A 115,343-nucleotide genomic window follows, 5' to 3' on the forward strand; every position below is an offset into this window, starting at 1 on the left:
CCGATGGCGCTGCGGTTGCAGGACGCCGATGACATGATCCGCGCCTGCGATGAGGCAGGCGTAAAACTCTTCGTCGTCAAGCAGAACCGCTTCAACGTTCCGATCGTCAAGGCGCGCGAGGCGCTCGATGCCGGCAGGTTCGGCAAGCTCGTGCTCGGCACCGTCCGCGTGCGATGGTGCCGGGATCAGGCCTATTACGATCAGGACGCCTGGCGCGGCACCTGGGCCCATGACGGCGGCGTGCTCACCAACCAGGCCAGTCACCACATCGACATGCTGGAATGGTTCTTCGGCGACGTCGTCAGTGTCCACGCCCGAAGCACGACGGCGCTGGTGAAGATCGAGACCGAGGACACGGCGGTGGCGACGTTGGAGTTCCGCAACGGCGCCCTAGGCATCATTGAAGCCACCACCGCCGCACGTCCGACTGACCTTGAAGGCTCGTTATCCATTCTTGGCGAAAGGGGAACGGTGGAGGTCGGAGGCTTCGCCATGAACCAGATCCGACACTGGCGCTTCGCCCACGAACTGCCGTCGGACAAGGAGGTGATCGAGAAATTCTCGGTCAATCCGCCGAACGTCTACGGCTTCGGCCACCAGGCCTATTATCGGCATGTCGTCGATTGCATTGTCGATCGTGGCGCCGCGCTGGTCGATGGGCTCCAGGGCCGCAAGAGCCTGGAACTGATTTCGGCGCTCTACGAATCCATTGAGACCGGGCAGGAAGTGTCGCTTCGGTTCGTGCCGCGGCGCAGCCGGCTGGGCGTCGTCTCGTGAACGGGCCCGAATTGCACCAGGCTGGCATTCTCAACGTCTCGTTCGGCGTCGGCGTCAAGGTGGTCGAGCCGTGCAATCTCTACGGCTGCAAGATCGGCGACGACTGCTTCGTCGGGCCGTTCACCGAGATCCAGAAGGATGTCGTCATTGGCGCTCGCACGCGCGTGCAATCGCATAGCTTCGTCTGCGAGCTCGTCACAATCGGTGAGGATTGCTTCATCGGCCATGGCGTGATGTTCATCAACGATACGTTTGCCACCGGCAGTCCGGCACGCGGCCGCAAGGAATTGTGGCGCGAGACCAGAATCGGCAACCGCGTCTCCATCGGCTCCAACGCCACGATCCTGCCGGTGACAATCGTCGACGATGTCGTGATCGGGGCGGGCTCGGTGGTCATAAAGGATATCACGGTTGCCGGTACCTATGCCGGCAATCCGGCGCGGCTCCTTACCTTGCGGAAATAGAGGCATGGCGGTCCCCTTTGCTGATCTTCAACTCCAATATCAAAGCATCAAGGGCGAAATCGACGCGGCGATTGCCGGCGTCATCCGCGACAATGCCTTCATCCGCGGCCCCTATGTCGATGCCTTCGAGCGCGAATTCGCCAAAGCGGTCTCAGTGAAGCATTGTGTCTCCTGCGCCAACGGGACGGATGCGCTTTATCTGGCTATGGCTGCACTGAGGGTGAAGCAAGGCGACGAGGTTATCACCACGGCGCATTCCTGGATTTCGACGTCCGCGATGATCACGCATGCCGGCGCGACGGTGAAATTCTGCGACACGGATGGCGCAACCTTCACCATCGACCCGCATGCGATCGAGGCCGCGATCACGCCGCGCACGGTCGGCATCATTCCCGTGCATCTTTATGGTCAGCCGGCGGACATGGACGCGATCATGGGGATCGCGAAGAAACATGGATTGTGGGTGATTGAGGACTGCGCGCAGGCACATCAGGCGCAATTCAAGGGGCAGCCGGTCGGGACGTTCGGCCAGGCGGCGACCTATTCGTTCTATCCAGGCAAGAATCTCGGCGCCATGGGCGACGCCGGCGCGGTTGTCACCAACGATGCGGGCCTGGCCGAGCACGTCGCGATGCTCGCGCGGCATGGCGGCCTGGTGAAGCACCAGCACCAGATGGAGGGCATCAACAGCCGGCTGGACGGCCTACAGGCCGCGATCCTGTCGGCTAAGCTGCCGCATCTTTCAGACTGGACCCGCGCACGTCGGGACGCTGCAAAAATTTACGATGCCGCACTGAACCAGATCGAGGACGTGCAGGTGCCGCACGTGGCGCCCTGGCGAACTCACGTCTATCATCTCTACACGATTAGGCATCCCAGGCGCGACGCCCTCGCTGCATATCTGAACGCAATGGGAATCCAGACTGCAATCAACTATCCGACGGCGCTGCCTCTGCTGCAAGCCTACCGGCGCTTCGACCATCAGTCTAAAGAGTTCCCAAACGCGTATGCCGACCAGAACAGCATCCTGTCGTTGCCGATGTTCGCCGAGATCAGCCCGGTGCAGCAGAACGAAGTTATTGGCGCCATCAGAGCGTTCGGCCATTGAGCCTCAAATACCAACGCCAACTTCGCTGTAGCCAACCGAGGCAAGTCAGCAATACAGGAACAGCAAAGAGAGGGAGGTACGGGATGGAATACCTTGTGTTCTCCATAGTGGCTGTTGCTATAGGCGTCTATGGCTATAGGTGTGGATACCGTTCTGGATTCGATCAGGGGGTCAGAGACGCTGGGCAATTGTGGCCTCAAACTCCGTAGAGGGCAGTATTGCCGGGTGTTATTGGATCGATTGCGATTTCGTGCCTCTTTTTAAACGATGCGCCGAGTTGGGACAGACCCCCTACGAATCTGCGGCAACTGCAATACATGCGATGCAAACACCTTCCCAGATCGGGGCTCGACCTTTGGGTTGATGTATGCAGGTCTTCAAAAGGAAGCCCACCCATATCCTGGTCTGCTCGGCATCTCACAAAAGACCGAGACATCTGAGCGCGCACGGTAGTGCTCCGCCTCCGGTTCGAAATTTTATCGCTCGTCGGCAATCACCTTGCCATCGTTCGGCAGTGCGCCAGGGCTCACCAGCTCGACATTGCCGCCGAGCTTCGTCACAGCGCGTAGCGTGGTGGCGATCTCATCGCGCAGCGCCTCGCTTGCCGCCGCCGTCTCGGCCTTCAGCGTCATCGCATCCACCTCGCGTTCGCGGGTGACGACGAGGCGCAGGCGCCCGAGCGCGGTATGGCGCTTGCCAATCTCGGCGATCTGCTCGGGGCGGACGAACATGCCCTTGACCTTGGTGGTCTGGTCGGCGCGACCCATCCAGCCCTTGATGCGCATGTTGGTGCGGCCGCAGGAGCTCCTGCCCGGCAGCGCCGCGGTGAGGTCGCCGAGTGCGAGCCTGATCCAGGGATGATGTGGGTCGAGCGAGGTCACCACGATCTCGCCGACGTCTCCCGGCGTAACGGGATCGCCGGTGCCTGGCCTGACGATCTCCATGATCAGGTCCTCGTTGACGACCATGCCTTCGCGGGCCTCGGTCTCGAAGGCGATGAGGCCGAGATCGGCTGTACCGAAGGCCTGGTAGGCGTCGATGCCGCGCGCCTTGATCTCGGCCTGGAGCGAGGGCGGAAACGCGGCGCCCGAGACCAGCGCCCGCTTGATTGAGGAGACGTCGCGCCCGGCAGTGGCAGCGGCGTCGAGCAGGATCTTCAGAAAGTCCGGGGTGCCGCTGTAGCCGATCGGCCGGTAGGCCTCGATCAGCTCGAATTGGGCTTCCGTGTTGCCCGGGCCCGCCGGGATCACCGCGCAGCCCAGCGCCCGCGCGGAGGCGTCGAAAATGAAGCCGCCGGGGGTCAGATGGTAGCCGAATGTGTTGAGCACGACGTCGCCAGGCCGAAAACCCGCGGCGAATAATGCTCGCGCCCCTCGCCAGGGGTCGCCCTGAGTTCCCTCCGGCTCGAAGATCGGTCCGGGCGAAGTGAATAGCCGCGCGAATGCCCCGGGCGGGTGCGCCACGAGGCCGCCGAAGGGCAAGGAGGCCTTGTGCAGGGCAGGCAGCTCCGACTTGCGCAGCACCGGCAGCCGCGCCAGCGCCGCCCGTGAGGTCACGGAGGCTGGCTCGAAGCCCTTCAGGCGTTCGGCATAGGCCGGTGCGGCCATGGCGTGGTGCAGGATGCCCGGCAGGCGCGAGAGCAACTCGGCCTCGCGCTCGTCAGGCGCGCGCGTCTCAAGGGCGTCGTAATGGGCGGTCATGGCTGGTCCTCGACTGGTTTGCATCCGTTGCGCCGCCTCGAGCGCGTCGCTATCAGGGCGGCATCGGAGCTGGAGAAGGTGAAATGGCCAACGAACAGGGGATCACGACGGAGGAGGCCGCCGATGTTGTCGCCAGGTTGAAGCGGCGGATGATCGACGAGGCGCTGCCGTTGTGGTCGGGCGAGGGGTGGGATGCCGCCTCGGGCGGCTTCATCGACCGTCTGCACGTGGATGGCACGGCAGATCGCGCGGCGCCGCGCCGGGTGTTCGTGCAGGCCCGCCAGATCTACTGCTACGCCAAGGCGGCGCAGATGGGCTGGTATCCGGAAGGCCGCGCGATCGCACTGAAGGGATTGGAGCACATGCTGGCGCGCGCCAAGGCGCCGGACGGCCGTCCCGGCTACGTGCACCGGTTGACGCCGGAAGGTACCGTGCTGGACCGCAAGCGCGACGCCTACGATCACGCCTTCATCCTGCTTGCGCTTGCGACCGTCTACGCGCTGGATAGGGACGCGCAGGTTCGCGCCGAGATCGACGCGCTGCTCGCCTTTATCGACGGGCATTTGCGCTCGTCGCATGGCGGTGTTCACGAGAGCCTGCCGACGGCGCTGCCGCGCCGGCAGAATCCGCACATGCATTTGTTCGAGGCGATGATCGCGTGTTTTGACGCGACGCATGACCTGTCGTTCCAGAACCGCGCCGGCGAGTTCTTCGCGTTGTTCCTCGCCAATCTCTACGACAAGCAGAAGCGCGCGCTCGGCGAATATTTCGAGGAGGACTGGTCCAAGATCGAGCCGGTCAGCGTCGAGCCCGGCCACCAGGCCGAATGGGTCTGGCTTCTGAAAGGGTTCGAGCGCATCACGGGCTGCCCTACCGGGCGCTATCGCGGCGAATTGCTGGGGACGGCGGTGCGTAGTTGCGACACCGCGACCGGCTGTCTCATCGACGAAGCCGACGTCGACGGCAACATCCGCCAACATTCGCGGCGGCTGTGGCCGCAGACCGAGATCGCGAAAGCGTGGATCGCACAAGCCGAATCCGGCGAGACGGGCGCGGCGGACGAGGCGCGCGCGGCGCTGGTGCGGCTGGAACGGCACTATCTCAGCCATCCCGTGAAGGGCGGCTGGTATGATCAGTTCGACCGCGACGGCAACTCGCTGGTCGAAACCATTCCTGCATCGTCGTTCTATCATGTCCTCTGCGCGGTCACGGAAGCCGAGCAAGTGCTGGCTTAGGCTTATTTTGATTTGACGCGTTTGCTTCACGCGAACCGGCTTCCTCGTCGCTTGAAAACGCTATGGTCACAGCCAGCGCTTGCGCCGCTTGAAGCTCTTGAGGTTCTTGAAGCTCTTGCGCTGATCGCCGGCGCCGCCGAGGTAAAATTCCTTGACGTCCTCGTTGTCGCGCAGCTCGTCGGCGGTGCCGTCGAGCACGACCTTGCCCTGCTCCATGATGTAGCCGTGGCTCGCGACCGAGAGCGCGGCGCGCGCATTCTGCTCGACCAGCAGGATGGTGACGCCGAGGTCGCGATTGATCTTCTTGATGATCGCGAACACTTCCTTCACGAGCAGCGGCGACAACCCCATCGACGGCTCGTCCATCAAGATCATCTTCGGGCGCGCCATCAGCGCGCGGCCGATCGCGAGCATCTGTTGTTCGCCGCCGGAGAGATAGCCGGCAAGGCCGGTGCGCTCCTTCAGGCGCGGGAAGTAGTTGAAGACCATGTCGAGGTCGGTATCGACTTCGCGGTCGCGGCGGGTGAAGGCGCCGAGCTTGAGGTTCTCCAACGACGTCATGTCGGCGACGATGCGTCGGCCCTCCATCACCTGGAAGATGCCGCGGCGGACGATCTTGTCGGGATCGATGCCGTTGATACGGTCGCCGTCGAACATGATCTCGCCGCGCGTGACTTCACCGTCTTCGGTCTTGAGCAGGCCGGAGATCGCCTTCAGCGTCGTCGACTTGCCGGCGCCATTGGCGCCCAGCAGCGCCACGATTGCACCCCTGGGCACCTCGAGGCTCAAGCCGCGTAGCACCAGGATGACTTCGTCATAGACGACCTCGATGTTGCGCACGCTGAGGAGAGCGGGCGCCGGTACGATGCCGGGCGGAGGACGAATTGCTTCGGCGGCTTGGGTCATGTTCTAACTCTCCGCTGTCGTCGCCCGGCTCGACCGGGCGACCCAATATTCCAGAGACGCCCAACGTTCCCTGAGACGTCGCGGCGTGCTGGATCCCCCGCTTTCGCGGGGGATGACAGTTGCTTGTATGGCAGCAGCGCAGCTCACCACCCGAACCATTCCGGCTTGCGCGGCAGCTCGACGGTCTTCACCTTCTCGAGCTTGATCGTGCCCTTGGCCATGAGGTCGTTGAGGTCGCCGTCGGACGCACCTGTAACCCTGGCGCGATAGAGGTCGACCTTCATCGTGCCGCGGTGATCCTTCTCGGTGTAGGTCGAGGGATTGCAGACACCCTCCATGCCTGCCGGCACCCAGTCCTTCTTCTGGTAGTAGCCCTTGGCGACGTTCTCGCCGGTCGCGCCGCCATTCTTGGCGGCCCAGTCCAGCGCCTCCTTCATGTACATCGCCGAGCACACGGCCGCGACGTAGTGCACGGGACGATAGACCTTGCCGGTCGGGTCGGACATCTTCGAGATTTCCATCACCGTCTTCATGCCGGGCGCGTCGCCGCCCCAGCTCACGGAGGTGCGCAAGGGGAAGATCACGCCGTCGGCGGCATCGCCTGCGGTCTTGGCGGCGTTCTCGTCCATGCCCCAGACATTGCCGAGGAACTGGATGTCGATGCCGGCCGACTTGCAGGCTTTCATCACCGAGATGTTGGAGGCTGCGGTGTTGCCGAGATAGGCGTAGTTGGCGCCCGAGGACTTCAGGCTCAGGCACTGCGCGCTGTAGTCGCCTGGCGTCAGCGCGAACACCAGCGGCGGCAGCACCTCGAAGCCGAGCTCCTGCGCCAACGCCTCACCGGCCGCCTTCGGTGCGTTCGGGTAGGGGTGGTTCGCGCCCATATGGACAAACTTCGGCTTGCCGCTCTTGCCTTTGGCCTTCCAATCATCAGCCGCCCACATCAGCATCGCCCGCAGCGCATCCGAATAGGTCGGGCCGTAGAAGAAATTGTAAGGCGCAGCCTTGGCCTTGCCGCTGGTGCCCTCGGGATCGGTCAGTGCGGCGGCGTAGGAGCCGGACATGTCGGGGATCTTGTCCTGCGCGAGGAAGCCGGTCAGCGCCTCGGTGTCGGCGGTGCCCCAGCCCATGATCGCGGCGACCTTGGTGTCCGGCGCCGACCACTTCTTGTACAGCGCGATCGCGCGCGGCACCTGGTAGCCGTAGTCGTTGGTGTCGAGGTTGAGTTGCTTGCCGCCGACGCCGCCGCCCTTGTTGATCCACGCAAACGTGTCGGCGACGGCCTGGCCGTAGGGAGTGCCGACGTCGGATGTGCCGCCGGAATAGTCGGCGAGGTGCCCGATCGCGATCTGCGCCTGCGCGCTAGCCGAAAAGGCTGCGATCGCAAGTGCGAGCGATGCGGTGCTCAAAAGGGATTTTGTCTTCATCGGTTGGTTCCTCCTGTTATCGTTTTGGTCGAGTTGCCCGCGCTCAGTGCGAGAACGGGTAGAGCTTCCAGTAGGCCTTGATCTGTCGCCATCGATGCGCGAGGCCGTCCGGCTCGAACATCAGGAACGCGATGATGATGAGCCCGATCGCGATCTCGCGCAGGAACGTGATGTTGGTGTTGAGCGACAGCGCGTGGTCGATCGCGCCGCCTTTCAGATGCAGGCTGAGCCACTCCATCGATTCCGGCAGCAGCACCACGAAGGCGGTACCCATCAGCGTGCCCATGATCGAGCCGGTGCCGCCGATGATGATCATGGCGAGGAACAGGATCGAGCGCTCGATGCCAAAACCTTCCTGCGAGACGACTTGCTGGTAGTGCGCATAGAGCGCACCGGCAATGCCAGCGAAGAAGGCGGCGAGCGCAAACGACAGCGTGCGGTATTTCGTCAGGTTGATGCCCATGATCTCCGCGGAGAGATAGTGGTCCCGGATCGCGACCAGCGCTCTGCCGTCGCGCGTGCGCATCAGATTGGTGACGAGGATGTAGCTCGCGAGCACGTAAGCCAGAACGACGTAGAAATATTGCTTATCGCCGCGCAGCGTATAGCCGAAGATCGAGAACGGTTCGGCGCTGGCCGGCACCGAGCCGCCGGAGAACCATTCGGCGCGCGAGAAGAAGTCGAGCAGGATGTATTGCGCCGCGAGCGTCGCGATGACGAGATAGAGCCCCTTCAGCCGCGCCGCCGGAATGCCGAAGACCAGGCCGACGAGTGCGGTGACGATGCCGGCGAGCGGGATCGCGAAGAACACCGGGATCGGCGCGTTGTTGGAGATATAGGCCGAGGTGAAGGCGCCGAGCAGGAAGAAGGCGGCATGGCCGATCGAGATCTGGCCGGTGAATCCGACCAGGATGTTGAGGCCAAGTGCCGCGATCGAGAAGATGCCGATCTGGATCAGGATACTCAGCCAATAGCCGCCGAAGAACTGCGGCGCGAGGCAGAGCAGCAGCACGCCGGCAATCGCAAAGTTGCGGCTGGTCTTGGTCGGGAAGATCGTGGTGTCGGCCGCGTAGGTCGTGCGGAAATCGCCAGCAGGGATGAGGGCAGGGCCGGCCATGGTCAAATCCGCTCGATGTCGTGGGTGCCGAACAGGCCGTAGGGCTTGATCATCAGCACGATGATGAGGACGTAGAACGGCGCGATCTCGTAGAGATTGCCCCAGTGCAGATACTGGCTGTCGACATATTGCGCGATGTTCTCGAGCAGCCCGATGATGATGCCGCCGAGCACGGCGCCGCCGACGGAGTCGAGCCCGCCGAGGATCGCCGCCGGAAACACCTTGATGCCGTAGGCCGCCAGCCCCGATGACACGCCGTTCACCACGGCCACGACGACACCGGCGACCGCCGAGACCGTCGCCGAGATCGCCCAGGCCATCGCGAACACGCTTTTGACGGAAATGCCGAGCGACTGGGCCACTTGCTGATTGAACGCGGTCGCCCGCATTGCCAGGCCGTATTTCGAGGCGCGGAAGAACCAGGCCATGCCGATCATCATCGCGACCGACACCACGAGGCTCATGATGTAGACAGTCTGGATCTGAAGCCCGAACAGGTTCACCGACTGGCTTTCGAATACCCGCGGGAACGGCTGCGGGTTGACGCCGAACATCCATTTCAGCGCGGCCTGGAACACGGTGGAAAGGCCGATCGTCACCATGATCACGGAGATGATCGGCTCGCCGATCATCGGCCTGAGGACCAGCACCTGGATCGCGATGCCGAAGACGAACATGAAGACGAGCGTCATCGGCATGCCGATCCAGAACGGCACCTGGTATTTTGCCAGCAGCGCCCAGCACACCCAGGCGCCGACCAGCAGCAATTCACCTTGCGCGAAGTTGACGACTTGAGTGGCCTTGTAGATCAGCACAAACGACATCGCGACGACGCCATAGAGCGTGCCGACCACGAGGCCGTTGACCAGGAGCTGGATGAGGAATGCGGTGTTCATGCGGTCACGCTCGCTGATAAATCCGGCGCGCTTCTCCCCTCTCCCCTTGTGGGAAAGGGTGCCGTCGCGAAGCGACGGCGGGTGAGGGGGTGTTTCCGCAGTGAGGGTGGGGCAAGAAGACCCATAACCCCTGCGAGGTTGTGGCTGATGGCTGCGCTGCGCTCTCCCACAAGGGAAGAGGGCACGATAAGATGCATCGCGCTTGTTCCTTGCGAAAGACTCACTCCGCGGCCTCCGCGATGTGGCCTTGGCCGCCGAGGTCCACGACCCGCAAGCTCGTGCGAACGCGCTGGGTGGTGCCGTCCTGGAAGCGGATCACGGTGTCGACGGGGATGTTGGCGTCGCCGCGGTAGATCGCGTCGATGATATCTGCGTATTTCTCGTTGATGACGCCGCGGCGCACTTTTCGGGTGCGGGTGAGCTCGCCGTCGTCCGCGTCAAGCTCCTTGTAGAGCAGAAGGAAGCGCGAGATGCGCTGCGCCGGCGGCAGCGTCGCGTTCACGGTCTCGACTTCCTTCCGGAGCAGCGCATAGACCTCCGGCCGCGAGGCGAGGTCGCTATAGGTCGTGAAGGAGAGGCGGTTCTTCTCCGCCCATTTCGAGATGATGGAGTAGCGGATGCAGATCATCGCCGCGAGCGCGTCGCGGCCCGCACCCAACACTACGGCTTCCGCGATATAGGGCGAGAACTTCAGCTTGTTCTCGATGAATTGCGGCGAGAAGCGCTCGCCGCGCGAGGTCTCTGCGAGATCCCTGATGCGATCGATGACCACAAGCTGCTTGTTTGCGTTGAAGTAGCCGGCGTCGCCCGAGAGCATCCAGCCATCCCTGATGTCGGCAACGCTTGCCTCGGGGTTCTTGTAGTACCCCAGGAACATGTTGGGATGCCGCACCACGATCTCGCCGACGCCATGAACATCGGCATTGTCGATTCGGATCTCGATATCGTCGGCCATCGGCACGCCGGTGGTGTCAGGATCGACCTTGCCCGCCGGATGCAGCGTGTAGGCGCCCAATAACTCCGTCTGGCCGTAAAGCGTGCGCAGCGGAACGCCCATCGCCTGGAAGAACTTGAAGGTATCGGGCCCCAGCGCCGCTCCGCCGGTCGCCGCCGAGCGCAGCCGCGTGAAACCGAGGCGGTCGCGCAACGCGCGGAACAGGATCATGTCTGCGAGGCCCGAGTGCTTGCCTTGCGCGAGCGCAGCAAGCCCGGTCTTCATGCCAAGATCGAACAGGCGCTGCTTGAACGGCGTCGCATCCATTACCTTTGCACGGACATCGGCGGCGATCGATTCCCATACGCGTGGCGCAAAGAGAACGAACGTCGGCGCGATCTCGCGCAGATCGTTCATCATGGTGTCGGACTCTTCGACGAAGTTGATCTTCATCCGGCAGAGCAGACCTTTGCCGAGCACGTAGACCTGCTCCATGATCCAGGGCAGCGGCAGCACCGAGACGTATTCGTCGTCCGGTCCCTTCGGATCGAAGGCGAGATAGGTCGCGCAGTGGCCGAGCACGCGGCCGGCGGCGAGCATCGCGAGCTTGGGATGCGAGGTGGTGCCCGACGTCGTGCAGAGGATCGCAACGTCCTCGCCCCTGGTCGCATCCACGAGCGCGTCGTAAAGCTCCGGCTCGCGCGCGGCGCGCGCACGGCCGAGCTCGGCGAGCTTTTCGGCCGGCATCAGCCGCGGATCGTCGTATTTCCGCATGCCGCGCGGATCGGAATAGATGATGTGCTTCAGTTTCGGCACGCGATCGGCAAGTCCCAAGAGCTTGTCGACCTGCTCCTCGTCCTCGGCGAAGACGAGCTGCGCTTCGCCATAGGTGAGGAGATAGGAGGCCTCCTCATCCAGTACATCGCGATAGAGCCCGAGGCTCAAACCGCCGATCGCATGGGTAGCCACTTCGGCGGCGACCCAGTCCGGCCGGTTGTCGCCGATGATGCCGATGACATCGCCGCGCCCAAGGCCGAGCTCGACGAGACCGAGCGCGAAATCGCGCACCCGCGTCTGGTAGTCGCTCCAGGTGAACAGACGCCAGAGACCAAAATCCTTCTCGCGCAGCGCGACCTCGCTGCCGTGCTCCTTCGCATTCAGTCGCAGCAGTTTCGGATAGGTGTCGGCCTGCGCGACGCGCCCCGCATAATCCATCATGCCGCGCACTCCGGGGCCGCGGGCTTGTCGTCGGGATCGACCAGCACCTCGTCCTCCTCGCCGAGATAGGCGCGCCTGACGTGGGGATCGGCCAGCACCGCGGCCGGATCGCCCTCGGCGATCTTGCGGCCGAAATCCAGCACCATGACGCGGTGGGAAATATCCATCACCACGCCCATATCGTGCTCGATCATCACCACCGTCATCCCGAACTCCTCGTTGAGATCGACGATGTAGCGGGCCATGTCCTCCTTCTCCTCGAAGTTCATGCCGGCCATCGGCTCGTCGAGAAGAATGAGGCGCGGCTCGAGCGCCATGGCGCGCGCAAGCTCGACGCGCTTGCGCAGGCCGTAGGGCAGGGTGCCGGCTTGCGCTTTTCGAACCGATTGCAGGTCGAGGAAGTCGATGATCTCCTCGACCTTGCGGCGGTGCGCGAGCTCCTCCTTGCGCGCACCGGTCAGCCAGTACAGCGAGCCGGTGATGAAATTGTTCTTCAGGAGGTGATGGCGGCCGACCATGATGTTGTCGAGCACGCTCATATGGTGGAACAGCGCCAGATTCTGGAAGGTTCGGCCTATGCCGAGCGAGGCACGGGCGTTCGGCGTCAATCCAGTGATGTCGCGGTCCCGGTAGAAGAGCTGACCTTCGGTCGGCTTATAGCGACCGGAAATACAGTTCACGATCGAGGTCTTGCCGGCGCCGTTGGGGCCGATGATCGAGAACAACTCGCCGTCCTTGATGGAAAAGCTGACGTCGGTCAGCGCGCGGACTCCGCCGAACCGCAAGGACACGCCGCGCACTTCAAGACTGGTTGCCACCAATAATTCCCTCCCCGGCGACGGCGCTTTGGCGCTCTTTCGTCCACTTCCTTGGGCCGATCCTATATCGGCCGTTCGGACGAAACCATGCAGCCGATGGTCCCGGCCCGATCACGCGATGCGGCGTTGTCCCCATTGGGAACAAAAGCCGCATCGCGCGAGGTGGTCCTCAATAGGGTAAAGCGCTATTTTGAAATGTCTTGTGCCTGACAATTCGTCGGCAAAGTTTTTCGCGGGGACGGTGCCTGCCTCTTTCGTCGCAGGGCGAATGAGGCGGGTTTATTGCAGTGCAGCAATCGAGTGGGGTGACATTACGGTGCGGTTGGCTTCGGGATCATGATTTCAGAGGATCAATTGAAGCGCGTCGCCGCTTGGTCGCGCGAGCTCACGATGCGCGAGATCGAGGTCGCCCGCGCCGGGATCATCGAAAAATCCTACGTCAACGGCGAGACCGTCTTCATGCGCGGCGACAGGTTCGACTATTGGGCCGGCGTGGTCAGTGGCCTCGCCCGGATGGGCGGGGTCTCGCGCGACGGCAAGGAGACGAGTTTGGCGGGCCTCACTGCGGGCGCCTGGTTCGGCGAAGGCAGCGTGCTCAAGAACGAGCCGCGGCGCTACGACGTGGTTGCGCTCCGCGACAGCCGCCTTGCGCTGATGGAGCGTAGCGCCTTCCTATGGCTGTTCGAGAATAGCGTCGGCTTCAACCGCTTCCTGGTGCGCCAGCTCAACGAGCGGCTCGGCCAGTTCATCGGCATGCTCGAAGTCAACCGCACGCTGGACGCTACCGCTCGCCTTGCCCGCAGCATCGCCTCGCTGTTCAACCCGATCCTCTATCCGGATTCCAAAACGCATCTGGAGATCACGCAGGAGGAGATCGGCGCGCTCTCCGGCATGTCGCGGCAGAACGCGAACCGCGCGCTGAACCGGCTCGAGAAGGAGGGGCTGCTGCGGCTCGAATATGGCGGCATCACCATCCTCGATGTCGATCGGCTGCGCGGGTATGGGGACTAGGGGGCGCCGTCCCGTCATCGCGCATTGGCTGGCGCGTGTGCCGGCCACAAATCGTCGCGCCAGCGCACGGCAATCGCCATCATCGCAATGAACCCCGAGATCGCATACAGCGAGCCCGTCGCCGAATAGCCGATGCGATCGATCAAGCTGCCCGCCGCGAGCAGCCCGAGCGGCAAGCCGTAGATCACCATCATGCGCACCCCCATCACGCGGCCCCGGAGGTGCGCGCTCGCAGCACGCATCAGGATCACAGCGGCGGCAATCATCGACATGCTCTGGGCGATGCCGGCGAGCACGAGGCAGGCCATGGCGACCGGCATGGTCCTCAGCCCCACGAACACCAGCAGCATCGCGTACCAGGCGAGTGTCGCGCCGATCAGAAGCCGGGCGATGCGCAGGCCGCCCACAAGGCTGAGCGTGACCGAACCGATCAGCGAGCCCACGGCGAAACTCGCCGACAGATAGCCGAGACCGGTCTGATCGGTATGAAAGATGTCGCGCGCGACGAAAGGCAATAGTCCGTTCGTCAGCGGAAATGCCGTGAGATTGGCCAAAAATGCGACGCAGAGCGCCGCTCTCATCCCAGGGCCATTCCAGGCATAAACGATGCCTTCCTTCAGGTCGCGCAGCAGTCTCGCGCCGGCGCGGTCGTCCGCCGGGCGATGGCTTGCGGCCGAGGACTTTGGCGGCCGGGTCAGGCAGAGCATCAGGATCGCGGCCACGAAGTAGAGACAGGCGATCGCCACATAAACGAGGCCGATGCCAAGCGCGGCAAACAGTCCGGCGCCGGTCAAGGCGCCGGCGATGCGCGCACTATCCTGGGTCGTGCGCGACAGGCTGATGGCACCAACCAGTTGTTCGGCCGGCATGATGCTGGCGAGCAGCGCGCCACGAATCCCGAGATCCGATGGACGGATCAGGCCCATGACCGCGACGATGATCATCACATTGAGCGGCGCCAGATGGCCGCTTAGGGCCAACGCCATGATGGTCGAGGACAGTGCCGTATAGGCAAGACGCATGGCGACGAGAAGATCCCGGTGACCCATGCGGTCTCCGATCATCCCGAACACCGGTGCAGTCAGTGTCCCGACATATTGCAGCGATGCCAGGATGGTGAGCAGCAGCACCGAGCCGGTCTCCACCATGATGTACCAGCCGAGCACCAGCGTCTCCACCTCGAATGCCCAGGAGGTGAGCAGATCGGATGGCCATTGAAAGCGATAGTTGCGGATGCGGAACGGCGCGAGTGCGGAAGGTCGTGTGGCTGTGTTCAAGATGCGATGACGGGTTTCACGGCGATTCCCTGCCCTTATTATTTGTTCTTTCTGTTCGTCAGCGTAGTGCCGGCGATGCGCGTGTCAATCGACGCTGTCGCATGCCGCCATGCTCGCCGACGACAGGCGACGTGCCATGCGTTGCATTCCCGCCGAGCTTCCGAATGTTGCATCGAATTGCCGCGGCTGAGAGCGGCGCGCTGCATGCGAGGCCACCTTTGTCCCAGAGCACCCGCAGCATCAGCTCGCTGTCCGGCCCGTTTCGTGGAGGGATAGACGAGCCGCCGCTTGCTCTTCCGGCGCGCCGAGCCCATTCTGGTCCACCCTCTGGACCCATTCGGCAGGGTCCAGGGGATCGCGCCATCGCGGCTTCCGCGAGGTCTTGGGCCATGAAGTGCTCGGGTTGCGGTTTCGAGGTTCAGAGCGGCTTTGCCTTCTGCCCGAAGTGCGGCACGAAGCAGCCGAACGCGTGCCCTGGCTGCGGCTTTCCATGCGCGCCGGATTTTTCGTACTGCCCGAAGTGCGGCGCTCTCGTCTGTGAGGCCTCCCAAGGCGGCGGGCAGGCATCGGTGCGTACGAGCCCGATGACACCCTCAATCAGGTCATCCTCGCCACCGCTCGTTTCGACGGCCGAGGCTCAGCACGCGTTTCGACCGCAGGCGGATAAAATCGACAGCGAAGCAAATCGGCGCACCATCACCGTGCTGTTTGCCGATCTCAGCGGCTTCACTTCGATGAGCGAGCGGCTCGACCCCGAGGTCATGCAGACGCTTCAGAATGAACTGTTTGAGGAGCTGACGGCCGCGGTGCAAAGCTTTGGCGGCTTCGTGGACAAGTTCATCGGCGATGCGCTGCTTGCTCTGTTCGGTGCGCCAGCCGCGCATGAGGACGATCCGGAGCGGGCGGTCCGCTCCGCCCTCGACATGATCAGCCGGACGGCGCGCCTCAGCGAGCGCGCGAAGGCGTATGCCGGTTCACCGCTGCTGCTCCATGTCGGTATCAACACCGGGCACGTCGTTGCGGGCGAGCTAGGCGTAGGTGTTGCCAAATCCTATTCAGTAACGGGCGACACGGTGAATACCGCCCAGCGATTGCAGTCGATGGCGTCTCCGGGCGAGGTGCTGGTCGGACCGTTGACCCACCGTCTGACGCGGCATGCGTTCTCCTACGACTCGCTTGGCGAGGTCTCGCTCAAGGGCAAGATGGGCAGCGTTCTGGTTCACCGTCTGAAGGCGGCGCTCGAGGCGCCCCGTGCGGCACGAGGCCTCGACACGCTGGGTCTCAATGCGCCGTTGATCGGCCGCGACGCCGAGCTTGCCCGTTTGGTCGCCAGCCTTGACCGGGCGTGTGGCGGCGCGGCTCAATTGGTGCGGCTGGTCGGCGAAGCGGGTATCGGGAAAACGCGCCTGGTCAACGAATTCGGCGCCCGCATCCGCGATGAGGATCCCTTCGCGGGCGTGGCGATCCGGCAGGCGGTCTGTTCGCCGCTGGGCGAACAATCCTACGGCACACTCGCAGCCGTGCTGCGCAGCGCCTATGGCATCACGCAGAAGGCCGGCGCCGCAGAGGCGGAGGCGAAGCTTGCCGAAGCGCTGTCGGAGCTTGGCCTCGCGGCCGAGGAGGCGGACCGACTGATGCCCCTTTATCTGCACGTTCTTGGCCTCGGCGACCCCAACGCCGTGCTCAGGCATGTCGAACCCGAACAGCTCCGCCGACAGATCTTTTTCGCGATCCGCACCGTCTTCGAACGCCGCCTCGCCTTGTCTCCGCTTCTGATCATCGTCGAGGACCTGCATTGGGCCGATGCGGTGTCGCTTGAAGCACTGCGATTCCTGATGGACCGGCTGGAGCGGACGCGGCTGATGCTGCTGTTCACACATCGGCCAATGCTCGAGCTGGATCAGTTCGGTTCGAGTCGGATCAGTCACACGACCCTTCGGCTGTCTCCGCTCGGCGATGCTGACGGACAAAAACTGCTCGCGGCCTACTTCAGTCATGGTTGGCGTGAGGCGCCGGGACGTCTGTTCGGTCGAATCCTCGAGCGCGCGAGCGGCAACCCGCTTTTCCTCGAGGAAATCATACGCGGCCTCATTGAAGCCGGCGCCCTGGAGCGTGATGGTGCGCAGTGGCGGATGAAGTCGGATGAAGCCGCTACCGATATTCCGGCAAGCGTTCAGGCGCTGTTGCTGGCGCGCCTGGACCGGTTGCCGCATGAGGTGCGCCGCCTGGCTCAGGAGGCTGCGGTGATCGGTCCGCGCTTTGATGCGGCTGTTCTCGGTGCGACGGCAACCGAGCGGGCGAGGGTCGAAGCAGGGCTCGAACATCTGTGCGACGCCGAGATCATCGAGGAGGTCGCGGGCTCGAACTCGATGTCGCTGCGATCCTACCGCTTCACGCAAACCATGCTTCAGGACGTGATCTATCAGAACCTGCTATTGCAGCGACGGATCGAGCTCCATGGTCGGATTGGTGCCGCTCTGGAGCAGCTCTATGGCAATGAGCCCGAGCGGCTCGAAGATCTCATCTTGCTTGGACACCACTTCAGTCTGAGCGCAAGCAAGCCGAAAGGAGCGCGTTATCTGCGCGCGGCCGGAGATCGCGCGCGGGCAAGCTATGCCAACGACGATGCCCTTCGTTTCTACCAGCAGTCGCTCTCCGTGCTGTCGACCGGTAGCGAAGGGGAGCCGGAGTGCCTGGTCCTGTGCGAGCGCATCGCGGACCTCTGTCGCGTGGCCGGCCGCCGAAGCACAGCCGAGGAGCACTACCAGAGTGCGCTGGAGGGGCATCGCACCGCAGGGGACCGCATCGGCGAAGCGCGAATTCTTCGCAAGCTCGGCCGATTGTTGTGGGACGCCGGCAAGCGCATCAAGGCAGAGGCGCACTATACCGAAGCGGCTGACCGGCTTGGCGGTATCGAGGCGCCGATCGAGTGGGCGCACCTCCTGCAAGAACGCGGCCGCCTTGCGTTTCGCATGGGCGATCACGACGCTGCCGCGAGATGGGCAGACGAGGCGCTCGGCTATGCGCGGTCCGTGTCGGCGGACGCGGACGGGCAGGCCGGGCTCGAGGCGGCGCGCGCCATTGCGGAGGCGCTCAACACCAAGGCGGTTGCGCTGGCGCGGCTTGGACGGCACCAGGACGCGGTGCGCGAGGTGGAGCAAAGTGTCGCGGCAGCGGAAGCCGCTGGCCTCCTCAACGCAGCCTGTCGCGGCTACACCAACCTTGGCGTGCTCTATACGATCGTCGACCCGGCGCAAGCCATGGAGGTCTGCCGGCGCGGACTCGGTGTCGCGCATCGCATCGGCGATCTCGGCTTCCAGGCGCGTCTCCTCGCCAATTTTGCCGTCGCCTGTTGTACCTTCACCGACAGATGTACCGACGAGGGAGTGCCGGCTGCCGAAAAGGCGGTCGAGATCGACCGTGCGCTCGATCAGCGCGAGCATCTCCCGGTGCCCTTGATCGTTCTTGGGCAGATCCATCAATGCCATTTCCGCCCCGATCAGGCTGCCCGCTGCTACGGCGAGGCCATCGAGGTGGCGAGCGAGACCGGTGAGCCGCAGCAGCTCTTTCCGTGCTATGATGGTCTTGCGACACTGAACCTCGATCGAGGCGACATGCCCGAGGCAGAGCGGTATTTCGCGCTGGCCCAGGATGTCTGCGCCCGGCACGGGCTCGATCCCGCAGGGCTGATCGTACTGCCATTTCTTGACTAGCCAATGTGAGGGAGTTCAATCATGTCAGACCGCCATGTCGATGGACCACTTCAGCCCGGCGATCGCGCACCGAGCATCGTGCTGGACGCCATTACGCGCGAAGGAAAGATCGCGCTCGACGATTATCGCGGGCATAGTCCGATATTGGTCGGCCTGTTTCGTGGCTTGCACTGCCCGTTCTGCCGGCGCCATATCGCGGCGCAGGCGCAGCTTGACGGCGCGCTGCGCGGGAAGGGCATCGAGAGTCTCACGGTCGTCAATACGCCGATCGACCGGGCCCGGCTCTACTTCCGCTATCATCCACTGCCCAACCTGCTGGCCGCGTCCGATCCCGAGCGGGTCTCGCACCGCGCGTTCGGCCTGCCCAATCTGGAGTTCACCGAGAAGGAAACCGAGTGGCCGCGCAAGGTGGGCATGGACGTGATCTTGAGCATGCCGGTCGACATGCCCGGCGAATTGCCCGAGCCCATGAATCGGCCGACGGCTGCGCAGTATCTCAACAGCAAGGATGGTTACGAGATGACGGAGGTCGATCAGCGCATGGCGGCAAGCGGCACGGGCCAGCTGTTCGGCCAGTTCCTCCTCGATCGGGAAGGGATCGTGCGCTGGACCTTTACCGAGGTGCCTGACGGTGGCCAGCGCATGTTCGGGATGCCCAGCCCTCAGGAGCTGATGTCGGCTGCCTCGCAGGTGGCAGGCTAACGCACTGCAATCTGCGGCTTCCTCTCCGCCAGCGCCGCAGCCATCGCGGAGATCAGCGGCCGCATGAAGTAGGCGTCCTCCGCCGGCACGATATCCGGGCGCAGGCCGTGTGCGGCGAGCTCGCCCGTGACCGCGGGCCCTACGGAGGCGATCAGCGTCCGCTTCAGGCCTTCCCGCAAGCGCTCCTCGCCGTCATGCGCCTTTGCGGCTTCGATCAGGCGGCGGACCTGGCCGAGATTGGTCAGCGCGATGGCATCGATCCGCCCCTCCGCCATGTCGTCGATCGCGGTGACGATATTCGCATCCGCCGCCTTCGGATCGTAGACGTAGGGCAACACGCTATCGACCTTGGCGCCTTGCGCCTCGAGCGAGCCGATCAGCGTGCCGTGATCCTTGTCGGGATAAAGCTGAAGCCCGAGCCGATGCCCCCTGAGATCGAACTTCGCTAGCATCTCGATGACGCCCTCGGTGGTCGGCTTCTCCGTGGTCTGCTGCGAGTCCAGCCCGACCTCGCGCAAGGCGCGCCCCGGCTTCGGCCCTCGGGTGAATTTTCGCGATTTGGCGAGCGCTGCGACAAACGCCTGGTCGATCCCGCGCTCGCGCGCAAGCTTCATCATCCGCCGCAGGCCTTCACCGGTCATCAGCACCAGGTCGTCGAACGGCTTGTCGATGGCGCGTCGGATCCAGGCCTCGACCGGCGCCGGGTCCGGCGCGTCGTGAATGGCGAACATCGGGCATTGCACGACATCGGCGCCCTGTTCGGCGAGAAGTTTGGAAAATTGGGCCTCCTCGCGCGTTTCCAGGATGAGGATGCGGTAGCCGTTCAGCCGGTCAGCCATGGTCGAGCCTCGGTTTGGAATTGCAATGTTACGTTCATCCTGACTCCGGACTTGGGATTGGCGCAAGGCCGGCTCCGGTGATAGAGCAGGACGCAATTCGGCCTGTTCCGTATCGTTTACCCAAACCTTCATCAAGCTCATGCCCGACCATCAATATGTTCTGACGCTTTCCTGCCCGGATCGCCCCGGCATCGTCTCGGCGGTGTCGACCTTCCTCGCCCATAACGGACAGAACATTCTCGATGCCCAGCAGTTCGACGACATCGAGACCAAGAATTTCTTCATGCGGGTGGTGTTCACGGCGGCCGATCTCGCCGTCGAGCTGTCGGCCTTGCAGACCGGTTTCGCCGCGATCGCGGAGCGCTTCGGGATGGAGTGGCAGATGCGCGACCGCGCGGCGCATCGCCGCGTGATGCTGCTGGTGTCGAAGTCCGACCACTGCCTGGTCGACATCCTCTACCGCTGGCGGACCGGCGAGTTGCCGATGACGCTTGCAGCAATCGTCTCCAACCATCCGCGCGAGGTCTATGCCGGGCTCGATTTCGGCGGCATCCCGTTCCACCATCTGCCGATCACCAGGGAGACCAAGCGCGAGCAGGAGGCGCAAATCCTCGATCTCGTCGCCAAGACCGGGACTGATCTCGTGGTGCTCGCCCGCTACATGCAGATCCTGTCGGACGATCTTTCTGCAAAGCTGTCGGGGCGCTGCATCAACATCCACCACTCATTCCTGCCTGGCTTCAAGGGCGCGAAGCCTTACCACCAGGCCCATGAGCGCGGCGTCAAGCTGATCGGTGCGACCGCGCACTACGTTACGAGTGACCTCGACGAGGGCCCGATCATCGACCAGGACGTCGAGCGCATCAGCCATCGCGACACACCCGAAGATCTCGTCCGCAAGGGACGCGACATCGAAAGGCGCGTGCTCGCGCGTGCGATCCGCTACCATTTGGACGACCGCGTCATCCTCAACGGGCGCAAGACTGTGGTGTTCGTGGATTAGTCGGCCGTCGTTCCGGGTTCGATGCTGACGCATCGCCCCGGAATGACGATTTGTGCCTAATGCACCGCGGCGCCTGACGTCGCGCCCGTGACGCCTTTCTGCGCCTGTTCTTCTTTTTCGCGATCCGCGGCCGGCATCATGCGCTTGCGTTCGCGCTCCTTCATCCAGGCGTCGTATTGCGGCGTGCCGGCGCGCGGAGGGGCGTCGGCCGGCAGGCCGCCGGCCCAGTGTGGAACATACTCGCCCATCCCTGCGGAGAGCTTCTCGTTGACCGTGCCGCAGCCGGTCAGCCCGACAGCGAGCGCGAGGAGGATCAGAAGAGAGCTGAAACGTTGCGGCATTGTAAGTGGGCAAGAAAATTGGAACGGGTTAGCCGGAGCTCGGCTGGAGTTGGCGCCGGGAGACTAGCCATCAACAAGGTAAAATAGACTTATTCGAGATAGGTAACCTGTTACCAAGTCCGAGCCGGCTGGAAACTCCCGGATGTACAAATTCTCCAAAAGAAAGACGAAATCCTCCATCCACGCCACGCATCCGATTTCTAGACTGCCGTTAGGGGCTCGCGACAATCTGGCTTGGTCGTCGACGGGCTTTTTCGTTGACAAGTCCATTTTATTTGTACAAGCGTACAAATCGATGCGGTCGAGATCGGGGTGCTCCGTCAGTCACCTCGACGTAACCGCGACGTCGCCGCTGGCAGCCCGAACGCGCGGTTTGCGCCGAATGGTCGCCAAACGTCCGATTGACAACAGGGGCGCGAAAGACGCCATGTGGCCGCCGCCACATGGTCCGGTCTGAGTTATGGTGAGGCAAGAGCCGGGCACTCGGTTCAGGGCGCAAGAGAAGGAAGAAGGGGAGGGACATTTTGATGTTCGGACGTCACAGATTGTCATGGGTCACCACGCTCGCGGCCGTCGCAGGCCTCGTGGCTGCCATGCCTGCCAGGGCGGAAGATACCGTGAAGGTCGGCCTGATTCTGCCGATGACCGGCGGCCAGGCCTCGACCGGCAAGCAGATCGAGAACGCGATCAAGCTCTACATGCAGCAGAAGGGCGACACCGTCGCCGGCAAGAAGGTCGAGATCATCCTCAAGGATGACGCCGCGATCCCGGACAAGACGAAGACCGCCGCGCAGGAGCTGATCGTCAACGACAAGGTCAATTTCATCGCCGGCTTCGGCGTGACGCCGGCGGCGCTTGCCGCGGCGCCGCTCGCGACGCAAGCCAAGATTCCGGAAGTCGTGATGGCGGCCGGCACCTCGATCATCACCGAGCGCTCGCCCTATATCGTGCGCACCAGCTTCACTCTGGCGCAGTCCTCCACGATCGTCGGCGACTGGGCGGTGAAGAACGGCATCAAGAAGGTCGCGACGCTGACCTCGGACTACGCGCCAGGCAATGACGCGCTCAACTTCTTCAAGGAGCATTTTGTCGCCGGCGGCGGCGAGGTGGTCGAAGAGGTCAAGACGCCGCTCGCCAATCCCGACTTCGCTCCGTTTCTCCAGCGCATGAAGGACGCAAAACCCGACGCGATCTTCGTGTTCGTGCCGGCCGGCCAGGGCGGCAACTTCATGAAGCAGTATGCTGAACGCGGCCTCGACAAGGCCGGCATCAAGGTGATCGGACCGGGCGACGTCACCGACGACGACCTCCTCAACAACATGGGCGATGCCGTGCTCGGCACCGTGACCGCGCATCTCTACTCTGCGGCGCATCCCTCGCCGATGAACAAGGATTTCGTTGCGGCCTACAAGAAGGCCTTCGGCAACCGGCCGGGCTTCATGGCCGTGAGCGGCTATGACGGCATCCATTTGATCTACGAGGCGCTGAAGAAGACGAATGGCGACACCGACGGCACCAAGCTGATCGAGGCGATGAAGGGGCAGAAGTGGGAGAGCCCGCGCGGCCCGATCTCGATCGATCCGGAGACCCGCGACATCGTGCAAAACATCTACATCCGCAAGGTCGAGAAGGTCGACGGTGAGCTCTACAACGTCGAATTCCAAACGTTCGAAGCCGTCAAGGATCTCGGTAAGACCAAGAAGTGACGCGCGAAAGCGCGTCATCCCGGGGCGCGCTTAGCGCGAACCGGGGATCTCGAAATTGTTGAAATGAGATTCCGGGCTCAGCGCTCGCTCGCGCTGTCCCGGAATGACGAGTACTGATCAAGGTTCACTCACTCCCGATGACCGCAATCCTCACCAACCTGTTCGATGGCGTTGCCTACGGCATGCTGCTGTTCGTGCTCGCGTGCGGGCTCGCGGTCACGCTCGGCCTGATGAACTTCGTCAATCTCGCTCATGGCGCCTTTGCGATGACCGGCGGCTACATCTGCGCCGTGCTGGTCAACCAGCAGGGTTGGCCGTTCTTCGCAGCACTGCCACTCGCCTTTGTCTCCGCCGCCGTGATCGGCATCGCGCTGGAGCGAACGCTCTACCGCCACCTTTATACGCGCAGCCATCTCGACCAGGTGCTGTTCACGATCGGTTTGACGTTCATGTCGGTCGCCGCCGTCGACTACGTCATGGGATCGTCGCGGGTGTTCATCAATCTGCCGGCGGCGCTCCAGGGCCAGTTCGACTTGTTCGGCGTCGGTATCGGTCGCTACCGCCTGATGATCATCATCATCTGCGGGCTTCTCACCATCGCGCTCCAGCTCGTACTGGCGAAGACCCGCTTTGGCAGCCGCCTGCGCGCTGCCGTTGACGATCCGCGCGCCGCGAGCGGCCTTGGCATCAACGTGCCGCAGGTGTTCGCCTTCACCTTTGCGTTTGGCTGCGGCCTCGCAGGCCTCGGCGGGGCGCTGAGCGCGGAGATCCTCGGGCTCGACCCGTATTTCCCGCTGAAGTTCATGATCTACTTCCTGATCGTGGTCACCGTCGGCGGCTCATCCTCGATTACCGGTCCATTTCTGGCTTCGCTGCTGCTCGGCATTGGCGACGTCGCCGGCAAATATTACGTGCCGAAGATGGGCCCCTTCGTGATCTACACCATGATGATCGTGATCCTGATCTGGCGCCCGAATGGCCTGTTCGGCCGCACGGCTGCGCGTTGAGTTGAGCCGATGAACGCTGCATCCGACGTCGGTTATCACGCCCAGCGACATGCGCGCTGGCACTATGGCGAAGTTGCCTTCTGGCTCATCGTGCTGGCCTGCGGCTTCGTGTTTCCCTCGCGTTACCTGATCATGACCGACATCGTGCGGCTTGCGCTGTTTGCGATGTCGCTCGATCTGATCCTTGGCTATGCCGGCATCGTCTCTCTCGGTCATGCCGCCTTCTTCGGCGTCGGGGCCTATGGCGCGGGGCTTCTTGCGCTGCACGGGATCATCAACGAGCCCGTGATCGCGCTCGTTGTCGCCGGTCTTGCGGCGATGGTGCTGGGGTTTGCCACCAGCTTCCTCGTCATCCGCGGCGTCGACCTGACCCGTCTCATGGTGACGCTCGGCATCGCGCTGCTGCTTGAAGCGCTCGCCGAACGCTTCTCCAACGTCACAGGCGGCACCGACGGCCTGCAAGGCATCGAGATGCAGCCGATCTTCGGAACGCTTGCCTTCGACATGTTCGGCAAGACAGGATTCTTCTATTCGGTCGCCGTCCTGTTTGTTCTGTTCCTGCTCGCGCGCCGCATCGTGCATTCACCGTTCGGCCTGTCGCTGCGCGCGATCAAGAACAATCCGCTGCGGGCGGCCGCCATCGGCATCCCCGTCAACCGCCGCCTGATCGCGATCTACACGCTCGCCGCGTTCTATGCGGGGATTGCGGGCGCGCTGTTCACCCAGACCACGGCGATCGCCTCGCTCGACGTGTTCGCCTTCGAGCGCTCCGCCGATCTGATGCTGGTGCTCGTCATCGGCGGCACCGGCTATCTCTATGGCGGGCTGATCGGCGCGGTCATATTCCGCATGCTCCAGGAATGGTTCTCGACCATCACCCCGCAATACTGGCAGTTCTGGATCGGCCTCGTGCTGGTCGTGATCGTGCTGGTCGGCCGCCAGCGGCTGCACCGCTGGGTGCTCTTCGTGCCGAACCTGATCATCAAGCAGATTGCCGGTCGCAAGGCGGTCGTCGCCGTGCCGGAGGGCGACGCATGACCATCGCGCTCGAAACCCAAAATCTCGAAAAGCAGTTCGGCGGCCTGCGCGTGACGCGCGACCTGTCGCTCAAGATCGAGCAGGGCGCTCGCCACGCCTTGATCGGTCCGAACGGCGCCGGCAAGACCACGGTGATCAACCAGCTCACCGGCGTGCTCAAGCCGAACTCGGGGCGCATCCTGCTTGAAGGCCAGGACATCACCGATCTGCCCGTGCACAAGCGCGTGCTGCGGGGCCTGTCGCGCACCTTCCAGATCAACCAGCTCTATCCCGACCTGACGCCACTCGAAACCATTGGGCTAGCGGTCTCCGAACGCCTCGGTCATGGCGGCGACTGGTGGCGGCGGATGGGCACCCGTGACGACGTCAATGGCGAGATCGCCGAGCTCCTCAAGCACTTCCATTTGCTCGACGTCATGAACGAGCAGACCGTGACGCTGCCTTACGGCAAGCAGCGCCTGCTCGAGATCGCGGTCGCGATCGCTGCCAAGCCGCGCGTGCTGTTGCTGGATGAGCCCGCCGCCGGCGTGCCCGAAAGCGAGCGCCACGACATCCTGGCCGTGGTCGCAGCGCTGCCCCGCGACGTCACCGTGCTCCTGATCGAGCATGACATGGATCTCGTCTTCTCCTTCGCCGACCGCATCTCGGTGCTGGTTTCGGGCGCGCTGCTCACCGAGGGCCCGCCCGACCAGGTCGCGCGCGATCCGCAGGTCAAGGCCGTCTATCTCGGCGAGGAGGCGGTCAATGTCTGACCTGCTCGCAATCGACTCCTTGCGCGCCGGCTACGGCGAGGCGGTGGTGCTGCCCAACATGTCCCTGCGCCTTGCCGAGGGGAACGTGCTGGCGCTGCTGGGCCGCAACGGCACCGGCAAGACCACGCTGATCAACTCCATCGTCGGCGTCACCCGACGCTTTTCCGGCTCGGTCGGGCTCGCCGGCATCGACGTCACCTCGCTGCGGCCCGACCAGCGCGCGCGCGCCGGCATCGGCTGGGTGCCGCAGGAGCGCAACATCTTCCGCTCGCTCACGGTGGAAGAGAACATGACCGCCGTGGCCCAGCCCGGCCCATGGACGGTCGAGAAGGTCTACGAGATGTTTCCGCGGCTGAAGGAGCGGCGGAGCAATTTTGGCAACCAGCTCTCCGGTGGCGAGCAGCAGATGCTGGCGATTGGCCGCGCGCTGACCCTCAATCCCAAGGTCCTGTTGCTGGATGAGCCGACCGAGGGGCTTGCGCCCATCATCGTCGAGGAGCTTCTGAAGGCGATCGGGACCATCACCCGGGCCGGCGGCATCTGCTCGATCATCGTCGAGCAGAACGCGCAAAAGATTCTGGGGCTTGCCGACCGCGTTGTGATATTGGAGCGCGGAACGATCGTCCACGACGCCCCGAGCGCCGCGCTGAAGGCCGACCCGTCGGTCCTCGAGCGCCATCTCGGCGTCGCCGGGGCGGCCGCCCATTAGCCTGTCCGACGCGTTCTCTTCACGCGAACCGGTACCCACTTCGCTTGAAAACGCTATTGAAAATTCGGGAGTGAACCAATGCAGCGAACCAAAGCCCCCTTCCGCGCCGACGAGGTCGGCAGCCTCCTGCGCCCGCCGAAGATCAAAGAAGCCCGCGCGAAGCTGGAGAAGGGCGAGATTTCGGCCGATGATCTGCGCAAGATCGAGGACATGGAGATCGAGAAGGTCGTGCACAAGCAGGCCTCGATCGGCTTGAAGCTCGCGACCGACGGCGAATTCCGCCGCTCCTGGTGGCATTTCGACTTCCTGGCGAAGCTCACCGGTTGCGAAATGTTCCACCCGGACACGGGCATCCAATTCGCGGGCGTCGAGACGCGGCATGATGCTGTGCGCGTGATTGGCAAGCTCGACTTCCCCGATCACCACCCGATGCTCGACCACTTCAAGTTCCTGAAGAAATATGCCGACCAGGCCCACGTCACCGCCAAGATGACGATTCCCTCGCCGGCGGTGCTGCATTTCCGCGGCGGCCGCAAGGCGATCTCCAAGGACATCTATCCCGATCTCGATGCGTTCTACGAGGACCTCGGCAAGACCTACCGCAAGGCAGTCAAGGCGTTCTACGACGCCGGCTGCCGCTATCTCCAGTTCGACGACACCGTGTGGGCCTATCTCTGCTCACAGGACGAATTGAAGAAGGCGCGCGAGCGCGGCGACAATCCGGATGGTCTCCAGCAGACCTACGCGCGCATCATCAACTACGCGCTGGCCGAGAAGCCCGCGGACATGGTGGTGACGACCCATGTCTGCCGCGGCAATTTCCGCTCGACCTGGATCTCCTCGGGCGGCTACGAGCCGGTCGCCGAGACCATGCTCGCCGGCACCAACTACGACGGCTACTTCCTGGAATATGACTCAGACCGCGCCGGCGGCTTCGAGCCGCTGCGCTTCCTGCCCAAGGGCAACAAGGTCGTCGTGGTCGGCGTCATCACCTCGAAGTTCGGCGAGCTCGAGAAGAAGGACGACATCAAGCGCCGTCTGGAAGAGGCCGCCAAGTTCGCGCCGCTGGAGCAGCTCGCGCTCTCCCCGCAGTGCGGTTTTGCTTCGACGGAGGAAGGCAATATCCTCTCCGAGGAGGAGCAGTGGGCGAAGCTCAGCCTCGCGGTCGAGATCGCCAAGGAAGTGTGGGGTAACTGAGCTCCGCGCGGTCCGGCGCGTGAGTGACGGCGAGTCCTCACCACATCTTCGGTGTCGTCCCGGCGAAGGCCGGGACCCATACCCCCAGGGAGAAGTTGTGGCGCGAAACTGGTAACCACCTGTCTTCGCCAAACATCGTCCTGTGGTTATGGGTCCCGGATCTGCGCTTCGCTTGTCCGGGACGACACTGAGTTTGAGGCGAGTTACTTTCGCCTCTCGGCAGACGTAGCGTGCCAGCGCCCGTCACTTCTCCGCCAGATAAACCTCGCCCAGCAGAGACGAGTTCGACCACGGCACCTGCTTGTTCTTGGTCGACGAGACGACCTCGGCGCGCACGCGCGTCAGCATCTGCTGCACCTCGAGCCCCGGCGTGCCGAGATGGCGGGAAAGCGCGGACGAGAACGGCGAATTGGCGCCTTCGCCATCGAGCGCAACCTGGCCCGGCGCCGTGGCGAATGCGATCAGCGTGCCGGCCCCCAACGTCGCGCCCGCGCCGAGACTGGTCGGCGCTGCGAGACCCGAGGCGCCTTCGATGCCGCGATTGGCGCCGGCGGCAGCCACCTGCGGCGCCATCGGGTTGTTGCGGCAGGCATCGAAGATCAGGATGTTGGTGCGGACCTGATCGTCGAGGCCGGCCATGATCGTGTCCATATCGATCATCGCCTCCGTCATGTTGGCGCCTGCCTTCAGCCCGACGTCGATCGGAATGAGATAGTTGCGGCCGTCGATCTGCACGCCGTGGCCGGCGTAGTAGACCACCGCGACCTGCGCCCGCGCCGCATCGCGCAGGAAGTCGCGCGTCATCTTCTGCATCGCCGCGCGGTCGAGGTCGATGCCCTCCGACACCGCGAAGCCGATGTCGCGCAGGCTCTTTGCGACTGCGCGCGCATCGTTGGGCGGATTAGGCAGCGCCTTGACGTGAGCATAGGCGCCGTTGCCGATGATCAGCGGCATGCGCTTGCCGCGGCCCGCCGGAGCAGGCGAGGGCGCAGGCGTCGTGCTCGCTTGCTGCCCTGCAGGCGCCGTCGTCTGCTGCGCCGTCGAGGTCGGCGCATCGCGCGGCGTCGGCACGGTTGCGTCGGATAGCAGCGACAGCCGCACCTTCGCCGTCGCCTGGTTGGACTTGCTGCCGGCGTCAGACGCCGTGACGCCGAGCGCGCCCTTGTAGTCTTCCTTGGCGTGCGCGTAGTCGCCCCTGGCCTCGTAGGCGAGCCCGCGGAACGTGTAGGCCGAGATCAGCACGCTGTTCGGCGGCGTCATGATGTTGACCGGCGGCTTGTCCTTGGCGAGCCGGATCGCTTCGCTGCCGTCGGCGATGGCGCGGTCGAGCTCGCCCTTGGCGCGCCAGATCGTGGTCCGGTGCACCAGCGGCTGCGACAGGCTCGGGTCGATGCGGATGGCCTGGTTGATGTCGGCGAGCGCGCCGTCAAGGTCGCCGAGCGCCTCCTTGCAGGCGCCGCGGTTCTGGTAGGAGAAGGTCGATTTCGGGTCGGCCTTGATCGCAGCATCGAAATCGGCAATCGCCTTGGCGTAGTCCTTCTTGCCCTGATAGGCATTGCCGCGGTTGTGGAAGATGGTTCCGCCCGGCGGCCCGAGCTTCAGAGCGTCGTCGAAATCGGCGATCGCGATGTCGTACTCGCCTTTGTCGAAATAGGCCGAGCCGCGCAGGTTGTAGACCGCCTGGCTCGGCTCAAGCCTGATGGCTTCGGTCGCATCCGTGATGACCTTCGCGTAGTCGCCCTTCTTGTTCCAGCCCACCGCGCGCCAGAAATAGACGGTGGCGAGCTGGCCGCCCTTGAACACCTTCAGCGCGATGATCTTGTTGCAGGCGTCGATCTGCTGGTCGGCCGGCGTGGTGTCGGTGGTGCAGAGCGGACCGAGCTGGCTGCGCGACTGCGCAAGGCAGGGTGCGGACCACACGGCCGTGGCGAGCAGGGAGAGGATGACGAGCAGGCGGCGCAAGGATACCTCGGAAAAACGGCTGCGAACGGAAAGGTGGATGTCGTCCGTTTGTCGCGGCGGAGGGATGGTCGGTTCAGCCCGCGCTGTCGCGACGAAAGCTTTACTTCTTCGGCTGGCGGGTGCGGATCTCGATGAATCCACCGGCCATCTGAACCTCAAACCGCGACAGGAAGCTCATGCCGAGCAGGCCGTCGACGCCGGCGCCATAGCTTTTGTCGTCGGTGTTCTGAATCGCGATGGGGACGTTGGTTGCCTCAAGCTTGCCGAGCCCGACCTTGTCGGCCTTGGAGAGTTTGGCCTTGGTCTGCCCGTTGGCCGTCATGAGCGTGATCTCACTGCTCCCGGTGTCGGGAAGCTTGGCGCGGTTCGCAAAGGCGGATTTCACGGACACGTAGCTTGCGCCGGTATCGAGAATGAACACCCCGGGCACGCCGTTGATCTGGGCCTTCACGGTGACGACGTTCTTCTGCCCGTGGAGCGGGAAGCTTTCTTTGCGAAACTCCTTCGATGCGACGCAGTTGCCCTGACTTTCATAGTCGGAGATGATTTTCTGGGTCTGACTGGTGTCGCGGGTTACTGGATCCAGCGCGACCCAGAGGTTGATCGGCGCCGTCGCCTCGCAGAATTGCTTGAGCGCGGCATAGGCAGCGGCCATATGCAGGAAGACTCGGCTCGAGATTGATTTCTTGTCGGCACCGAACAGCTCGATCGTGTCGGAGTAGTCGGCCAGTGCGCGCTTGTAGTCGCCGGTCCCCTCCAGCGCGACGCCGCGCAGATAGTGCGCGTTGTGGTTTGTCGGTGCGCGCCGGATGAATTCGTCGGCGACTTCGACGGCCTTGGGATAGTCGCTGAGTTTCAGAAAGATGTCGATCGAGCGGTGCAGGGCCGTGATGGGCGCGCCGCAGTTCATGACGAATTTGTAGAGCCCGTCGGCCGCCTGTCGCCGATAGCCGAGCTTATCCAGCATGAGAGCGAGATCGCCGATGCTCTTCTGGTCGCACGGCTCGCGCTTCAGCTCTTCGAGGCGCAACCAGACATAAGGGTCCCGCGCTGCCTGGACCGGAAGCACGCCGATGCGCTGATAGACGGTCGCGAAGACGTCGTCGGGGTTCTCGTCTAGGTAGCCAGCACGCGCAACGCCCGATAGTGCCGCAAGGAGAACCGCGGCCACCAAAAACAACCTGAACATATTCGCCCCAAAGTTACTTTTTTCGATCTTGTATACCGATAAGGGTGACGCGAAGCCAATCATTTTACCCGTCGGGCAAAACAGTACGCGTCGGGCGAAACACCCTGTCCCCGCGAATTCCTCTGCGTTGCGCCCTCGTAACCTGATACGATCCGAGCATTGCTCAGACGTCGAGGGGCGTTGTGCAATGAGGCGGCGGGATTTTACGGCCGGTCTGTTGCTTGCCACGGCGATCCGACCCGCGCGGGCACAGCGCGGCACGCCGCAGCGGATTGCGATCTTCCATCCGGCTATCCCCGTTGGTCTCCTGACCGAGACCGGCGGGGGGACGGCGTGGCGCGCGTTTTTCGGAGAGCTCCGTCGGCTGGGCTACGTCGAAGGACAGAATTTGATCATCGAGCGCTATTCCGCCGAGGGGCATCACGAGCGCTATGCTGACTTCGCCCGTGAGATCGTGGCGCGCAATCCGGACTTGATCGTCACCGGGACCAATCCGGTTGTGGTCGCCTTCAAGGCCACGACCAGCAGGATACCGCTTGTGGCGTTCATGCTGGATCCGCTGAAGGCGGGGCTGGTCGCCAGCCTGGCCCGACCCGGCGGTAACCTGACCGGTATTACGCTCGATGCAGGCATCGAAATCTGGGGGAAGCGCCTCGCGTTGCTGAAGGAAGCCGTTTCTCAGACCGCGAGCGTTGCCTTCCTCGGGATGCGTGACGGGTGGGAAGGTTCATTTGGGCAGGCCCTACGCGACGTCAGCAGCCAGTTGGGAATTTCACTGGTCTCGATGGTCCCGAACATCGGGACGACCGCGGAGATCGAGCGTGTCTTCACCGACATGGCCGAGCGACGGCCCGACGCAGTCTTGATTACCGGCGAAGGCGACCTCTACGCTCACCGGCAGCTGATTGCCGAGCTCGCGCTGAAACACCGCTTGCCGACAATGTGTCCCTACCGCGATTACGTCGATGCTGGTGGACTGATGGCCTATACGGTCGACCTCGCGGAATTGCTCAGGCGCATGGCCCAGGACGTGCACCAAATCCTGAAGGGAGCCGGACCCGGCGACATCCCGATTTATCAGCCGACCAAATTCGAACTCCTGCTCAACCTGAAGACGGCCAAAGCGCTCGGCCTCGTCCTGCCACCCGCGCTGCTGTCCAATGCCGACGAGATGATCGACTGAAGTGTCGGGCAAGACGCTGGCCATCTATTCAAACTCACGCTTCCTCCGTTGGGCAGATCATGCTAGGACCTGCCGGCCCAACCCGCTGCCCACCTCCGTCCCACCCATGAAGAACGACGAAATCCTCAGCCAGATCACCGAGTTCTGCCGCAAGGCGGACATGGCGGAATCGACGTTTGGCCGGCGCGCGGTGAACGATGGGAAGCTGGTGCAGCGCCTGCGCGAGGGGAAGCGCATCACCATCGACACGCTCGAGCGGATCCAGGCCTATATGGCCGCATCGATGACCGGAGGCCTGCCGCCGCCGCGAGGGCTTCAGGTGCCGCCGGAGAAGCGCGATCCGCGCGGTAATTTCCGCTTCTTCGAAAACCGGCAGAAATACCTGCTGTTCGTCCATACCTGCAGCGAGAAGCGCGTGGTCGCCGAGCGCGTGGCGCTCGAGCTCGCCAGCATCCATCCGCGCCCACCGGCCCTGCGCATATTCGACGCGGGCATCGGCGACGGCACGGTGCTGGCGCGGGTGCTGCGCGCCACGCACCAGCGCTATCCGCACATGCCGTTCTATGTCGCGGGCAAGGAGCTCAGTCTCGAGGACCTGCGCCTGACGCTGGAGAAGGTGCCGGACCGCATTTTCGAGCATCCGGCGTCGGTTTTCGTCTTTACCAACATGTTCTACTCGGAGGCGCCCTGGCTGACGCCGGCCTCGCCCGCCGCGGCCGCCGCCACCGTCTGGCACGAGGTTCCGCTGCGGGGCGCTTCGTCGGGAGAGTTCGAACAGCAGATCGCCGAGCTGAGGCCGTTCCTGGAGCAGAACTGGCGCGCCGCGATCAGCCCGCGCACGGCCATGCCGCTTTACGAGCGGCCCGTCGTCCTCGTGCTCTATCGCGAGGATCACAGATTCTTGCTCGATTCGACCATTCCGCGTCCGGGCCAGACCGAGGCCAATTTCGACCTCGTTATTGCATCCCAGCCATACCGCGCCCTGTCCTCGGTTAATTTTCGGGCAAAGCGGATCATTGCGCCTCTGGCGCGGGCATTGCGGCCAGGGGGGCGGCTGATCGGAATCCACTCCCATGGTCACGATCCCGGCATGGAAATGATCCAGGCGATCTGGCCTGGAGAAAATCCTTTCGCGGTGAGCCGACATGAGCTATTGCGCGCAGTTAAGTATGAGCTCGGATCGTTGGGCCGCGACCTAAACTTTAATGCTTATGCTGATAACCGCTCGATCTTCAGGTATGATATGGAAGCGCTGCCCAACGAGGTGACCGGGACCATCGGAACCTCGACAGCCTTTGCAGCCTGGAATGCGGCGGTGTATGTCGCTCAGATCGAGGACGACCGGTTGACAGAAATGACTCAAAACGGCCGCACTCTGGATGCCGCCAGGGACGTGCTGCGGAAGTACAACGGGCTCTGGTTTTACGACGAATCCTACGTCATCTCGCGCCGGCGTGATTGACATCATCCAAAAGTAAACATCGCAAACGACTGCCCAACGGGGCGGGACAAGGGGTTACTGATGCGAGCGTCCTATCTCTTCACCAGCGAGTCCGTGTCTGAAGGCCATCCGGACAAGGTCTGCGACCGCATCTCCGATGAGATCGTCGATCTGTTCTACCGCGAAGGACCGAAAGCCGGCATTGACCCGTGGCAGATCCGCGCTGCCTGCGAAACGCTTGCGACCACCAACAAGGTCGTGATCGCGGGCGAGACCCGTGGTCCCGCATCGGTCACCAACGAGCAGATCGAAAGCGTCGTGCGCGGCGCGATCAAGGACATCGGCTACGAGCAGGAAGGTTTTCACTGGAAGACCGCGGACATCGAGATCCTCCTGCATCCGCAGTCGGCCGACATCGCGCAGGGCGTCGATGCGCTTCAGCCGGGCGAGGTCAAGGAAGAGGGCGCAGGCGACCAGGGCATCATGTTCGGCTACGCCACCAACGAGACGCCCGACCTGATGCCGGCGCCGATCTTCTACGCCCACAAGATCCTGCGGCTGATCTCCGAAGCACGTCACTCCGGCCGCGAGAAGGTCTTGGGCCCGGACTCCAAGAGCCAGGTCACCGTGCAGTACGAGAACGGCAAGCCGGTCGGCGTGCGCGAGATCGTGGTCTCGCACCAGCACTTGGTCGAAGGACTCACCTCCAACCAGGTGCGCGACATCGTCGAGCCCTATGTGCGCGAGGCGCTGCCGAAGGACTGGATCAACGGCAAGACCATCTGGCACATCAACCCGACCGGCAAGTTCTACATCGGTGGTCCCGACGGCGACTCCGGCCTGACCGGCCGCAAGATCATCGTCGACACCTATGGCGGCGCGGCGCCCCATGGCGGCGGCGCGTTCTCCGGCAAGGATCCGACCAAGGTCGATCGCTCGGCCGCTTACGCCGCGCGCTACGTCGCCAAGAACATCGTCGCGGCCGGCCTCGCTGATCGCTGCACGCTCCAGCTCGCTTACGCCATCGGCGTGGCGCGTCCGCTGTCGATCTACATCGACACCCACGGCACCGGTAAGGTGCCGGAGGATCAACTCGAGAAGGCGGCAGCGCAGGCGATGGATCTGACGCCGCGCGGCATCCGCACCCATCTCGATCTCAACCGTCCGATCTATGCGCGCACCTCGGCCTACGGCCATTTCGGCCGCACGCCCGACAACGAGGGCGGCTTCTCCTGGGAGAAGACCGATCTCGTCGAGCCGCTCAAGCGCGCGGTCTGATCGATTCCGTCATTCCGGGACGTCGCGATAGCGGCGAACCCGGAATCTCGAACCTCTGGATTCCGGGTTCGCTCGTTTTACGAGCGCCCCGGAATGACTTTTTCAAACAACAGGACGCTCGACATGAACGCGAAGCCCGGCTTCACCGATTACATCGTCAAGGACATTTCGCTGGCCGATTTCGGCCGCAAGGAGCTCTCGCTCGCCGAGACCGAGATGCCCGGCCTGATGGCCACCCGTGAAGAGTTCGGCCCGAAGCAGCCGCTGAAGGGCGCGCGCATCGCCGGCTCGTTGCACATGACGATCCAGACTGGGGTCCTGATCGAGACGCTCGTCGCGCTCGGTGCCGACATCCGCTGGGTCTCCTGCAACATCTATTCGACGCAGGATCACGCCGCGGCCGCGATCGCCGCGGCCGGCATTCCCGTCTTCGCCGTGAAGGGCGAGACGCTGACCGAGTATTGGGACTACACCGCCAAGCTGTTCGACTGGCATGGCGGCGGCACGCCGAACATGATCCTCGATGACGGCGGCGACGCGACCATGCTGGTGCATGCCGGCGTCCGCGCCGAGAACGGCGACACCGCCTTCCTCGACAAGCCTGGCTCGGAAGAAGAAGAGATCTTCTACGCGCTGATCAAGCGCCTGCTGAAGGAGAAGCCCAAGGGTTACTTCGGCGAGATCGCCAAGAACATCAAGGGCGTCTCGGAAGAGACCACGACGGGCGTGCATCGCCTCTACGAGATGGCCAACAAGGGCACGCTGCTGTTCCCGGCGATCAACGTCAACGACAGCGTCACCAAGTCGAAGTTCGACAACCTTTATGGCTGCCGTGAATCGCTCGTCGACGGCATCCGCCGCGGCACCGACGTGATGATGTCGGGCAAGATCGCGATGGTCGCCGGATTCGGCGACGTCGGCAAGGGCTCGGCGGCTTCGCTCCGTCAGGCCGGCTGCCGCGTCATGGTCTCCGAGGTCGATCCGATCTGCGCGCTGCAGGCTTCGATGGAAGGCTATGAGGTCGTGACCATGGAAGAGGCCGCGCCGCGCGCCGACATCTTCGTCACCGCGACCGGCAACAAGGACATCATCACCATCGAGCACATGCGTGCGATGAAGGATCGCGCCATCGTCTGCAACATCGGTCACTTCGACAACGAGATCCAGATCGCCTCGCTTCGCAATCTGAAGTGGACCAACATCAAGCCGCAGGTCGACGAGATCGAATTCCCCGACAAGCATCGCATCATCATGCTGTCGGAGGGCCGCCTCGTGAACCTCGGTAACGCGATGGGCCATCCGTCCTTCGTGATGTCGGCGTCCTTCACCAACCAGACGCTGGCGCAGATCGAACTCTGGGCCAACAACAAGGACGGCAAGTACGAGAAGAAGGTCTACGTGCTGCCGAAGTCGCTGGACGAGAAGGTCGCGCGCCTGCACCTCGCCAAGCTCGGCGTCAAGCTCACCGAGCTGCGCAAGGACCAGGCCGACTATATCGGCGTCAAGCAGGAAGGTCCGTACAAGTCGGATCACTATCGCTACTGAGGCCCGATCGCCTCGCAACATGCAGAAGCCCCGGAGCAATCCGGGGCTTTTTGTTTTGCAGGCCGGAAACTACGGGGTTCTCCTCCCGGTTGCATCGCAGGCCGATTAGCGATTGACGCACGGCAGTGATGGTCGGACAATCCTGGGCGGCGGAGGAAACCATGCAACAAGAACATTTCGACGTCCTCATCGTCGGCGCCGGCCTGTCCGGCATCGGCGCGGGCTACCATCTGCAAACGAAATGCCCGGGCAAGAGCTACGTCATCCTCGAAGGGCGCGACTGCATCGGCGGCACCTGGGATCTGTTCCGCTATCCCGGCATCCGATCCGACAGCGACATGTTTACGCTGGGTTATTCCTTCAAGCCGTGGACCGATCCGAAGGCGATCGCCGACGGGCCGCAAATTCTCGACTACGTGCGCGAGACGGCATCCGAGAACGGCGTCGACAAGAAAATCCGCTTTGGCCATCGCGTCAGGCGCGCGTCGTGGTCGACGCCCGATGCGCGCTGGACCGTCGAAGCCGAGCGTCTGACGGGCGAAGGCGCATCCGAGATCGTACGCTTCACCTGCAATTTCCTGTTCATGTGCTCCGGCTATTACAAATACGAAGAAGGCTACACGCCGGAATTCAAGGGCATCGCGGATTTTCAGGGCCGCATCGTGCATCCGCAGAAGTGGACCGAGGACATCGACTACGCCGATAAGCGCGTGGTGGTGATCGGATCGGGCGCCACTGCCGTGACACTAGTGCCGGAGCTTGCGAAGAAGGCCTCAGAGGTCGTCATGCTGCAGCGCTCGCCGACCTACGTCGTGTCGCGTCCGGCGCAGGATCCGCTCGCCAACAAGCTGCGCCGCAACCTGCCGGCCACGCTCGCCTATCATTTGATTCGCTGGCGCAACGTGATGTGGGGCATGTTCTTCTTCCAGCTCAGCCGGCGCCGGCCCGCCAAGGTGAAGGATCTGATCCTGAAGGGCGTGCAGATGGCGCTTGGACCGGACTACGACGTCGCGACGCATTTCACGCCGCGCTACAATCCCTGGGATCAGCGGCTGTGTCTGGTGCCCGACGGCGACCTCTTCGCGGCAATCCGCGAAAAGCGCGCGTCCGTCGTCACCAACGAGATCGACACCTTCACGAAAGACGGAATTCGCCTCAAGGACGGCAGCGAGCTCGCTGCCGACATCATCGTCACCGCGACAGGGCTCGTGCTTCAGGTCGTCGGCGGGCTCGAGATCAGCGTCGACGGCCGCGTGGTCGATTTCGCCAAGACGCTGACCTACAAGGGCATGATGTACGCTGACGTGCCGAACCTCGCCTCGGCCTTCGGCTACACCAACGCGTCGTGGACGCTGAAATGCGATCTCACCTGCGAATATGTCTGCCGGCTCATCAACTACATGGACCGGCATAACTTCCGGCAATGCGTGCCGCACAATGATGATCCGGCGGTCAGTCTCCAACCCTCGCTCGATTTCACCTCGGGCTACGTGCAGCGCTCGGTTGCGAAGATGCCCAAGCAAGGTTCGAAACGGCCGTGGCGGCTTTACCAGAATTACGCCCTCGATATCGTCTCCCTGCGCTACGGCAGGATCGACGACGGCGTGATGCAGTATTCCTGATCGCCGCCGCCGTCCTTGCGCCTATTGCTTGCGTGGAGCCAGTGCCAGGCCGAGGTCGATGGCCAGCGCCAGCATCACGGCGCCTCCGCCGCGACCGAACAGCACCAGATAGTCACCGCCGGTCTGCGCATACAGCCAGGAGAAGCCATAGGCCGCAGCCGCCTCGAACAGGGCAATGCTGGTGGTTGCGTGGCTCCATGCGGCACGCTGCTGCTCGGCGCTGTGCGGAATGGGCTCATGGATGCGCCCGAGCACAAGCGGCACGATTCCGGGCGTGAAGGCGCCGACAACCACGCTCGACACGATCAGGGAGACCGGTGCGGTGCTGACAGTCGGAAGCAGGACCGCGGCGGCCTCGATCAGGAAAGCCGCGCGCAAGGAGGGTCCAAATCCGCTCCGGTCGCCGAGATGGCCGGTGACGAGCGGACCCACGATCGCGCCGAGACCATAGAGCACCCAGTAGCGCGATCCCGCCGCGATGCCTTGGCCCAGCCCGCGCGCCACGAAATCGATGATGAAGACCATGTGCGGTACGGATCAGCCTGGTTGCGTCGCGCGGCGGCGCCGGAATTCGAGGACAGGCATGCCGCCCCAACCCCAATTGTCGGTGTCGACCTCTTCGATCACGACGAAGGTCGAATCCAGCGGCTTGCCGAGGACATCGAGCAGCAACTGGCTCGAGCCCTTGATCAGCGCAGCTTTGTCCTCAGCGGTGAGCGACGCCGTGCCCGGCGTCGCTCCCTCGCGAGTTACTTGAATGGTGACGATGGGCACGGTGAATTCTCCTCTCGGCTCAATGGCCGGCGCTCTGGCCGCCGTCGACATGCAAGATCTCGCCGGTCACGAAGCCGGCCTGCTCGAGATAGAGCACGGCGTCGACGATGTCGGACGTCTCGCCCATGTGGCCGACGGGATGCATCCCGTTAAGCTGGGCATGCGTCTCGACCGGATGCATCGGCGTCTTGACGATGCCGGGCGAGACCGCGTTCACGCGAATGCCACGCTTGGCATATTCGATCGCCAGCGACTTCGTCGCGGCGGCGAGCCCGCCCTTGCTGAGCGATGCCAGCACTGATGGCACCTTCGAATTGGCTTGATCGACGAGGGTGGTCGTGATCTGGACGACGTGGCCCGAGCCCTGCTTTTCCATCTCGGCAATAGCCAGCTGCGTGATGCGGAAGAAGCCGGCGACGTTGATGCCCATCACCGCCGCATAGTCCTCGGCCGTGTATTGCGTGAACGGCTTCGCGACGAAGATGCCGGCATTGTTGACCAGCGTGTCGACACGGCCGAACCGGGCCACGGCCTGAGACACCACGCGCTCGGCGGTGTTCCAGTCGGCAATGTCGCCGGGAACGGCGAGGACTTCGTCATCGCTCGACGGCTTGATGCTGCGGGCCGTTGCGACGACCCGATAATTGCGGTCGCGGTAGGCTTGGACGAGGGCGGCGCCGATGCCCTGCGATGCACCGGTGATGATAGCGACTTTCTGCTCGATACCCATGATGGGCTCCTGGTGTTGAACGGATGCCGGTCGCCTGCGGAGCGGGACTGGCTTGCACGCTGAGGTACGCCGCGGCGGCTTGGTTGCGAATACGCGCTGTCCGGCAGACACTCTTTCGCGGCGCGGTCGAATGGCGGATCGGCCCTTGCGGCGGTTGTCGTGCCGCGCGTGAGCGCCTAGCTTGCGGTTCGGACTTTGCTGGGGCGACGGAAGGCGCATGGATCGTCTCGACGCGATGAAGGTGTTCGTCCTTGCGGTGGACGAAGGCAGCCTTGCTGCTGCTGGCCGCAAGCTCGGCCGCTCGCCGGCCGCAGTGAGCCGTGCCATCGCCTTTTTGGAGGAGCGGGTCGGCACCGAGCTCCTGCACCGCACGACGCGGTCGATCAAGCTCAGCGAGGAGGGCGAGCGTTACGTGGCGATCTGTCGCCGCGTACTGACCGAGCTGGAGGAGGCCGACGATATCGCGGCGGGCCCGCGTGCCGCGCCGCGCGGCACGCTTGCAATCACTGCGCCGGTGGTCTCCGGCGAGATGGTGCTGCGGCCGATCCTCGACACTTTCCTGGATGCCTACCCGACGGTGTCGGCAAAACTGTTGCTGTTCGACCGGGCGGTCAATTTGATAGAGGAGGGCATCGACGTGGCGCTCCGCATCGGTCCTCTCTCGGACTCCGCGATGGTGGCGATGAAGCTCGGCGACGTCCGCCGTGTCGTGGTGGCTGCTCCGCGATATCTCAACCAGCATCCACGCATCGTGGAGCCCGGCGATCTCGCCAAGCATCAGATCGTCGCCATGGCCCACCTGCCGAATTCCTGGACGTTTGCGCCGGAGCCCGGCTCCATGGTGCCGCGAACAGTTCAGTTCGCGCCGCGGCTCGTGATCAACAGCACCTATGCCGCGGTCGCTTCCGCCGTCGCCGGGCGTGGCGTCGCGCGGATGTATTCCTATCAAGTCGCCGAGCAGGTACGGCGCGGCGAGCTCGACGTGGTGCTTGCCGGCGACGAGGATCCCGAAATGCCCGTGCACCTGATTTCGCCGCAGGGCCGGCTGTCGGTGCCGAAAGTGCGAGCCTTCACGGATTTTGCCGTGCCGCGGTTGAAGAAGCAGTTCGCGGTCCTCAAGAAGGCTATCGACACTCGCTGAATTGTGACTCGTTCGCCGCGCGAAAGAGTGCTTATCGCAGACCGGCCATTCGCCGCCGTCTCGCTTGCGCCTACATCCGTCGCGATACAGCGGCCGCTCTGTCGCATTGCGCGCCTTCCAAATGCAGGAGATGAAGATGTCAAAAGAGATAAACAGAGATCGTCGTCGTTTCCTGGCCACCGCCGCGATTGGCGTCGCCGCACCATTCGTTTTCGGCGGCGTCGCGGCCGCGCAGTCCGCGAGCCCCTCGACCTTGCCCGCGATCAAGCCGGGTACGAACACGTCCTTCGCCGCGATCAAGCAGATCGATGCCGGCGTCCTCAACGTCGGTTACGCCGAGGCCGGTCCGGCCGATGGTTCCGTGGTGATCCTGCTGCACGGCTGGCCCTATGACATCCACAGTTTCGTCGATGTCGCGCCTGCGTTGGCGAAGTCGGGTTATCGTGTCATCGTTCCGCATCTGCGCGGCTATGGCACGACACGCTTCCTCTCCGGCGAGACGATGCGCAACGGCGAGCCCGCAGCGCTCGCTGCCGACATCGTCGCGCTGATGGATGCGCTTGGCATCAAGCAGGCGACGCTCGCCGGCTATGATTGGGGCGCACGGACCGCCAACATCATTGCGGCGCTCTGGCCGGAGCGCGTCAAGGCGATGGTGTCGGTGAGCGGCTACCTGATTTCGAGTCAGGCAGCAGGCAAGATGCCGCTGCCGCCGGTTGCCGAGCTGCAATGGTGGTATCAGTTCTATTTCGCCACCGAGCGCGGCCGCGAAGGCTATGCCAAGAACCGGCATGACTTCGCCAAGCTGATCTGGAAGCTCGCCTCGCCCCAGTGGCATTTCAACGATGTCACCTACGACCGCAGCGCGGCCTCGCTCGACAATCCCGATCATGTCGACATCGCGATCCATAATTATCGCTGGCGGCTCGGGCTGGCCGAGGGCGAAGCAAAGTATGCCGAGCTCGAGCAGCGGCTGGCGGGCCTGCCGGTGATCACCGTGCCTACAATCACCATGGAGGGCGATGCCAATGGGGCACCGCACCCGGAGCCCTCGGCCTACGCGAAGATGTTTTCCGGCAGATACGAGCACCGGACGATCACCGGCGGCATCGGACACAATCTGCCGCAGGAAGCCCCGCAGGCCTTTGCCCAGGCCGTCCTCGATATCACCGCGAGCTGACGGCGCCGGCCGCGCCATGCGTTGTTTTGCGTATTCGAGGCCGGAGATGAATCGGCCATGCTGCCCAAACGGTTAACGCCGGATTAACCGGCGAGTCCTAGGCTGTCTCGGCCGGGGTGCTCGTGAATCGAGGGACGCCCAATGGAAGCCCAGAAGATCGCGGTCGACGCCGTCGTCGCGCTGACTGATTGTGACCGCGACGCCGTCACCACCTTCATCCGCCGGCTCTATCTCGAAGGCGTCAGGGACCCCAAGCGTCTGACCTTCAAGGGGCTGCAGGCGCTCGCGCGGGCCTGATCGCATCCCCAGCTGTCTCAACTGTGTCGAGAACGACGGAACCCGTCTGCGGCGCCTTGCCGCTAGCGGCGGGCCGGGCTACACGAGACGCAGCTGGGTCGCTTGGGGATCGGGGAAATGCTGAAACAGCTCTTTGCGCCGCAACTTGTCATCCTCTATGTGCTTGCGGCATCAACGATTTACGTCCACTTCCGTGGCAAGCAGCGGCTGCGCTTTGCGCGCCAGCTTGGCGATCATTCGACCTATCTCGCACCCTACAACGTGCTGATGTATGCCGGCTCGGCCGTGCCGAACAAGCCGGTGATCTCGGTTGATCAGTTTCCGGAGCTGAAGCCGCTCAGCGAGAATTGGGAGACGATCCGCGACGAGGCGGTGCGCCTGTTCGATGAAGGCTTCATCCGCGCCGCGGCGAAGAACAATGACTGGGGCTTCTATTCGTTCTTCAAGAGCGGCTGGAAGCGCTTTTACCTGAAATGGTACGACGACTTCCTGCCCTCGGCGCGCACGCTGTGCCCGAAGACGGTGGAGCTCTTGAACTCGATTCCGTCGGTGCACGGCGCGATGTTTGCGATGCTGCCGCCCGGCGGCAAGCTGGGCGCGCACCGCGATCCCTTCGCCGGATCGCTGCGCTATCACCTCGGGCTCGTCACGCCGAACTCGAACAAGTGCCGGATTCTCGTCGACGGCGTCGAATGCGTCTGGCGCGACGGCGAAGCCTTCATGTTCGACGAGACCTTTATCCACAGCGCCGAGAACGCGACCGACGTCAACCGCATCATCCTGTTCTGCGACGTCGAGCGCCCGATGAAGTATGGCTTCATGACCGCGATGAATCGCTGGGTCAGCCATAACATCGTCAAGGCGTCGGCGACCCAGAACGTCGACGGTGAGAGCGTCGGCGTGCTCAACAAGGTGTTCGGCAAGCTCTACGAAATCCACCTTGCGAGCCGCAAGGTCAAGGAGTGGAACCGCAACGTCTACTACACGCTGAAATATTCGCTGACGGCGGTGATCCTCGGTCTTATCGTGATGTCGGCGCTGCGGTGATTGCTGCGTCCGCGCCGAATTGGGAGTAGGCAATGGCCCCGTTGCCGGCCGCCGACGCCGAGACAGAGCAGTTCTTCCGCCACTGGCTGGAAACCTTCGCGGGCTATGTCCGCGAGGTCGACTACGCCTCGGCGAGGCCGCTCTTCCATCCGGATGTGCTTGCCTTCGGCACGCACAACGACGTCATCCCTGGTCTCGATCAATGGGTCGTGACGCAATGGGATAACGTCTGGCCCAAGACAACCGACTTCCGCTTCGTCCTCGAGCAGATCTCGATCCTGGCCTCGCCGGACGGCACGATGGTGACCGTGATCGTGCCGTGGACGAGCACGGGCTATCACGCCGATGGCAGTCCGTTCCCGCGCCCCGGCCGGGCGACGATGGTGTTCTCGGGGAATGCCGATGGCTGGCTGTGTGTCCACTCCCACATGTCGCTCAACCGCGGTGTCCCGCAGGTGAGCCATGCCAACCGACCGGTGAAGGCCTGGTAGATCGAGTCCTCAGGCCGGCGCACCGGTCTGAATGATCGTCCCGACGTGCTGGCCGCGCAGGGCCGCCGTAAGCCGGCCCGGAACGAGGCCGTTCACGACCTGCACGCGCGCGATGTGCCGCGCGTTCGCCATGACCTCGATGAGCGCCGGATCGAACGGCAGCGTGCCCTTGAGCTTGCCAAGCTCGGCGACGCCGGTCTCGCGCAGCAACTGCGCCTGCTTGCCGTCGGCGGCATTGGGATCCGCAGTGTAGACGCCGTCGACATCCTCCACGATCGTGAGGCCGGCGGCGCCCAGAGCGTCCGCGAGCAGGAAGGCGCCGGTGTCGGCCCGATGCAGCGGGATGCGCGAGGTCGGGAATTCATGATGGTGGTAGGGCGGAAACGCGCTGCCCACGACCGCGCGGGCTGCCGAGAGATGAATGGCGAGCTGGTGCGCGATGGTCGGGTGCTCGATGTAGGACACGCCCTCAGGCGCGAGCAGGCTCGCAAGGATATGGCCGTTCTGGCCGGCCTCGCTTGCGGCGAGCGGCGCGAGCGACCCGACGGGGAGGCCGAGGTCGAGGCCGACGCTGTAGAGATGGCGGGCGCGGACGCCGGCGCCGGTCAGGATCAGCAGGCGATGCTCTGACAGCAGCGACCGCAGCTCGTCGACGAGGGGAAGGATCACTTCGTGACCGCGATCCATCAGGCGGCCGCCGATCTTGATCACCTGCACCCAGGGCAACAGCTTGATCGGGCTGCTGCCTGCGACGGGGCGGGTGAGATCGCCGTCGAGCAGTGTCTGACGTGCGAGCGGCGAGGCGACGTGCTTGATCTGGTTGGTGACAGTCATGGCGCTGGTCCCTTCAGCTCGCGGTGATGATGGTGCCGACATGCTCGCCCGCGAGTGCGCGGGTCAGGTTGCCGGGAACGAGGCCATTGACGATCTGCACCTGGTGGACATGGCGCGCCGAGGTGAGGAGGTCGAGCACGGGAAATTCCAGGATCGAGTCCTGCAACCCCTTGGCCTTCATCTCGGCCACCGAGATCTTTGGGATGAAGGTGGCGTTCTTCGCGGTCTTGGGATTCGCGGTGTAGAGGCCGTTCTCGTCCTTCACGTAGATCATCGCCTTGCAGCCGAACTGCTCGGCGACGAGGAAGCATCCGGCGTCGGTGCGATAGGGAGGGATCACGCCCTCGGCCGCGGGCCGCATCCACAGGCTATAGGGCGGCATGCCGCTGAAGATGACGGCGTTCACCTCGGCCAGGAACAGCGGCACGGACGAGAGCCCGGCGCTAGAGACCGCGGAAATGCCGTGCTTGGCAAGAAGTTGCCCCAGCATCGCGGCGTTCTGATCGGCAACGGAGGCGCCGAGCTGCGAGAGCACGCCGGCCGGCAGGCGTAGCCCCGCCGCGATCGAATAGAGATGCCGCGCGCGCGTGCCTGCGCCGGTCCCGATCAGGAGCTTATGGGCCTTGCGCGCCGCGACGATCTCCTCGACCAGCGGATAGACCGCGGCGCGGCCACGATCGATGACGCTCTGTCCGCCGATCTTGATCACCGTGGCATCCGGCAGGATCCGGAAGTCCGGCGCTGCTTCCGCCGCGGCCTGAAGCTGTGGATCCGTGAGCGAGCGCTGCATGAGGAGCGCTTCGAGCTCCGTGGTCGTGTTCGACATCCGAGACATCCTCTCGTTTGAGTGCATTCTCGACACAGGCCTGCCGGCCGAGCCACCGGGATCAGCTTAATATGGAAAAGCCCCGGAATGCACTCCGGGGCTTTGCATTTCGGGTGCCGGACGCAGCTTTACTCCGGCTGGCCGATCGAGACCTTCAGCGAGCCGACGCCGTCGACGCCGCATTCGAGCTTGTCGCCGGGCTGGAGCTGCGACACGCCGGCGGGCGTGCCGGTCAGGATGATGTCGCCGGCGGCGAGCTTTACCTGCTGCGAGAGCTGCCAGATGATCTCCGGCACGTTCCAGATCAGCTCGGTGAGGTCGCCCTTCTGCGCTTCCTTGCCGTTCACAGTAAGCCAGATCTTGCCCTTCGACGGGTGGCCGATCTTCGAAGCCGGCTGCACCGCGGAGCAGGGCGCCGAACCGTCGAACGACTTGCCGATCTCCCAGGGACGCTCCTTCTTGCGCGAGGCGATCTGGAGGTCGCGGCGGGTCAAGTCGATGCCGACGGCGTAGCCGTAAACATGGTCGAGCGCCTTCTCGGCGGGGATGTTGAGGCCGCCGCTCTTCATCGCGACGATCAGCTCGACCTCGTGATGCAGGTCCTTGGTCAGCGGCGGATAAGGGATGGTGGCGCCATCGGGCACCAGCATGTCGGCGTGCTTGGCGAAAAAGAACGGCGGGGCACGCTCGTCATTGCCCATCTCGCGGATGTGCTCGAGATAGTTGCGGCCGACACACCAGATGCGGCGGACCGGATAGCGGCCGGATTCGCCGACGACGGGAAGCGAAGCCTGAGGCGGAAGCGGGATGACGTAGGAGGCGGCGTTCATGAAGCGGTCTCGCTGCTCTTGGGTGATAAGAATTCCTAAGCGGTTGCGCTGATCGGCGCCAGTCCCAGGGGGCTGGTGTCGTGATGCTGGAGACGGAAGAACGAGGCGTAGCGGCCGGAGCGGCGCAGCAGCTCGTCGTGGCGTCCGTGCTCGACGATCTCGCCGCCCTCGACCACCAGGATTGCGTCCGCGTGCATGATGGTGTGCAGGCGGTGCGCGATCACGATCGTGGTGCGGTTCCGGCACAGATGCTCGATCGCCTCCTGCACCTGCTTCTCGGATTCGGAATCGAGCGCGGCGGTGGCCTCGTCCAGCAGGATGATCGGCGCGTTCTTGAGCAGTGCGCGCGCCACCGCGATGCGCTGGCGCTGACCGCCGGAGAGCTGCGTGCCGTGCTCGCCGACCGGCGTGTCGTAGCCGAGCGGGAAGCTCATGATGAAGTCGTGGGCGCAGGCCGCCCTGGCGGCATCGATGATCTCATCCTCGGTGGCACCAAACCTGCCGAAGGCGATGTTGTTGCGGATGGTGTCGCGGAACAGATAGACGTCCTGGCCGACATAGGCGGTCTGTGCGCGCAGCGACTTGCGCGACACCGACGAGATCGACTGGCCGTCGATCAGGATGTCGCCCTGCGTCACCTCGTAGAAGCGCAGCAGCAGCGCCAGCACGGTCGACTTGCCGCCGCCGGAGGGGCCGACCAGCGCGGTGACCTTGCCGGGCTCGGCAGTGAAGCTCATGCGGTTGAGCACGGTCTCGCCGGCGCGATAGGCGAAGCTGACGTCGTTGAGCTCGATCCGCGCGTCCGACAATTTCAGCGCCGGCTTGTCGTCGTCGGATTGCTCGCTCGCCGGGCTGTCGACGACTTCGAGCAGCATGCGCGCGCCGACGAGCTGGCTGTTGAGGTCGATGTTGAGCCGCGCCAGCCGCTTGGCCGGCTCGGTCGCCATCAGGAACGCGGTCATGAACGAGAAGAACTGGCCGGGTGTGGCGCCGAGCGCGACCACGCTGTAGCCGCCATAGAGCAGGCAGCCGGCGACCGCGAAGCCGCCGAGCATCTCCATCAGCGGATTGGAGCGGTTGGCGACGCGCGCCATCTTGTTGGCGTTGCGCTCGACGACACTGATGTTCTCGTCGATGCGGCTTTGCATCGCATCTTCCAGCGTGAATGCCTTGACCGTGCGGATGCCTTGCAGCGATTCCTGCATGGTCTCCAGGATGTCCGCGGTGCCGGTGAACTGGTTGTAGGCGAGGCCCTTGATGCGCTTGACCAGCTTGCGCAGCACCAGCATCGCCGGCGGCACGGCGACGAGGCCGATGAACGACATCAGCGGATCCTGCCACACCATCACGCCGATCATGGCGAGCAGCATCATCAGGTCGCGCCCGACGGCATTGACCAGCATGTTGAGGACGTCGGTGATGGATTTGGCGCCGGCGGTCAGCCGCGCCAAGAACTCCGAGGAGTGCCGCTCGGAGAAGAAGCCGATGCTCTCGCGCATCAGCTTGGCGAAGAGTTGCCGCTGGTTGGTGGCGAGGATGGCGTTGCTGATCTTGGTCAGGATCACCATGTGGCCGTAGGTCGAAACGCCCTTGATGAACAAGAGGATCACCGTCACGCCGGACAGCATCGCGATGCCCGGGACGTTCTTGTCGACATAGGCCTGGTTGATGACCTGGCCGAGAACGTAAGTCGCGGCCGCGGTCGCGCCGGCGGCCGTTGCCATCAGCGCGAAGGCGACCAAATAGCGCCGCCAATAGGTAATCCCCTGTTCCATGACGAGGCGGCGAATCAGGATCGCTGCCGCATAGGGATCGTCGGTGATTTTCTTTGGAAACTGGGCCATCCGTAGTCCATTGACGGCTGGGGGCAAAACCTGCCCGCGCGTCAGGGATCGAATGGCCTCTGTGCCCGCTCAGACGGGGTTTTTCAAGCCCAATTAAGGACTTGCAAACCTAACGATTCTAGGCCGAGACCGCCTGGCGGAGCTCGCCGTGGCGCTCGCGGAACAGCTGTTCCTCCCAGGCCAGCGCGTGAGCCGCAATCGTCTCGAGGTTCTCGTATTGCGGCTTCCAGTCCAGCACGCTGCGAATGCGGCTGGTGTCGGCGACCATGGTCATGATGTCGCCGGGCCGGCGCGGCGCGTACTGGACCGCAAAGCTGCGCCCCGACACGCGACGCACGGCATCGATGGTCTCGAGCACGGAGTAACCGCGGCCATAGCCGCAGTTCAGCGTCGTCGAGGCGCCGCCGCCGCGCAAGTAAGCCAATGCTGAGCGATGCGCCTGCGACAGGTCGGTAACGTGGATGAAGTCGCGGATGCAGCTTCCGTCCGGGGTCGGATAGTCGGTGCCGAACACGTCGATCTTGGCGCGCTGGCCGGTCGCGGCCTCGACCGCGATCTTGAGCAGATGCGTGGCGCCGACGGTGGCAAGCCCGATGCGCGCCTGCGGATCGGCGCCGGCCACGTTGAAATAGCGCAAGGTCACATATTGCATGCCGTAGGCCGAGGCGACGTCGTGCAGCATGATCTCGGTCATCAGCTTCGAGGAGCCGTAAGGCGAGAGCGGCCGCGTCGGCGCCTGCTCGGGCACCGGCACCTGATCGGGATTGCCGTAGACGGCGGCGGTGGACGAGAAGATGAAGCGGTTGATGCCGCGCTTGACTGCGACATTGAGCAGGTTGCGCGCGGTCATGAAGTTGTTGCGGTAGTAGCCGAGCGGATCGCGCATCGATTCCGGCACCACGACCGAGCCCGCGAAATGGATGATGCTCTCGATGTTGTGCTGGGCGATCACGCCTTCGAGAAGGTTCTCGTCGCCGGCGTCCCCAATGAACAGCGGCACGCCTTCCGGCAAGTAGGCGGAAAAGCCCGTGGAGAGATCGTCGATCACGACGACGTCCTCGCCGGCTTCCGCCAGCGCCAGAACCGTGTGACTTCCGATATAGCCGGCACCGCCGGTGACAAGCACAGTCATGATCTCACCCGTCTTCCGATCATCCACCGATGCTAGCGGTTGCGTGGTGAAGAGGGGGTATCGGCGCGGCCGAACTGGTCACTATGCTTAATGTTGCGTATAGGAACTTTGCGAAACGGAGCGTGACGTGGCCAATTTCCCGGGCGATCTCGAACTGATCGTGCCAAATCTGCACAGGCGCTATTCCGGCGTGACTGCGACCAACCGGATGGTCGCGCCGCGCCTGGCAAAGCTGTTTCGCGCCGCCTGGTTCGGCTCGGATGCGCCGGAGGGGATCGCGCGGCTCGACGTTGCCGGTTTCCTGAAACTATGGCGCCGGCGCGCGCCGCTGATCTGGCACGCACGGCGCAACAACGAGATGATCGCGGGCGTACTCCTGCGCGCGCTCGGCTGGCCCTTGAAGCTCGTGTTCACATCGGCCGCGCAGCGGCATCATAGCTGGATCACGCGCTGGCTGATCCGGCGCATGGACGCGATCATCGCAACGTCAGACATCTCCGCGTCGTTCCTGAAAGTGAAGGCGACCGTGATCCCGCATGGCGTCGACACCGACGTCTATGCGCCACCTTTAGATCGCGCCGCGGCGTTTGCGGAAGCCGGGCTGCCCGGCCGCTACGCGATCGGCTGCTTCGGTCGCGTGCGTGCGCAGAAGGGCAGCGATGTCTTTGTGGAAGCGATGTGCCGCCTGTTGCCGCGCTATCCGGATTTCACCGCCGTCATGGTCGGTGCGATCACGCCGGAGCAGGTGCCGTTCGCGAATGATCTGAAAAAGCGGATCGAAGCCGCCGGCCTGCAATCGCGCATCGTCATCACCGGTGAATTGCCGATCGATGAGGTGCAGCGCTGGTATCAGCGCCTGACGATCTACGCCTTCACCTCGCGCAACGAGGGTTTCGGCCTGACACTGATCGAGGCGATGGCGGCCGGCAGCGCGCTGGTAGCCTCACGCGCCGGCGCGGCCGAGCTCGTTGTCGAGGACGGCGTCACCGGCGTCTTGACGCCGCCGGGAGATGCGGACGCCCTGGTCGCCGCGCTCGAGCCGCTGATGCGCGACCCGGCCTCAGCGCTCGCCATGGGCGCACGCGGGCGGGCACGGGTGCTCGAACGGTTCAGCCTGGATGCGGAAGCCGCTGGGATCGGGGACGTCTATCGTCCGCTGCTCTGAACCGGGGCTTTTCGGGGCTCAAAACAAAATGTCCAAAACAACCCCATGCAAAGTAGCCGATAACGGCTGGGGCGACGCGTTGACTGCGGACGATGATTTACGGATTTTACGAAATCAGCTTGACGCGTCGGGCAAATCACCTGTAAACAGGCATCATCGCAGAAATGATCGAGCCCGCGCCGTCACCGGCCGCGGGCTTTGTTCTTCGGTGTCCTTGACAAATTGTTCATGATTTGTTCTTATTCTGCCATCCGTGAGTGGAGATGGCCATGGACAATCGCATCAACGAAATACGACGACTTATCAGGGCGCTACGCGTGAGCATGCTCGAGGCCGAGGCCATCATGCGTGACCAGATCAACCGGGATGAGAGCTGCGCCTTCGTGGCGCAGGAGATCATGAAGATGCGCTCGGTCATGAGCCTGCTCGTCGAGGAGCGAACAGCGCTCGGAGATACCGATCCGATTCTCGTGAACAGCTTCTTCATTCCGCGTCGGCCGTCGGCAGAGAAGTCCGTTGCCCGGCCGGTCAAGCGTGTCCTCGTTGGGAGGATATGAAGGAGACGCCGAAGTCTTTCTCCGACACCGCGTCGTTCGGCGCGGCGGTGACGATGGCCGCCGTCAAGTTCGGCGACGGCCGGAAGACACTTAGCTATGGCGCGAAAAAATGAAGAGCCGCAGCGGCGGCGACACAGATCGAGATAGCGAGAGCAGCCGACCACCACTTGGCCGGATAGCCTCCGAACGTAAGCCCAACCAAGGCGACCCCTAAAGCACCTCTGACAAAAGCAGTCATGGGATACTCCGCTCCGTTCTCCTGAATATGAGCGTCGCCCGCTCTATTTTCCAGACATCAGGTCGTCGCCCGCGCGGCGCTTTCGCTGAGCACGCGCTCTGCGATCGCGACGACCTCGGAGGCCGCGATGTCGCGCATGCAGCGGTGGTCGTTCATCCGGCAGATCGTGCTCTGGCAGGGCTGGCAGGAGAGGATCGACTTGTCCTGCACGACGGTGGCGGCGAGGCCATTGAGCGGCGCCCAGAGGTAGGGGTTGGTCGGGCCGAAGATGCCAATGGTCGGCGTGCCCAGCGCCGCCGCGATATGCATCAGTCCGGAGTCGTTGGAAATGGCAACGCCGGCCGCCGCCATCGCGAGCACCCCGTTGCGCAAGTCGGTGCCGGTCAGGTCGCGCACGCGCGGCCCACCGGCCGCGACGATCTCCTGGGCCATGGCCTTCTCGCCGGGGCCGCCGACCACCCAAACGTCCAGGCCCTTTTCGACGAACTGGCGGGCGGCTTCCGGATAATAGGTCCATCGCTTGGAGGCGCCGACCGATCCCGGACCCAGCGCGACCGCGGTGACCCCGGTCAGGCCGTTCGCCTGGCGCCAGCGCGCGACCTCCTCGGGCGGGACCCGCAATTGCGGCACCGGCCATTCCGGGGGCAGCGGCGCGCCGTCGGGCCGGGCGAGCGCGGCGTTCTTGTCGATGAAGCGGGGTAACCGCTTCTCGCCCCAGCGCCAGCGGTTGATCAGCCCGAACCGGAACTCGCCGACGAAGCCGACCCGCTCGGGGATGCCGGCCAGCGCCGGCGCGATGGCCGCCTTCCAGGTCCGGGGCAGCACCAGGGCAGTGCCATAGTTCCGCTCGCGCAAGAGCTTCGCGAGGCCGAATTGGCGGGCCACCGCGAGCCGGCTGCGCGGCAGGTCCCAGACGATCCCCTGGCGGACGCCGGGCATGTAATCGACCAGCGGGGCGCAGAGCGGGGTGGTCAGGAGGTCGACCGGCCGATTCGGCCAGCGCTCCTTCAGGACCCGCACCACGGTGTGGTTCCGAACGAAATCGCCGATCCACATATAGGGGACGATCAGGATCGGGCGCGTGTCGGCCGGATCCTCAAATCCACTAAATTGCGAATCTTTGTTCATTTTTTTGATGGAGACCCAAGCGGTGTCGACAGGGTCCGTTCGGTAGCCGCTCTGCACAGGCAGGTAAAGTCGGGACAGTTCCGATCCCAAAACCGCTTACACTTTGCCGGATCATGCGCTACGGCAGGGCTTGCGGCGGGGTCTTGGGCAGTTTCTTGGGCAGTTTCTTGGGCGCTGAATTTGGCAAATCGGGCAGGGACGATGGAATGTTGCTGGTGACCGGCGGGGCCGGTTTTATCGGGTCGAATGTCGTGGCGGCGCTCAATGATGCGGGCCGCAGCGACGTGGTGGTCTGCGACCTGCTCGGCCACGACGGCAAATGGCGCAACCTTGCCAAGCGGCAGCTCGCCGACATCGTGCCGCCGGCCGAGCTGATCGACTGGCTGAAAGGGCGCAAGCTCGACGCCGTGATTCACCTCGGGGCCATTTCCGAGACCACCGCGACCGATGGCGATCTCGTCATCGAGACCAATTTCCGCCTCTCGATGCGCCTGCTGGACTGGTGCACGGCCAACGCCGTGCCGTTCATCTACGCATCGTCGGCCGCCACCTATGGCGACGGTGAGGAAGGCTTTGGCGATGACGCATCGCTCGCCGCGCTGAAGACGTTGCGGCCGATGAACCTCTATGGCTGGAGCAAGCATCTGTTCGATCTCGCTGTCGCCGAACGCGTCGCGCGCGGCGACAAGCTGCCGCCGCAATGGGCGGGGCTGAAATTCTTCAACGTGTTCGGCCCGAACGAGTATCACAAGGGCACGATGATGAGCGTGCTGGCGAAGCGCTTCGACGACATCAAAGCGGGGCGCGTCGTGCAATTGTTCAAGTCGCATCGCGAGGGCATCGCCGACGGCGACCAGCGGCGCGATTTCATCTACGTCGACGACGTCGTGCGGGTCATCATGTGGCTGCTGGCAACGCCCTCGGTCTCCGGGCTCTTCAACGTCGGAACCGGCAAGGCGCGCAGCTTCAAGGACATGATGGTCGCGGCCTACGCCGCGCTCGGCACCAAGCCCAATATCGATTATGTCGACATGCCCGAGGCGATCCGGGGCTCATACCAGTATTTCACCCAGAGCGAGGTCGATCGCCTGTGCCGCGCCGGCTATAACGGCGGCTTCACGGCCCTCGAAGATGCGGTGACGGCCTATGTCAGGGGTTACCTTGACCGGCCCGACCGTTTCCGATGAGGCGTTGAGGACCATGCACACGCCCGTCTTCGATTTCGATACGCTTGCGCAGGCCATCGCCGGCCGAACGGTGCTCTGCATTGGCGACCTCATGCTCGACGAATTCGTCTATGGCGAGGTGTCGCGGATTTCGCCGGAAGCGCCGGCGCCCGTCATCGCCGCGCAACGCAGCGAGACCCATATCGGCGGCGCCGGCAACGTGGCGCGCAACGTCGTGTCCCTCGGTGCGCGCTGCATCTTCGTCGCTCTCGTCGGCGAGGACGATGCGGGGGCGCGGCTCAGGGGCGCGTTGTCGGAGATCGCCGGCATCGAAAGCGTTCTGGTCAGCGATCCCTCGCGCCCGACCACGCGCAAGGTGCGCTTCGTCTCCGAGCATTTTTCCACCCATATGCTGCGCGCCGACTGGGAGCAGGCGGCGCCTGCCTCCCCCGAAATCGAGCTGAAGCTGATCGAGGCGATCCTGCCGCAGCTTCCCCGCGCCGACATCGTGCTGCTCTCCGATTACGCCAAGGGCGTCCTGACCGCGCGCGTGATCCGCAACGTGATCGACGCCGCGCGAAAGCTCGGCAAGCGCGTGCTCGTCGACCCCAAGAGCCCCAATTGGGCGATCTATCGTGGCGCCAGCCTGCTCACGCCCAACCGCAAGGAATTTGCCGAGGCGACCCGCAGCCGCGCCGACACCGTCGATGCTATCACCGAGGCCGCGCAGGACGTGATGCGGCTTGCCGATTGCGAGGCCATCCTGGTGACGCGAAGCGAGCACGGCATGACGCTGGTGCCGCGCGAGGGCGACGCCGTCCACGTGCCGGCCTATCCGGTGAAGGTGCGCGACGTCTCGGGCGCCGGCGACACGGTCTCTGCCGCGCTCGCCGCGACGCTCGCGGCGGGCGCCGATTGGGACACGTCGCTGCGCATGGCCAGCGCCGCGGCTGCGGTCGCGGTCGGCAAGCAGGGCACCGCGAGCGTGAGCGCGGCCGAACTGCGGCGGAAGATATTGCCGCATGCCTATCTCGCAGCCGAAGAGAAGATCGTGCTCGCACCGGGCGCGCTCCAGGCGCAGCTTGCGGATTGGCGCAAGCAGGGCCTGCGCGTCGGCTTCACCAATGGCTGCTTCGACATCCTGCATCCCGGCCACGTCAAGGTGCTGACCGCGGCGCGCGCCGCCTGCGACCGCCTCGTCGTCGGCCTGAACAGCGACGCCTCGGTGCAGCGGCTGAAGGGCGAGGACCGGCCGGTGCAGAACGAGCGCGCGCGGGCCGAGGTGCTGGCCGCGCTCGAAGCCGTCGACCTCGTCGTCATCTTCGAAGAGGATACGCCGATCAATCTGATCACCGACATCAAGCCAAGCGTGCTGGTGAAAGGCGGCGACTACACCCGCGAGCAGGTGGTTGGTTACGATGTCGTCGAAGCCGCGGGGGGAACGGTGGTGCTGGTCGACATCCTCAGGGGATTCAGCACGACCGCGCTCGTCAACCGGGCGCGAGGAGGGACGACGTGACGACGCTGGCGCGAGAAACCACCGGCGCGATGATGCTCCGCCGCCTGCGCAGCCCCGCCGCGTGGATCGAATGCGTGGACCTGTTCGCGGTGCTGACCGCGGCCTCGCTGCCGTGGTCGACCTCGCTGGCCGCGATCTTCAATGCCCTCATGCTCGTCTGCATGGTGCCGTTTCTCAACGTCAGGGATTTCCTGCAATCGTTGAAGCGGCCGATCTGTGCGGCGCCGATCGCGCTGTTCCTGCTCGCTTTGGTCGGAACACTGTGGTCCGATGCGGTGTGGGGCGCGCGGCTCTATGCCGTGAACCCGACCGTCAAGCTGCTGGTGCTGCCGGTCCTGCTCTATCATTTCGAGCGCTCCTCGCGCGGACGCTGGGTGTTCATCGCCTTCCTGGCCTCCTGCGCGCTGTTGTCGGTGATGTCCTGGCTGGTCGCCTTCAATCCAGCACTCTCGATCAAGCCCGGAAACATCGAGCGCGGCATCTTCGTCAAGAACTACATCGACCAGAGCCAGGAATTCACGCTGTGCGCGGTCGCGCTCGCCTATCCGGTCGTGATGCTTTTGCGTGAGAAGAGATTCTGGCTCGCCGCCCTGTTGACGACGCTTGCGCTGAGCTTCTTCGTCAACATGGCTTTTGTCGTCGTGTCGCGCACCGCACTCGTCACCGTGCCGATCATGTTCGCGGTGTTCGCGCTGCTGCATCTGAAAGGGCGGAGCATTGCGATCATCTCCGCCGCTCTGCTCGTTGGTGCTGCTCTCGCCTGGCAGGTCTCGCCGCAACTGCGCAAGACTGCCGACACCTTTGCCAGCGATTATCGCGGCTACATGGAGAGGGGAGAGCCGACCTCGCTCGGGCTGCGGCTCGAATTCTGGCGAAAATCCCTCGGCTTCTTCGCGGAGGCGCCGGTTATGGGGCACGGCACCGGCTCGACGCGCGGATTGTTCGAGCAGGTCGCCACACCAAGCGGGCACTACCAGGCTTCCGCCGAGGTGATCGGCAACCCGCACAACCAGACGCTGAATGTCGCCGTGCAATGGGGCGTCATCGGCATCGTCGTTCTCTATGCGATCTGGCTCCTGCATCTGCTGCTGTTTCGCGGCGACGGACTTGCCAACTGGGTCGGCCTCCTGGTCGTGGTGCAGAACGTCTTCACGTCGCTGTTCAACTCGCATCTGTTCGACTTCCACGAGGGCTGGATGTACGTCATCGGCGTCGGCGTTGCCGGCGGCATGGTGATCCGCGCGCGACAAGCCGAGCCGAAGATGGGGGAAGCCGGTTCCTGAGCGGCCGCGCGGCTGGCGTGTCTCGACGAGATGGGCTATCAGCGCGGTCAGGTTGCATCTAACTGGATATTCATCGGTCGGCGGATGACGCGTCTTTCGCATCTCACCTTGCGCAATTTCCTGATCGCGCTCCACGACCTCCTGGCGACCACGGCGGCGCTGTTCGTCGCCTTCTATCTGCGCTTCGAGGGCGGGGAGCTGTTCTTCGCCCGCCTGCCGTTGCTGCTGAAGATCCTGCCAGGGTTCCTCGCTTTCAGCGTGGTCGTGTTCTACGTCTTCAATCTGACGACGACGAAATGGCGCTTCATTTCGCTGCCGGATGCGCTGAACATCATCCGCGTCGCGACCGTGCTCACCGTCGCGCTGCTCGTGCTCGACTACATCTTCCTGGCCCCCAACGTCCGCGGCGCCTTCTTCCTCGGCAAGGTCACCATCATCCTCTACTGGTTCCTGGAGATCTCGTTTCTCAGCGCGCTCAGGCTTGCCTATCGCTATTTCCGCTACACGCGCGTGCGGCGCCACGCCCGGATCGAGGATGCCTCGCCGACGCTGCTGATCGGGCGCGCGGCGGACGCCGAGGTGCTGTTGCGCGGCATCGAGAGCGGGGCGATCACGCGGGTCTGGCCGGTTGGCGTGCTGTCGCCGTCGCGCGCCGATCTCGGACAGCTCATCCGCAACGTGCCGGTGCTGGGCGGCATCGACGACATCGAGGACGTGATCGGCGACTTCGCAAAGCGCAACAAGTCGATCGCGCGGGTGGTGATGACGCCGTCCGCCTTTGAGCCCGAGGCGCATCCCGAATCTGTGCTGATGCGGGCGCGCCGTCTTGGCCTGATCGTCAGCCGGCTGCCGTCACTGGAAAGCGGCGACACGCCGCGGCTCACGGCGGTCGCGGTCGAGGACCTCCTGCTGCGGCCGAGCGAGAAGATCGACTATGCGCGCCTGGAGACCCTGATCAGGGACAAGTCCGTGATCGTCACCGGTGGCGGCGGCTCGATCGGTTCCGAAATCTGTGAGCGTGTCGTCGCCTTCGGCGCGGCGCGCCTTCTGGTGCTGGAGAATTCCGAGCCGGCGCTCTATGCGGTCATGGAAGCGCTTGCGGCGCAGGGTTCTGCGGCGACGATCGAAGGTCGGATCGCCGACATCCGCGACCGCGAACGCGTCATGCGGCTGATGGCCGAGTTCAAGCCGGACATCGTGTTCCATGCCGCCGCGCTCAAGCACGTGCCGATCCTGGAACGCGACTGGAGCGAAGGCGTCAAGACCAACATCTTCGGCTCGATCAACGTGGCGGACGCCGCCCTTGCCGCCGGCGCCGAGGCCATGGTGATGATCTCGACCGACAAGGCGATCGAGCCGGTCTCGATGCTCGGCCTGACCAAGCGCTTTGCGGAAATGTACTGCCAGGCGCTCGATCACGATCTGGGCTCGCAGGGCGGAGACAAGTCGTCGCCGATGCGACTGATCTCGGTCCGGTTCGGCAACGTGCTCGCCTCGAACGGCTCGGTGGTGCCGAAATTCAAGGCCCAGATCGAGGCCGGTGGTCCGGTCACGGTCACCCATCCCGACATGGTCCGCTACTTCATGACCATTCGAGAGGCCTGCGACCTCGTGATCACGGCTACGACCCACGCGCTCGGGGCCGAGCGCTCGAACCTCTCGGTCTACGTGCTCAACATGGGTCAGCCGGTCAAAATCGTCGATCTCGCCGAGCGCATGATCCGCCTGTCCGGCCTGCAGCCCGGCTACGACATCGAGATCGTGTTCAGCGGCATGCGACCCGGCGAGCGCTTGAACGAGATCCTGTTCGCGTCCGAGGAGCCGACTGTCGAGATCGGCATTGCCGGCATCATGGCGGCGCGGCCCAACGAGCCGCCGATGCAGACCTTGCGCAAATGGATCACCGCGCTCGAGCAGGCGATCGCGCGCGACGATCGCGCCACAATCAGGACCATCCTGAAGGACGCCGTTCCGGAATTCGGGTCGACTGCGGCCTGACCATGCAGTCTCAAGGCAAGATCGTTGTCGCGAGCCAGCATTATCCGCCGGATCCCAGCACCACGGCGGCGATCATGGCGGAGATCGCGTGCCGCCTTGCCGTGGACCATGAGGTCGTTGTGCTGTCCGGCACGCCTGGCGCGCTGCCGGCCTCGCAGACCGGACCGGGCAAGCCGCGCGTCGTTGCCGTCAAGAACTTGATGACCGGAAAGGCGGCGCTGGTTCGGCGCGCTCTTGCCGAGATCCTGTTCGCGCTGCGCACCTTCTTCGCGTTGACGAAGGTTTTGAGGCGCGGCGATGTCGTGCTCACCGTGACCGCGCCGTTCATGCTGCCCTATGCGGTCGCTGCGGCCGCAAGGCTGAGGGGCGCGCGCTCCGCATTGATCATGCACGATCTGTTTCCCGACGTGTTGGTGATGGCTGGCCTGCTCAAGCCGCGCTCGATCGTGACCCGCGTGGTCCGCGCCGCCAACGCGTTAATGTTCCGCGCGCTCAATGCCGTCATCACCATCGGCCGTGATGCCGAGGGGCCGCTGCTGCGCTACCGCGGCATGACCGCGAACAAGATTCGCTTCATCCCGAACTGGGCGACGCTCGTTCCCGCGCTGCGTCCGATCGCCGCCGACAACCCGTTCCGGCGCGCGGTGCCGGCCCGCTTCATCGTCGGGCTGTCGGGCAATCTCGGTTTCACGCACGATCCGGAGATTGTGTTCGAGGCCGCGCGCCTGTTGCGGCGGGAGACGGACATCCACTTCCTGCTCTCCGGCTGGGGGATCGGCTTCGAGCGGCTGAAGCAGTTGCAGGCGGAATCGAACCTGACGAACGTCTCCTTCGTGCCGCGCGTCGAGGATGCCGAGCTCGAGGCGTTTCTCGCCGCCGCCGACGTCTGGATCATCCCCTATCGGAAGAACGTCGCGGGTGTGTCGGTGCCGAGCCGGTTCTATAATCTCCTGGCGGTCGGCCGCCCCGTGGTGCTGGTTTCGGAGCCGGAGGCGGAAGCCGCGTTGACCGTGGTCGAAAACGGGCTGGGCTGGGTGGTGGCGCCGGGCCGGCCGGAGGAACTGGCGGATGCGATCCGCGCGGCGGCCGGGGCTGACGCCAAGGCCATGGTGGACCGGGCGGTGAAGGCCGCCGCAAAATTCGATCGCGGCACGGCTATGGATGCCTATGCTGGCGTGATCGACGAATTGTTGCGCAATCCGGAGCTGGAGGGGCAGCGATGAGCGAGCGAAAGCCGGTTGTGCTGGTGACGGGCGCCAGCGGCTTTGTCGGCCGCCACGTCGCGCCCGCACTCATCGCGCAGGGATGGTCGGTCCGTCGCGCGGTGCGCGGCCCCGAGGGGCTGGACGACGAGGTCGTCATCGCATCGATCGGCCCCGAAACCAACTGGCAGGCCGTGCTCGACGGTGTCGATGCTGTCGTCCACCTTGCTGCCCGCGTTCACCACAAGCACGAGGAGCACGCGGTTCAGCTCTATCACAACGTCAACGTTGCCGGCACTCTGCATCTGGCGCGATCGGCGGCCGCGGCCGGAGTGCGCCAGTTCATCTTCATCAGCACCGTGCTCGTTCACGGTCGCAGCAATGACGGCCGCGCGCCGTTCAGCGAGGACGATGTCCTGACACCGCGCGCGCTCTATGGCATCTCCAAGGCGGCCGCCGAGGCAGGGCTCAAGACGCTGGCGCGCGACAGCGACATGAAGATTTCGGTGATCAGGCCGCCGCTGGTCTATGGCGCCGGTGCCAAGGGAAATTTTGCACTGCTGAGCCGGGCGGTCTGTCTCGGATTGCCGCTTCCGTTCGCCGCAGTCCGCAATCAGCGCGCCTTCCTCGCCGTGCAGAACCTGTCGTCGTTCATCCTGCGCCGGCTCGCCGATCCCGATTCCGCGAGCAATTTCGAGGTCTTCCTGATCGCCGACAAGGAGCAGGTCTCGACGCCCGAATTCATCGAGAGGCTGGCCAGGGCCGCGGGCAAGCGGCCACGGCTGTTTGCGGTCCCGCAGGATCTCTTGGGCTCGGTTCTCGGGGTCGTCGGCCGCCAGGACACCCATGACAGCCTGATCGGCTCGCTCGAACTCAATATATCGAAGGCGATCGCGACCGGCTGGCGGCCGGAGGTGTCGCTCGACGAGGGGCTGCGGCTGGCATTGTCAGCTCAGGACGCCTGATGGCCGCCGGCGTCGCGTCAGCCGGCCCGGACCTGGGAAAACCTGCGCAGCACGAAGCCGACCGCGATCGCGCCCGCGAGCAGCGCCAGCGTCGTGACCGCCATCGAAGTAGCCTTGATCGTGACGAGGGCAAGCAGCGCAAGCATGAGATTGAGCGCAAACACCTCGCCGACCACGCGGGACACCGTGAAGCCGTTGTCGGTGGCGCGCTGATAGAAATGCGAGCGATGCGCTGACCAGAACGGCTCGCGCCTGGCAATGCGCCGGAACAGCGTGACGGTGGAATCCGCAAGATAGTAGGCCGGCAGCAGCAGCGCCGCGGCGATCTGCTGATGCCAGGCAAGCCCGAGCAGGCACCAGCCGAGCAGGAGCCCGATCGGCAGGCTGCCGACGTCGCCCAAAAACACTTTTGCGACGGGCCGGTTGAACGGCGCAAATCCGGCCATGGCGCCGCACAGCGCCGCCGCGACGAGCGCGGCCGGCAACGGCAGGTCGCCGAGCCATCCGAGCAGGGCCAGCGCGGCGGTGATCGGGACCACCTCCGCGGCCGTCATCAGATCGAGCCCGTCCATGAAGTTGACGAGATTCACGAACCACACGCCTGCGATGAGGATGAGGCCGCGCTCGAGCGCAAGCGGAAGTCCCGGCACGATCCGCAAGGTTTCGGGCGTCGTGAACACGACGGCTCCGACGGCGGCGGCCTGCAGCACGAGCCGAACCAGAACGGGAAGGGATTTGATATCATCGGCAAAGCCGACCAGCGCAATCACCACCGTAGCCGCGATCAAGACCAGCGGAATGGATGCATTCAACCAGGTGGCCCAAAGCGAGGCGACCATCAGGGTCGCAGCGATAATTGCAATGCCGGCACCCTGCGGTGTCGGGATCCGATGCGAGGAGCGCGTGTTTGGCCGAGCCAGTGCGTAACGTTGCAGCAGGGGCATGCTGCGCCAGGTGATGCAGGCCGAGAGCAGCGCAGCCAGGGCGGCAGGCAGAAGGGCGAGCAGAAACATCCCCGTCGCCGTCGCAGGTCCGGCAACGAACGTGCTCACTCCGGCACCCCTAGCGGCGCCGATCCCTGCTGAGCCTTCTCCGCGCTGAAGATCCAGACCAATCCGCCGAATGCGCCGACGATGAACGACACGGCACCGTACAGCAGCGAGATGTTGACGCCCTCATTGGCTGCGAGGCCCGCAAAGCCGAAGGCAAGGCCCATGGTCGCCTCGCGCACGCCCCAGCCAGCGATCGAAATCGGCATCATGGTTATCAGCATCACCGGCGGAATGAGCAGGAAGGTCTCGCCGAAATTGACGGGCGCTGCGATCGATTGCACCACGCACCAGGCGATCACGACGGTGAGCACGTGAACGAGCAGCGACAGGATCGTGACGATCGGACCGCGCGAACGGTTGAAGATGACACGGTTGGCGATGACAGCGCAGGCATGAATGTGGTGGGTGGCCCACCAGCGCTTCAGCCACGGCCAGTTCAAGGCACCGAAGACCAGGAATCCGAGACCGGCCGCGAGTGCCGCAAGGTCCAGCAGCAACAGCGCCGAGCGTCCCTGGGCATCGTTGATGAAGCGATAGCTCCAGGGCAGGCTGGCGACGATGACGATCGCGAGCGCGATCAGGCCGATCGCGCGATCGACGAAGATCGAGTAGGTCGCTGCACGCCAGCCGGCGCCAGCGCGGGCGACGAGCCAGAGCCGGACGGCATCTCCGCCGATCGCCGAGGGCAGGGTCTGGTTGAAGAAGGTTCCGATCACGTTGTAGCGCATGGCGCGCCCAAGCTCGAGCGGCGCGCCGCACTGCGCGCTGATCTCGCGCCAACGCAGCACGCCGACGAAGATCTGCAGGAACGTCACCGCGATTGCGAGCGCGATCCAGTACAGGCTGCTCACGGTGAAACGCGAGAACAGATCGGACGGGTTCACCTTGCGCAGCGCCAGATAGAGCAGCGCCCCGGAAACAATGATCTTGGCCGCAGAAAGCAGGATTCGGCGCATCTCGCCCGCGTTTGAACAGGGGTTTCTTCAGAGTTGGCGTAACCCGACGCCCTGCGCCGAATTCGGCCGCTTTGGTATGGTCTTGGCGCCGATCTTGCAATAGCTGTCGTGAGAGGCCGCGTTAGCTATTGCCGCCCCCTTGACGCGGCGGCTAAAGAGGCGGCGGCGGAAGATTTGGGAACATGATGGCAGATCAGGCGATTTTGGTCACGGGCGCGGCCGGCTTCATCGGTTTTCACGTCGCCTTGCAGCTTCTGGCCGAAGGCCGGCCGGTCGTCGGGCTCGATAATCTCAACAGCTATTACGATCCGGCCTTGAAGCGGTCGCGGCTTGACGTGCTGGAGCAGGATGGCGGCTTTTCCTTTGTCCAGGCCGATCTCGCCGATCGCGACACGATCGCGAAACTGTTCGCGCAGCACCAGTTCGCGACCGTCGTGCATCTCGCCGCCCAGGCCGGCGTGCGCTACTCGATCGAACATCCGCAGACTTACGCCGATTCCAATCTTCAGGGCTTTCTCAACGTGCTCGAGGGTTGCCGGCACAATGGCTGTCGTCATCTCGTCTATGCCTCGTCATCCTCCGTTTACGGCGCCAACACAAAACTGCCATTTGCCATCGAGGACAAAACCGACCATCCCGTGAGCTTCTACGCCGCGACCAAGAAGGCCAATGAGGTGATGGCGCAGTCCTACAGCCATCTGTACCGGCTGCCGGTCACGGGCTTGCGCTTCTTCACCATTTACGGCCCTTGGGGCCGGCCCGACATGGCCATGTTTCTGTTTGTGAACGCCATCATGGAGGGCAGGCCGATCCGGCTCTTTAACCATGGCAAGATGCGGCGCGACTTCACCTATGTTGACGACGTCACCCGCGTAGTATCCAAGCTGATTGATCGGGTGCCTGCGGATAATCCGGCCGCCGCAAATGCACCGTCTCGGCTCTACAATGTCGGTAACAACCATCCGGAAGAACTGATGCACGTCGTCGGACTTCTGGAACGGGAGCTGGGCCGGACGGCGGTCAAGGATTTGTTGCCGATGCAGCCGGGAGACGTGCTGGAGACTTTCGCGGATGTCGCCGACTTGATGCGCGACACCGGATTTGCACCATCGACTCCGATCGAGGATGGTGTCCGTAACTTCGTGGGCTGGTATCGAGACTACTACAAGGTTTGAGATCACGATGGACAAACGCATTATCCCCCTGATCATGTGCGGCGGGGCAGGCACGCGGTTGTGGCCTGCTTCGCGCGAGGTACGCCCCAAACAGTTTTTGCCGCTGTTCGGCACGCGCTCGACGTTCCAGGACACGCTCTTGCGCGTCTCCGATGCCGCGCTGTTCGATCGTCCGATCGTCATCACCAATGCGGCCTATCGCTTCATGGTGCTGGAGCAATTGGCCGAGATCGGCATTGAGGCCGATGTGTTGCTGGAGCCGATGCGGCGCGACTCAGGACCGGCGATTGCGGCCGGCGCTGCCTTTGCGCAGAGCCGCGACAACGCGGCGATCGTGCTGGCGCTCGCCGCCGATCACGTTGTGCGCGACGCAGCTGCGTTCGTCGCGGCGTGCCGGCAGGGGCTGGTTGCCGCGGGCGAGGGGCGCATCGTCACCTTCGGCGTCAAGCCGGAACGGCCGGCGACCGAATATGGCTACATCAACCCCGGTGAAGCGGTCGCGGGCGAGGTGCGCGCGGTCACGAAATTCGTCGAGAAGCCGGACGCGGTGAAGGCGGCCGACTACGTCAATTCGGGCTATCTCTGGAACAGCGGCAACTTCATGTTCCCGGCCGCCGTGCTGCTCGACGAATATCGCAAGGTCGATGCGACGAGCGTGCAGGCGGTCTCCGAGGCCGTTGCCAACGCCGGCCACGATCTCGGCTTCGTCACGCTCGAGCCGAAGGCGTTTGCCTCGGCCAAGGCGATCTCGATCGATTATGCGGTGATGGAAAAGACCGCGCGCGCCGCGGTCGTTCCCGTCTCCTGCGGCTGGTCCGATGTCGGCTCCTGGCTTGCGGTGTGGGAGCTCTCGGATAAGGACGCGCAGGGCAATGCCGCGCACGGCACCGCCGTGTTCGAGGATTCGCGCAATTGCAACGTCACGACCGACAAGGCGCTGGTGGCGCTCGAAGGCGTCGACGATCTCGTCGTGGTGGCAACCGCCGATGCCGTGCTGGTCTCGCGCCAGAAGGATGCCAACGGGCTGAAGCGGCTGGTTGCGAAGCTGAAGACGGTCGCGCCGCAGGTCACCGAAGAGCACCTCAAGGTGCATCGTCCCTGGGGCAGCTATCAGTCGGTCGACAATGGCGAACGTCACCAGGTCAAGCGCATCGTGGTGAAGCCGGGCGGACGGTTGTCGCTCCAGAAGCATCACCATCGCGCCGAGCACTGGATCGTGGTCCGCGGCGCGGCCCGGGTCACCGTAAACGAGACCGTCAAGACGGTGCACGAGAACGAGTCGATCTACATCCCGATGGGCGCGGTGCACCGGATGGAGAACCCCGGTAAAATCATGCTGGAGCTGATCGAGGTCCAGACCGGCAGCTATCTCGGGGAAGACGATATCATCCGGATTGAAGACGACTATCAAAGGTCGTAACCAGCGACTCCGAATCACGTGGTCCGGGCTTAAGTGCCAGCCTCCGACTGTGGCTTAAGGCCCGGGGAACGTGTAATTTTTTGAATCAAATCGTGTCCGGTTCCATATCCCGGTATTCGCCACAAATGTGGCGGCCGTGCTAGGAGTGGCGCCGGGGATTTGGGTTGAATCGGGGTTTCGATCAAATGAGTTCCAAAGGATCTGCACCGGCCGAGGCCGGCTTGCGCGTCGGTGTCATCGGCGCTGGCGTGATGGGCAGCAACCACGCGCGCGTGCTCGCGGGGCTTCCCGGCGTCAGCCTGGTCGGTGTGGTCGATCCCTCGCCGGCGCACCGCGTGCGTGCGACCGAGCTTGCCAATTGCCAGTGCTTCGAGACGCTCGATCAGCTCGTCGCCGAAGGCGTCGATGCCGTCACGATCGCGGCGCCGACACATTTGCATCACGAGATCTCGCTCGCCTGCATCGCCAGGAAGATCCACGTGCTGGTCGAGAAGCCGATCGCGTCTTCGGTGGAAGAGGGGCGCGAGATCGTCACTGCTGCGCGCGAGGCCGGCGTGACGCTGATGGTCGGCCATGTCGAGCGCTTCAATCCGGCGGTCGCTGCGGTCAAGCAGGCGATCGCGGGCGAGGACATCCTGTCGATCGCAATCACGCGCGTCGGCCCGTTCCCGCCGCGCATGTCCAATGTCGGCGTAGTGATCGACCTCGCCGTGCATGACATCGATCTGATCCGCTGGTTCACCGAGTCCGACATCGTCGAGGTGCAACCGCAATTGTCGAGTGCGGTCGCCGAGCGCGAGGACATTGCGCTGTTGCAGTTCCGCACTGCCTCCGGCGTACTCGCGCACATCAACACCAACTGGCTAACGCCGTTCAAGGCGCGCAGCGTCACGGTCGCGACCCGCGGCAAATACGTCATGGGCGATCTCTTGACGCGCCAGGTCACCGAATGCTTCGGCTTCAAGCCGGACGGAAGCTATTCTATGCGGCATCTGCCGGTCGGCCATGACGAGCCGCTGCGCGCCGAGCTGATCTCGTTCCTCAACGCGGTGCGCCACGGCGAGACGCCGGCAGTGACCGGCGATGAGGGCGTTGCGAGCCTTGAGATCGCCACGCGCTGCCTGGAGGCGCCGAGCCATCCTGCTGCGGCATCCGCGGCCCGCAAGGGGCCGCGCCGCATCGCCGGCTGATCCGTCTCGATGTCGACCACCCAGAAACTGCAAGACAATCCGCAAGGCGCCATGAACCAGCATCTGCGTTCCGATCCCATTCCCTTCATCGATGTCGGCGCGCAGCGCCGCCGGCTCGGCGCTTCGCTCGATGCCGCGGTCACGCGCGTGCTCGACCACTGCCAGTTCGTCAATGGTCCGGAGGTCACCGAGCTCGAGAAGCAGCTCGCGGCCTATTGCGGCGCCAAGCATGTGGTGGGCTGCGCCAGCGGCACCGATGCGCTTCTGATGGTGCTGATGGCGAAGAACGTCGGGCCCGGCGATGCCGTGCTGTGTCCGTCGTTCACCTTCATTGCAACCGCTTCGCCGGCGGCGCGGACCGGCGCTACACCGGTCTACGTCGATGTGGATGAGGCGACCTTCAACATGAGCGCCGAGTCCCTGAAGCGCGGCATCGCGACCGCCCGGAAGGCCGGCTTGAGGCCGGTCGCGGTCATCCCCGTCGATCTGTTCGGGCAGCCCGCCGATCACGACGCCATCGCCGAGATCGCAAAGGCCGAAGGTCTGTTCGTGCTCGACGACGCCGCGCAAGGTTTTGGCGCGAGCTACAAGGGCCGCAAGCTCGGCACGCTGGCGCTCGCAACCACAACCAGCTTCTTCCCGGCAAAGCCGCTCGGCTGCTTCGGCGACGGTGGCGCGATCTTCACCGACGATGACGAGCTCGCACACACGCTGCGCAGCATCCGTGTCCATGGCCAGGGCGCGGACAAGTACGACAACGTCCGACTTGGGCTGACCGGCCGGCTCGACACCATGCAAGCGGCGATCCTGATCGAGAAGCTCAAGATTTTCGACGACGAGATCGCGGCGCGCAACAAGGTGGCCGAGCGCTATGCGCGTGGCCTGTCCAACGTCGTCACCGTGCCGCGGCTCGCGCCCGGCTGTACCTCGGTCTGGGCGCAGTACACCATCCGCCTGCCTGAGGGCACCGATCGCGACGGCTTTGCCGCCGCACTGAAGGCCCAGGGCGTGCCGACCGCAATCTACTATGCGAAGTCCATGCACCAGCAGACTGCCTACAGGCACTATCCGGTCGCCGACGGCGGCCTGCCGGGCTGCGAGAGCCTGTCGGAAGACGTCATCAGCCTGCCGATGCATGCCTATCTGGACGAGGCGGCCCAGGAGCGAATCATCGCCGCCGTGCGCGGCGCGCTTTCGGCCTGATTTCGCCGTTTTGCTGCACTTACCCTCTCCCCTTGTGGGAGAGGGTGGCTCGCCGCAGAGCGGCGAGACGGGTGAGGGGTCTCTCTCCGCATGGAACGTGCGGAGACAAACCCCTCACCCCAAAGAGTTTGTGGTTACTCGCGGCGCAGCCCTCTCCCACAAGGGGAGAGGGCACAGCAATGCGCATCGCCTGGCGCAATCCGACCTCTCCCCGTTGGGAGTGAACAGCCGACCCCCCGTCTTTTTTGATCACATCAGACTTGAGAGCCTTATCGGTTGACCGATTAGCCTCTAGAAGAGCCGCATGCTTGGACGCATCTTCACGGTTGGCGGCTATACGCTGCTCTCGCGGCTGACGGGGTTTGCCCGCGACATCATGCTCGCGGCGATCCTGGGCGCCGGCCCGGTCGCCGACGCCTTTTTCGTGGCGCTCCGCCTGCCCAATCACTTCCGCGCGATCTTTGCTGAGGGCGCCTTCAACGCCGCCTGGGTGCCCGCCTATGCCCATGTCCATGGCGAAAAGGGCGAGGCGGCGGCAAGACTGTTCGCCGACCGCATCTTCACGCTGCTGCTGGCCTCGCAAATCGTGTTGCTGATCGTCGCCTGGCTGTTCATGCCGCAGGCCATGAGCATTCTGGCGCCCGGCTTTTCCGAGGACGCCGAGCAGCGCAAGCTCGCGATCGAGCTGACCCGGATCACCTTTCCCTATCTGCTTTTGATCACGCTGGTGACGCTCTACGGCGGCATGCTCAATGTGATGCAGCGCTTTGCAAGTGCCGCGGCCGCGTCGATCTTCCTCAACGTCTCGATGATGATGACGCTGGCGCTGGCCGCCTGGTTTCCCAGCGCGGGGCACGCCGCCGCCTGGGGCGTCCTGATTTCGGGCTTCCTGCAATACTTCCTGCTTGCCGGTGATCTCGCGCGCCATGGCGGCCTGCCGCGTTTTGCGCCGCTCAAGCTCGACGAAGACGTCCGTGGCTTCTTCAGGGCGCTCGGCCCGGCGACGCTGGGCTCGATGGGCACGCAGGTCGCGCTGTTCGCCGACACCATCATCGCGACCTTCCTGCCCGCAGGCGCGCTGTCGGCGCTCTATTATGCCGACCGCCTCAACCAGCTGCCGATCGGCGTCATCGGCATCGCCATCGGCACGGTGCTGCTGCCTGAGATGTCGCGGCGGATCACGGCCAACGATCATGACGGTGCGATGAAGGCGCAGCGCCGCGCCTTCGACTTCACGCTGCTGTTCTCGGTGCCCTTCGTCGCCGCCTTCATCACCGTACCCGAGGCGATCATGCGCGCGCTGTTCGCCCGCGGCGCGTTCTCGAAGGCCGATGCCGCCGCCGCCGGCGCCACGCTCGCGGCCTATGCCATCGGACTGATCCCCTTCGTGCTGATCCGCAGCGCGGTCGCGACCTTCTACGCGCGCAAGGATACGGCGACGCCGGTGCGCGCCTCGCTGACCGGCATCGCGGTCAACGTCGGCCTGAAGGTTGCCTTGATGGGATCGCTCGCCCAGATCGGCCTGGCGCTGGCAACCGCCGTTGGTGTCTGGACCAATCTGCTGCTGGTGCTCTTCTTCGCAGTGCGGCGAGGCTTTCTCGTGCTGGACCGCGCCTGGCTGTTGTCGCTGGTCAAATTCCTCGTGACCGGACTCATCCTGGCCGCGGCCTTCTGGCTGATCGCGCGGTTCGGCGGCGCCTATCTTGCCTCGATGCACTTCCGGGACGAATTGACGCTTGCGCTATTGGCCGTCGGCGGCACCATCGTCTATGGGCTCTGCATCCTCGTGCTATTCGGCCGCGCCTGGCTGCTCTCGCAGGTGCGCAGCTAGGCGAACTTCAATAGCTTCGTTGCGTCCGTTTTACGGAGGGCCAATGCGGCGGAGCGACGTGCTCGCCTCTAGGGTGCAACCGACCTCCGCACATCTCTTGATTTTGCGCGTTTGCTGTGGTATCGAGGTCTCATGAACAAATCAGTGCGCATCGTCGACTTCAAGCACATGACCCGCTTCGGCTGGGCCGTGGAAGGAGTCGCGCGCTAGGAGTTCGACGACGACATCTTTTCACCAGGCCCCGCCGGCATCGGACGGGGCCTTTTGTTTGGCCACGCTCCCTGCCGGCACAACAGCAGGAGCATCCGATGCCACCCCAACAGACGAACATCACATCCGAGACCGAGCGCGATGCCGCAGCGCTCCGCCTCGACCTCTCCATTGCAACGCTGGACGACGCTTTGTCCGAAAAGGACGCTGCAGGACCGACGGCCGCAGCGACGGGGCGCGTCCTAAGCCTGCTCAAGCGATATTGGCGTGCGTTTCAGGAGCAACGCCAGCGCCAGAGCTTACGAGCCACTTTGCAGGACCTGAGTGACAGGGAGCTGATGGATATCGGCTTGACGCGTGGTGAGATCGACTACCTCACACCTGAACGAGCTATCGATACGCTTAGAGATGGCACGAGGCATCTATGGAGCCGTGGTGGGATGTGACAGATCGACCGTCTTGCCCCCGCCATCCGCGCGGGGGCGCGGCGCTTTCCCCGGCCTGCGACCCATGTGCACGGCTAAAGCCGTTTGCGCTATCCGTTTTTCCGCTGCAATATGGCGGCAAAACAACCATGAGGGCATGGAGAGAAAATGGCTGCTCCCATCAAATTCGGCGTTGGCCAAAGCGTGCTGCGCAAGGAGGATGACGTACTGATCCGCGGCAAGGGCCGCTATACCGACGACTATGCGCCCCATGCGGCCTTGCGCTGCCTGATGCTGCGTTCGCCGCACGCGCATGCCAAATATACGATCGATGTGAGCCGCGCCCGCGCGCTGCCCGGCGTCGCGCTGATCCTGACCGCCGACGACGTTGGGGATCTCGGCAATCTGCCGTGCCTGTTCAACCTCGAAACCGATCCGTTCACCGGCCCGCCTTACCCGATCCTCGCCAAGGACGAGGTCCGCCATGTCGGCGATTCCATCGCCTTCGTCGTCGCCGAGACGATCGACCAGGCCCGTGACGCGATCGAGGCGATCGAGGTCAAGTGGAGCCCGCTGCCGGCCGTGACCGGCGTCGTCAATGCCGTGAAGAAGGGCGCGCCGCAGGTCTGGGCGGACAAGCCCGGCAACGTGCTGTTCGACGTCTCGATCGGCGACAAGGCCGCAACCGAAGCCGTCTTTGCGAAAGCACATGCGGTCGCCGAAATCTCCATCGTCAATCCGCGCGTGGTCGCGAGCTTCATGGAGACGCGTGCGGCTGTTTGCGAATACGACGCCAAGCGCGACCATCTGACGCTGACGGTCGGCAGCCAGGGCAGCCACCGCCTGCGCGACATCCTCTGCCAGAACGTGCTCAATATCCCGACCGACAAGATGCGGGTGATCTGCCCCGACGTCGGCGGCGGCTTCGGCACAAAGCTGTTTCCGTATCGCGAATACGCGTTGATGGCAGTGGCCGCGCGAAAGCTGAAGAAGGCGGTGAAATGGGCGGCCGACCGCTCCGAACATTTCATGGGCGATGCGCAGGGCCGCGACAACGTCACCACCGCAAAGATGGCGCTCGCCGAGGACGGCAAGTTCCTCGCGATGGATTGCGACCTGATGGGCGACATGGGCGCGTATCTGTCGACCTTCGGGCCCTACATCCCGCATGGCGGCGCCGGCATGCTGCCGGGCCTCTACGACATCCAGGCCTTCCACTGCCGGGTGCGCACCATCTTCACCAACAGCGTGCCGGTCGATGCCTATCGCGGAGCGGGCCGGCCCGAGGCTGCCTATGTCATCGAGCGTCTCGTCGATGCCTGCGCGCGCAAGCTCGACATGACGCCCGACACCATCCGTCGCAAGAATTTTATCCAGCCGAAGGCGCTGCCCTACAAGACGGCCACGGGCAAGGTCTACGACTCCGGCGACTTCGCCGCGCACCTGAAGCGCGCGATGGAGATCGCAAACTGGAAGGAGTTCGGAAAGCGCGCCAAGGCGGCCAAGAAGCAGGGCCTGGTCCGCGGCATTGGCTTGGCGAGCTATGTCGAGATCTGCGGCGTGATGGGAGAAGAGACCGCCAACGTCAGGCTCGATCCCAACGGCGACGTCACCGTCCTGATCGGCACGCAGTCGAGCGGGCAGGGCCACCAGACGGCTTATGCCCAGATCGTTGCCGAGCAGTTCGGCCTGCCGCCGGAGCGTGTGCATATCCGCCAGGGCGACACCGACGAGATCGCGACGGGCTTAGGCACCGGCGGCTCGGCCTCGATCCCCACCGGCGGCGTCTGCGTGGAGCGTGCCACGGGCGAGCTTGGCAAGAAGCTGAAGGAGGTCGCTGCGCAGGCGCTGGAGGCCAGCGCCGGCGACCTCGAGATTTCGGCCGGCGCAATCCGCATCGCCGGCACCGACCGCACGATCTCCTTTGCCGATCTCGCCAAGCGCCCCGGCGCCGACCCGTCGAAGATGAACGGCAGTGCGACTTTTGCCAGCGCCGACGGCACCTATCCAAACGGGACGCATCTGGCGGAAGTCGAGATCGATCCAGCCACCGGCGTGATCAAGATCGTCAACTACGTGATCGTCGACGATTTCGGCAAGACGCTCAATCCGCTGCTGCTCGCCGGCCAGGTGCATGGCGGCGCCATGCAGGGCATCGGTCAGGCGCTGATGGAGCAGGTGGTCTATGGCGCGGGTGACGGCCAGCTCGTCACCGGCACCTATATGGACTACGCGCTGCCGCGCGCGGCCGATGGTCCGGCCTTCGTGTTCGAGACCCACAACGTTCCCTGCAAGACCAATCCGCTTGGCGTGAAGGGGGCGGGCGAGGCCGGCGCGATCGGCTCGTGCCCAGCCATCGTCAACGCCATCGTCGAGGGCCTCTGGCGCGAATACAAGATCGACCACATCGACATGCCGGCAACGCCGGAGCGGGTGTGGATCGCGATCAACGAGCACCACCGCCGTCACAGCCTCTGATGCGTGATCTCCGCACGCGGGAATAAAAGCCCGCGGCGGGGTTCTATTCAGGATGGGCCATGCCTCCCGCGATGCGGAGCATGGCCCTGAGTTGTTGTTTGAGCATGATCTTTTCGGAAAACCGCGTCACACTTTTCCGGATCATGCTCGTGAAACGCCTGCGAGCCCGGAGAAATACCAGATGAAACGGACGATTGTTGTCGTGGGCACCTTGTTGCTGGGTGCGGGCGCCGTGATGGCGCAGCAGGAGATTGCCGTTCAGCAGGACAATCTGATGCGCTCGCAGGCCAAGAGCATGTATGGCGTCATCCTGAAGATGACCAAGGGCGAGATCCCCTACAACCAGAAGGCCGTCGATGAGGCGATTGCCAACCTCGAAGCCGACGTCGCCAAGATCGCCAAGACCTTCGAGGTCAATCCCAAGCAGGACGTGGTGAACGCGACCTACGGCGCGTCGCAAAAGGTCTGGCAGAACAAGGCAGATTTCGACTCCAAGATTCCGCCGGTGCAGAAGGCGATCGCGGACGTCAAGGGCAAGGTCAAGGACGTCGCGAGCCTGAAGGCTGCCTACACCAGTATGAACGACCGCTGCAGCGACTGCCACGAGACGTATCGCGTGAAGCTGAAGTAGCCGGCTGCCGTTCGTAGCCGCGCTTCAATGTGTTTTCGTCAGATGCGACGCAAGAAACTCAGGTTCGCATCCCTACTTTTCGGGAGCGTTCCGGTGATAGCGCGGCGAGAATAATTGTTCAGCCGGCACCCGAATCTTTTCGAGCGGCAGGCTTGTGGATCTCTTCCTCGAGTAACCACCCCAAAGCTTTTGCGGGGTTCGACCAGCGCACCTCATCGATCTGTTCGGCGAGCGTCAGCGCATGCGCAGTCAACACCTCTATGTCCTGAGGATTGACGTCAGCTTTGTCCAGTACGTCTATGCACCGGTTTAAAGCTGCCAGATCTAGCTGAAGTTGCTCGATATTTGAGTGGTGATGTTTGGCCCCCACGACCTTCCATGTTCTCTGTGCGCGCACTTTATTTTCTCCCCATACGCGGTCACGCATTCGTGAGTGCTGTTTGTGGCGGCAACACGAAAATGGGTGGACGGAATCAGGGATGTTTGCGGGCGACGCGTCAAAGGTAAGTCTCCCGCGAGACGCCTTCGTAGCCCGGATGAGCGAAGCGATATCCGGGGCAGGTCCCCGTTCGCTTCACTCATGCGGGCGACGACCACACGCCAGTCCATGGCGAACCTCGCAAAGACGCAACAGAGAAAATCTGTCAGCCGAGCCTGACCTATCGCTGCCAGAGCGCCGCGTATGAGCTATCCTCAACTTGAGCCGCCGCGACGTTGACGATGAGTCGTTGGATGCCGGCGCATCCAACGCCTGCCTGCTTTTGATTGCGGGGTTCCAACGCACGGCGAGGATCCGAATCAAGAATAGCGAGACAGGCCATGGCAAAACCGTTCCCGTCCAAGACCCACATCGGCAACCATATGCTGCATCCCGAAACTCTGATGCTGACCTATGGCTATGATCCGCAACTCTCGGAAGGCGCCATCAAGCCGCCGGTGTTTTTGACCTCGACCTTCGTGTTCAGGACGGCCGAGGACGGGCAGGACTTCTTCGATTTCGTCTCCGGCCGGCGCGAGCCCCCGGAAGGGATGGGGGCCGGCCTCGTCTATTCCAGGTTCAATCATCCCAATAGCGAGATCGTCGAGGACCGGCTCTCGGTCTATGAGCGCACCGAGAGCTGTGCGCTGTTCTCATCCGGCATGGCGGCGATCGCGACGACGATTCTCGCTTTCGTCCGGCCGGGCGATGTCATCCTGCACTCCCAGCCGCTCTATGGCGGGACGGAAACCCTGCTGACGAACACGCTTGCGCGCCTCTCGATCGGCGCCGTCGGCTTCGCCGATGGCATCGACGAGGCGGCGGTGAAGCAGGCCTCGGAGGAGGCCATGCGCAAGGGCCGCGTTGCGATGATCATCATCGAAACCCCGGCCAACCCGACCAATGGCCTCGTCGACATTGCGATGATCCGGCGTGTCGCCGACGCGATCGGCAAGGCCCAGGGCCACACGCCGATCATCGCGTGCGACAATACGCTGCTCGGGCCGGTGTTCCAGCGGCCGATCGAGCACGGCGCGGATATTTCGCTGTACTCGCTGACCAAATATGTCGGCGGTCATTCCGACCTGATCGCGGGCGCCGCGCTCGGCGCAAAGGCTGTCATCAAGGGCGTCAAGGCGCTGCGGGGCGCCATCGGCACGCAGCTCGATCCGCACTCATGCTGGATGATCAGCCGTTCCCTGGAGACGCTGAGCATCCGCATGGAGAAGGCCGACGGCAACGCGCGCCTCGTGGCCGACTTCCTGCGTGACCACCCCAAGGTGGCGAAGGTTCACTATCTCGGTCACCACGAAGAGGCGTCGCCGGCCGGGCGCGTGTTCGCAAGGCAGTGCCTCGGCGCAGGATCGACGTTCTCCTTCGACATCGTCGGCGGCAAGGCGGCGGCCGTGAAATTTTTGAACGCGCTGCAAATCCTCAAGCTGGCGGTGAGCCTTGGCGGAACGGAATCGCTCGCCAGCCTGCCTGCGACGATGACCCATTCCGGCGTTCCCGCCGACATCCGCCAAAAGATCGGTGTTCTGGATTCCACGATCCGGCTTTCGATCGGCATCGAAAACCCCGCCGATCTGATCGCGGACCTCACGCAGGCTTTGGGTGCGGCCTAGGGTCCGGACTCAATTGAGCCAATAGGTGACTGCGGCGGCGATGAAGGCTGCACTGAGGTAATTCCTGGCGAGTTTGTCGTATCGGGTGGCGATGCGACGCCAGTCTTTGAGTCTGCACCACATACGTTCGACGCGGTTTCGCTGCTTGTAAGCGCGTTTGTCGTAAGGAATAGGGCTGCGCCTTGATGTGGTCGAGGGGATGACCGGTTCAGCTTTGCGGCCCTTGATCAGGTGGCGCAGGTGATCGGCGTCGTATCCGCGGTCGGCGATCAGGCGGCGGAAGGGACCGATAGCGCGGACCAGATCGGCGGCAACGGTGATGTCGTTGACATTGCCGGCGGTGAGCAAAAGCACCCGAGGCCGTCCTTTGGCGTCGGTCAGGCCGTGGAGCTTCGTCGTGCGCCCGCCGCGCGAGCGGCCGATACCTTGCGCGAAGTCCCCCCTTTTGCGCCAGCGGCGGAGCGGTGGGCTTTGACGTGGGTGCTGTCGATGGCGACGGTGCCGAAGATGCCGCTATGACCGGTCAGAGCCTTGAAGATGTCGTGCCAAATCCCCTGACGGCTCCAGCGATTATAGCGATTGTAGATCGTCGTGTAGGGACCATACCCCGCCGGGCAATCGCGCCAGCGACCGCCCGAACGCAGCATGTAGACGATCCCGCTGATCACCCGGCGATCGTCGACGCGACGCGCTCCACGCCGACCACGGGGCAACAACGGCTCGATCCGCCGCCATTCCGCATCGTTCAAAAGGTAGAGCGCCTTCGCCATCCCGGCCTCCAAATCATCTTCGGAGACCTTGAATCACAAACCGGGCTCAGCCGGAATCCTTATTGAGTACAGACCTTAGGCGGGAAGGCAGGGACGCGGGGGCTCGCACGGGCCTTCGCCATCAGGGCACGATTAACCCTGACTCGATTGCACGAGCGGCCGGGGCCGGATTCGGCGTGTAGACTGGCGTCATTTGTGACTGAGGTCACAGAGCGAAATTTGCTTTTCGTGACGCTGTATCTAGTCTGCGAGATTGCATTCCTGGGGGACTGCAGTGAGTCGTTTTGGTCTTTTTGCCTGGTTGATATTTGCCGTTTTGCTCGGATGCGGCTCGGCCCATGCCGAGAAGCGCGTGGCGCTGGTCATTGGCAACTCCGCCTACAAGAGCGTGCCGAGACTCTCCAATCCGGTGAACGACGCCGCGCTGGTCGGCGGCATGCTGAAGAAGGCCGGCTTCGATGCCGTCGATGTCAGGCAGGATTTGAGCGCGGCCGAGATGCGCAAGGCGCTGCGCGAGTTCGGCGGCAAGAGCCGCGATGCGGACGTTGCGGTCGTCTACTATGCCGGCCATGGCATGGAAGTGGATGGCAACAACTACCTGATCCCGACCGATGCCGTGCTCGAGACCGATACCGACGTCTACGACGAGGCATTCCCGCTTGATCGGGTGCTGGTCAGCGTCGAATCGGCCAAACAGCTTCGGCTCGTCATCCTGGACGCCTGCCGCGACAATCCCTTCGCCAAGACGATGAGGCGGACCGTGGCTTCGCGCGCGATCGGGCGTGGCCTCGCCAAGGTCGAGCCGACCAGCCCGAACACCATGATCGCCTTCGCCGCCAAGGCGGGCTCGACTGCGTCGGACGGTGACGCGAAGAATAGTCCGTTCGCTACGGCGCTCGTTGATCGACTTCCCGCGCCGGGACTTGATCTGCGCAAGGCCTTCGGCTTCGTGCGCGACGATGTCTTGAAGAACACCGGCAACAAGCAGGAGCCGTATGTCTACGGCTCGCTCGGTGGCGATGACGTGCCGCTGGTGCCGGCCAAGCCGATAGCTGCGCCGGGCCCGCAGGCCAATCCCCAGGACAGCCTGCGGCGGGACTATGAGCTCGCGCTTCAAGCCGGAAACCGAGACGCATGGGAAGCATTCCTCCAAGCTTACCCGGACGGCTTCTATGCCGGCCTCGCCCGCGCGCAACTGAAGAACGTCGCAGCCGAAGAGGCGCGCGCAGCTGCGGCTGCGAAGGCACGCCAGGCTGAAGACGACAAGGCGAGGCTCGCAGCCGAGCGTGCGAACAAGGCCGAGCAGGAGAAGGCGGCAGCCGCCGCCAAGGCTGCCGAGGACGCCCGGCTTGCCGCCGAGAAGGCCAAGCAGATCGAGGAAGCCAAGGCAGCCGCCGCTGAGCAACGCCGGAAGGAAGCCGAGGCCGCGGCCGCGAAGGCCCTCGCGGAGAAGCAGGCCGCCGAAAGGGCCAGGGCGGACCTTGTGGCCAAGCAGGCGGCCGAAAAGTTGGCGGCGGAGTCAACTGCAAAGCAGGCCGCTGAAAAGGACGGTGCCGAGCAGGCCTCTGAGACGCGGTCTGCTGCCGAGACCCAGAAGGTGGCGGCGCTTGCTGCGCCGCCGACATCAAGCCTCTCTGCGGCCGAGCTGGCGAAGTCGGTGCAGTCGGAGTTGCGGCGCGTCGGTTGTTTGACGTCATCCGCCGATGGCGAGTGGAATGCGGTCTCGCAGCGCTCGTTGACGCAATTCAACAAATATGCCGGCACCAAGTTCGACGTGAAGCTCGCAGGCGTCGATACGCTGGACGCGCTGAAGGCCAAGCAGGGACGCGTCTGTCCGCTGGTCTGCGAGCACGGCTTCAAGGCTGATGGCGACACTTGCACGAAGATTACCTGCCGCGCCGGCTATCGGGTGAACGACAACAACGAGTGCGAGAAGGTCCAGGACAAGAAGCCTGTCGCGACCCGCGATGACTCCAAGCCGCGAGACGACGAAAGGAAGAAGGTCGAGGCCGCGCCGTCGAAGCCGCAGGCGACGGGCCAGATCTATTGCGACACTAGGGGCTGCCGTCCAGTTCGGCAGGGCTGTCGAGTTGATATCGCGATTGGGCAGTACGGGCACCGCGAAATCTGTAACTGAGGACGGGCGCCGGGCGAGGAAGGAAACCTTTCGGTCCATGCATCTTCATGGCTGGTCGTACTCCGAATACTCTGATTGCTTCTGATTTGAGGCTGTTATGGGCGCGCTTCGTCTATTTGCCTTGTTCATTTTTGCTGTCTGGCTGGGCAGCGGACCGGCAATGGCCGAAAAGCGCGTCGCGCTGGTCATCGGCAACTCCGCCTACAAGAGCGTGCCCAAGCTCTCCAATCCGGTGAACGACGCCGCGCTGGTCGGCGGCATGTTCAGGAAGGCGGGCTTCGACACCGTAGACGTCAAGCTCGACCTGAGCGTCGTCGACATGCGCAAGGCGCTGCGCGAATTCGGTGCCAAGGCGCGCGAGGCCGACGTCGCGGTCATCTACTACGCCGGCCACGGCATCGAGCTGGATGGCAACAATTATCTGATCCCGACCGATGCCGCCCTGGAGACCGACACCGACGTCCTCGACGAGGCGTTCCCGCTCGATCGCGTGCTGTTTGCCATTGAGCCGGCAAAGCAACTGCGCCTCGTCATTCTGGATGCCTGCCGGGACAATCCGTTCGCCAAGACGATGAAGCGGACGGTCGCCTCGCGCGCGATCGGTCGCGGGCTCGCCAAGGTCGAGCCGACCAGCCCGAACACGATGATTGCATTCGCGGCCAAGGCGGGTTCGACCGCATCGGACGGTGACGCAAAGAACAGTCCGTTCGCAACGGCGCTCGTCGATCGTCTTCCCACGCCGGGGCTTGATTTGCGCAAGGCGTTCGGCTTCGTGCGCGACGATGTCTTGAAGAACACCGGCTACAAACAGGAGCCGTATGTGTACGGCTCGCTCGGCGGCGATGATGTGTCGCTGGTGCCGGCCAAGCCGGCGGCCGCTCCCGGCCCGCAGGCCAATCCCCAGGACAGCGTGCGGCGGGACTATGAGCTGGCGCTGCAGGCGGGCGATCGCGAGGCATGGCAGGCGTTTCTGCAGGCCTATCCGGACGGGTTCTACGCCAACCTCGCGCGCGTGCAGCTGAAGAAGATCCTCGCCTTCGCGAGCGTCGACACGCTGGATGCGCTGAAAGCGAAGCAGGGACGCGTGTGTCCGCTGATCTGCGACCATGGCTTCAAGGCCGACGGCGACTCTTGCGTGAAGATCACCTGTCGCGCAGGCTATCGCGTCAATGACGACAACGAATGCGAGAAGGTTCAGGACAAGAAGCCGGTTGCAACCCGCGAGGAAGGCAAGAACCGAGATACGGAGCGGAAGCAGATCGAAGCTGCACCCGCGAAGCCGTCCGCGTCGGGCCAAACCTTCTGCTCGGCCGCTGGGTGTCGGCCAGTTCGCCCAGGCTGCAGACTTGAGCGCGGCGCGCCGGGATTTACCGGCCCGGGCGGGACCACGCAGGCTGAAGTTTGTAACTGAGCCGCGGCCGAGACGCCTCGCGAGGACAAGCGACCACAATATACCCTCTCGTGACTTGCCGTTACGATCCAATAGCTTTGCTGTGGCAGGCGCCGCCGAGGAAGTATCAAAGCGGATTTGACGTCCGGCATGCCGAGATGACTGCGGCAGCGGCTTCATTGGCCTGGACGCCCGAGAGCTGCTGCACGAGGCAGACATAGTAGCCCTTGCTCCGTTCGTTCAATAGGGAGTCGCCATTGAGAGAGAGCCAGTTGCAGGCCGAACGAATGTACTGGATGGCCACCGGCGATCGCGTGTCGCGGATGAAGGACAGCTCGCATTGAGCCTGCCGTTCCATGGCGGATTGCGCGAAGGCCAATCCCGAGGATGAAGCGAGCGCTGCGGCGGCGATGGGCACCGCGCGCGAGTTTGTTCCGAAATCTGATAGCTGACGCGGGACGAGTCAAGAAATTGCCATCGGCCGCGACGATATGATGGCGAGGCGAAGGACGAGGCTGGAGCGCATCGACGGGACCGCCTATCTCGACGGGGATGGGGGGATGAACCTGCAGTGGAACTGAAAGGACTCGCGAATGGCAACGAACACGATTTGCCTCTGGTATGACAAGGACGCCGAAGCTGCCGCCCGCTTCTACGCCGAGACGTTCCCCGACAGCGCAGTGAGCGCTGTCCGCCGCGCACCCGGCGATTATCCGTCCGGCAAGGCGGGTGATGTGCTGACAGTCGAATTCACGGTCGCGGGCATTCCTTGTCTCGGCCTCAACGGCGGTCCTATGTTTAAGCATAGCGAAGCCTTCTCGTTCCAGATCGCGACCGACGATCAGGAGGAGACCGACCGCTATTGGAATGCCATCGTCGGCAATAGCGGGCGGGAAAGCGCGTGCGGCTGGTGCAAGGACAAATGGGGCATTTCCTGGCAGATCACGCCGCGCGTGCTGATGGAGGCGCTGGCGGCCGGCGGTGCCGAAGCAAAGCGCGCATTCGACGCGATGATGGGCATGACGAAGATCGACGTCGCCGCGATCAAGGCCGCACGGCGCGGCTGACGCTGCGCTTGCAGCCCGGAGAGACAGGTGGGCGAGTGGGAATGGGTATCGCTCGCCTTACTCCCCAGCCATCATGTTGCGGATTCAACGGGTAGTTCGATAACGCACTGCAAGCCCTCGGGCCGCAGATCGAACCGCGTCGTCGCCCCAAGCTGCCCGGGCAGTCCCTGTTCGAGCAGCGTCCTGCCGAATCCATGTCGATGCGATGCGATCAGCTCGGCGAGCTTCCGTCTGCGTTCGCTCCATTCAAGACGCAGAGCGGGCTTGTCAGTGCTCGCCAGCTGCCAGCGGATCTCCAGGGTGCCGCCGGAGCCATTGAGGACACCGTGCTTGATGGAGTTGGTGCCCAGTTCATGCAGAGCGAGCGAAAGCATCTGCACGGAATCCCGAGGAAGGGCCAGGTTCGGGCCTCCGATCGAGACGTCGCAGGAGTCCGCCACGCCCAGCGAATTCATTTCCATGTGCACGAGCTCATCAAGGCCAATCGCTTCCGACGCCTCGCGGGAGAGAAGGCCCTGAACCCGCGAAAGCGCGGCCAGGCGCCCATTGAAGTCGCTTGCATAATCATCGAGCGAGGTGCTCGCCGCGCGCGTCCGTTCCGAGATCGACCGGACCACTGCGAGCAAATTGCGACTTCGATGCTGCAATTCTCGCACGAGGAGCTCCTTGGTTCGCGCGGAGCGCTGTTCCGTCTCGATGCTCTGGAGGGCCGATATCGATCCCGCCAGTTCGGCGGCGACCAGCATCAGGAAATCAAGATATTCTGAATCGAGATGCAGGCGCGAATTGGCGCCGATGAGCAACGCGCCTACCAGGTTGTTACCGGGGCTTTTGCGCAAAAGCGGCAATGCGACGAGTTGCGTCGTCGGCTCAGGCCAGGCGCCGCCTGGCAGCGCGAGCGGCGGTTCGGGCGAACGCTCGATGATCCGCAGCGTGCGCGTATTGAGGACATTGACGATGCCCCATTCATCGTCGGGTGATAGGGCTGACATCGAGGACGGAAACAGCGCGCGACCGATTTGGCTTGCAGCGACGAGTCGAGCGTGCCTGCTCTCGTCGGCGTTGTATTGAACGGCGAACGGGATATCGGGATTATTGCAGCAGAGCAGATCTAGGAGATTCTGACAGGTCTCGTCGATCGGCACGGCACCCGTCGTTGCTTCGATCGTCGCTTTGGACAGCGCGCCCAGGACGCGCATCCGGCGCTCGGTCAGGACGCGCGCGGTCGTTTCAACGACGGCCGTGAGGACGCCGACGATTTTGCCGGTCGCATCGATCAGCGGACTATGTGAATACGTGAAATAGCATTCCTGCATGTATCCGTGGCGGTCGCTTGCCAGCAGCAGGTCTTCCGACCAGTTCGCAACGCCTTTGAGTGCGCTTTCGAATTGTTGACCGACGATCGGCCATGTGTCGGGCCAGGAGTCCGCGCCCGGCCGGCCGAGACCATGGGGATGCTTGGTCTCGCCGAGGATCGGCTGCCACGCATCGTTGTACAGCATGATGAGCTGCGGCCCCCACCAGACGACCATAGGGAAGCGGGAATTGAGGCAAGTTGCGACTGTTGACTTGAGCGTGTCCGGCCATTGCGCCGGTAGACCGAGCGGGGATGTTGACCAATCGTGAGCGCGCATCAACGCGCCCATGTTTCCGCCTCCGTTGAGGAAATCGGTCGAGTGCACGCCCATGACCTGACCTTGTCACGCGCCGTCGCTTGGCCCAGCCATTCAAACGGCAATCCGGCGCGAACCCTGCTTCGTATTCGAAAAAGTCGGCCGCCTGCACAACGCGTGCGACCAACGACCATAACCCGAAATCACCGGTCAAACCATCGAATTCCGGCTGGCCAAGGCCAACTGCGCGTCGGCGTCCGGTGGTGATCAATTTCGATCAAGCGGGCGGTGCCGGCGCGTGGCACACTGCGTGGAGCAAAACTCCATTCGTCGATAGCGCATTGGCTCAACCAGAGCAGTCGAGACCCACATGTTCCGCGTGACGGCAGACACATTACAGGCCTATCTCGACTTCGATTCGGAGCGAAAGCATGACCTGATCAACCTCCACAAGCTGATCGTCCAGGCTGCCCCGGCTCTCAAGCGGTTTTTCCATCAGGGAACACCGGCGGGAGAGGCTGGGATGCGCATGAAGATGATCGGCTATGGAAAATTTCGCTATGCCATCAAGTCCGGGAAGACCACCGAATGGCCGGTGATCGGTGTTGCTCTCCAGAAGAACTACATCAGCGTGTACGTGGCGGTGACCAGGCAGGGCGCGCCGATCGTACCGAGATATGCGGGACAACTCGGCGAATTGCGAATGGGCGGCAACAACTTCAGTTTCGAGAGGTTCGATGATCTGAGGCAGAATGCGATGTCGCTGCTGTTCACGGAGGTTGCCGACATCGTCGCGTCGGATCCGGAGAACCCTGTTCGATACATGCAGGGCTCGCAATGACGGCTTGAAAAAGCCGGTCGCTCCTGCGAGCGCCCGGCTTCATTTCGTGGCAAGATAGTGCAGCGCTTACTTCGTCTGCTTACTTCGTCACCTGGCCGCGGATCTCGCCGCCCGGGTTCGCTGCGGTGTGGATGTTGATGTAGTACTTGCCGCCGAGCAGATCGGCGGCCTGCGCGTCGGTGAGCGTCGCTTCGCCCTTGACGGGGCTCGCCGCCGCGTTCGGAATCGCGACCGCGACGCCGGCGTTCTTGCCGGTCTCAGCCGGACCGTGGAAGTGAGCGGCGGTCGCAGCGCCCGAGAGCCCGGAATAGGTGACGGTCCAGGAGAGTTTCTTGCTGGCGGCGTCATAGTCCAGATCGGCCGTGCCGGTGCCGCCGCTGGTCGTCGCAGGCACTTCGGCCTTGCCGTCCAGCGTCGCCTTCAATTTCTCTGCGCAGGCGGGTCCGGCAAACGCAACGGCGGCCGTCAGCGCGAGCGTGGCAAAAAGGGGCTTGTTCATGGTTCTCTCCCTGTTGACCTCAAAAGGTGGCACAACTTCAAACAGTGCGGGCTGGATTTTATTCCCGCTTGCGGATCAGACCATCTGAATTATTCGTGGCTGGAGCGAGTGCGATATCGCCCGTAAGCTCGTCAGGCATCAACGGAATGCGCGAATGTTGCGACGAACAATCCTTGCCGCCGTGCTCGCGGGCATAACCGGCTTTGCCCTTTACGGGTGGCTTACGGCAACTCCCTTGAACTTGCCGGTCACCGCGTCGGCCCATACGCCCAATCTTGAGAACGGGCAGGAGCTCTTCAACGCCGGTGGTTGCTCCTCCTGTCACGCCGTGCCCAATCAGCCCGATCGTTTGCGGCTCGGTGGTGGCCTGCCGATCCGCTCTCCATTCGGAACCTTCTATGCGCCCAACATTTCTCCTGACATGACCGACGGGATCGGGCGTTGGAGCGACGTCGATTTCGTCAATGCGGTCATGAAGGGAATCTCTCCGGAGGGCGTGCACTACTTTCCGGCCTTTCCCTACACCTCCTACGCGCATGCGAAGGTGGACGATGTCCGCGATCTCTTCGCCTATCTGAAGACGCTGCCGGCCGTGCCGGGCAGGGTGCGCGATCACGATTTGCCGTTTCCGTTCAACATCCGTCGCAATGTCGGCGTCTGGAAATTTCTGTTCATGGACGGCACGCCGTTCGTGGCCGATGCCGCGCGTTCGCCGCAATGGAATCGCGGCGCCTATCTCGTGAACGGTTTTGGCCACTGCGCCGAGTGCCACAGCTCGCGCAATCTGCTCGGCGGGCTCATCACGTCGCAACGCTTTGCCGGTGGGCCCAGCCCGGACGGCGAGGGCTGGGTGCCGAACATCACGCAAAAGGGCATCGGCGACTGGAGCGAGAAGGACATCGCCGACTTCCTCGAGACCGGCGACATGCCGGAGGGCGACAGCGCCTCCGGCGCGATGCGGCCGGTGATCAAGAATCTCGCGCAGCTCACGCCCGAGGACCGCGCCGCGATGGCCGAATATCTGAAATCGCTGCCGCCGGTCGAGGGACCCAAGCCGCCGCCGAAGCGGAAGGAGGGCGGCTAACGGCCACCAAACGCCTTGAAGGTGATGATCGTGAGGGTGTCCTGGATGCCCGGCAGGATCTGCACCTTCTCGTTGATGAAGTGGCCGATGTCGGTGTCCTTGTCGACGTAGAACTTCACCAGGAGGTCGTAGTGGCCGGCCGTGGAATAGATCTCGGAGGCGATCTCGGCTTCGGCGAGCGCGTTGGCGACCGTGTAGGACTGGCCGAGCTTGCATTTGATCTGGACGAAGAAAGGAACCATCGCGGTTGCTCCGAAGACTTGATTTGGCGGCTAATAGGCCAAAATCGGCCGACTTTAGCAAGCGGACTTGCTGCGGGCGGGCGCAAGCCAGCTTGCTGCCCGCGGACCTCCGCGCTAGGACAGATCATGGCCCAGATCCAGCAAAAAACCGTGCCATGACGACGCCCACAGCGCTCACCATCGCCGGCTCCGATTCGAGCGGCGGCGCCGGCATTCAGGCCGACCTGAAGACCTTTGCCGCGCTCGGCGTCTATGGCGCCTCGGCGATCACGGCGCTGACCGCGCAAAACACGAAAGGCGTGACCGGCATTCACGCGGTGCCCGCCGCGTTCGTGACCGCGCAGATCGATGCGGTGTTCTCCGATCTCGATGTCGGCGCGGTCAAGATCGGCATGGTGGCGCAGGTCGCGAGCATCGATGCGATCGCCTCCAGCCTGACGCGATGGTCGCCGCGGCATGTCGTGCTCGATCCCGTGATGGTCGCGACCTCCGGCGACCGGCTGCTGGCGGCAGAAGCCGTCGAAGCGCTCTGCAAAAAGCTCATTCCGCTCGCATCGGTGATCACGCCGAACCTGCCCGAGGCAGCCGCGCTGCTCGACGAGAAGGTGGCGGTGAGCGAGGCCGGGATCGAGAGCCAGGGGCGTCGCCTGCTCGCGCTCGGCGCTCGCGCCGTACTGATCAAGGGCGGGCACGGGCAGGGCGCCGAGAGCACCGACTATCTCGTCACGGTGGAGGGAGCGATCGCACTCGCCGCGCCGCGGGTCGCCACGCAGAACACGCACGGCACCGGCTGCTCGCTATCCTCGGCGGTCGCAGCGGGGCTCGCCAAGGGCGAGCCGCTCGAGCAGGCCGTGCGCAATGCCAAGGCCTGGATCAGCGGGGCGATTGCCGCTGCCGACCGCTTCAGCGTCGGTCACGGCCACGGGCCGATCCATCATCTCCACAAGTTCTATTGACCTTGGCCGCGATGGCGGCGGCCTGCTGGCGTTAACCAATAAACCTATGGGGTCCCGGAGTTTTGCGGAGGCCTCTGCGGCGCCGTGTCGCCTGATTGTCGCATGCGGCTGATATCCGCGGGAGAGGGCGAGGCAAAATTTGATTCGTATCTGAGGGTGCCTCACAGGTTCAATCGGTCATCCCCCTGTCACGGGACATTGTTACAGGCTGATGCATGGGAAGTTACGATATGAGTGACGAGAGTCCCGAACGGCGCTTCCGGACCTTGTTCATCTCCGACGTTCATCTCGGAGCCCGCGGTTCGCAAGCCGATCTCCTCCTGGACTTCCTGCGCTACCACGATGCCGACACGATCTATCTCGTCGGCGACATCGTCGATGGCTGGGCGCTGAAATCGGGCTGGTACTGGCCGCAATCGCATAACGATCTTGTCCAGAAGCTGCTGCGCAAGGCGCGCAAGGGCGCCAAGGTCATCTACATCCCCGGCAATCACGACGAGTTTCTGCGGAACTATTACGGCACGCATTTCGGCGGCATCGACGTGGTCGAAAACACCGTCCACACCGGCGCGGACGGCAAGCGTTACCTCGTGATCCACGGCGACATCTTCGACCTCGTGGTGCAGAACGCGCGCTGGCTCGCCCATCTCGGCGACAAGGCCTACGATTTCGCGATCCAGGTGAACCGGCTCGTCAACTTCTTCCGTCGCGCTTTCGGCGTACCCTATTGGTCGCTGTCGCAATGGGCGAAGCTGAAGGTCAAGAACGCCGTCAACTATATCGGCGCGTTCGAGCAGGCGCTTGCCGCCGAAGCACGGCGTCACGATGCCGACGGGGTGATCTGCGGCCACATCCACTATGCCGTGATCCGTGACGAGAACGGCATCCGCTACATGAATTGCGGCGACTGGGTGGAGAGCTGCACGGCGCTTGTCGAACATGACGACGGTCATTTCGAGATCATCACCTGGGCCGATCAACAGCAAAAGGCCGCGCCGGTCGTGCCGGTGGCCGCAAGAGCCGCGTGATGCGCATCCTGGTCGCGACCGACGCCTGGCACCCGCAAGTCAACGGTGTGGTTCGGACGCTGACCAAGCTCGCTGACGCCGCGAAGGCGCTGGACGTCGAGTTCAGCTTCCTCACCCCGCAATCGTTCCGCACCTTCGCGATGCCGAGCTATCGCGACGTGCGGCTCGCGATGCCGCGGCCGGCGAGGATCGCAAAGCTGATCGAGGAGGCGCGCCCCGACAGCATCCACATCGCGACCGAAGGGCCGATCGGCCTCATGGTTCGCCGCTATTGCCGGCAGCGCAAGCTGCCGTTCACGACGAGCTTCCACACCCGCTTCCCCGAATACGTTCGCGCCAGGGTGCCGGTTCCGGGCTCGCTGATCTGGCGGGCGCTGCGCCGCTTCCACGCGCCCAGCCGCGCCGTGATGGCCGCGACCCCGGCGCTGGCACGTGAGCTCAGCGAGCGCGGCTTCGACAATGTCGTGCTGTGGCCGCGCGGCGTCGACAACAAGCTGTTCTATCCCCGCGCCATCGATCTCTGCTTCCCCGCGCCGGTGTTCCTCTGCGTCGGCCGCGTCGCGGTGGAGAAGAATCTCGAAGCGTTCCTCGACCTCGATCTGCCCGGCACCAAGGTGATCGTCGGCGACGGCCCGGCGCGCGCCGGCCTGGAGCAGGCCTATCCGCAGGCGATCTTCTTAGGGGAAAGGCACGGCGAGGCGCTGGCCGAAATCTATGCGGCCGCCGATGTGTTCGTGTTTCCGAGCCGGACCGACACGTTTGGCCTCGTGCTCCTCGAGGCGCTGGCGAGCGGCCTGCCGGTGGCAGCGTTCCCGGTGAAGGGGCCGCGGGACGTGATCGGCGATGCGCCGGTCGGGGAGCTGGATGAGGATCTGCGCAGCGCCTGCCTCGCCGCACTCGACATTTCCAGGCAGGCCTGCGTCGAATTTGCCGCCAATCATACCTGGGAGGCGTCAGCCCGCGCCTTTATCGACAGCATCCGGGCCGTCGGCGCCGTGCTGCCGCACGCAGGTGGACGGGAACAGCCGCGCTTCGTCGCCTGATACTCTCACGCGGCGGTGTCTTCCCAGCCGTGGGCGGCCGGGATACAAATTACCCATGACGGAACAGCCCCTCCCGGTCGGACCAGCCGACATCGATGCCGCAGCGCGCGTGATCGCGCCCTTCGCCATCCGCACCCCGCTTTTGTCCTTCCCCGTGCTCAACGAGCGCGTCGGCGCAAAAGTGTTCCTGAAGCCGGAGATGTTGCAGCGGACCGGCTCCTTCAAGTTCCGTGGCGCCTTCAACAAAGTGTCCTCTATACCGCAGGACAAGCGCAGCGGCGGGGTGGTGGCGTTCTCCTCGGGCAATCACGCCCAGGGCGTGGCGGCCGCGGCAAAGATCCTCGACATGCAGGCGACCATCGTGATGCCGTCGGATGCGCCGCTGTCCAAGCGCGAGCGCACCAAATCCTACGGCGCCGAGGTCGTGCTGTATGATCGCGACCGCGACGATCGCGAGGTGATCGCGCGCGGCATTGCCGAGAAGCGCGGCGCGACGCTGGTCAGGCCCTATGACGATCCCTTTGTCATCGCTGGGCAGGGCACCGCAGGCCGCGAGATCGCCGAGGACATGGCGGCGCTCGGCATCGCGCCCGACATCGTGGTGGCGCCGGCCTCCGGCGGTGGCTTGATCGCGGGGGTCGCGACCGCGGTGAAAGCGCGATATCCGCAGGCCCAGCTCGTCGTGGCCGAGCCCGAGGCGTTCGACGATCACAAGCTCTCGCTCGCGAGCGGCCACCGCGAGGCGCATGCGCCCGCCGGACGGACGATCTGCGACGCGCTGATGGCGCTGATCCCGGGCGAGATGACCTTTGCCATCAACGGCAAGCTGCTGTCGCGCGGTGTCACCGCATCGGACGCGGAGGTCGGCGCGGCCGTCGCGTTTGCCTATCGCGAGCTGAAGCTGGTGGTCGAGCCCGGCGGCGCCGTCGGCCTCGCCGCGCTGCTCGCCGGCCGCCTCGATGTTGCCGGCAGGAACGTCGTCATCGTGCTCTCCGGCGGCAATGTCGATGCCGATCTGTTCGCCGAGCTCGTGGCCTGACGCCGCACGCGCTGACCTCGATCTGAAAATTAACGAAGGGCGGAGCATCGCTGCTCCGCCCTTCGCCGTTGTTGTAGGTGATGTTGATCAGTGCGTAAAGGCGACGCGGCGCTTCATGCCGGCGTTCGCGGGCGCCTGATTCATCGTCTGGGCATATTGCGGCTTGAAGTTGTTGTTCATCGCGCCGCCGCCCGTCCGGTTCGGCACCGTGTTGAGCTGCGGACGGTTGGTCTGCACCTGGATGTTGTTCGGCGGATTGTTGCTCTGCTTGACGATACCGGTATTGCCGTTGCTGGTGCGGATCGGCGGGTTCTGCGTTTGCACGTTGTTGGTCTTCACGTCGATGTTCTTGATGTCGACGTTCGAACCGCCCTTGCCCACGCTCGTCACCGGCAGGGCCACGATCTTGCCGGTGTTGCCGGTATTCGTGGTGTTGCCGGTCACCGGCAGGGTCACGATCTTGCCGACGATGCCGTTGTTGGTCGTGCCGTTGGTCGGCGCGGGCAGCGTGACGATCTTGCCCGGGAGCTGTGACGGCGTGGTGTTCGGCTGGTTGTTGGAAGGCGGCGTTCCGATCTGGCCGCCATTGCCGAGCTTGCCGATAACGTTGCTGTCGATCGGGATCGGCTTGTTCTGCGCGCCGCCGTTGCCCTGCTGGATGAGCGGGATGTACTTGGTCGGGCCGAGATTGCCGAGCTTCAGCGTCGGCGCGATGGTCTGCGGCGCCAGGAAATGCGTTGCCTGCATTAGCGGGATCTGCTTCGGCTCAATCTGGAGCTTCAATGCCGGCGTTGCATAGGCGCTGTTGGCGTAGCTGTCGTAGAAGTTCTTGTAGGCGAGCGGCGAGTTGGCGAGAACGGCCTTGTGCCAGGCTTCCGCCATCAAAAGGTTGGCGAGCAACCAGCGGATGTGGTCGCACAAGGGGTCGTGCGGGTACATCTGAATGAACTCCTGATAGTACAGCGGCTGGCCCTCGGAGAGCACGTAGTCATAGGCTTGGCGTGCGGAGCGGCTCGGCAGGTTGGACGCCATCTGCACGACCGGCGCCTTCACCGGCGGGCGGTTGGCGGCAACGGCAGTGTCGCCGAAGAAATAGAAGTCGCTCGTCAGCGACGAGCTTTCCCACGGCGTCTGCTGGCCGTCGGTGGTGTGGTTCACCTCCAGCCGCACCCGCTTGAACAGCTGCTCGATCGGCACATTCGGCTCGCGCGCGACGTTCAGGAAGGCCTGGGTGTAGGGGCTGTGGCCGCCTCGGCCGTCGAGTGCTTCCGCACCCGGCGCGGTCGAGTAGCCGACGATCGAGCCGTTCGGCGCGTCGACGATGGCGAGGCCGCGATTGGCATCGATCAGGGATGGGAACGGATTGTTGCGGCAGGCATCGAGAATGACGATGCGCATCCGGCTCGGGATCGTCTCCAGCGTCGACATCACGTCGACGAGGCGAACCGAGTTGTTGACGAGCTCGGTCGGGTTCGAGACTTTTGCGTCGACCGGCACGAGATAGTTCTCGCCGGCGAGCTGCACGCCGTGACCGGCGTAGTAGACCATCGCAACCGTGTTGGGCCCGCGCGAGGCGACCTTCGCGGAGAAGTCCTGCACGACCCTCAGCATGTCGTTCTGGGTCAGGTCGGTCGCGGAAATCACCTCGAACCCGGCCGAGTTGAGGAATTGCGCCATCGACTGCGCGTCATTGTCGGGATTTTGGAGCTGCGGGGCGTTCTGGTAGTTGGAATTGCCGATCACCAGCGCGACGCGCTGCTCCGGGCCTTGCAGCGCGGTCGGCGCGGCATTGCCCTGTTCGACGATTGCGGTTTGCGCGGAAACGGGACTGCACGCGAAGCCGAACAGGCTTCCGAGCAGGCCCGCATACATCAGGAACGACTTCAAACGGAACATGAGCGTGCTCCCTAGGGACTAACCTCGATGCGAGATTGGTTGCGGGGAGGCTAGATCGCGTTCAGGAGAGGGGTATGTGATGCCGGTCACGATGGCGCCCTGCGTGAGCTAAGTCACGCTGGAACCAGTTGTTGTCCTAATAGGCCGTCAGCTTACGAAAAGAACGCGATCTTCTCGGCCTGGGTCATGCGGCGGATCGGCGCCAGCGGGTCGTTGGCGGCTGCGCGCGGCTTTTGCAGCATGCCGCTCGCAAGGATCGTCGCGCCGAGCGATGGCTCCAGCGGCGAGGGCATGGGAAGGGGCGACGCCTGCGAAGCCGCTTGCAGCGTGGCATGCAGAGCTGCCAGGGCCCCCGTTGGCGCCGGGCGCTCCATGATCGCGACGGCGGGCTCGAACGGCGCGACTGGTGCGATCGGTTCAGCTGCGACTGGCTCAGGCAAAGCCGGCTCTTGCAAGACTGACTCCGGCAAGACTGGCTCGGACAAGTCTGGTTCGGCGGCGACGGGCGCCTCGACAGGGGCTGCGACTTCCGCAGCCTCGGCGATCGCCTCGTCGAACTCCGGATCGGGCGCGGCCATCTCCAGCGCGATCCGCGCGAGAACGGCTTCGTCTTCCGCCTCGGCTGCGGCGTCGAACGGAAGCTCGTCGGCGGCTTCCGCAATGGCCGTAGGCTCGGCAGCGCTCTCTTCGATCGCGATGAGGCCTTCCGCGACCTCGGCCAGCTCGGGCTCGCTGGCGACGTCCATCGCCTCATTGATGGCCATCTCATCGGCGACCTCGGCCGCAGCAACGGTGGCCTCAGGCTCGGAAACCGCCGCGACCGCCTGCGGCATCTCCGCTGCAGGTGGCACGCTTGCCGACATCGCCGTCTCGGCATCCGCCATCGCGAGCATCTCGGGCGCCGGAGCAGGTGGGGGGTGAGTCGCCGCGCTGTCTCCCGTTTCGACCCGCTCGACGTGGTCCCTGATCAGATCGAAGGCGACCTTGAGGTCGGTGCGGGGGTCGATGGTCGAAGTCTGACCGCAGGCGGCCTCGATGGCCGCGAGCTGCGAATCAATCAGGTCGCAGATTCGCCCGTCGGCGCCGATCTCGCGCCAGCGCCAGGAGATCTCCTTGATGATGCGCACACCGCGATGGATCGGCCCGAGGCTGGTCTCGAGCAGGGCGGGATCGACGGCCGCGATCGCGATCGTCTCGGCCTCGCGGATGGCGCGGCGGATCGCCACGAGCGCATCGGGCAGCCGGTCCTCGACGACGGGGTGGCGCTGTGCTGCAAGGGTTTCCTCGATCTTTGCGACCGCATCGAGCACCATGCGCGTGTCGGCGTTGCGGTTGCGCTTGGCGTATTCGCCGAGGAACCAGCGGCCGCGCGCGGTCTCCATGAAGGCTTCGCGGATCGCATCGTAGTCCTGCTCGTTCGGCTCGGCCGCGCGGGCAGACATAGGCGAGAGGGCGAATGCTTCGTTGGCCATGTCAATCTCGTCGCGCAAATCAGTGCGCGTTACAGTAACGATCACCACGATATCGACCGAATCGCAATTGGTTTGATGACGCCCGAATCACAAATCCCCATCGAAGCAACGCAAGGCCGGCGATTCGCCGTGTACCTGGCGCTGTTCTATAGCGTGTCGTTCGCCGTCCTCGGCACGCATCTGCCGTTCTTCACGGTGTGGCTGAAGGCGGTCGGCATCGAGCCGGCCTGGATCGGAATCATCAGCGCGGTCCCTGCGGTTACGCGCTTCACCACGCTGCCCTTCGTGGCCGGCCTCGCCGAGCGGCGCCAGGCTTTACGCGCGGCGTTGATCCTGACCGCATTCGCGTCGGCGATCGGCTTCGCGCTGGTCGGTACGCAGCATCAACCCCTGCCGGTGCTGCTGCTCTATATCGTCACGTGCTGCTTCTGGACGCCGCTGCTGCCGCTGACGGACGCCTATGCGCTGCGCGGCGTCGCCCGCTACAAGCTCGACTACGGGCCGCTGCGGCTGTGGGGATCGGTGGCCTTCATCGCCGGCGCGCTCGCCTGCGGACTCCTGGTCGACGTGATCGCCGCGCGCGAATTGATCTGGATCATCGTCGCGCTTGCGGCGCTCACCGCCTTCACCGGCCTTTCGCTTCAGCCGCTGGATGAGACGCGACGAAAGAGCGCAGCCGCCCATGGCGGCAAGCGCCTGCTGCGCGATGCGAGCTTCCTCGCGATCATCGCCTCGGCGGCGCTGATCCAGAGCAGCCATACCGCCTACTACACCTTTGCCTCGATCAACTGGCAAGCTCACGGGCTTGGCGGGTTGACCATCGCTGGCCTATGGGCGCTCGGTGTGTTCGCGGAGATCATCGTCTTTGCGGTGTCGCCACGACTTTCCCTGCATCCCTCGCTGCTGGTGGTGATCGGCGGCCTGAGTGCGGTGGCGCGCTGGTCGATCACCGCGCAGGACCCGCCGCTCGCACTGCTCGCGATCGTCCAGCTTGGGCATGGGCTTAGTTTTGGCCTCACCCAGGTCGGGGTCATGAACCTCCTGGTGCGTCACGTGCCCGCGCATCAGATGGCGCGCGGGCAGGGGTATTACGCGGCGACCAGCGGGCTGTTGAGCTCGACGACGTCGATCATCTCGGGCGCGATCTACGCGCGTTATGGCGAGGCGCTGTATTACCTGATGGCCGCGATGGCCGGCACGGGCGCGATGCTGATGTGGACTGCGCGGTACCGCCTCTTCGCTCACCCCCAGAGCGATGCCTCCGGCGGATAGACCAGGCTCTCGTCATAGCGCAGGCCGTGATCGCGATCCCTTGCCAGCAGCAGCGGCCCGTCGAGATCGACGAACCGGGCCTGCGGCGTCACCAGCATTGCGGGGGCCATCGACAGCGAGGTTGCGACCATGCAGCCGACCATGATCTCGAATTCCAGCGCCTGCGCCGCATCGGCCATCGCGAGCGCTTCGGTCAGGCCGCCGGTCTTGTCGAGCTTGATGTTGACGGCGTCATAGCGCTCGCGAAGCGGCGCGAGCGAAGAGCGGTCATGCACGCTCTCGTCGGCGCAGACGGCGAGCGGCCGCTTGATGCGCGCCAGCGCCTCGTCCTTGCCCGCCGGCAGCGGCTGCTCCACCAGGGTGACCCCGACCTCGGCGCAGGCGGAAAGGTTCCGCTCCAGATTAGCCACCGTCCAGGCCTCGTTGGCATCGACGATCAGTTCCGATTCGGGAGCGGCCTTCCGCACTGCGGCGATCCTTTCAGGGTCGCCCTCGCCGCCGAGCTTGATCTTCAGGAGCGCGCGGTGCGCAGCCTTGGCCGTCGCCTCCGCCATCGCCTCAGGGGTACCCAGCGAGATCGTGTAGGCGGTGGTACGCTCGACCGGTATCGGGCGGTCGAGCAGGTTCCAGGCCCGCAGGCCCGCCTCCTTGGCCTCCAAATCGATCAGGGCGCAGTCCAGGGCGTTGCGGGCCGCTCCCGGGGCCATCGTGGCCTGCAGGGCCTGCCGATCCAGTCCGCCCCCGATTGCCTCCTGCATGGCCTGGAGCGCCCTCAGCGTCGCCTCCGGGGTCTCCCCATAGCGGGCGTAGGGCACGCATTCGCCGCGCCCGGTCAGGCCGCCCCGGCTCACCTCGGCCACGACCGTCACGGCCTCGGTCTTGGCGCCCCGGCTGATTGTGAAGAGGCCTGCGATCGGGAAGCGCTCGATTCGCACAGCCAACATTGGAAGTTTGCTGGAAGTCATTTAGAACTCTGGCAATTTCTGAACCGGCTGGTTACCTGATGCAACTAACTATGGCTGGTTGGGGATACCTTCTTCAAGGTCAGGGCGCGTGCGCAACCATCTCTTCTCATCCGAACCCTTCGGCAGGGAGCGGACATCTTGAACGGCGATCCAAAGCTGGAGCAGATTGCCAAGGGCAACGCGCTGGCGCTTTGCGCCACGGGGACCTGGACCGCGAGCTTCGCGCCGGCCCTGGAACGGATGGTGGCTGACGCCGAGAAGCTCGCCGGCAGCCGGCCGAACATCTTCATCGACGTCTCCGAAGTCTCCAAGCTCGACACCTTCGGCGCCTGGCTGATCGAGCGGCTGCGCCGCAGCCTGACGCAAGGCGCGGTCGAGGCCCAGATCGCGGGCCTGTCGGCCAACTATTCGAGCCTCGTCGACGAGGTGCGGCGGGTCAAGGCGACGCCGGTCATCGAGACCGGTGCCATCACCATCACCGGCATGCTGGAGCAGATCGGCCGCGGCGTCGCCGGCCTCACCGGGACGGTGACCGATCTCGTCGACATGCTCGGTGCGGTGCTCGCAGCAAGTGGCCGCGTGCTGATCCGTCCGCGCTCGTTCCGCCTCACCTCGACCGTGCATCACCTCGAGCAGGTCTGCTGGCGTGCGGTGCCGATCATCGTGCTGATCACCTTTCTGATCGGCTGCATCATCGCCCAGCAGGGCATCTTCCATTTCCGCAGGTTTGGCGCCGACATCTTCGTCGTCGACATGCTCGGCGTCCTGGTGCTGCGCGAGATCGGCGTGCTGCTGGTCGCGATCATGATCGCCGGACGCTCCGGCAGCGCCTACACCGCCGAGCTCGGCTCGATGAAGATGCGCGAGGAGATCGACGCGCTGCGCACCATGGGGTTCGATCCGATCGAGGTGCTGGTGCTGCCGCGCATGCTGGCGCTGGTGCTGGCGCTGCCGATCCTCGCCTTCCTCGGCGCGATGGCCGCGCTCTATGGCGGTGGCCTCGTCGCCTGGCTCTATGGCGGCGTCGATCCCGAAGCCTTCCTCTTGCGGCTGCGCGATGCGATCTCGATCGATCACTTCATCGTCGGCATCGTCAAGGCACCGGTGATGGCGGCGGTGATCGGCATCGTCGCCTGCGTCGAAGGGCTTGCCGTGCAGGGCAGCGCGGAGTCGCTCGGTCAGCACACCACCTCCTCGGTCGTGAAGGGCATCTTCTTCGTCATCGTCATGGATGGCGTGTTCGCCATCTTCTTTGCCTCGATCGGAATGTGATGATGGCACCCGAAATTCAGGATCCCATCATCCGTGTCCGCGACATCACCGTGCAGTTCGGTTCGACACGCGTGCTCGACGGGCTGAACCTCGACGTCAAGCGCGGCGAGATCCTCGGCTTCGTCGGCCCCTCCGGCGCCGGCAAGTCGGTGCTGACGCGCACCATCATCGGCCTCGTCTCGAAGGTTGCCGGCCGTATCGAAGTGTTCGGCGTGGATCTGGATTCGTCCAATACCTCGCAGCGCCGCGGCGTCGAACGGCGCTGGGGCGTGCTGTTTCAGCAGGGGGCGCTGTTCTCCTCGCTGACGGTGCGGCAGAACATCCAGTTTCCGATGCGCGAATATCTGAAGGTCTCGCAGCGCCTGATGGACGAGATCACCATGGCCAAGCTCGCCATGGTGGGCCTGAAGCCGGAGGTCGCCGAGCGCTTCCCGTCGGAGCTGTCGGGCGGCATGATCAAGCGTGTCGCGCTGGCCCGTGCGCTGGCGCTGGACCCCGAGCTGGTCTTCCTGGACGAGCCGACCTCGGGCCTCGATCCGATCGGCGCCGGCGATTTCGATGAGCTGGTCAGGACGCTCCAGCGCACTTTGGGCTTGACCGTTTTCATGGTAACGCACGACCTCGACAGCCTTTACACAGCTTGCGACCGCATCGCCGTTTTAGGGAACGGTAAGATCATTGCGGCAGGGTCGATCGCCGACATGCAGGCCTCGCAGCATCCCTGGTTGAGGCAGTATTTCCATGGCAAGCGCGCCCGCGCGGTCATGAGCTGAATATCCGGAGCACCTCATGGAAACGCGGGCGAATTACGTGCTGATCGGGTCCTTCACGCTGGCGGTGATCGCCGCGGCGATCGGCTTCGTGCTGTGGTTCCAGTCGCTGCACACCACCAAGCAGCGCAGCCCCCTGCGCGTGGTGTTCGAGGGCCCGGCGGCGGGCCTGCGCAACGGCGGCAGTGTCAATTTCAACGGTATCAGGGTAGGTGAAGTGGTCTCGGTGAAGCTCGACAACCCGCGTCGGGTCGTCGCACTCGCCATGGTCGAGAACAATGCCCCGATCCGCAAGGACACCCTGGTTGGTCTCGAATTCCAGGGCCTGACCGGTGTTGCCGCGATCTCGCTGAAGGGCGGCGAGGAGGCGGCCCCGCCGCCGCCGCTGGACGAGGACGGAATCCCGACGCTCACCGCTGATCCGAACAAGCTCCAGGACGTCACGGAAGCGATCCGCGGCACGCTCCAGAACATCAACAAGCTCGTCGCCGACAACCAGGAGTCGGTGAAGAACTCGCTGAAGAATCTCGAGACCTTCACCACCTCGCTCGCGCGCAACTCCGAGCGCATCGATGCGGTCATGGGCAAGGTCGACGGCGTCATGCTCAAGGCCGACAGCCTCATGCTCGGCCTCAACACGCTGGCCGGCGGCAAGGATGGCGGTGAACTCTTCCAGGCCGTGAAGTCGATCCGCGAGCTTGCCGATGATTTCGACAAGCGCTCGGGCGCGCTCATGACCGACGGCCGCCGCACCCTCGGCGACATCAGCCGCGCCGTGAACAATTTCGACCGTAACCCGACCCGCGTCCTGTTCGGCGCCAGCAACAGCGGCAGCGCGCAACAGGCCCCGCCGCCCGCTGAGCCGCCGAAGCCCGCGCCAACACCTGCGAATGCGCGCGCCACAGCGCCAGCTCCGGCTGCGCAGGGGCAGAAGCGGCAGTAGCGGCCTCTCTCCGCCAACTCATCAGCAGTCGCACCACGGCGACCAGCGTCGCGCCGCCTCGCTGTTGCGCGCGCTCGTGCATTCCCGGCACCTGTGAAGTTAGCCCCGCAATACGAAAGTATGGGGGGCTGGCCGCGCCAAGGTAGGGGGAGGGGTCGGCCTTCGATCTCAGCTATATCGCGCTCAAGTCGCGCTCGAGCAAAGCGCGTCGTTGTCACTCACAGGGGAGGAGAGAGCGTGATACGCCTGTTGCTGTTGTTGCCGTTCATCGGCCTGATGATTGTGCCGTTCTACAATATCCGGGAGCCCTATCTGTTCGGCTTCCCGTTCTTCTACTGGTACCAGCTCGCCTGGGTGCCGCTGACCTCGCTCCTCACTTTCATCGTCTACAGGAGCGTGCGCCATGTTGACTGATGTCGATAGCGCGGCGTTCGCCGTCTTCCTCGTACTGTTCATCCTCGTCACCGGCATGGGCTTCGTCGCCTCGCGCTGGCGCAAGCCGGAGACGCTCGCCCATCTCGACGAGTGGGGCCTCGGTGGCCGCAAGTTCGGGACCTGGATCACCTGGTTTCTGGTCGGCGGCGATTTCTACACCGCCTACACGGTGATCGCCGTTCCGGCGCTGGTCTACGCGGTCGGCGCCTATGGCTTCTTCGCGCTGCCCTACACCATCATCGTCTATCCCTTCGTGTTCACGGTGATGCCGGTGTTGTGGAAGGTCGCCAAGGATCGCGGCTACGTTACCGCGGGCGACGTCGTGCGTGGCGCTTACGGATCGCGAGGGCTCGAGCTTGCCGTTGCGGCAACGGGCGTGCTGGCGACGATGCCCTACATCGCGCTGCAATTGATCGGCATGGAAGTGGCGATCAAGGCGCTGGGGCTGCACGGCGAGGTGCCGCTCGTGCTCGCCTTCCTGGTGCTCGCGCTCTACACCTATTCGTCCGGCTTGCGTGCTCCGGCGCTGATCGCCTTCGTCAAGGACATCATGATCTACATCGTGGTGATCGCCGCGATCGCGATCGTGCCGTCGAAGCTCGGCGGCTACGGCGCGATCTTCACCGCGGCTGACGCGGCATTTGCGGCAAAGGGCTCCGGCGGCGTCCTGTTGTCGCCGGCGCAGATCGTCCCCTATGCCTCGCTGGCGCTGGGCTCGGCGCTCGCCGCCTTCATGTACCCGCACACGCTGACCGGTATCTTCGCGTCGTCCGGCGGCAACACCATTCGCAAGAATGCGATGCTGCTTCCGGCCTACACGCTGCTGCTCGGCCTGCTTGCGCTGCTTGGCTATATGGGGCACGCGGCGGGCCTCAAGCTTGCGAGCAACAACGACGTGGTGCCGGCGCTGTTCAAGACGCTGTTTCCAAGCTGGTTCGCGGGCTTTGCCTTCGCTGCGATCGCGATCGGCGCGCTGGTGCCGGCGGCCGTCATGAGCATCGGTGCGGCCAATCTGTTCACCCGCAACTTCTGGAAGGTGTGGGTCGATCCGAAGGTCACGCCCGCGGGCGAGGCGAAGGTCGCCAAGATCACCTCCATGCTGGTGAAGGTCGGGGCGCTGCTCGCCATCCTCCTGATGCCGACGCAGTTCGCGCTCGACCTGCAACTGCTCGGGGGCCTCTGGATCCTCCAGACGCTGCCAGCGCTGATCTTCGGCCTCTATTTGAACTGGTTCTCGAGCACGGCGCTCCTGACCGGCTGGGCTGTTGGCCTTGCGGGTGGATCCTGGCTCGCCTGGTCGGATGGGCTGAAGCCGCTGCACGGTATCGACTTCGGCGCCGGCACGGTCGCGATCTATACCGGGCTGCTCGCGCTCGCCCTCAACATCGTGGTCGCGGTCGTGGTGAACCTCGTGCTCAAGGGCCTGCCGCAGGCGCGGCTGTCCCGGGAAACTGCCTGACACCGCCCTCTGATCGGTGGCCGGTCGTCCGGCCACCGATCCTCTGGCGGAGCCTGGCCGGTATTCTCCGGAGATGAAATAACCTTCCATGCGATTGAAAACGCTCTAGTATCCGCCCGCTCTCCGGACCCGCTCGCCCGCGGGCGGATCAGACGGTCTCGAGTGAGGATTCCTTGCAGGCGTGGTTCGTTCTCGCGGTCGCAGCCGGCTATGTGACCACGCTGTTCCTGATTGCCTGGTGGGGCGATCGGCGGAGCGCAGGTGGGCCGCTGGTTTCGCCAAAATCGTGGGCCGCGGCGATCAGCTATTGCCTGACGCTTGCGGTCTACAACACGTCATGGAGCTTCTACGGCTCGGTCGGTCGTGCCGCGACGACGGGACTGGACTTCGTCACCATCTATGTCGGCCCCACGCTGGTGCTGCTGTTCGGCCAGAGGCTGCTCGCCAAGGTGATCGGCATTGCCAAGGCACAGAACGTCACCTCGATCTCGGACTTCATCGCCGCGCGCTACGGCAAGAGCCAGGCGCTTGCGGCCTTCGTGACGCTCGCGTCCCTGCTGGGCGTGCTCCCTTACATCGCGCTTCAGCTCAAGGCCGTCGGCAAGAGCTTTGACTATCTCATCCTCCAGCCGGAGCGGGCCGGTGGCGAGGCGTTGCAGTTCTGGCAGGACTCGGCCTTCGGCGTCGCGGCGTCGATGGCGCTGTTCGCGATCGTGTTCGGCGTCCGGCATGTCCACGCCAGCGAGCATCATCGCGGCTTGATGCTCGCGATCGCCTTCGAGAGCGTCGTCAAGCTGGTCGCGTTCCTGATCGTCGCGTTGTTCGTGCTGTTCGGACTGTCAGGCGGGCCGGCCGGGCTGCTGTCGCAGTTTCAGTCGGAGCCGCAGCTTTCGACGATCCTGACCTTCGACCCGACACAGCCGGTATGGCTCTCGACCATCATCATCTCGGCGATCGCCTTCCTGTGCCTGCCGCAGGCGTTTCACGTCGCGGTCGTCGAGAACGAGGCGCCCGGCCACACGCGCACGGCGGCGTGGCTCTATCCGGCCTATCTCGCGCTGTTCAGCCTGCTGATCCTGCCGATCGCAGCCGCCGGGCTCACCAGGTTCGGCGCGATGATGGACCCCGACACTTACGTCATCTCGCTGCCGATCGCGGCAGGCGCCACGACCGTCAGCCTGATCGCTTTCCTCGGCGGGCTGTCGGCCGCCACCGGCATGGTGATCATGACCTCCGTGGCGCTCAGCACCATGCTGTGCAACGACGTCATCATGCCGCTGCTGCTGCGCTCGCGGTTCTTTGGCCTGCGCGCACAGAGCCGGCCGATGGCTTCCGTGCTGGTGGCTGTGCGCCGGCTCTCGATCCTCGGCATCCTCCTGCTCGCCTATCTGATGCACCGCCTGGTCAATCAGGCCTATCCGCTGACCGTGATCGGTCTTCTGTCGTTCGTCGCGGTCGCGCAATTTGGTCCGGCCTTCGTCGGCGGCCTGTTCTGGCCACGCGCCAACAAGGCCGGTGCGTCGATCGGGATCGCGGTCGGATTTTGCATCTGGGCCTATACGCTGCTGCTTCCCTCGGCCGCGCCGCTTTGGCCCGCCGTTGAGCAGATCGTTCGCGATGGCCCGTGGCAGATCGCCACGCTCCGGCCCAATGCGCTGTTCGGCTTCGAGGGGCTAGACCCGATCTCGCATGCCACGCTCTGGAGTCTCGGGGCCAACCTCGTTTGCTTCCTGCTGTTCTCCGCGCTCGGACGGCAATCGACCGTCGAGCGCAACCAGGCGGCGGCGTTTGCCGACGGTGTGGTTCGCGAGTCCATTCCAAAATTGTCCTCGCGCGTGGTGGTCCGCCTCGACGATCTCCGCGCACTTGCGCTGCGCTTCGTCGGTGCCGAGCGCGGCGCGGCGGCCTTCGATGGCTATCTCGCGGCGCGCGGATCGGGGCGTGGACTGCGCCTCGATCCATCCGGCCTCGTCGATCTCGATTCGATCCGCTTCACAGAGAACCTGCTTGCCGGCGCGATCGGCGCGGCCTCCGCGCGCGTGGTGATCGCAGCTTCGCTGGAGGGGCACTCGCTGTCGCGGCGGGCGGCGATGGCAATGCTGGACGAGGCCTCGGAGGCCTTGCGCTTCAACCGCAGCCTGTTGCAGAGCACGCTGGAAAGCGTGCCGCAGGGGATCTGCGCCTTCGATGCCGACTTCAACATGACGGCGTGGAACGGCCGTTTCATCGAGCTCCTGGACCTGCCGCCGGATCTCGTGCGCGTCGGCCTGCCGCTGGCGGACCTGATCGGCTTCAACGTCGACCGCGGCGAATATGCCGCCTCCGAATTCGCCGCGCTGCTGGTCAATCGCGATGTCTCGACGCAGACCTGGCCCTATCTCTATGAGCGCACGCGGCCCGACGGAACCGTGCTCGAGATCGTCTACGATCGCATCGCCGAGGGCGGCTATGTTTCGACCTATACCGACGTCACCGAGCGTCACCGCGCTGCGGAAGCCCTGCGCCGCGCCAATGAGGATCTCGAGCTGCGCGTGCGCGAACGGACCGAGGCGCTCGAACAGGCGAAGGCGGAGGCGGAGCAGGCCAATCTCGGCAAGACGCGCTTCCTTGCCGCTGCGAGCCACGACCTGTTGCAGCCGCTGAATGCGGCCCGGCTGTTCCTGTCGGCGCTCGACGAGAGCCTGCAATCCGGCGCAGGCGACAAAGAACGCGTCCTCGCCGGCAGCGCGATCACCGCGTTGCGCTCCACCGAGCACGTGCTCGATACGCTGCTCGACATTTCCTCCTATGATTCCCGTGCCGTTCGCGCCGAACCGACGGAGTTTCCGATCGCCGATCTTCTGGTGCAGCTCAATGTGGAGTTCTCGGCCATGGCGCGCGAACGCGGCCTTGCTCTGCGCGTCGTCGATTGCAAGCTTGCCGTGCGCAGCGATCCGCATCTGTTGCGCCGGATCCTGCAGAACCTGCTGTCGAACGCGCTTCGCTATACGTCGCAAGGGCGCATTCTCCTCGGCTGCCGGCGGCGCGGGGCCGATCTGCGCATCGAGGTATGGGATACTGGTGTCGGCATCGCTCCGGAAGACCAGAAGCGGATCTTCGAGGAGTTCCAGCGGCTCGCGCCTGGATCGGAGAAAGGGGTGGGCCTTGGTCTTGCAATCGTCGACCGTGTCTCGCGCCTTCTGGACCATGCGATCGACGTCCGCTCGCGTCCGGGACATGGCTCCTGCTTCGCCGTCACCGTGCCGCTTGCGCGCGGACCGGGGATGCCGCTTCAGCGCAGGCCCGCGGACGTGGCGCCGCCGTCGACGGAGCGATCGCTGACGATCCTGTGCCTCGATAACGATGCGACCATTCTCGATGGGCTCACGGCGTTGCTGACCGGCTGGGGCCATCGCGTCGTCGTCGCGGCCGACGCGGACCGGGCGATGGCCGCCGCGACGAGTTGCAGGCCGGATGTCGTGCTGCTCGACTACCATCTTGGTGAATCCCGCAGCGGCTTGGACTTTCTTGACGATCTCAGGCAGAAGGCGGGTCTCGACTTCCGCGCGCTTGTCGTCACCGGGGATCGCAGCGAGGCGGTGCGCAAGGAGGCGAGGGTGCGTGGCTGCGAGCTCCTCCTGAAGCCGGTGAAGCCGGCCGCGCTGCGGCGCTTCCTCGGCGGCGAGGTGTTGAGCCGGCAGTTCGCGACTGGACAAGGATCTTCTTCAGCATGACCACGCGCATCCTTATCGGCGACGATCATCCGCTGGTGCAGGCCGCGCTGCGCAGCGGGCTGTCGAGCGTGCTGCCTGATCTCGACATCGTCGCGTGCCAATCGCTCGACGAAGCGCTCACCGTGCTGTCGGCGCAGTCGGAAGAGATCGACTTGATCCTCTGGGACCTGACGATGCCGGGCATTCAAGGGTTTGCCGCGCTGTTTATCCTGTCGGCGCAGTTTCCGACGGTGCCGGTTGCGATCATCTCGGCGCGGCAGGACACGGCCACGATCCGCCGCGCCGTCGCCTATGGCGCCTCCGGCTACATCCCGAAATCGCTGAGCCTGCCGGAGATGGCCGAGGCGATCACCAAGATCCTCGCCGGCGAGATATGGATGCCGCCCAATGTCGGCGGAAGAGGCTCCATCCAGAGCGCCGATGTCGAGCTCGCCGCACGGATGGCGTCGCTGTCGGCGCAGCAGCTACGGATTCTGGCGATGATCGTCGAAGGCAAGCTCAACAAGCAGATCGCGGGCGAGCTCGAGATCGCCGAGCAGACCGTGAAAGGCCACGTCTCGACCATCCTGCGCAAGCTCGGGGTCGGCTCGCGCACCCAGGCCGCCGTTTTGGCCGAGCGGTTGTCGTTCGGACAGCCGGGCTAAAGCGCGATGGGTTTTGGTTGAATCGATTGGGCCACGGGCTTGCTCAACCTCTCCCGCTTGCGGGAGAGGTCGGCGCGAAGCGCCGGGTGAGGGCTCTCTCCACTTGGGGATTGTCCACTGCGGAGACACCCTCTCCCCAGCCCTCCCCCGCAGGCGGGGGAGGGAGTGCACCTTCCTTGAGGGCAACAATCAAGCCTAATCCCATCATGCTCTAAAGCAAAAACGGAGGCCGTGAGGCCTCCGTTTTCATTTCGGTTTTTGCGAGCGTGACCGCTTAGCCCAGCCGTCCTGCCGAGTGAGCGAGCAGGGTGTAGACGAGGCCCGTCTCCGAGGTCAGGTGGCTGCGCAGCTCCTGCGGGCCGCGGCCGTCGCGGGCGACTTCGTCGAGCAGGCGTTCGAACTCCGCGATGTAGCGGTCGACCGTGCCCTTGAAGTTGCGGTCGGCGCGATACTTGCGCGCGACCTCGTCAAAGGCCTTCTGGCCGGCGGGCGTGTAGAGGCGCTTGGTGAAGGCCTTGTTCTCGCCGCGCTGGTAGCGGTCCCACATCTCGGAGGCGAGGTTGCGGTCCATCAGCCGGCCGATGTCGAGCGATAGCGACTCCAGCGGATTGCCGCCATTTTGCGGAGCCTGCGGCGGCTGTTGCGGACGGCCGCGCGGCGTCTCACGGCCGGTCGGAGCCGCCGGGCCGGTATCGGCGCGGTTCAGCAGATCCGACAGCCAGCCGTCGCGGCTCTGGTCGTTGCCGGCGGGTGCGACCGGCGGGGCCTCGGTGCGGCGCGAGGCCGGCACGCCGAGGTCCGGCGGCGGCAGGGTCGACGCGCTGCCGGTGTCGCGCATGCGCGTCTCGGTGCCGCGGCCGCCTGCGGCGGTCGCCAATATCGGCTCTTCCTGACGCGCAACCGAGGCGCGGCCCGCGGTCGTGACGTCGAGGCCACGGCCGTGCTGGGCGACGATGCGGTTGAGCTCGGCGAGCGCCTCGATCTGGTCGACGATCACCTTGCGCATCTGCGCGGTGCTCTCGGCGGCCTCCTGCGGCATCTCGAGCACGCCGCGGCGCAGCTCGTTGCGGGTGGCCTCGAGCTCGTTGTGCATCTCGAACGCCATCTGCTTCATGCTGGCGACGAGGTTGCCGAACTTCTCGGCCGACTGCTTGAACATCGTGTCCGCCTCGTCGGTGGTCTGGCGGTAGATGTCGTGCATGGCGTCGATGGTCTGGCGATGCTCCTCTTCGGAAGCCACGCGCACCGCCTCGAACTGGCGGGTGATCGCGGCAGATCCCGCACCGGCGGTTTCCGCCACGACGCGCGCGATGTCGCGGGCGCGCTCTTCGGCCGCGGCAAGCGATTCGTCGAGCAGGCCGGTGAAGCGCGACAGCCGCTGGTCGAGATCGGCGGTGCGCAGGTCGATCGTGGTGACGAGCGATTCCAGCGCCTGCTTGCGTTCGGCGAGCGAGGCGGTGGTGTTCTTGTTGCTCTGCTCGACGACGGCCGCGGCATCGACGAGCGCCTTGCCGTGTGCGTCGAACTGCGTCGAGAGCTCGCCGAGGTCGACCAGCGCCTTCGTGGTCTTGGAGTTGAAGACGTTGAGCTGCTCTTCGAGGTTCTGCGTCGCCGCGCCGTTGCGCGCGGTGACGTCGTTCATCGCCGAGACGAAGTCGGCGACGCGGGTCACCAGCGCACGCTCGAGCGAGTTGAGGTTGTCGTGCGCACCGGTCAGCACCTCCTGGAGGAGGATGTTGCCTTCGCGCAGGCGCTCGAACAGGGCGACGGTATCGGTGCGCAGGATCTTGCTGGTTTCCTGCATCTCGGTGACCGCCGCGATCGAAACCTGGCGCGACTGGTCGATCGCCGCACGCGAGGCCTGCTCGAGGTCCCTGAGCGACTTGTTGACCGCGCCGGTCGCGACTTCGCTCGCCGCGTTGATGGTGCGTGCGACCTCGTTGCCGTTGCCCGACATCGACTGCGAGAACGCCTGGCCGCGCGTCTCGATCGACTTCAGCGCGTCGGAGGTGACGCGGTCGATGTCGAGCGTGAGCTGGCTGGTCTTCGAGCCGATCGCGTCCACCAGCGTGCCGCGCTTGGCGTCGATCAAGTTCGACAGCCGGTCGGCCTGCTGCTGCACATAGGTGACGATCTCGTCGGTCTTGGCCGTCATGGCCTGGCCGAACGAGCCGCTGGCGGCGAGCACCGAGCGCTCGACGTCGGCGGAGCTCGACTTGACCCGCGAGCTCGCCTCGTTCGAGGCGGTGATCAGCGCATTCTGCGCGTTGAGCGCGCTGGTCTGGATGTCGTTGGTGGCGTTCGAGGTCGCCGTGCCGAGCGCCCGCTCGATGTCAGTCGAGATCGCGCGGATCTGGCTTGCCGTATCCGCCGACGTCGCGGTCAGCGAGGACTGCGCCTCGCGTGCGCTGTTGAGGATCGCCGCCGCGGTATCGGCGCCGACTGCGGTGAGCGTGCGCTCGATGTCGGACGACAGCGACTTGATCTGGCTCGCCGCTTCCGAGGAGGCGGTGACGAGCGTTCCTTGCGCGTCGCGGACGCCGGCCGTGAGCGCCTCGATGGTGGCGCCGCCGGCCATGGCCAGCGAACGTTGCATCTCGGCGGCGAGCGATTTGACCTGGCCGGTCTGCTCGGCCGAGACCGCGAGCAGGGTGCTCTGCGCGTCGCGGGCGCTGGTCGTGATCGTCTCCGCGGTCGACTGACCTGCCTGCGACAGCGAGCGCTGCACTTCGGCGGCGAGCGACTTCACCTGGCTCGCCGCATCCGAGGACGCGGTGACGAGGGTGTTTTGGGCTTCGCGCGCGCCGGCCGTGATGGTCTCGGCGGTCGAGGTCCCGGCCATCGAGAGCGAGCGCTGCACGTCGGAGGACAGTGCCTTGATCTGGTTCGACGTCTCGGTCGAGGCCGCGATCAGCGTGCTCTGCGCATCGCGTGCGCCGGCGGTGATGGCTTCGGCCGTCGTGCTGCCAGCCAGCGACAGCGAGCGCTGAACGTCGGCCGTGAGCGTCTTGACATGGTTGGCCGCATCCGAGGAGGCGGTGATGAGGGACGTCTGCACCTCGCGCGCGCCGGCGAGGATCGAGGCTGCGGTGGCCGAGCCTGCCGCCGACAGGGTGCGTTCGACGTCGGCCGACAGGGACTTGATCTGGTTGGAGGCTTCGCCCGATGCGGACACCAGGGTCGACTGCGCCTCGCGGGCGCTGGTCAGGATCGAGTTCGCAGCGCCCGTGCCGACAGCGGTCAGCGCGCGCTCGACCTCGGACGAGGTCATCTTCAGCTGCGCATTGACGTCGGTCGAAACCGTCATCAGCGACTGCTGCGCCGTCCGGGCACCAGTCTGGATGGTTTCGCTGGTGTTGACCACGAGGTTGGTCAGCGAACGCTCGGCGTCCTCGACATGCGAACGGATGGTGGTGGAGATCATTTCGGCGCGCGACATCAGGTCGTCGCTGGCCTGGCGTCCGCTGCTCTCGATGCGGCCGGCCACGGCCTCGACCCGCGAGCCGAGCAGGTCCTCGAACTGCGCAACGCGCACGTCGATGTCGTTGGCGACCGAGCCGACCTTGGTCTCGATGGCCTGGTGGATTTCCTGGAAGCGCGCGGCGACCGTGCTGGCGAGAAGCGAGCTGCGGCCGTCGATCGTCTCGGTCACGCCGCTGATGCGGCGGTCGACGGCTTCGATCGCCTGCGCGGTGCCGTCGGACAGGGTCGAGGTCAGCAGCGTAAGCCGCGAGTCGACCGATTGCACCGCCTGTGCGGCCGTGTTGGTCAGCGAGAGCGTGAGCTCGGTGAAGCGCGTATCCATCGACTGCAGCGCCTGCGCCGCGCCGCCCGTCAGCGACGTGGTCAGGTGTGTCAGGCGGGTGTCGATCGACTGGATCGCCTGCGATGCACCATCGGTCAAGGACGTCGAGAGTGCGCCGAGGCGGTTGTCGATCGTCTCGGTGACGGACTTCGCGCGCGTGTCGAACGACTGTTCCAGCGCGACCACCCGACCGCCGAGCTGATCGTCGAAGGTCTTGATGTGGCCTTCGATCACACCGTCGAAATTGGCGAGCTTGCTGTCGAGCGAGCCGTCGAGGTTGGTGACGCGCTCGCCGAGCGTGGTTTCGAACTGCAGCAGGCGCTGGTCGAGCGCCGCGGTGATCTCGCCGCCGTTCGAGGTGAGGCGGGTGTCGAAATTGTCGACATAGGTCTTCAGCGTCTCGGCGATGTCGGTCGTACGCTGGCCCATGCGCTCGACGATCTCGCCGCCGAAGGTCTTCACCGTGCGGTCGAATTCGGAGATGTGGCGGGTGATCAGCGCGCCCAGCGTGCCGGAGTCGCGGGCGAACCTCTCCACGAGATCGGAGCCCTGGTTCTTCACCAGTTCGTCGAACGCGCTCATCTGGAGCGACAGCGAGTCGTGCGCGGTCTCGGTCTGGCTCACGACCTTGGCGACCAGCGTGTTGACGGTGGCGTCGAGCGCCTCGCTCGCCTTGTCGCCGCTCGTCATGATGTGGCCGGCGAGCCGGTTGCCGGCGTCGTCGATCTTGGCGGACAGGTCGTTAGAGCGCAGCTCGAGCTCGAGCAGCAGCGAGTCGGAGGAGTTCTTCAGGGAGTCGTGGACCTGCTCGGTACGCTCCGAGATGCCGTCGACGATCGCCGACGAACGCTGCTCGAACTCGCCGGTGATGCGGTCGATGCGCTCGTTCAGCATCTCGTGGACGCGGTCGGCGAGGTCGACGAACTCGTCGTGAACGTGGCCGGTCTTGAAGTTCAGGCTGGTGGTCAGCCGCTCGCTGGCGTCGAGCACCGCGCGCGTGGTCTCGTTGCTGGCTTCCTCGAGGCGGTCGAGCAGGTCGCCGCCGCGCTCGCCGAGCGCGAGGATCATGTTGTCGCCGGCGTTGCTCAGTGCGCTCGTGATGTGGGCGCCGCGCTCTTCCAGCGCGCCGGTGATGGATTTGGCGACCTCGTCGACGCGCGAGGCGATCGCGTCCGAGATCAGCGCGATGTCGTGGCGCAGGTCGATCTGCACGCCGGAAATGGCGCTGCGGACCTGCTCGGCCTGGCCGACCAGGTTGTCGCGCTGATGCGCGATGTCCTGGAGCAGGGCGCGGATACGCACTTCGTTGTCGCTATAGGCGCGCTCGAGGGCGGCGACCTCGTTCGCGACCAGCGTCTCCAGTTCGCCGGCACGCGCGATCGCGCGCTCGATGCCGTCGCCCATCGCCGCGACCTCGCGGCGGATGGCCTGGCCGACGGTGACCATCGAGTCGGAGGCCGAGCCTTCCGGCTCGGAGAAGCGGATCGCGACCTGCGCCATCGCCTGCGCGATCATGCGCATTTCCTGGCCGCGCCAGACGAGGCTCGCGAGGAAGTAGAACAGCATGATGGGCGCGAAGAACATCGCGACGAGGCCGGCGATGACCAGCACGCCGCCGCTCTGGCCCATGGCGGCATGGATCGAGGGCAGGAAGCCGACGGTCAGCGCGGCACAGGCCGCAAGCCAGATGCCGGCGAAGACGGTTGCGAAGGTGTAGACGCTGCGGGCAGGGCGGCCCTTCTGAAGCGCCTGGAGGAGCTGGCCGATGGTCTCGCGGTCGTCGTTGGCGGCCCGGCGCGGCGTGCGCGGCTCCTCGATCGGGTCGAATACCGGTCGCTCGGTCGCGGCAGGGCGCGCCTCGAAGGTGGGCTCGTCGAACACGGGGGGAGCCGGCGGCAGCATTGGAGGCCCGTTCTCGGCACGCACCGCAGAGGAGGCGCGGCTGGTGTCCGCAGCCGTGTCGCTGATGTTCAGGGCTTCCTGGATTGCAGAAAGCGCGACTTCCGTGGGGTCTTTGACCTTCTTTGGAGTGTTCGCCATGTTCAGTCTGAGCCCTCGTTACTTGTACACGTCCCCCGCGAGGCCAGCGTGTTCCGCAAGCCCACAGACCGGTTCATGCCGCTCGCGCGAATCCACAGCCGTCCTCCACCCGAGACGGCTTGTCCGCCAATTTCCGCAACATCCTATTGGCAGAGCGCTGCGAATGAAATGGCCGCGATTAAGACAATCTTAATCATCGTTAACAGGATCGGGCCGTAAGGCCTTAGCAATAAATGAAATTCTCCACGGAACTCGGCTGATTGCGGCAACTTTTCGTCAATATCCGGGCGGAATTAGGTAAAAGGCGCCTAACGTTCCGTTAACCATTTCCGTGGTTGGGTGGGGGCGAAAGCTTCGCCGCCGGACCGGCGCGTTGCCAGCGATGCCGGGGCCCGCGCCATGACGCCTGATCTGCAACGGATGGACTGGATGCCCTCGCCGCCGCTTGCTCCCCTCGACCATCCCCTCGATCTCGACCACCTCGCGCGCATGACCCTCGGGGATGTCGAGCTCGAATCCGAGGTGCTCGCGATGTTCGCGGAGCAGTCGAGCCGGCTGATCGCGGCGATGGCGGCGCTCCCCGCAGATGCATCCGCACTGGCGCACAAGCTGAAGGGCTCGGCGCGCGGGATCGGCGCCTTTGCGGTGGCGGATGCGGCCGCTGAGCTCGAATGCGCGATCCGGACCGGCGACAACCCGACCCGCGCCTTCGCCGTGCTGAAGGAGGCGGTCACCGAGGCCCGCGAAGCGATCGAGGCGATCCTGCGCCGCGCCTGAGGCCAGTCCCCAAATCCCGCGAACGGCCCGGGGCTCGCGCACTAGCGCTGCGCCAAGCGACCCGTTATAGGACAGCCCGGACCCTCCCTCATTCCCAAGACTCCGGCAGCACGAGCACACATGGCCAAAATCCACTATGTCGACCACAAGGGCGAAACCCGCACGGTAGAAGTCGAGAACGGCGCGACCGTGATGGAAGGCGCCATCCGCAACGCCATTCCCGGGATCGAGGCCGAATGCGGCGGCGCCTGCGCTTGCGCGACCTGCCACGTCTATGTCGACGAAGCCTGGCGCGAGAAGGTCGGCAGCCCGACGCCGATGGAAGAGGACATGCTCGACTTCGGCTTCGACGTGCGCCCGAACTCGCGCCTGTCCTGCCAGATCAAGGTGTCCGACGAGCTCGACGGGCTCGTGGTGTCGACGCCGGAACGGCAGGCCTAACTTCTCAATCTAGAGCTTGGGCGGCGCGACCTCGATGCCGCTTTTGTGCCAGGGCCTGAGTTTCTCGATGACCTCGGCGGTGAGTGGCGTCGGTCGCCGCGACGCCTCGTCGATGAGGACGCCGACCGATGTCGCGGAGGCAACGCATCTGCCTTCGGAGAACACGACCTGTTCGAAGGTCACCGACGTCCGCCCCAATTTCACGACGCCGAGCCCGAGCTCGATCGTGCCCGGCCAGCGCAGCTCGGCGCGGAAATGGATGTCGAGCCGCACCATGATCCAGGCGAGCCCCGGCGGCGTCAGCCCGATCTTCGGGTCCTTCATCAGCGTGACGCGGCCGGTCTCGAAATAGGTGGCATAGACCGCGTTGTTGACGTGCTGGTTGGGATCGAGGTCGCCGAAGCGCACATTGTCGCTGAGGCGATAGGGGAAATCCGCAAGGCGCGGCGCTGAATCCAGGCGGCTTGGTGCATTCACCGGTTGATCTCCCTCATGTCCTCCGCCGTTACAGCCCAGTTATCCTGCCCCGGCAAGTCCGCCTGCCGGCAGGCGGCCAATGCTTTTATGCCTTCCCTGGGCCGTCGGCGTTGGCTAGACAGGAACTGCCCTTTCCGTTGCCTGCCGGGCGCCGTCCAACCGATAACGACCGATAAAGAGACGACATGAGCGACGCGATCAAAACCGATGTGCTGATCATTGGCGCCGGCCCCTGCGGTCTGTTCGCCGCCTTCGAGCTTGGCCTTCTCGACATGAAGGCGCACTTCGTCGACATCCTCGACAAGGTCGGCGGCCAGTGCGCCGAGCTCTATCCGGAGAAGCCGATCTACGACATTCCCGGCATTCCGCACATCTCGGGGCAGGGCCTCACCGAAGCGCTGATGGAACAGATCAAGCCGTTCCACCCGACCTTCCATCTCGGCGAGATGGTCGAGAAGGTGGAGAAGATCGGCGATCCTGCGTTCCGCGTTACCACCGATGCCGGCAAGGTGTTCGAATGCAAGGTGGTGGTGATCGCCGCCGGCGGCGGCTCGTTCCAGCCAAAGCGTCCGCCGGTGCCGGGGATCGAGGCTTATGAAGGCACCTCGGTGCATTACTCCGTGCGCAAGATGGAGCAGTTTCGCGACAAGGAGATATTGATCGTCGGCGGCGGCGATTCCGCGCTCGACTGGACGCTCAATCTGCATCCGCTGGCCAAGCGTATCACGCTTCTGCACCGTCGCGACGAATTCCGTGCCGCGCCCCACAGCGTCGAGCAGATGCGCGGACTCGTCGCGAGCGGCAAGATGGATCTGAGGCTCGGCCAGGTCACCGCGCTCTCGGGCGGTGACGGCAAGCTCGCCGGCGCGACGATCAAGGGCAACGACAACAGCGTCACTGAGATCGTCTGCGACACCATGCTGCCGTTCTTCGGGCTCACCATGAAGCTCGGCCCGGTCGCGAACTGGGGCATCGCGCTGGAGAACAATCTGGTGCCGGTCGAGACATCCGCGTTCGAGACCAACGTGCCCGGCATCTTCGCGATCGGCGACATCAATACTTATCCGGGCAAGATCAAGCTGATCCTGTGCGGCTTCCACGAGGGTGCGTTGATGGCGCAAAAGGCCCATCGTTACGTCTATCCGGAGAAGCGGCTGGTGTTCCAGTACACGACGTCCTCGTCCAGCCTGCAAAAGAAGCTCGGAGTCAACTGATCCGGGGCCGGAACGAGGAGGGCATATCCCATGTTTCTGGTGCTGGAACCCTTCGCGAAATAGCCTTAGTCTGCGGTCATTCCAGTCGTGGGTTAGCTAGGTGATCATAATGCGGAATATCTTTTCCAGCTTCCGACTTCTTTCGCTCGTCGCGCTCGGCCTCGCGCTGTCGCTTGCGATGTCGCAGCCCGTCGCAGCGCAGGCGCAGCAGCCCACGGCTGCGGGTCTCTGGCAGAAGGTCGAGGACAGCAAGACGGTGGGATGGTTTCTCTTCATCGACCACAATGGCGTCTTCGAAGGCGTGATCGCAAAGACCTTTCCGCGTCCGGGCGATGACCCGAACGAGGCCTGCACCAAATGCACGGATGATCGCAAGAACGCACCGGTGCTCGGCCTGTCCTTCGTGCGCGACATGAAGCGCGACGGCCTGAAGTATGAAGGCGGCAACGTGCTCAATCCGCGCGACGGCAACATCTGGAAGGCCAACATGAAGGTCAGTCCGGACGGTCAGACGCTCACCTTGCGCGGCTATCTCGGCATCTCGCTACTCGGCAAGGACGAGAGCTGGACGCGCCTGCCGGATGCCAACATCGCGCAGCTCGATCCCGCCATCGTGGCAAAATATCTTCCGGCGCAAGCCGCTGCAGTGAAGCCGCCGCCGCCTCCGGCCAAGAAGGGCGGCGCAATGATGGCGCCGGCGAAGCAGTAGGGCGCGTCGCAGGTCGCATATCCGTCGCCTCACACATTGCTCTCATGCCAGGGCTCGACCGAGGCATCCAGTACGCCACGGCTTCTCTATATCCTCGCACTGCCTCTGGAATACTGGATCGCCCGATTCAAGTCGGGCGATGATACAGAGAGTTTGGGGCGCGCATTCCACAAGCTCGCAATGATGGCGAGAGGCGCGTCATCCCTCTTCCAACCCACTCTCAAGTCATAGATGTGCCGTCTCGTTATCGCGGTCTGACCGCGCAATGGGAATGCAGTCCTGTTCGCCCTGCGATCGGATGAGTCAAAAGACGAATGCCATTGCTATCCCCACCAGTAGTCTCCCGGAATGCGGGTTTGGCGCTCGTTTTGCATAGTGGTCGGGAAAGCTGCTGGGGGAGCGAATCGCTATTTCTCCACGTCTGCCGATCCGTGGCGGACGAATAGCGGCGCTTGCGCCCCGCGGCGGAAACGGACCCGCGGAGACGAAGGAATGTTTGCAAGACATTGTGCCGCACTCGTGCTTGGCGTGATCATGCTGGCCACATCGGCTTTCGCACGCGACGACGGACGCTACGCCAATTCGCCGCTCAAGCCCTGGTTCGAGAGCCTGCACAGCCAATACGGGCAATGCTGCTCGGACGCTGATGGTTACGTCATCGCCGACGTCGATTGGGAATCCGACAACGGCCATTATCGCGTGCACATCGACGACGAATGGGTCGTGGTGCCTGACGGTGCCGTCATCACCGAGCCGAACAAGATCGGGCGGACCATGGTGTGGAAGCACTATGTCGACGGCCATCCGCGCGTCCGCTGCTTCATGCCGGGCAGCATGACCTGAGGCGCGAGATCGTGAGCGCCACGGCAGATCCCGTCTAGCGCTGGCGTAGCGCCGCCGCGTGACGGATGTCCGACGGCGTCGCGTTGTACGCGCGCCGGAACGTGCGATTGAAATAGGACAGCTCGCTGAAGCCGCATTCGAAGGCGATCGCGCTGATCGTCAGCATCGCGAAACCCGGATCCCGTAGCATCTGCAAGGCGCGCTCGAGCCGACGGGCGAGGACGAACTCGGAGAAGGTCGTGCCGTCGCGTTCGAAGAGCTTTTGCACGTAGCGCGGCGTCACGCCGTGCCGCAAGGCAACCGTCGCAGCCGAGAGATCGCCGGTACCGAGACGCTCGCGGATCTCCGCCTTGATCGATTGAAGCCGTGCGGCAGCAACACCGCGATGCTGCGCCTCATGCGCAGCGTCGGCGCGGGCGCCGATCGCGAGTGCCGCGAGATCCACGATGTGGTTCGCAGCGGCTTTCGCCAGTCCGGCATCGAGCGGGCCGTTCTCATGCAAGGTCTGCACGTAGCGGATCAGGAGCCGTAGCGCGCCGTTCTCGGCGGGAATCTGTCGGGCATAGGCCGCGCCGAGATCCGGAACGAGCGCCGAGACCGCTGGGCGGGGCAGCGCGATGCTGACGAACCTGCCGAAGCTGTGCATCGTGTTCACGGACGGATCGGTGCCCGATAACACCGAGGCGGTGCCGGGGCGGCAGATGATTTCGCGGCCAAGTTGTCGAGTGGTGGCGGCTCCACTCATCAGCATTGTGAGCCCGAAGATGTCCCCCACGCTGGCAAGATATTGCCGCGTGACGCGATAGTGCGCAGGCGATCGCGATCCCGAGACCAGCCCGACACCGGGCAGGCCCTGGAAGGTCACGCTGGCATGAAATGGATCGTCGCCGATCGTCTCGATGTCGACGTTGACGATGTTGCGCCCGTAGATCTCGCGCCACATCGCGAGGCGCTGCGGGGCCGGAAATGCGTCAGTCGATATCTGAGCGGGCGAGAAGGACGGAGAAGGCGAGGTCATGCTGCATTGCTATCGTCCATCGCCGGGCAGTTCGATGGCGCCACTTCAATAGCGGATTCCGCGGCCATTTCAATCGCGATGGTCCGGTGTGGCGGCAAAACATCATCTGTCGCCAAAGCGTCACGCAAGTTCGCGTCAGTCCCACCCAGTTCTTTCCAGTCTGAGCGGCCGCGATCCCGCGCGGCTAGGTGTTCGCTCTCGCGTCGACTGTTCGCGCGGCGCGAGAGGATTTCTGGAGGAGTTGGAATGAGATTGGGGCCCGGGATTCGCAAAGCACTGCTCACGACGACGGCAGTCGCCGCATTAGCGTGTGGCGCAACGTCGGCGATGGCC

The 115,343-nt window shown here is 64.4% G+C and carries 98 protein-coding genes and 1 pseudogene (2 of these 99 cut by a window edge); 64 read left to right on the forward strand and 35 right to left on the reverse strand.

The annotated features are described in order from the left end of the window. The 3 genes in view from NLM33_RS43805 to NLM33_RS43815 are tightly spaced (at most 4 nt apart) and all read left to right on the forward strand, a layout consistent with a single transcriptional unit that may run on beyond the window. Positions 1–777, forward strand: partial view of a Gfo/Idh/MocA family protein gene (locus NLM33_RS43805; protein WP_254104699.1) — the 3' portion only. It extends 285 nt beyond the left edge of the window; only the last 777 of its 1,062 coding nucleotides appear in the window; the start codon falls outside the window, past its left edge; it ends in the stop codon at positions 775–777. Continuing rightward, on the forward strand, positions 774–1,241 hold the full coding sequence (locus NLM33_RS43810; protein WP_254104700.1) for an acyltransferase: 468 nt from the start codon (positions 774–776) through the stop codon (positions 1,239–1,241). The genes NLM33_RS43805 and NLM33_RS43810 overlap by 4 nt, the downstream gene beginning before the upstream one ends. A 4-nt stretch (positions 1,242–1,245) precedes the next feature. Next, positions 1,246–2,349 carry a DegT/DnrJ/EryC1/StrS aminotransferase family protein gene (locus NLM33_RS43815; RefSeq protein ID WP_254104701.1) on the forward strand — a complete coding sequence of 368 codons (1,104 nt, stop codon included), beginning with the start codon at positions 1,246–1,248 and terminating at the stop codon, positions 2,347–2,349. A gap of 476 nt (positions 2,350–2,825) precedes the next feature. Here the strand turns inward: NLM33_RS43815 and NLM33_RS43820 are convergent, their stop codons facing one another. Next, entirely contained in the window at positions 2,826–4,049 is a 1,224-nt protein-coding gene (locus NLM33_RS43820) for a phenylacetate--CoA ligase family protein (protein ID WP_254104702.1), read from the reverse strand. 83 nt (positions 4,050–4,132) lie between these two features. Between NLM33_RS43820 and NLM33_RS43825 the strand changes: the two genes are divergently transcribed. Further along, entirely contained in the window at positions 4,133–5,284 is a 1,152-nt protein-coding gene (locus NLM33_RS43825; RefSeq protein WP_254104703.1) for an AGE family epimerase/isomerase, read from the forward strand. Positions 5,285–5,350: 66 nt separating this feature from the next. Here NLM33_RS43825 and NLM33_RS43830 read toward each other — a convergent pair whose 3' ends face one another. The 6 genes from NLM33_RS43830 to NLM33_RS43855 form a co-directional block, all read right to left on the reverse strand. Beyond that, positions 5,351–6,190, reverse strand: a complete 840-nt coding sequence (locus NLM33_RS43830; protein WP_254104704.1) for an ABC transporter ATP-binding protein — start codon at positions 6,188–6,190, stop codon at positions 5,351–5,353. Between the two features lie 143 nt (positions 6,191–6,333). Then, the gene (locus NLM33_RS43835; protein ID WP_254104705.1) at positions 6,334–7,617 is read right to left on the reverse strand and encodes an ABC transporter substrate-binding protein; all 1,284 of its coding nucleotides are present in this window, start codon (positions 7,615–7,617) and stop codon (positions 6,334–6,336) included. A gap of 43 nt (positions 7,618–7,660) precedes the next feature. Then, entirely contained in the window at positions 7,661–8,734 is a 1,074-nt protein-coding gene (locus tag NLM33_RS43840; RefSeq protein ID WP_254104706.1) for a branched-chain amino acid ABC transporter permease, read from the reverse strand. Between the two features lie 2 nt (positions 8,735–8,736). Then, positions 8,737–9,630, reverse strand: a complete 894-nt coding sequence (locus NLM33_RS43845; protein ID WP_254104707.1) for a branched-chain amino acid ABC transporter permease — start codon at positions 9,628–9,630, stop codon at positions 8,737–8,739. 220 nt (positions 9,631–9,850) lie between these two features. Then, positions 9,851–11,782: a long-chain fatty acid--CoA ligase gene (locus NLM33_RS43850; RefSeq protein WP_254104708.1), complete on the reverse strand. Its 1,932-nt coding sequence runs from the start codon at positions 11,780–11,782 to the stop codon at positions 9,851–9,853. Then, a complete protein-coding gene (locus NLM33_RS43855) occupies positions 11,779–12,600 on the reverse strand; it encodes an ABC transporter ATP-binding protein (protein ID WP_254104709.1) in 822 nt (273 codons plus the stop codon). Before NLM33_RS43855 ends, NLM33_RS43850 begins: the two co-directional genes overlap by 4 nt. A 336-nt stretch (positions 12,601–12,936) precedes the next feature. Here NLM33_RS43855 and NLM33_RS43860 point away from each other — a divergent pair, with 336 nt between their 5' ends. Continuing rightward, on the forward strand, positions 12,937–13,611 hold the full coding sequence (locus NLM33_RS43860) for a Crp/Fnr family transcriptional regulator (RefSeq protein WP_254104710.1): 675 nt from the start codon (positions 12,937–12,939) through the stop codon (positions 13,609–13,611). Between the two features lie 14 nt (positions 13,612–13,625). Here NLM33_RS43860 and NLM33_RS43865 read toward each other — a convergent pair whose 3' ends face one another. Then, positions 13,626–14,888: an MFS transporter gene (locus NLM33_RS43865; RefSeq protein ID WP_254104711.1), complete on the reverse strand. Its 1,263-nt coding sequence runs from the start codon at positions 14,886–14,888 to the stop codon at positions 13,626–13,628. A 389-nt stretch (positions 14,889–15,277) separates the two neighbouring features. Between NLM33_RS43865 and NLM33_RS43870 the strand changes: the two genes are divergently transcribed. Further along, a complete protein-coding gene (locus NLM33_RS43870) occupies positions 15,278–18,601 on the forward strand; it encodes an adenylate/guanylate cyclase domain-containing protein (protein ID WP_254106158.1) in 3,324 nt (1,107 codons plus the stop codon). A gap of 21 nt (positions 18,602–18,622) precedes the next feature. Next, positions 18,623–19,303 (forward strand): peroxiredoxin-like family protein, encoded by a 681-nt coding sequence (locus NLM33_RS43875; RefSeq protein ID WP_254104712.1) that lies wholly within the window; start codon positions 18,623–18,625, stop codon positions 19,301–19,303. On the opposite strand, the gene NLM33_RS43880 is transcribed toward NLM33_RS43875, so the two are convergent. Continuing rightward, the gene (locus NLM33_RS43880; protein ID WP_254104713.1) at positions 19,300–20,142 is read right to left on the reverse strand and encodes a uroporphyrinogen-III synthase; all 843 of its coding nucleotides are present in this window, start codon (positions 20,140–20,142) and stop codon (positions 19,300–19,302) included. The two genes, NLM33_RS43875 and NLM33_RS43880, sit on opposite strands and share 4 nt — an antisense overlap. Positions 20,143–20,281: 139 nt before the next feature. Between NLM33_RS43880 and purU the strand changes: the two genes are divergently transcribed. Next, entirely contained in the window at positions 20,282–21,145 is an 864-nt protein-coding gene (gene purU, locus NLM33_RS43885) for a formyltetrahydrofolate deformylase (RefSeq protein WP_254104714.1), read from the forward strand. Positions 21,146–21,201: 56 nt separating this feature from the next. Here purU and NLM33_RS43890 read toward each other — a convergent pair whose 3' ends face one another. After that, on the reverse strand, positions 21,202–21,486 hold the full coding sequence (locus tag NLM33_RS43890; protein WP_254104715.1) for a hypothetical protein: 285 nt from the start codon (positions 21,484–21,486) through the stop codon (positions 21,202–21,204). Between the two features lie 527 nt (positions 21,487–22,013). On the opposite strand from NLM33_RS43890, the gene NLM33_RS43895 reads away from it, so the two are divergent. From NLM33_RS43895 to NLM33_RS43920, 6 genes are all read left to right on the forward strand, one after another. Further along, positions 22,014–23,192 (forward strand): ABC transporter substrate-binding protein, encoded by a 1,179-nt coding sequence (locus tag NLM33_RS43895; RefSeq protein ID WP_254104716.1) that lies wholly within the window; start codon positions 22,014–22,016, stop codon positions 23,190–23,192. Between the two features lie 137 nt (positions 23,193–23,329). Further along, positions 23,330–24,199: a branched-chain amino acid ABC transporter permease gene (locus NLM33_RS43900; protein WP_254104717.1), complete on the forward strand. Its 870-nt coding sequence runs from the start codon at positions 23,330–23,332 to the stop codon at positions 24,197–24,199. A 9-nt stretch (positions 24,200–24,208) separates the two neighbouring features. After that, a complete protein-coding gene (locus tag NLM33_RS43905; RefSeq protein WP_254104718.1) occupies positions 24,209–25,237 on the forward strand; it encodes a branched-chain amino acid ABC transporter permease in 1,029 nt (342 codons plus the stop codon). Next, a complete protein-coding gene (locus NLM33_RS43910) occupies positions 25,234–25,989 on the forward strand; it encodes an ABC transporter ATP-binding protein (RefSeq protein ID WP_254104719.1) in 756 nt (251 codons plus the stop codon). The genes NLM33_RS43905 and NLM33_RS43910 overlap by 4 nt, the downstream gene beginning before the upstream one ends. Continuing rightward, positions 25,982–26,698 (forward strand): ABC transporter ATP-binding protein, encoded by a 717-nt coding sequence (locus NLM33_RS43915; protein ID WP_254104720.1) that lies wholly within the window; start codon positions 25,982–25,984, stop codon positions 26,696–26,698. The genes NLM33_RS43910 and NLM33_RS43915 overlap by 8 nt, the downstream gene beginning before the upstream one ends. 78 nt (positions 26,699–26,776) lie before the next feature. Further along, entirely contained in the window at positions 26,777–27,895 is a 1,119-nt protein-coding gene (locus NLM33_RS43920; protein WP_254104721.1) for a cobalamin-independent methionine synthase II family protein, read from the forward strand. 243 nt (positions 27,896–28,138) lie between these two features. On the opposite strand, the gene NLM33_RS43925 is transcribed toward NLM33_RS43920, so the two are convergent. Both NLM33_RS43925 and NLM33_RS43930 read right to left on the reverse strand, forming a co-directional pair. Next, complete coding sequence (locus NLM33_RS43925; protein WP_254104723.1) at positions 28,139–29,857, reverse strand: caspase family protein; 1,719 nt, start codon at positions 29,855–29,857, stop codon at positions 28,139–28,141. A 100-nt stretch (positions 29,858–29,957) separates the two neighbouring features. Then, on the reverse strand, positions 29,958–31,028 hold the full coding sequence (locus NLM33_RS43930) for a retroviral-like aspartic protease family protein (protein WP_254104724.1): 1,071 nt from the start codon (positions 31,026–31,028) through the stop codon (positions 29,958–29,960). A gap of 205 nt (positions 31,029–31,233) precedes the next feature. Between NLM33_RS43930 and NLM33_RS43935 the strand changes: the two genes are divergently transcribed. The 5 genes from NLM33_RS43935 (at position 31,234) to NLM33_RS43955 (ending at position 38,115) form a co-directional block, all read left to right on the forward strand. Next, entirely contained in the window at positions 31,234–32,229 is a 996-nt protein-coding gene (locus NLM33_RS43935) for an ABC transporter substrate-binding protein (protein ID WP_256570624.1), read from the forward strand. Between the two features lie 106 nt (positions 32,230–32,335). Beyond that, positions 32,336–33,691 (forward strand): hypothetical protein, encoded by a 1,356-nt coding sequence (locus tag NLM33_RS43940; RefSeq protein ID WP_254104728.1) that lies wholly within the window; start codon positions 32,336–32,338, stop codon positions 33,689–33,691. Between the two features lie 60 nt (positions 33,692–33,751). Further along, positions 33,752–34,948, forward strand: a complete 1,197-nt coding sequence (gene metK / locus NLM33_RS43945) for a methionine adenosyltransferase (RefSeq protein ID WP_254104737.1) — start codon at positions 33,752–33,754, stop codon at positions 34,946–34,948. A gap of 123 nt (positions 34,949–35,071) precedes the next feature. Beyond that, positions 35,072–36,493: an adenosylhomocysteinase gene (ahcY, locus tag NLM33_RS43950; RefSeq protein WP_254104740.1), complete on the forward strand. Its 1,422-nt coding sequence runs from the start codon at positions 35,072–35,074 to the stop codon at positions 36,491–36,493. Between the two features lie 161 nt (positions 36,494–36,654). Beyond that, positions 36,655–38,115 carry an NAD(P)/FAD-dependent oxidoreductase gene (locus tag NLM33_RS43955; RefSeq protein ID WP_254104744.1) on the forward strand — a complete coding sequence of 487 codons (1,461 nt, stop codon included), beginning with the start codon at positions 36,655–36,657 and terminating at the stop codon, positions 38,113–38,115. 21 nt (positions 38,116–38,136) lie between these two features. Here the strand turns inward: NLM33_RS43955 and NLM33_RS43960 are convergent. The 3 genes and pseudogenes from NLM33_RS43960 to NLM33_RS43970 form a co-directional block, all read right to left on the reverse strand. Continuing rightward, positions 38,137–38,649, reverse strand: a pseudogene (locus NLM33_RS43960) (YbfB/YjiJ family MFS transporter); the annotation flags it as partial. A gap of 3 nt (positions 38,650–38,652) precedes the next feature. Continuing rightward, positions 38,653–38,889 (reverse strand): 4-oxalocrotonate tautomerase family protein, encoded by a 237-nt coding sequence (locus NLM33_RS43965; RefSeq protein WP_254104747.1) that lies wholly within the window; start codon positions 38,887–38,889, stop codon positions 38,653–38,655. A gap of 19 nt (positions 38,890–38,908) precedes the next feature. Continuing rightward, positions 38,909–39,619, reverse strand: coding sequence for an SDR family NAD(P)-dependent oxidoreductase (locus tag NLM33_RS43970; protein ID WP_254104750.1), 711 nt, complete (start codon positions 39,617–39,619; stop codon positions 38,909–38,911). A 217-nt stretch (positions 39,620–39,836) separates the two neighbouring features. Between NLM33_RS43970 and NLM33_RS43975 the strand changes: the two genes are divergently transcribed. From NLM33_RS43975 to NLM33_RS43995, 5 genes are all read left to right on the forward strand, one after another. Next, positions 39,837–40,760, forward strand: a complete 924-nt coding sequence (locus NLM33_RS43975) for a LysR family transcriptional regulator (RefSeq protein WP_254104751.1) — start codon at positions 39,837–39,839, stop codon at positions 40,758–40,760. 136 nt (positions 40,761–40,896) lie between these two features. Then, positions 40,897–41,940, forward strand: coding sequence for an alpha/beta fold hydrolase (locus NLM33_RS43980; RefSeq protein ID WP_254104762.1), 1,044 nt, complete (start codon positions 40,897–40,899; stop codon positions 41,938–41,940). A 141-nt stretch (positions 41,941–42,081) separates the two neighbouring features. Further along, positions 42,082–42,237, forward strand: a complete 156-nt coding sequence (locus NLM33_RS43985; RefSeq protein ID WP_254104764.1) for a hypothetical protein — start codon at positions 42,082–42,084, stop codon at positions 42,235–42,237. Between the two features lie 117 nt (positions 42,238–42,354). Continuing rightward, positions 42,355–43,284 carry an aspartyl/asparaginyl beta-hydroxylase domain-containing protein gene (locus tag NLM33_RS43990; protein WP_254104767.1) on the forward strand — a complete coding sequence of 310 codons (930 nt, stop codon included), beginning with the start codon at positions 42,355–42,357 and terminating at the stop codon, positions 43,282–43,284. A 32-nt stretch (positions 43,285–43,316) separates the two neighbouring features. Next, on the forward strand, positions 43,317–43,775 hold the full coding sequence (locus NLM33_RS43995; RefSeq protein WP_254104769.1) for a nuclear transport factor 2 family protein: 459 nt from the start codon (positions 43,317–43,319) through the stop codon (positions 43,773–43,775). 9 nt (positions 43,776–43,784) lie between these two features. On the opposite strand, the gene NLM33_RS44000 is transcribed toward NLM33_RS43995, so the two are convergent. From NLM33_RS44000 to galE, 5 genes are all read right to left on the reverse strand, one after another. Continuing rightward, positions 43,785–44,609 carry a molybdenum storage protein subunit alpha gene (locus tag NLM33_RS44000; RefSeq protein WP_254104772.1) on the reverse strand — a complete coding sequence of 275 codons (825 nt, stop codon included), beginning with the start codon at positions 44,607–44,609 and terminating at the stop codon, positions 43,785–43,787. Positions 44,610–44,622: 13 nt separating this feature from the next. Then, positions 44,623–45,435, reverse strand: a complete 813-nt coding sequence (locus tag NLM33_RS44005) for a uridine kinase (RefSeq protein WP_254104775.1) — start codon at positions 45,433–45,435, stop codon at positions 44,623–44,625. Positions 45,436–45,563: 128 nt separating this feature from the next. Continuing rightward, a complete protein-coding gene (locus tag NLM33_RS44010) occupies positions 45,564–46,265 on the reverse strand; it encodes a fumarylacetoacetate hydrolase family protein (RefSeq protein ID WP_254104778.1) in 702 nt (233 codons plus the stop codon). A 35-nt stretch (positions 46,266–46,300) separates the two neighbouring features. Further along, positions 46,301–48,109 (reverse strand): ABC transporter ATP-binding protein, encoded by a 1,809-nt coding sequence (locus NLM33_RS44015; RefSeq protein WP_254104782.1) that lies wholly within the window; start codon positions 48,107–48,109, stop codon positions 46,301–46,303. Between the two features lie 118 nt (positions 48,110–48,227). Continuing rightward, the gene (gene galE, locus NLM33_RS44020; protein WP_254104785.1) at positions 48,228–49,241 is read right to left on the reverse strand and encodes a UDP-glucose 4-epimerase GalE; all 1,014 of its coding nucleotides are present in this window, start codon (positions 49,239–49,241) and stop codon (positions 48,228–48,230) included. 127 nt (positions 49,242–49,368) lie between these two features. On the opposite strand from galE, the gene NLM33_RS44025 reads away from it, so the two are divergent. Together NLM33_RS44025 and NLM33_RS44030 are read left to right on the forward strand one after the other, a co-directional pair. Then, positions 49,369–50,406, forward strand: coding sequence for a glycosyltransferase family 4 protein (locus tag NLM33_RS44025; protein WP_254104788.1), 1,038 nt, complete (start codon positions 49,369–49,371; stop codon positions 50,404–50,406). 269 nt (positions 50,407–50,675) lie between these two features. Continuing rightward, the gene (locus NLM33_RS44030; protein ID WP_254104804.1) at positions 50,676–50,963 is read left to right on the forward strand and encodes a hypothetical protein; all 288 of its coding nucleotides are present in this window, start codon (positions 50,676–50,678) and stop codon (positions 50,961–50,963) included. Positions 50,964–51,258: 295 nt separating this feature from the next. Here NLM33_RS44030 and waaF read toward each other — a convergent pair whose 3' ends face one another. Beyond that, positions 51,259–52,329 (reverse strand): lipopolysaccharide heptosyltransferase II, encoded by a 1,071-nt coding sequence (waaF, locus tag NLM33_RS44035; protein ID WP_254104808.1) that lies wholly within the window; start codon positions 52,327–52,329, stop codon positions 51,259–51,261. A gap of 206 nt (positions 52,330–52,535) precedes the next feature. Here waaF and rfaD point away from each other — a divergent pair, with 206 nt between their 5' ends. From rfaD to NLM33_RS44065, 6 genes are all read left to right on the forward strand, one after another. Beyond that, positions 52,536–53,516, forward strand: a complete 981-nt coding sequence (gene rfaD, locus NLM33_RS44040; RefSeq protein WP_254104812.1) for an ADP-glyceromanno-heptose 6-epimerase — start codon at positions 52,536–52,538, stop codon at positions 53,514–53,516. Positions 53,517–53,529: 13 nt separating this feature from the next. Continuing rightward, positions 53,530–55,014, forward strand: coding sequence for a D-glycero-beta-D-manno-heptose-7-phosphate kinase (rfaE1, locus tag NLM33_RS44045; protein WP_254104815.1), 1,485 nt, complete (start codon positions 53,530–53,532; stop codon positions 55,012–55,014). Further along, entirely contained in the window at positions 55,011–56,297 is a 1,287-nt protein-coding gene (locus NLM33_RS44050; RefSeq protein ID WP_254104818.1) for an O-antigen ligase, read from the forward strand. Before rfaE1 ends, NLM33_RS44050 begins: the two co-directional genes overlap by 4 nt. 84 nt (positions 56,298–56,381) lie before the next feature. Continuing rightward, positions 56,382–58,295 carry an SDR family NAD(P)-dependent oxidoreductase gene (locus NLM33_RS44055; RefSeq protein WP_254104821.1) on the forward strand — a complete coding sequence of 638 codons (1,914 nt, stop codon included), beginning with the start codon at positions 56,382–56,384 and terminating at the stop codon, positions 58,293–58,295. A gap of 2 nt (positions 58,296–58,297) precedes the next feature. Then, on the forward strand, positions 58,298–59,518 hold the full coding sequence (locus tag NLM33_RS44060) for a glycosyltransferase family 4 protein (protein ID WP_254104824.1): 1,221 nt from the start codon (positions 58,298–58,300) through the stop codon (positions 59,516–59,518). After that, positions 59,515–60,462 (forward strand): NAD-dependent epimerase/dehydratase family protein, encoded by a 948-nt coding sequence (locus NLM33_RS44065; RefSeq protein WP_254104827.1) that lies wholly within the window; start codon positions 59,515–59,517, stop codon positions 60,460–60,462. Before NLM33_RS44060 ends, NLM33_RS44065 begins: the two co-directional genes overlap by 4 nt. A 17-nt stretch (positions 60,463–60,479) precedes the next feature. On the opposite strand, the gene NLM33_RS44070 is transcribed toward NLM33_RS44065, so the two are convergent. Next, complete coding sequence (locus NLM33_RS44070; RefSeq protein WP_254106159.1) at positions 60,480–61,475, reverse strand: glycosyltransferase family 4 protein; 996 nt, start codon at positions 61,473–61,475, stop codon at positions 60,480–60,482. A gap of 35 nt (positions 61,476–61,510) precedes the next feature. After that, on the reverse strand, positions 61,511–62,470 hold the full coding sequence (locus NLM33_RS44075) for a lysylphosphatidylglycerol synthase transmembrane domain-containing protein (RefSeq protein ID WP_254104830.1): 960 nt from the start codon (positions 62,468–62,470) through the stop codon (positions 61,511–61,513). A 185-nt stretch (positions 62,471–62,655) separates the two neighbouring features. On the opposite strand from NLM33_RS44075, the gene NLM33_RS44080 reads away from it, so the two are divergent. From NLM33_RS44080 to NLM33_RS44115, 8 genes are all read left to right on the forward strand, one after another. Then, positions 62,656–63,645 (forward strand): SDR family NAD(P)-dependent oxidoreductase, encoded by a 990-nt coding sequence (locus tag NLM33_RS44080; RefSeq protein ID WP_254106160.1) that lies wholly within the window; start codon positions 62,656–62,658, stop codon positions 63,643–63,645. Between the two features lie 7 nt (positions 63,646–63,652). Then, positions 63,653–65,065, forward strand: a complete 1,413-nt coding sequence (locus tag NLM33_RS44085) for a mannose-1-phosphate guanylyltransferase/mannose-6-phosphate isomerase (RefSeq protein ID WP_254104833.1) — start codon at positions 63,653–63,655, stop codon at positions 65,063–65,065. Between the two features lie 185 nt (positions 65,066–65,250). Further along, entirely contained in the window at positions 65,251–66,255 is a 1,005-nt protein-coding gene (locus NLM33_RS44090) for a Gfo/Idh/MocA family protein (RefSeq protein ID WP_254104836.1), read from the forward strand. Positions 66,256–66,306: 51 nt separating this feature from the next. Then, positions 66,307–67,458, forward strand: coding sequence for a DegT/DnrJ/EryC1/StrS aminotransferase family protein (locus NLM33_RS44095; protein WP_254106161.1), 1,152 nt, complete (start codon positions 66,307–66,309; stop codon positions 67,456–67,458). A gap of 304 nt (positions 67,459–67,762) precedes the next feature. Further along, positions 67,763–69,289 carry a murein biosynthesis integral membrane protein MurJ gene (gene murJ / locus NLM33_RS44100; protein ID WP_254104839.1) on the forward strand — a complete coding sequence of 509 codons (1,527 nt, stop codon included), beginning with the start codon at positions 67,763–67,765 and terminating at the stop codon, positions 69,287–69,289. Between the two features lie 308 nt (positions 69,290–69,597). Then, the gene (locus NLM33_RS44105) at positions 69,598–69,945 is read left to right on the forward strand and encodes a DUF1127 domain-containing protein (protein WP_254104841.1); all 348 of its coding nucleotides are present in this window, start codon (positions 69,598–69,600) and stop codon (positions 69,943–69,945) included. Between the two features lie 147 nt (positions 69,946–70,092). Beyond that, on the forward strand, positions 70,093–72,402 hold the full coding sequence (locus tag NLM33_RS44110) for a xanthine dehydrogenase family protein molybdopterin-binding subunit (RefSeq protein ID WP_254104844.1): 2,310 nt from the start codon (positions 70,093–70,095) through the stop codon (positions 72,400–72,402). Between the two features lie 181 nt (positions 72,403–72,583). Beyond that, entirely contained in the window at positions 72,584–73,033 is a 450-nt protein-coding gene (locus NLM33_RS44115; RefSeq protein ID WP_254104847.1) for a cytochrome c, read from the forward strand. Positions 73,034–73,151: 118 nt separating this feature from the next. Here the strand turns inward: NLM33_RS44115 and NLM33_RS44120 are convergent, their stop codons facing one another. Continuing rightward, positions 73,152–73,460 (reverse strand): hypothetical protein, encoded by a 309-nt coding sequence (locus NLM33_RS44120; protein WP_254104849.1) that lies wholly within the window; start codon positions 73,458–73,460, stop codon positions 73,152–73,154. Positions 73,461–73,852: 392 nt separating this feature from the next. On the opposite strand from NLM33_RS44120, the gene NLM33_RS44125 reads away from it, so the two are divergent. Then, positions 73,853–75,136, forward strand: coding sequence for a cystathionine gamma-synthase family protein (locus tag NLM33_RS44125; protein ID WP_254104850.1), 1,284 nt, complete (start codon positions 73,853–73,855; stop codon positions 75,134–75,136). 9 nt (positions 75,137–75,145) lie between these two features. Here the strand turns inward: NLM33_RS44125 and NLM33_RS44130 are convergent. After that, positions 75,146–75,906, reverse strand: a protein-coding gene (locus tag NLM33_RS44130) for an IS5 family transposase (RefSeq protein WP_371929940.1) whose coding sequence is annotated in 2 segments (ribosomal slippage) — positions 75,146–75,565 and positions 75,568–75,906 — 759 coding nt in all. Because the reading frame shifts where the segments join, the coding sequence is not laid out codon by codon here. 274 nt (positions 75,907–76,180) lie between these two features. Between NLM33_RS44130 and NLM33_RS44135 the strand changes: the two genes are divergently transcribed. Together NLM33_RS44135 and NLM33_RS44140 are read left to right on the forward strand one after the other, a co-directional pair. Further along, positions 76,181–78,043, forward strand: coding sequence for a caspase family protein (locus tag NLM33_RS44135; RefSeq protein WP_371930079.1), 1,863 nt, complete (start codon positions 76,181–76,183; stop codon positions 78,041–78,043). A 97-nt stretch (positions 78,044–78,140) separates the two neighbouring features. Continuing rightward, positions 78,141–79,454: a caspase family protein gene (locus tag NLM33_RS44140; protein WP_254104852.1), complete on the forward strand. Its 1,314-nt coding sequence runs from the start codon at positions 78,141–78,143 to the stop codon at positions 79,452–79,454. A gap of 106 nt (positions 79,455–79,560) precedes the next feature. Here NLM33_RS44140 and NLM33_RS44145 read toward each other — a convergent pair whose 3' ends face one another. Then, positions 79,561–79,851, reverse strand: a complete 291-nt coding sequence (locus tag NLM33_RS44145) for a VF_A0006 family four-cysteine protein (protein ID WP_305880511.1) — start codon at positions 79,849–79,851, stop codon at positions 79,561–79,563. A gap of 175 nt (positions 79,852–80,026) precedes the next feature. On the opposite strand from NLM33_RS44145, the gene NLM33_RS44150 reads away from it, so the two are divergent. Then, positions 80,027–80,500 carry a VOC family protein gene (locus NLM33_RS44150; protein ID WP_254104857.1) on the forward strand — a complete coding sequence of 158 codons (474 nt, stop codon included), beginning with the start codon at positions 80,027–80,029 and terminating at the stop codon, positions 80,498–80,500. Between the two features lie 71 nt (positions 80,501–80,571). Here the strand turns inward: NLM33_RS44150 and NLM33_RS44155 are convergent, their stop codons facing one another. Further along, entirely contained in the window at positions 80,572–81,645 is a 1,074-nt protein-coding gene (locus tag NLM33_RS44155) for a sensor histidine kinase (protein ID WP_254104860.1), read from the reverse strand. Between the two features lie 838 nt (positions 81,646–82,483). Here NLM33_RS44155 and NLM33_RS44160 point away from each other — a divergent pair. Next, on the forward strand, positions 82,484–82,954 hold the full coding sequence (locus NLM33_RS44160) for a TEL2 family protein (protein WP_254104862.1): 471 nt from the start codon (positions 82,484–82,486) through the stop codon (positions 82,952–82,954). A 79-nt stretch (positions 82,955–83,033) separates the two neighbouring features. On the opposite strand, the gene NLM33_RS44165 is transcribed toward NLM33_RS44160, so the two are convergent. Continuing rightward, positions 83,034–83,453: a CHRD domain-containing protein gene (locus tag NLM33_RS44165; RefSeq protein WP_254104864.1), complete on the reverse strand. Its 420-nt coding sequence runs from the start codon at positions 83,451–83,453 to the stop codon at positions 83,034–83,036. 154 nt (positions 83,454–83,607) lie between these two features. Between NLM33_RS44165 and NLM33_RS44170 the strand changes: the two genes are divergently transcribed. Then, positions 83,608–84,537, forward strand: a complete 930-nt coding sequence (locus NLM33_RS44170; RefSeq protein ID WP_254104867.1) for a cytochrome c — start codon at positions 83,608–83,610, stop codon at positions 84,535–84,537. Here the strand turns inward: NLM33_RS44170 and NLM33_RS44175 are convergent. Continuing rightward, complete coding sequence (locus tag NLM33_RS44175) at positions 84,534–84,779, reverse strand: Lrp/AsnC ligand binding domain-containing protein (RefSeq protein ID WP_027528612.1); 246 nt, start codon at positions 84,777–84,779, stop codon at positions 84,534–84,536. The genes NLM33_RS44170 and NLM33_RS44175 overlap by 4 nt on opposite strands. Before the next feature lie 155 nt (positions 84,780–84,934). On the opposite strand from NLM33_RS44175, the gene thiD reads away from it, so the two are divergent. The 4 genes from thiD (at position 84,935) to NLM33_RS44195 (ending at position 88,845) form a co-directional block, all read left to right on the forward strand. Next, the gene (thiD, locus tag NLM33_RS44180) at positions 84,935–85,735 is read left to right on the forward strand and encodes a bifunctional hydroxymethylpyrimidine kinase/phosphomethylpyrimidine kinase (RefSeq protein WP_254104870.1); all 801 of its coding nucleotides are present in this window, start codon (positions 84,935–84,937) and stop codon (positions 85,733–85,735) included. 215 nt (positions 85,736–85,950) lie between these two features. Continuing rightward, positions 85,951–86,763, forward strand: coding sequence for a UDP-2,3-diacylglucosamine diphosphatase (locus NLM33_RS44185; RefSeq protein WP_254104873.1), 813 nt, complete (start codon positions 85,951–85,953; stop codon positions 86,761–86,763). After that, on the forward strand, positions 86,763–87,806 hold the full coding sequence (locus NLM33_RS44190; protein ID WP_254104876.1) for a glycosyltransferase family 1 protein: 1,044 nt from the start codon (positions 86,763–86,765) through the stop codon (positions 87,804–87,806). The genes NLM33_RS44185 and NLM33_RS44190 overlap by 1 nt, the downstream gene beginning before the upstream one ends. A 55-nt stretch (positions 87,807–87,861) precedes the next feature. Then, positions 87,862–88,845: a threonine/serine dehydratase gene (locus NLM33_RS44195; RefSeq protein ID WP_254104879.1), complete on the forward strand. Its 984-nt coding sequence runs from the start codon at positions 87,862–87,864 to the stop codon at positions 88,843–88,845. Between the two features lie 87 nt (positions 88,846–88,932). Here NLM33_RS44195 and NLM33_RS44200 read toward each other — a convergent pair whose 3' ends face one another. Together NLM33_RS44200 and NLM33_RS44205 are read right to left on the reverse strand one after the other, a co-directional pair. Continuing rightward, on the reverse strand, positions 88,933–90,741 hold the full coding sequence (locus NLM33_RS44200) for a caspase family protein (protein ID WP_254104881.1): 1,809 nt from the start codon (positions 90,739–90,741) through the stop codon (positions 88,933–88,935). Between the two features lie 152 nt (positions 90,742–90,893). Further along, complete coding sequence (locus NLM33_RS44205) at positions 90,894–92,213, reverse strand: hypothetical protein (protein ID WP_254104882.1); 1,320 nt, start codon at positions 92,211–92,213, stop codon at positions 90,894–90,896. A gap of 75 nt (positions 92,214–92,288) precedes the next feature. Here NLM33_RS44205 and NLM33_RS44210 point away from each other — a divergent pair, with 75 nt between their 5' ends. Beyond that, complete coding sequence (locus tag NLM33_RS44210; RefSeq protein ID WP_254104885.1) at positions 92,289–93,485, forward strand: MFS transporter; 1,197 nt, start codon at positions 92,289–92,291, stop codon at positions 93,483–93,485. Here the strand turns inward: NLM33_RS44210 and dgcA are convergent. Further along, positions 93,455–94,450 (reverse strand): N-acetyl-D-Glu racemase DgcA, encoded by a 996-nt coding sequence (gene dgcA, locus NLM33_RS44215; RefSeq protein ID WP_254104888.1) that lies wholly within the window; start codon positions 94,448–94,450, stop codon positions 93,455–93,457. The genes NLM33_RS44210 and dgcA overlap by 31 nt on opposite strands. Positions 94,451–94,588: 138 nt before the next feature. On the opposite strand from dgcA, the gene NLM33_RS44220 reads away from it, so the two are divergent. From NLM33_RS44220 to NLM33_RS44250, 7 genes are all read left to right on the forward strand, one after another. Then, positions 94,589–95,722, forward strand: coding sequence for an ABC transporter permease (locus NLM33_RS44220; RefSeq protein WP_254104890.1), 1,134 nt, complete (start codon positions 94,589–94,591; stop codon positions 95,720–95,722). A gap of 2 nt (positions 95,723–95,724) precedes the next feature. Further along, positions 95,725–96,495 carry an ABC transporter ATP-binding protein gene (locus NLM33_RS44225; protein ID WP_254104893.1) on the forward strand — a complete coding sequence of 257 codons (771 nt, stop codon included), beginning with the start codon at positions 95,725–95,727 and terminating at the stop codon, positions 96,493–96,495. A 16-nt stretch (positions 96,496–96,511) separates the two neighbouring features. Then, positions 96,512–97,435 carry an MlaD family protein gene (locus NLM33_RS44230; RefSeq protein ID WP_254104906.1) on the forward strand — a complete coding sequence of 308 codons (924 nt, stop codon included), beginning with the start codon at positions 96,512–96,514 and terminating at the stop codon, positions 97,433–97,435. A 276-nt stretch (positions 97,436–97,711) separates the two neighbouring features. After that, complete coding sequence (locus tag NLM33_RS44235) at positions 97,712–97,849, forward strand: DUF3311 domain-containing protein (protein WP_254106163.1); 138 nt, start codon at positions 97,712–97,714, stop codon at positions 97,847–97,849. After that, entirely contained in the window at positions 97,839–99,329 is a 1,491-nt protein-coding gene (gene mctP / locus NLM33_RS44240; protein ID WP_254104908.1) for a monocarboxylate uptake permease MctP, read from the forward strand. The genes NLM33_RS44235 and mctP overlap by 11 nt, the downstream gene beginning before the upstream one ends. A 173-nt stretch (positions 99,330–99,502) precedes the next feature. Continuing rightward, complete coding sequence (locus tag NLM33_RS44245) at positions 99,503–103,042, forward strand: NahK/ErcS family hybrid sensor histidine kinase/response regulator (RefSeq protein ID WP_254104911.1); 3,540 nt, start codon at positions 99,503–99,505, stop codon at positions 103,040–103,042. Next, entirely contained in the window at positions 103,039–103,686 is a 648-nt protein-coding gene (locus NLM33_RS44250) for a response regulator transcription factor (RefSeq protein ID WP_254104914.1), read from the forward strand. Before NLM33_RS44245 ends, NLM33_RS44250 begins: the two co-directional genes overlap by 4 nt. A 274-nt stretch (positions 103,687–103,960) precedes the next feature. Here the strand turns inward: NLM33_RS44250 and NLM33_RS44255 are convergent, their stop codons facing one another. Next, a complete protein-coding gene (locus NLM33_RS44255; protein ID WP_254104916.1) occupies positions 103,961–109,531 on the reverse strand; it encodes a negative regulator of septation ring formation in 5,571 nt (1,856 codons plus the stop codon). 399 nt (positions 109,532–109,930) lie between these two features. On the opposite strand from NLM33_RS44255, the gene NLM33_RS44260 reads away from it, so the two are divergent. Together NLM33_RS44260 and NLM33_RS44265 are read left to right on the forward strand one after the other, a co-directional pair. Next, positions 109,931–110,308, forward strand: a complete 378-nt coding sequence (locus tag NLM33_RS44260; RefSeq protein WP_254104919.1) for an Hpt domain-containing protein — start codon at positions 109,931–109,933, stop codon at positions 110,306–110,308. Positions 110,309–110,428: 120 nt separating this feature from the next. Continuing rightward, complete coding sequence (locus NLM33_RS44265; RefSeq protein ID WP_027528626.1) at positions 110,429–110,749, forward strand: 2Fe-2S iron-sulfur cluster-binding protein; 321 nt, start codon at positions 110,429–110,431, stop codon at positions 110,747–110,749. A gap of 9 nt (positions 110,750–110,758) precedes the next feature. Here the strand turns inward: NLM33_RS44265 and NLM33_RS44270 are convergent, their stop codons facing one another. Beyond that, positions 110,759–111,226, reverse strand: a complete 468-nt coding sequence (locus tag NLM33_RS44270; RefSeq protein WP_254104920.1) for a thioesterase family protein — start codon at positions 111,224–111,226, stop codon at positions 110,759–110,761. Between the two features lie 185 nt (positions 111,227–111,411). On the opposite strand from NLM33_RS44270, the gene NLM33_RS44275 reads away from it, so the two are divergent. The 3 genes from NLM33_RS44275 (at position 111,412) to NLM33_RS44285 (ending at position 113,992) form a co-directional block, all read left to right on the forward strand. Continuing rightward, a complete protein-coding gene (locus NLM33_RS44275) occupies positions 111,412–112,440 on the forward strand; it encodes an NAD(P)/FAD-dependent oxidoreductase (protein ID WP_254104922.1) in 1,029 nt (342 codons plus the stop codon). 109 nt (positions 112,441–112,549) lie between these two features. Beyond that, positions 112,550–113,149, forward strand: coding sequence for a DUF2147 domain-containing protein (locus NLM33_RS44280; RefSeq protein WP_254104924.1), 600 nt, complete (start codon positions 112,550–112,552; stop codon positions 113,147–113,149). Positions 113,150–113,641: 492 nt separating this feature from the next. Further along, a complete protein-coding gene (locus tag NLM33_RS44285) occupies positions 113,642–113,992 on the forward strand; it encodes a hypothetical protein (protein WP_254104926.1) in 351 nt (116 codons plus the stop codon). 34 nt (positions 113,993–114,026) lie between these two features. On the opposite strand, the gene NLM33_RS44290 is transcribed toward NLM33_RS44285, so the two are convergent. Next, entirely contained in the window at positions 114,027–115,010 is a 984-nt protein-coding gene (locus tag NLM33_RS44290) for an AraC family transcriptional regulator (protein ID WP_254104928.1), read from the reverse strand. Between the two features lie 246 nt (positions 115,011–115,256). On the opposite strand from NLM33_RS44290, the gene NLM33_RS44295 reads away from it, so the two are divergent. Continuing rightward, positions 115,257–115,343: the start of a hypothetical protein gene (locus tag NLM33_RS44295; protein WP_254104930.1), read on the forward strand. 1,599 nt of this gene lie beyond the right edge of the window; the window shows 87 of its 1,686 coding nt (coding positions 1–87); the start codon lies at positions 115,257–115,259; the stop codon falls past the right edge of the window.

Source organism: Bradyrhizobium sp. CCGUVB1N3 (genome assembly GCF_024199925.1).
GTDB lineage: Bacteria > Pseudomonadota > Alphaproteobacteria > Rhizobiales > Xanthobacteraceae > Bradyrhizobium.

Excerpts from the sequence above, each read along its gene's own strand:
- NLM33_RS44230 (WP_254104906.1), top strand. The coding sequence starts at position 96,512 with ATGGAAACGCGGGCGAATTACGTGCTGATCGGGTCCTTCACGCTGGCG.
- NLM33_RS44280 (WP_254104924.1), top strand. The coding sequence starts at position 112,550 with ATGCGGAATATCTTTTCCAGCTTCCGACTTCTTTCGCTCGTCGCGCTC.
- purU (WP_254104714.1), top strand. The coding sequence starts at position 20,282 with ATGCCCGACCATCAATATGTTCTGACGCTTTCCTGCCCGGATCGCCCC.
- NLM33_RS44185 (WP_254104873.1), top strand. The coding sequence starts at position 85,951 with ATGGGAAGTTACGATATGAGTGACGAGAGTCCCGAACGGCGCTTCCGG.
- NLM33_RS43890 (WP_254104715.1), bottom strand. The coding sequence starts at position 21,486 with ATGCCGCAACGTTTCAGCTCTCTTCTGATCCTCCTCGCGCTCGCTGTC.
- NLM33_RS44260 (WP_254104919.1), top strand. The coding sequence starts at position 109,931 with ATGACGCCTGATCTGCAACGGATGGACTGGATGCCCTCGCCGCCGCTT.
- NLM33_RS44070 (WP_254106159.1), bottom strand. The coding sequence starts at position 61,475 with ATGTTTCTGCTCGCCCTTCTGCCTGCCGCCCTGGCTGCGCTGCTCTCG.
- NLM33_RS44015 (WP_254104782.1), bottom strand. The coding sequence starts at position 48,109 with ATGGCCCAGTTTCCAAAGAAAATCACCGACGATCCCTATGCGGCAGCG.
- NLM33_RS43940 (WP_254104728.1), top strand. The coding sequence starts at position 32,336 with ATGAAGAACGACGAAATCCTCAGCCAGATCACCGAGTTCTGCCGCAAG.
- NLM33_RS44080 (WP_254106160.1), top strand. The coding sequence starts at position 62,656 with ATGGCAGATCAGGCGATTTTGGTCACGGGCGCGGCCGGCTTCATCGGT.
- NLM33_RS44170 (WP_254104867.1), top strand. The coding sequence starts at position 83,608 with ATGTTGCGACGAACAATCCTTGCCGCCGTGCTCGCGGGCATAACCGGC.
- NLM33_RS43835 (WP_254104705.1), bottom strand. The coding sequence starts at position 7,617 with ATGAAGACAAAATCCCTTTTGAGCACCGCATCGCTCGCACTTGCGATC.
- NLM33_RS43880 (WP_254104713.1), bottom strand. The coding sequence starts at position 20,142 with ATGGCTGACCGGCTGAACGGCTACCGCATCCTCATCCTGGAAACGCGC.
- NLM33_RS44200 (WP_254104881.1), bottom strand. The coding sequence starts at position 90,741 with ATGTTCCGTTTGAAGTCGTTCCTGATGTATGCGGGCCTGCTCGGAAGC.
- NLM33_RS44290 (WP_254104928.1), bottom strand. The coding sequence starts at position 115,010 with ATGACCTCGCCTTCTCCGTCCTTCTCGCCCGCTCAGATATCGACTGAC.
- NLM33_RS43995 (WP_254104769.1), top strand. The coding sequence starts at position 43,317 with ATGGCCCCGTTGCCGGCCGCCGACGCCGAGACAGAGCAGTTCTTCCGC.
- NLM33_RS43830 (WP_254104704.1), bottom strand. The coding sequence starts at position 6,190 with ATGACCCAAGCCGCCGAAGCAATTCGTCCTCCGCCCGGCATCGTACCG.
- galE (WP_254104785.1), bottom strand. The coding sequence starts at position 49,241 with ATGACTGTGCTTGTCACCGGCGGTGCCGGCTATATCGGAAGTCACACG.
- NLM33_RS44120 (WP_254104849.1), bottom strand. The coding sequence starts at position 73,460 with ATGCGTGACCGCGTATGGGGAGAAAATAAAGTGCGCGCACAGAGAACA.
- dgcA (WP_254104888.1), bottom strand. The coding sequence starts at position 94,450 with ATGACTTCCAGCAAACTTCCAATGTTGGCTGTGCGAATCGAGCGCTTC.
- NLM33_RS44195 (WP_254104879.1), top strand. The coding sequence starts at position 87,862 with ATGACGGAACAGCCCCTCCCGGTCGGACCAGCCGACATCGATGCCGCA.
- NLM33_RS43900 (WP_254104717.1), top strand. The coding sequence starts at position 23,330 with ATGACCGCAATCCTCACCAACCTGTTCGATGGCGTTGCCTACGGCATG.
- NLM33_RS44010 (WP_254104778.1), bottom strand. The coding sequence starts at position 46,265 with ATGAACGCCGCCTCCTACGTCATCCCGCTTCCGCCTCAGGCTTCGCTT.
- NLM33_RS43895 (WP_254104716.1), top strand. The coding sequence starts at position 22,014 with ATGTTCGGACGTCACAGATTGTCATGGGTCACCACGCTCGCGGCCGTC.
- NLM33_RS43875 (WP_254104712.1), top strand. The coding sequence starts at position 18,623 with ATGTCAGACCGCCATGTCGATGGACCACTTCAGCCCGGCGATCGCGCA.
- NLM33_RS43905 (WP_254104718.1), top strand. The coding sequence starts at position 24,209 with ATGAACGCTGCATCCGACGTCGGTTATCACGCCCAGCGACATGCGCGC.
- ahcY (WP_254104740.1), top strand. The coding sequence starts at position 35,072 with ATGAACGCGAAGCCCGGCTTCACCGATTACATCGTCAAGGACATTTCG.
- NLM33_RS44175 (WP_027528612.1), bottom strand. The coding sequence starts at position 84,779 with ATGGTTCCTTTCTTCGTCCAGATCAAATGCAAGCTCGGCCAGTCCTAC.
- NLM33_RS44110 (WP_254104844.1), top strand. The coding sequence starts at position 70,093 with ATGGCTGCTCCCATCAAATTCGGCGTTGGCCAAAGCGTGCTGCGCAAG.
- NLM33_RS44140 (WP_254104852.1), top strand. The coding sequence starts at position 78,141 with ATGGGCGCGCTTCGTCTATTTGCCTTGTTCATTTTTGCTGTCTGGCTG.
- NLM33_RS44065 (WP_254104827.1), top strand. The coding sequence starts at position 59,515 with ATGAGCGAGCGAAAGCCGGTTGTGCTGGTGACGGGCGCCAGCGGCTTT.
- NLM33_RS44075 (WP_254104830.1), bottom strand. The coding sequence starts at position 62,470 with ATGCGCCGAATCCTGCTTTCTGCGGCCAAGATCATTGTTTCCGGGGCG.
- NLM33_RS44030 (WP_254104804.1), top strand. The coding sequence starts at position 50,676 with ATGGACAATCGCATCAACGAAATACGACGACTTATCAGGGCGCTACGC.
- NLM33_RS43845 (WP_254104707.1), bottom strand. The coding sequence starts at position 9,630 with ATGAACACCGCATTCCTCATCCAGCTCCTGGTCAACGGCCTCGTGGTC.
- NLM33_RS43910 (WP_254104719.1), top strand. The coding sequence starts at position 25,234 with ATGACCATCGCGCTCGAAACCCAAAATCTCGAAAAGCAGTTCGGCGGC.
- NLM33_RS43815 (WP_254104701.1), top strand. The coding sequence starts at position 1,246 with ATGGCGGTCCCCTTTGCTGATCTTCAACTCCAATATCAAAGCATCAAG.
- NLM33_RS44210 (WP_254104885.1), top strand. The coding sequence starts at position 92,289 with ATGACGCCCGAATCACAAATCCCCATCGAAGCAACGCAAGGCCGGCGA.
- NLM33_RS43825 (WP_254104703.1), top strand. The coding sequence starts at position 4,133 with ATGGCCAACGAACAGGGGATCACGACGGAGGAGGCCGCCGATGTTGTC.
- NLM33_RS43840 (WP_254104706.1), bottom strand. The coding sequence starts at position 8,734 with ATGGCCGGCCCTGCCCTCATCCCTGCTGGCGATTTCCGCACGACCTAC.
- NLM33_RS44285 (WP_254104926.1), top strand. The coding sequence starts at position 113,642 with ATGTTTGCAAGACATTGTGCCGCACTCGTGCTTGGCGTGATCATGCTG.
- NLM33_RS43985 (WP_254104764.1), top strand. The coding sequence starts at position 42,082 with ATGGAAGCCCAGAAGATCGCGGTCGACGCCGTCGTCGCGCTGACTGAT.
- NLM33_RS44095 (WP_254106161.1), top strand. The coding sequence starts at position 66,307 with ATGAACCAGCATCTGCGTTCCGATCCCATTCCCTTCATCGATGTCGGC.
- NLM33_RS43870 (WP_254106158.1), top strand. The coding sequence starts at position 15,278 with ATGAAGTGCTCGGGTTGCGGTTTCGAGGTTCAGAGCGGCTTTGCCTTC.
- murJ (WP_254104839.1), top strand. The coding sequence starts at position 67,763 with ATGCTTGGACGCATCTTCACGGTTGGCGGCTATACGCTGCTCTCGCGG.
- NLM33_RS44190 (WP_254104876.1), top strand. The coding sequence starts at position 86,763 with ATGCGCATCCTGGTCGCGACCGACGCCTGGCACCCGCAAGTCAACGGT.
- NLM33_RS44150 (WP_254104857.1), top strand. The coding sequence starts at position 80,027 with ATGGCAACGAACACGATTTGCCTCTGGTATGACAAGGACGCCGAAGCT.
- NLM33_RS44165 (WP_254104864.1), bottom strand. The coding sequence starts at position 83,453 with ATGAACAAGCCCCTTTTTGCCACGCTCGCGCTGACGGCCGCCGTTGCG.
- NLM33_RS43975 (WP_254104751.1), top strand. The coding sequence starts at position 39,837 with ATGGATCGTCTCGACGCGATGAAGGTGTTCGTCCTTGCGGTGGACGAA.
- NLM33_RS43980 (WP_254104762.1), top strand. The coding sequence starts at position 40,897 with ATGTCAAAAGAGATAAACAGAGATCGTCGTCGTTTCCTGGCCACCGCC.
- NLM33_RS43935 (WP_256570624.1), top strand. The coding sequence starts at position 31,234 with ATGAGGCGGCGGGATTTTACGGCCGGTCTGTTGCTTGCCACGGCGATC.
- NLM33_RS44225 (WP_254104893.1), top strand. The coding sequence starts at position 95,725 with ATGGCACCCGAAATTCAGGATCCCATCATCCGTGTCCGCGACATCACC.
- NLM33_RS44005 (WP_254104775.1), bottom strand. The coding sequence starts at position 45,435 with ATGTCGAACACGACCACGGAGCTCGAAGCGCTCCTCATGCAGCGCTCG.
- NLM33_RS43970 (WP_254104750.1), bottom strand. The coding sequence starts at position 39,619 with ATGGGTATCGAGCAGAAAGTCGCTATCATCACCGGTGCATCGCAGGGC.
- rfaD (WP_254104812.1), top strand. The coding sequence starts at position 52,536 with ATGTTGCTGGTGACCGGCGGGGCCGGTTTTATCGGGTCGAATGTCGTG.
- NLM33_RS43990 (WP_254104767.1), top strand. The coding sequence starts at position 42,355 with ATGCTGAAACAGCTCTTTGCGCCGCAACTTGTCATCCTCTATGTGCTT.
- mctP (WP_254104908.1), top strand. The coding sequence starts at position 97,839 with ATGTTGACTGATGTCGATAGCGCGGCGTTCGCCGTCTTCCTCGTACTG.
- NLM33_RS44115 (WP_254104847.1), top strand. The coding sequence starts at position 72,584 with ATGAAACGGACGATTGTTGTCGTGGGCACCTTGTTGCTGGGTGCGGGC.
- metK (WP_254104737.1), top strand. The coding sequence starts at position 33,752 with ATGCGAGCGTCCTATCTCTTCACCAGCGAGTCCGTGTCTGAAGGCCAT.
- NLM33_RS43860 (WP_254104710.1), top strand. The coding sequence starts at position 12,937 with ATGATTTCAGAGGATCAATTGAAGCGCGTCGCCGCTTGGTCGCGCGAG.
- NLM33_RS44090 (WP_254104836.1), top strand. The coding sequence starts at position 65,251 with ATGAGTTCCAAAGGATCTGCACCGGCCGAGGCCGGCTTGCGCGTCGGT.
- NLM33_RS44060 (WP_254104824.1), top strand. The coding sequence starts at position 58,298 with ATGCAGTCTCAAGGCAAGATCGTTGTCGCGAGCCAGCATTATCCGCCG.
- NLM33_RS44265 (WP_027528626.1), top strand. The coding sequence starts at position 110,429 with ATGGCCAAAATCCACTATGTCGACCACAAGGGCGAAACCCGCACGGTA.
- thiD (WP_254104870.1), top strand. The coding sequence starts at position 84,935 with ATGACGACGCCCACAGCGCTCACCATCGCCGGCTCCGATTCGAGCGGC.
- NLM33_RS43955 (WP_254104744.1), top strand. The coding sequence starts at position 36,655 with ATGCAACAAGAACATTTCGACGTCCTCATCGTCGGCGCCGGCCTGTCC.
- NLM33_RS44160 (WP_254104862.1), top strand. The coding sequence starts at position 82,484 with ATGTTCCGCGTGACGGCAGACACATTACAGGCCTATCTCGACTTCGAT.
- NLM33_RS44235 (WP_254106163.1), top strand. The coding sequence starts at position 97,712 with ATGATTGTGCCGTTCTACAATATCCGGGAGCCCTATCTGTTCGGCTTC.
- rfaE1 (WP_254104815.1), top strand. The coding sequence starts at position 53,530 with ATGCACACGCCCGTCTTCGATTTCGATACGCTTGCGCAGGCCATCGCC.
- NLM33_RS44105 (WP_254104841.1), top strand. The coding sequence starts at position 69,598 with ATGCCACCCCAACAGACGAACATCACATCCGAGACCGAGCGCGATGCC.
- NLM33_RS44000 (WP_254104772.1), bottom strand. The coding sequence starts at position 44,609 with ATGACTGTCACCAACCAGATCAAGCACGTCGCCTCGCCGCTCGCACGT.
- NLM33_RS43915 (WP_254104720.1), top strand. The coding sequence starts at position 25,982 with ATGTCTGACCTGCTCGCAATCGACTCCTTGCGCGCCGGCTACGGCGAG.
- NLM33_RS44255 (WP_254104916.1), bottom strand. The coding sequence starts at position 109,531 with ATGGCGAACACTCCAAAGAAGGTCAAAGACCCCACGGAAGTCGCGCTT.
- NLM33_RS44085 (WP_254104833.1), top strand. The coding sequence starts at position 63,653 with ATGGACAAACGCATTATCCCCCTGATCATGTGCGGCGGGGCAGGCACG.
- NLM33_RS43920 (WP_254104721.1), top strand. The coding sequence starts at position 26,777 with ATGCAGCGAACCAAAGCCCCCTTCCGCGCCGACGAGGTCGGCAGCCTC.
- NLM33_RS44055 (WP_254104821.1), top strand. The coding sequence starts at position 56,382 with ATGACGCGTCTTTCGCATCTCACCTTGCGCAATTTCCTGATCGCGCTC.
- NLM33_RS44250 (WP_254104914.1), top strand. The coding sequence starts at position 103,039 with ATGACCACGCGCATCCTTATCGGCGACGATCATCCGCTGGTGCAGGCC.
- NLM33_RS44205 (WP_254104882.1), bottom strand. The coding sequence starts at position 92,213 with ATGGCCAACGAAGCATTCGCCCTCTCGCCTATGTCTGCCCGCGCGGCC.
- NLM33_RS43850 (WP_254104708.1), bottom strand. The coding sequence starts at position 11,782 with ATGATGGATTATGCGGGGCGCGTCGCGCAGGCCGACACCTATCCGAAA.
- NLM33_RS43820 (WP_254104702.1), bottom strand. The coding sequence starts at position 4,049 with ATGACCGCCCATTACGACGCCCTTGAGACGCGCGCGCCTGACGAGCGC.
- NLM33_RS44125 (WP_254104850.1), top strand. The coding sequence starts at position 73,853 with ATGGCAAAACCGTTCCCGTCCAAGACCCACATCGGCAACCATATGCTG.
- waaF (WP_254104808.1), bottom strand. The coding sequence starts at position 52,329 with ATGAACAAAGATTCGCAATTTAGTGGATTTGAGGATCCGGCCGACACG.
- NLM33_RS44275 (WP_254104922.1), top strand. The coding sequence starts at position 111,412 with ATGAGCGACGCGATCAAAACCGATGTGCTGATCATTGGCGCCGGCCCC.